Consider the following 111,072-nt stretch of genomic DNA (forward strand, 5'->3'; position numbering starts at 1 on the left):
GGGGTCCCGGCCCGGGCGGGGCGCGGGGTCCCGGCCCGGGCGGGGCGCGGGGTCCCGGCCCGGGCGGGGCGCGGGGCGCTAGGTCCCGGGTGCCCGGGGGTCAGCGCCTCGGCGCGGTCCGGCCACGCCGGGCGGGGCGGGACGCGCCTGGCCCGGCGTGGCCAAAGTGGTCGTTACTTCGCCAGCTTCGTCATCAGGTTCGTCGCGGCCAGGTCGCGCAGGCCGTTCGTGCCCAGGGCGGCCAGCGCGGTCTTGGCGTCCTCGGTGAACGTGGAGTCCTTCTCGTCCAGCCACTTGGCCGCGAGCGTCTGCACCGTGTCGCTGTGATCGACGAAGGCGTCCACGCCCTTGCCGGTGGAGATGGCGCCGACGAGGCGGTCGAAGAAGACGGAGTCGCCGCCGACGATGTCGATGTTGGCCTTCTCCAGGCCCGCGCCGACGAGCGTGGCCTGGGCCTCGGCGATGTGCCGGTGGACGTTGACACCGGCGAGTCGGATCTCCTTCTCCGCCTCCAGCCGCAGGCGGTACTCCTCGTGCTCGCGGCTGGCCTCGTCCAGCGCCGCCATGGCCGCCGCCTTCTCGGTCAGCCCCTCCGCCTCGGCGCGGAACCTCTCGCGCAACGCCTCCGCCTCGGCCAGTCCGCTGGCGGCCTCGTCGGCCCGCTTGGCCTCCGCGAGCCGCAGCGCGGCCTCGGCGTCGAGGTCGGCGGCCTTGCGGCGCGCCTCGGCGCGGGTGATCTCCTCGGCGGCGTGGTGCTGGGCGGCCTGTTCGGCGGCCTCGGCGGCCTTGATGTCCTTGACCAGCCGCTCCTGTGCCTGCGCCTCGGCGGCGATGATGAGCGCCTGCCGCTCGCGCTCGGCCTCCTCGACCGTGCGCAGCTTCTTGATCTCCTCCTCCTGCTGGGCGACGGTCTTCTCCACCGCGATGCGCTCGCGGACCACGTCGGCGATGTCGCGGCGCTCGGCCTCGACCTCCTTCTCGGCGGCGATGCGGCGCAGTTCGGTCTCCCGGTCGCGGGCGATGACCTCCAGCAGGCGGTCCTTCTCGATGCGCTCGCGCTCGACGGCCTCGACCCGTTCGCGGTTGAGCTGGGCGACGGCGATCTCACGCTCGCGGTTCTCGTTGTGCACCCCGAGGGCTTCCTCGGTCTTCAGGTGCGCGGTCTGCGCGCGCAGCCGCTCCTCGGCCTGGACGCGGGCGGTCTCGGCCTCCTCCCGGGCGCGCACGGTGTCGATCTCGCGCTGCTGGCGTATCTCGGCGTCCGCCTGCCGGCGCTGGAGCTCCAGCACCGCCTCGCGGGCATCGACGTTCTGCCGGGTGATCTCCTTCTCCTCGGTGCGCTTGAACTCGTTGGTGCGCACGTTCTCGGTGGTGGTCAGCTCGGTGATGCGGCGGATGCCCTGCGCGTCGAGGATGTTGTTGCTGTCCAGGGCGGCCAGCGGCGTCTGTTCCAGGTGGTCGATGGCCGCGTCCTCCAGGCTGTAGCCGTAGAGGTCGGTGCCGATGAGGGCGATGACGCGGTCGCGGAACTCGTCGCGCATGGTGTAGAGGTCGGCGAAGTCCAGCTGCTTGCCGACGGTCTTGAGCGCCTCGGAGAACTTGGCGATGAACAGCGCCTGGAGCGTGGCGCGGTCGCTGGCCCGCTCCGTGCCGATGGACTGCGCGACCTTGATGACGTCCTCCTGGGTCTTGTTGACGCGGACGAAGAACGAGACGCGGATGTCGGCGCGGATGTTGTCCTTGCAGATCAGGCCCTCGTTGCCGGTGCGGCCGATCTCGATCGTCTTCACCGAGATGTCCATCACCTCGGCCTTGTGCAGCACCGGCAGCACCACCGTGCCGGTGAAGGTGACATCGACCTTGCGCATCTTGGAGACGATGAGCGCCTTGCCCTGCGGCACCTTGCGGAACAGCCGGCCGACGAGGAGGAGCAGCGCGAGGCCGATGAGCAGAACCACGGCGAGCAGTACGCCCAGGCCGGTGGAGATGGCATCCATAGCGGAAGTCCTTAACGTGTGACGTGCGGGTGGTGCGGAGATGAGGACGAGGCGCGCGGCACCGCGGCTGCGGCTGTCAGCGCGCGGCCCGGAGGCAAACGGCGCTCACGTCCCGGGCCGGGGCGGGGCGGTCACGGCCCGGTATCCGGTGGTCCCAGGCCGAAGGGGGCGACGCGGAAGAACTCGCCCTCGGTGTCGTAGTCGTAGAGCAGCGCGGAGCTGCCGAGCTTCAGCCCGGCGGCGTCGGCGCCCTCGGCGCGGACCTGGACCACGGCGGTGGAGCCGTCCTCGGCGGCTACCTCGGCCTGCCCGAAGCCGGGGCCGACGCGGCCGGTGCGGATGGTGCCCACCCGGCCCACGAAGTCGGCCCGGGAGATGCCCACTTCGCCGGGGGCCAGGCGGCGCAGCGGGATGATCAAAAGGCGCGTCCCGGCCCAGGCGGCGAGCAGCGCGACGGGCAGCGTGAGGACGCGGAGCCAGGCGGCGTCGAACAGCGCCGTACCGCTCAGTGACGTGAACCAGGCAATCGCGACCAGCAGCGAGATGACGACCGTGACGGGCACGCCGCCCAGACCGAGCGCCGCCAGGCCCCCCGAAAACCCGGCGGCGTCCCCCGTTTCCCCCGTGTCGCCAAAACCCCCGGTGCCGACACCCTCCCCTCCTTCGTAGGCGTCGGTCCCGGGGATTTCAGCACCCCCCAGCAGCACCGCGAGCCAGTAGCCGACCACGACGACGAGCGCGAAGCCGAACAGGACGGCGGGGAACGCCAGCGCGGCGTCCCAGAATCCCCCGAATCCAGCCATTGTCCTGCCCCCCTCTACCGGTTGCGGTGTGCGGCCATCGTGGCACTGGGTGTGGCCAGGCCGCACTGCCAGAAACCGGCAATGTTTATCGGTCTCTTATGCCGTGTGCTGGTGCGCTCCACGGCGGCGTGGGCGCCGATCAGAGCTCCTCGGCGGGCCAGCCCAGCAGGCGGGCGCCCATCGCGGCCGTCTCCAGGGAGTAGCGCTGGAGCGGGTCGCCGTGGTCGTAGCCGGTCAGCTCCTTCACGCGGGCGAGGCGGTAGGTCAGGGTGCGCACGCCCACGCCGAGGCGGCGGGCGGCCTCGGCGTTGACGTGGTTGGCCTGGGCGCAGGCCATCAGGGTGCGCACCAGTGGCTCGGCCCCGCCGCGCGCCTCGGTGAGCGGGCCGAGCACGGTGCGCACCAGGTCGGCCATCGCGCTGCGGTCGCGCAGCAGCACCGGGAAGACGAGCAGTTCGGAGGCGGTGAGGCGGACGGGGAGGAGGGAGAGCCGGTCGGCGACGTGCAGGGCGTGCACCGCCTCCTCGTAGGAGAGCACCACCCCGCCGGGACCGGAGTGCTCGCGGCCGGCGACGACCCGGCGGGCGGCGACGTAGCCGGGACCCGGGTTTTCCGCCAGCCGGGCGAAGGCGTCCAGCACGGCCCGGTCCTCGCCGCTGGCGGCCACGCACACCACGCGTCCGTCCTTGGTGGTCAGCAGCGCGTCCCGGTCGCCGAAGCGGGCCAGCAGCTCGCGTTCGATGCGCCGGACGGTGGGGTGGACGTCGTCGTAGGTCTCGCCGGCCGGGCCCTCGGCGATGACGACGGCGTGCGTGGCGGCCAGTCGCAGCCCGAACCGCTGCGCCCGCTCGGCGAGGCGGCCCAGGTCGCTGCGGCCGTGCAGCAGGTCATCGACGAACTCGCGCCGCTCGGCCTCCTCCTGGCGCACCGCGAGCCGCCGCGCCGCCTCGTGGCCCTCGCCGAGCGCGCCGATCGCCGCCTCCAGCGCGGCCAGGATGGCGTCACCGGTGCGGGCGCGTTCGGCGGCACCGGCCGAGCGCATGACGCCGGGCAGCGAACCCCACTGGGCCCGCGTCTCCCCCACGTACAGGCCGACCACCGCGCGCAGCTTGTGCCCGGCCTCCGCCGCCCGCTCCCCCAGCTCGCGGAACGCGTCCAGCTCGGCGCGGCGCGGCAGCCGTCCGGTGCTGGAGACCTCGGCCAGCAGCTTCGGGTAGTCCCCCAGGAAGCTGTTCGGTATCCCGGTACGTCGCACGCCTTCTCCTCACACCCCGTCTCGGTTCCCCCAGCCTGGCGGTCCGGCGGTGCCCTCCGGCATGGCCCGGCTCCGCGTCCGGCTGACGGCTCAGGTTAGGCGGCCGTAGGTGCGGGGCAGGTCACCGGCCGGGTCCGTGATCCGCGCCACAGAGCCGATGCGTCGCGGCGGGCGGTGGAGGTGGTACCCGCCGGTAGGGCGGCGTAGCTCACAATGAGCCTTGCGGTAAAGCCGTGACGTGCGGGTACGGTGATATGGAACGCGTCAACGCGATCTTGGTGTGCCGGGAAGTCTGGTCGGCAGCACGAGCCCTCGTGCTTTTACGGTTCGCATGTCCGTCCGCTTTCCCCCCAGGAGGCCGCTCCATGACGTCCACACCACCCCCGCCGCCGACGCAGAACCGGGTGTTCGCCCGGCCCGGTCTCAAAGAGCGGCGGCTGTTGGCGGACGCCCTGCGCACCGAGACCGCCGGTGGCCTGATCCTGCTGGGGGCGGCCGTCGTCGCGCTCATCCTGGCGAACACCCCGCTGTCCGAGCTGTACGAGAAGGTCAGCCACTTCCACTTCGGGCTGCCCGCCCTCAACCTGGACCTCTCCGTCGCGCACTGGGCCTCGGACGGACTGCTGACGATCTTTTTCTTCGTCGCCGGTATCGAGCTGAAGCGCGAACTGGTGGTCGGCGAGCTGCGGCGTCCGGCCGCCGCCGCCCTGCCGGTCGTGGCCGCGCTGGGGGGCATGATCGTGCCCGCGCTGTTCTACGTCGCCGTCAACGCGCCGTCGAACGGTGACCTGAACGGCTGGGCCGTGCCGATGGCCACCGACATCGCCTTCGCGCTCGGGGTCCTCGCCGTCATCGGCACCAACCTGCCCTCCGGCATCCGCGCCTTCCTGCTGACGCTCGCCATCGTCGACGACCTCGGCGCGATCATGGTGATCGCCGTCTTCTACACCTCCACCCTGAACCTGTGGGCGCTGGCCGGTGCCATCGCCGGTCTGGCGGTGTTCTGGGCGCTGCACCACAAGCTGAACGTGCGCGGCTGGTACGTCTACGTGCCGCTGGCCGTCGTCATCTGGGCGCTGATGTACAACAGCGGCGTCCACGCGACGATCGCCGGTGTGGCCATGGGCATGCTGCTGCGGGTCAAGGAGCGCACGGGCGAGTCCGCCTCCCCGGCCGAGCACATCGAGCACCGGGTGCGGCCCATCTCGGCCGGGTTCGCGGTGCCGGTGTTCGCGCTGTTCGCGGCGGGGGTCAGCGTCTCGGGCTCGGCACTCGGCGAGGCGGCGAGCGAGCCGGAGGCCCTCGGCGTCGTGGCCGGCCTGTTCGCGGGCAAGATCATCGGCATCTTCGGCGGCACCTGGCTGGCCGCCCGCTTCACCAAGGCCGAGCTGAGCGACGACCTGTCCTGGCCGGACGTGGCCGGGGTGTCCATGCTCGCGGGCATCGGCTTCACCGTCTCGCTGCTGGTCACCGAGCTGGCCTTCGACGACGCCGAGACCGTCGAGCACGTCAAGGCCGCCGTGCTGATCGCGTCCTTCCTGTCCGCCATCGTCGCGGCGATCCTGCTCAAGACCCGGGACCGGCACTACCGCCGGATCTGGGAGGAGGAGACCCGCGACGAGGACCACGACGGCATCCCCGACATCGACCAGCGCGAAGAGGCCGAGCTGGCCGCACAGGCCGCCGCCCGCGAGGAGGCCGCGCGGCGCGGGGGCACCGCGTCCGACGACGGCGACGGTCCGGACAGCCCCCGGCACTGACCTCGCCGCCCCTCTCCGGCCGCCTCTTCCGGCCGTCCCCGCGCAGCCGCTGCCGCTGCTCAGCCGCCGCCCCCGCTCAGCTCCAGCCGGACGAAGCGGGGGCGGTAGAGCTCCACGTCGCGCTGCACGGCGGCCGTGGATGAGGTGACGTTGACGTCGTAGCTGAGCAGCAGCCCGTCGCCGCTGCTCAGCGCCGGGTGCGCCTGCGGGTTGTAGGCCACCGCCCCGGCCTGCTCGCCACCCTCGGGCAGCGGCGGCGTCAGCACGTCGGACGGGCCGTGCCAGGGTCCCTGCGGGTCGCACGCCCAGTACGAGGTGACGGTCGTCAGGCCGCGCCCGTCCGGGCCGCCCGCGTCGGTGGTCAGCAGCAGCCAGGTGCCGCCGTGCCGGGTGACGGTGTAGGTGTTGCTGGCGCCGCGCTCCGGGTCGCCGGACGGCTTCGCGCCCACCGGCAGCGGCGCGGCCCGGCCCGGGTCGGCCTGCCAGGCGGCGCCGTCCCAGTAGCGCCAGGCCGCGCGGTCGGCGAGGGCGCCGACGGGCACGCGGGCCACGTGGGCGCGCGCCGCCCGGCCCTGCGCGGTGCGCTCGTCGGCCCCGAACACGTACGTCCACTCCCCGTCGCGCACCGCCGAGGTGCCGTACAGCACGCGCTCGGCGGGGTCGGTGGAGGCGGGCACGTCGATCGGCTCGACGGACTCCACCGCCAGGTCCGGCAGGCTGAGCGTGGCCACCTCCGTCGCCCGCGGGATGCCGAACACCCACGGGCCGGTGCCTTCCTCCCGCTGCCACAGCAGCACGCGCACCACCCGCTCGTCTGACCCCGGCGCCCGCGGTTCGACGACACCCTGCACCGGCCAGCGCCACACCTCGCTCCCGTCGGCCGCCGCGAGCCCCGGGAACAGCGCCCCGGGTCCCGGCCCCAGCAGGGTGCGCTCCAGCGTGCCGTCCGGTGCCATCACCAGCCCCGCGTTGCGCACCCAGGCCGGGGACGCGTCCCGGGCGGGGCCGCCGAACGTCGTCTCGGGGTGTACGCGGTCCAGGAAGGTGTCCGCCGACAGCCACAGGGTGCGCCCGTCCGGCAGCCGCACCGACCGGCTCCCGTCACCCCCGGTCCAGTCGTCCAGCCGGCTGTTGTCGTCGCCGTAGCGGGCGAACTCGGCGGTCACCGCCCGCGCGGGCTCCCACCCCCGCACACGGACCGGCTCGCAGGCGCCGCCCCCCTCGTGCTGGGGCCGCTCCCCGGGCAACGTGAGCACCAGAATGACCGCACACACGAGCACGACCACCCCGCCCAGCAATACCACGGTCCGCCTCATAACCCCGCACGATAAGCCGCCCCCCACCCGCACCCCATGAGACCCCGGTCACACCGCGCCGTCCCTCAGGAGGGATGCAAACAACGACCGGTCGTTGATCAGAGTGTGCGGGTGCAGATGAAGCCGAGGGACGCGAGGTCTTCGGTTTGGCAGAGGCGGTCGGAGGCTCCGCCGACTTCGGTCTGGAGGAGTTGGTAGTCGGCTCCGTGGTGGTGGCCCCAGTTCATGGCGGCGCGCCACAGGGCCCGGCCATAGCCGTGGCCCCGGTGTTCGGGTTGAACGCCGAAGTACTGAGGGAGGAGCTGGGTTCGGCCTGCTGCGTCGGTGATTGTCTCCATGGGGCCGATGGCTCCGGCTACCCGGCCGTTGCGGGTGATGGTGAGGACGGGGCCGAGGTCACCGGTCTGTACCTGCTGGTGGAGGAAGTCGAACCCTTCGTTCTTCATGGCTTCGGCGAATGGAGCGAAGGAATGCCGGGCCGAGGGCGGGAGTTCGTCATAGGGCGTGACGTCAGCGTGGGCCGGGGTCTGTGGGCCTTTCTGGAAGGTCTTGAGCTGGAGGCGGGTGCCGGTGCCGAGCGCGTAGGTCTCGGGCTGGCCGGGGTCGAGGAACCAGACGAGGCGGGCTGCCGTGGCGTTGTGGTTCGCGGCGAGCTTGTGGGCCAGGTCGGCGGCTGTTGTGAGGCTGTCGGGTTCGCTGCCGTAGACGTGGACCTTGACGGTGGTGCGGTCGCCTCGCCGGGTGAGGGTGGGCAGGAGCGCGAGGCGTTCGTGGTGCACGACGTCTTCGCCCAGGAGGTGTTCGTTCTTGGGGCCGGGCCAGCGGCGGTCCTTGTCGTGGGGGAGGAAATCACCGGTTCCGGCGATGCGGGCGACGTCCTCGAAGAGGTCGGCGGTGACGGCGTCGGGGTGGACCGGGCCGAGGGTGGGGATGTACGGCACGGTCATCAAAGGCGTGATCTGGCCCCAGTGGATGCGCATGGCCGCACGCTACTCGTCTGCCGCACAGGGCTCAGGCCCTGGCGCGGATGCGTCAGGGCCTGAGCGGTGGTGACCAGCCAGGGTCAGTGGGGGTTGTCGTCGCCCGCGTTGCACGAGCACTTGAGGGCGTCCATCACCGTGTCGAGATCGGCTACCGGGGTGATCGTGGTGACCGCAGGTGCGGGCTCTTCAACGAGCCGCGTCGCGTAGGACAGGGAGCCGTGGGTGGGCAGGTCGTCTGGGAGGGGCCGCCTGGGGGCGATCTCGACGGGTACAGCCGTCATGGTTTCACCTTTTCCTTCCGTGCTGGCAGTAACTTTCCAGTGGTGCCTTCGCCTCCTGGTAGTGCTTGGCCAGGGGCCTGCACACGGTGCAGGAACCGGAGAGCTGGCAGCCGGAGCAGCCACCGGTGCGAGGCTTCAGCGGGTAGAAACCGGATGGCGGTCACTGCGGCAGGCCGGGCACCTGAAGGATCTCCTGGAGCGCTACGGCGTCACCGACGAGGACGACGTGGACCGGCTCCTGGCCATCCAGCGCGACGCCGCCAGCCGCGAGTGGTGGACCCACGCCGGAAGCTCGATGACCTCCGGAATGCCCCGCTTCCTCGGCATCGAGTCAGCCGCCGTCGAGGTACGCGCCTTCCACCCCGGCCTGGTCCCCGGGCTGCTCCAGACCCGGGCCTACGCCGAGGCGGTCCATGAGAACCACAAGCTCATCGACGAGACCACCACGGAGTTCATGCAGCAGAACGTGGAACTGCGGATGCAGCGGAAGGAGGCCCTGACCCGCACCGAAGACCCCACGAAGCTCTGGGCGGTCCTCTACGAACCCGCACTGCGCTGCGCCATCGCCGACCGGGAGGTGATGTGCGAGCAGTACGAGGAACTGGTGAAACTGGCCCAGCGTGACAACGTGACCATACAGATTCTCCCCGCAACGGTCCGCGGCTTCGTCGCCACTCACGACCTGAGCATCATGCATCTGGGGCCCGGCCTGCCCACGGCCGTCCAGGTGGACACCGCCTGGAGCACGGTCGCGGTGAGTGACAAGCCACGTGAAGTAGCCCGGTTCGGCCGCATGTTTGACACCCTGGTGGCCTCCGCGCTGCCGCCCCGGGAAACCCCTGAGTTCCTGCACCGACTAACACGAGAGACCGAGTAATGAACAACCCACGTCCCCTCGCCGCCGCCTTCTGTGTTCCCGACGACGCCTGGCGCAAGTCTTCGTACAGCGGCAGCGGCACGAACTGCGTCGAAGTCGCCGCCGTTCCCGGCGGCCTCGCCGTGCGCGATTCCAAGAACAGCGCCATTCCCGGTTTCCAGGCGGGTCGTTCCGCCTGGGTGGCCTTCATCCAGGCCATCAACACCAGTCGAATGTGACAGCGACGCCCACGACCTCTCTTCTCGGGAGCTGAGGGGGCGTGGGCCTCTCCTTCCCTTCGCCATGTCCGAGGCGCGTGTGGGCATGGGCGTTTCAGCCTCAGCGGACCCGGCCGTGCGGGACCCGCGTCGCGTGGCTGAAGGTCACTCAGCGACTAAGCAGCGGGGGTGGTGACGGCGTCGGACAGTTCGTCCAGGGCGTCGGTGATCAGCTCCGCGGCGCGCAGCGCCACACCGTCGGGGTGTTCGGCGTGCCGCTGCCAGTGGGCGAGCGCCGCCCGTACCGGGGTCCAGTCCGGCTCCGCGCCCGCCCGCACCGCCCGGTCGGCGTCCGGCAGCGTCTCCCGCAGCGCCGCCGCGAAGGTGGCCGCGCCCCGGTCACCCGGGGTTCCGGGCGCGGGCAGGTGCGCCTCGGCCAGCATCGCCGAGCGGGCCAGCGTGCCGAGGGCGGCCTGCGCGTCCGTCGCCCGGCGCCGGGGCAGGCCACGGTGGCGCACCGGCTCGGCGCCCGCCCGCGCGGTGGCCTGGTCCCACTCCCACCGCGCGGCCCGGGTGTCCAGCAGGGCCTCGCGCACGCGGCGGTGGGTGCCCGCGCGCGGGGTGCCGAAGCCGTCCAGCACGGCGACGGCGAACGTGCCCGCCGCCGTCAGCCAGTCGGCCAGCCGCTCGCGCAGCCTCGGCGTCTCCCAGGCGGGGAAGACCGCGTAGGAGACGAGTGCGAGCGCGCCGCCCAGCAGCGTCAGCTCGATCCGCTCCAGCACCGTCTGGGCCCACTCCGCGCCCGCGACGCCGAGCAGGAAGACGACGTACGCGCCGGTGCACGCGGACATCACCATGAACCCGGTGCGGATCAGCGCGTACAGCAGGAAGACGGCGGCGACGGCGAAAGCGGCGGCCAGGTAGGGGCCGGGGTCGGACAGGGCGAGGACGGCGCCGCCCAGCGCGACCCCGGCGACCGTCCCCACCAGGCGGGCCGCGCCCCGCTCGGCGGTGGCGGAGAAGTCGGGGCGCAGCACCATCACGACGGTCAGCCCGACCCAGTAGCCGTGCCGCGTCGGCAGGGCCTGGCCCAGCAAGTAGCCGGTGCCCGCCACCGCGGCCAGCCGCAGCGCGTGCCGGAAGATGGGCGAGGAGGCGCGCATTTCGCGGCGCAGGGTGCGCAGCGCCACCGGAATCTGCCCTGGCCCGGTCGGCCGGCGCAGGTACGGCCGCCCGTCCGCCGGTGCCACCTCGACCGGCGCCTGGGCCGCCTCGACCGTCTCCTCGGTCAGCGCGATCAGCCGCAGCGCCGCCTTGCGGGCCGGAACCGGTGGCAGCACCGGGCCGTCGGCCGGGACCCGCAGCACCGCGAGCGCCTCGTCCGGGACGCGGACGTGCTCGCCGCGCCGGATCGCGCGGGCGGTGGCGTCCAGCACCGTCGCGGCGGCGGCCAGCAGGGCGCGCACCCGCTCCCGGGCCTGCCCGGGCGGAGCGGGGACGCCGCCGACCACGGGATCGGCCAGCGAGGCGAGCACCGGCCGGTACCGCTCGGCCAGCTGCCGGTAGCCGTGGAGCTGGCGGGGACGGCGCCGGGCCTGGCGCGGGGTGACGGCGGCCGCGTCCCGGGCCTCCATCAGCGGCACGGGGTCGAACGGGGCGGTGGGGTCCTCGCGCAGCCGCCGCGCGTAGTCGGCCACCCCGGCCAGCGCGTCGGCCAGCGCCTCGCGGCGTGCGGCCCAGCGGCGGATGGGGAACACGGCGATGAGCACCGCCTGGACGACGCCACCCAGCGCGATGATGCCCGCGTGCAGCGCCGCCTGGGGCACCGAGGAGGGCAGCGTGACGACGACGAGCATCATCGCCACCGTGAACGCCGCCACCACACCGGAGACCGGTCCGGCCGCCCACGCCATGCCCGCGCCGAAGGCCCACACCACGAGCAGCACGGTGAACGCCCCCACGTGCCCGGCCAGGACGTAGCCCAGGAAGGCGCTGACCGACAGCCCGGCCGCCGCCCCCAGCGCCAGCACCGCGCGGGGCCGGTAGCTGCGCTGGAACGTCGCGATGCCGGACGCGAACGCGCCGAACGCCGAGGACACCGCGAGCTGCGGCGACCCGAGCCACAGCGTGACCCCGATGACGAGGGCCACGCCGCAGGTGCCGCGCAGCGCCAGCAGCGGCGTCAGCGTGCCCCGCTCGATCCGCACCCCGGCCCGGGCGGCGTCCCTGAGCGCGGCAGCCCACCTCGCTGTCGTCCCCGCCATGGGCACGAGGATAGGACGGCAGCGGTGCGGACCACTGTCGCGGGCGATGCCGCCGGCCACACCGGCGGAGGGCTGGGGCACCGGCCGCAGGCGGGAGCGGTTGCGCGGTGGACCGTGGACCGGGAGTTCGCCGCCGTGTCACGAGTGTCACCGTTACGCGAGTGGGATGTCACGGGGTCTCGACAGTGGGCGGGCGTTGTCACGGTGTGTCGTCGTGCGGAGAGCAGGGTGTTGCCGCATCACCCGTCACTCCTGTGGAGGTGTCGCTATGGCTGACCGCCGTCTGTGGTCGTACAAGGAGATCGCCGCGCACATCCAAGTGCAGCCGGACACCGTGCGGTCGTACCGCAAGCACGGGCATCTGCCCGCGCCGGACGTGGTCGAGGGCGGCCGTCCGTTCTGGTACGCCGACACGATCCGCGATTGGGTCACGCGCCGCCCGGGGCACGGCCGCCGCGGCGGTTAGCCCTTCGGTGAGCCCGTTCCCGTCCTTTCCCGGAAACTGAGGGCATGCCCCAGCCCCGAAGAGGCCCCGCAGGGGTCCCGGGGCTGGGGACACGCCCCTGGCCCCGGGAGGGGTGGGAGCGAGCGGGAAGATACACCCCTCGGGTATAGCGTTTTCCCGCAGCACAACCGAAACGCACCAAGGAGGCTCCGATGGCGAGCGTCACCACCACCTATGAGGTCAGCGGCATGAGCTGTGCCCACTGCGAGAAGGCGATCGCCGAGGAGATCGGCGGTCTGGCCGGTGTCACCGAGGTGAGGGCGGACGCCGGCAGTGGCCGCGTCACCGTCAGCTCGGCCGGGGAGCCGCACGACGACGCCGTGCGCGAGGCCGTGGACGAGGCGGGGTATGAGCTGGTCGGCCGGGCCTGACCCGTCCCGCGCTGGCCCGGCGCCCGGGAGCCGCGTCGTCTGAGGAACCCCTGCGCGCACAGGAGGACGCCCCGCTCGTGAGTCCCCCCACGGGCTCACGAACGGGGCGTCCCGGTTCCCGGCACCTGACTCCCCCCACGGGATCACGGCCGGGCGTTCGGCTGGGCTGAGGCCGTACCACGGTGGCCGCTCAAGCACCCGCGGACGTTCAGCCCGGGACGGCGACTCCGCCGGGTGTCGCCGTCACCCGGTTCGACCGGGGAGGGGCGCAGAGGGTTGTACCCCCGCCGCCGTGAACTGGATCACAGCAACGGGGGTACCGGAAGTGCTTTGCTTCAGCGCTGCTCGACGGGGAGGTAGTCGCGCTCGACGACGCCGGTGTAGATCTGGCGCGGGCGGCCGATGCGCGAGCCCGGCTCCTTGATCATCTCGTGCCACTGGGCGATCCAGCCCGGCAGCCGGCCGATCGCGAACAGCACGGTGAACATGGACGTCGGGAAGCCCATGGCGCGGTAGATCAGGCCGGTGTAGAAGTCCACGTTGGGGTAGAGGTTGCGCGAGACGAAGTAGTCGTCGCTCAGCGCGTGCTCCTCCAGCTTGAGCGCGATGTCCAGCAGCTCGTCGGACTTGCCGAGCGCGGACAGCACGTCGTGCGCGGCGGCCTTGATGATCTGGGCCCGCGGGTCGAAGTTCTTGTAGACCCGGTGGCCGAAGCCCATCAGGCGGACGCCGTCCTCCTTGTTCTTCACCTTGCGGATGAAGGTGTCCACGTCGCCGCCGTCGCGCTGGATGCGCTCCAGCATCTCCAGCACGGCCTGGTTGGCGCCGCCGTGCAGCGGGCCCCACAGCGCGCTGATGCCCGCGGAGATGGAGGCGAACATGTTGGCCTGGGAGGAGCCGACCAGGCGCACGGTGGAGGTGGAGCAGTTCTGCTCGTGGTCGGCGTGCAGGATGAGCAGCTTGTCCAGCGCGCTGACGACGACCGGGTTCAGCTCGTACTCCTCGGCCGGTACCGAGAACGTCATGCGCAGGAAGTTCTCGACGTAGCCCAGGTCGTTGCGCGGGTAGACCACCGGGTGGCCGACGGCCTTCTTGTAGGCGTAGGCGGCGATCGTCGGCAGCTTGGCCAGCAGGCGGATGGTGGAGATGTGCCGCTGCTGCTCGTCGAAGGGGTTGTGGCTGTCCTGGTAGAAGGTGGACAGCGCGCTGACGACCGACGACAGCATGGCCATCGGGTGCGCGTCGCGCGGGAAGCCGTCGTAGAAGCGCTTGACGTCCTCGTGCAGCAGCGTGTGCTGGGTGATCTCGCCCCGGAAGGCGGCCAGCTCATCGACCGTGGGCAGCTCGCCGTGGATGAGCAGGTACGCCGTCTCCAGGAACGTGCCGCGCTCGGCCAGCTGCTCGATCGGGTAGCCGCGGTAGCGCAGGATGCCCTGTTCGCCGTCGAGGAAGGTGACGGCCGACTTGACCCCGGCGGTGTTGCCGTAACCGGCGTCCAGAGTCACCAGGCCGGTCTGGGACCGGAGCTTGGCGATGTCGAAGCCGTTGTCCCCGGTCGTGCTCTCGACCAGCGGATAGCTGTACTCGCTGCCTCCGTGCCGCAGCACCACAGCCTGCTCGGGGCTGACCCCGCCGCTGCCGCCGTTGTCGCCGTTGTCGCCCTTGAGGCGGTCTTCGCTCACGTCATCCCTCACCGACGTCGTGCCTCTTCTTCGAGGTGCAGAAGTTGAACCGTGGAGCCCTGGCCCGTGTTCTTTTTTCCCACTCTCCCCCACTTGCTGCCGCGTAGTGCGCTCGGGGTCGGCCAAAGGGCGCCTTGGTGGCACGGAGTGCCGCAGAAAAGCTACGCTTCGCCGCCCACCGTGCGCAATCGATGATCGAGCATCGTGTGTCTGCGCCCCGCCGACACCGTGCGGACGGCCTGGGCCAGCGCCCGCCGCGAGCCGACCAGCACGACGAGCCGTTTCGCCCGCGTGACAGCCGTGTAGAGCAGGTTGCGCTGGAGCATCATCCACGCCCCGGTGGTGACCGGTATCACTACCGCCGGGTACTCGCTGCCCTGCGAGCGGTGGATGGTGACGGCGTAGGCGTGGGCCAGCTCGTCCAGCTCGGCGAAGTCGTACTCCACCTCCTCGTCCTCGTCGGTGCGCACGGTCAGCGTCTGCTCCTCCGGGTTCAGGCCCGTCACCACACCGACGGTCCCGTTGAAGACGCCGCTGACCCCCTTGTCGTAGTTGTTGCGGATCTGCGTCACCTTGTCCCCTACCCGGAACACCCGGCCGCCGAAGCGCTTCTCCGGCACCGAGGGCCGCCCGGGGGTGATCTCCTGCTGGAGCAGCCCGTTCAGCGCGCCCGCGCCCGCCGGGCCCCGGTGCATCGGCGCGAGCACCTGCACGTCACGGCGCGCGTCGAGGCCGAACTTCGCCGGGATGCGGCGGGCGGCGACCTCCACGGTGAGGCGGCCCGCGGCCTCGGTGTCCTCCTCGGGGAAGAGAAAGAAGTCCGGCAGGCCCTGGGTCAGCGGCGGCTGCCCGGCGTTGATGCGGTGCGCGTTGGTGACGACACCGGATTGCTGGGCCTGGCGGAAGATCCGCGTCAGCCGGACGGCGGGCACCGGCCCGCCCTCGGCGAGCAGATCCCGCAGCACCTCCCCCGCGCCGACGGACGGCAGCTGGTCCACGTCCCCCACCAGCAGCAGGTGCGCGCCCGGCGGCACCGCCTTGACCAGCTTGTTCGCCAGCAGCAGGTCCAGCATGGACGCCTCGTCCACCACGAGCAGGTCCGCTTGGAGGGGGCGCTCGCGGTCGTAGGCGGCGTCGCCACCGGGTTTGAGCTCCAGCAGGCGGTGGACGGTGGAGGCGTCCGCGCCGGTCAGCTCCGCCAGCCGTTTGGCCGCCCGCCCCGTCGGCGCGGCCAGCAGCACCTGAGCGCCCTTGGCCCGGGCCAGCTCCACCACCGAGCGCACCGTGAACGACTTGCCGCAGCCCGGGCCGCCGGTCAGCACCGCCACCTTGCGGGTGAGAGCGAGCCGCACGGCATCGTGCTGCTCGGGCGCCAGCTCCGCACCGGTGCGCCGCGCCAGCCAGGCCAGCGCCCGCTCCCAGTCCACGTCGGCGAACGCGGACAGCCGGTCCTCGCGGGTGTGCAGCAGGCGTCTCAGCTGGGCGGCCAGCGCCGTCTCCGCGCGGTGGAAGGGCGGCAGGTAGACGGCGGTCAGGGTGTCGCCGGGCTCGTCCGGGTGCGGCACCCGCTCGCGGACGACGCCCTCCTCGTCCGCCGCGAGGGCGTCCAGACACTCGATGACCAGGCCGGTGTCCACCTGGAGCAGTTTGACGGCGTCCGCGATCAGGCGTTCCTCGGGCAGGAAGCAGTGCCCCTGGTCGGCCGACTGGGACAGCGCGTACCGCAAACCCGCCTGCACCCGTTCGGGGCTGTCGTGCGGGATGCCCACGGACTGCGCGATCCGGTCGGCGGTCAGGAAGCCGATGCCCCACACGTCGGCTGCCAGCCGGTAGGGGTGCTCGCGCACCACCGAGATCGACTCGTCCCCGTACTTCTTGTAGATGCGCACGGCGATGGAGGTGGACACGCCAACGCTCTGGAGGAAGATCATCACTTCCTTGATGGCTTTCTGCTCCTCCCAGGCGGCGGCGATCTTCCGCGTCCGCTTCGGGCCGAGGCCGGGCACCTCGACGAGCCGGGCGGCGTCCTCCTCGATGACGTCGAGTGTCCGCAGCCCGAAGTGGGTCACGATGCGGTCCGCGATGCGCGGGCCGATGCCCTTGATCAGCCCCGAGCCCAGGTAGCGGCGGATGCCCTGGATGGTGGCGGGCAGCACCGTGGTGTAGTTCTCCACCGTGAACTGCCGCCCGTACTGCGGGTGCGAGCCCCACCGGCCCTCCATGCGCAGGCTCTCGCCCGGCTGCGCGCCGAGCAGGGAGCCGACGACGGTGAGCAGGTCACCGTCGGGCCCGGCGTCCTTGCGGCGCGCGGGAGCGACCCGGGCGACCGTGTAGCCCGTCTCCTCGTTGGCGAAGGTGATGCGCTCTAGCACTCCTTCGAGCACCGCCGGCTGGAACGACATGTCACCGACCGTAAGCCCCACCACCGACAGTGCGACACCCCAGGCGGATGGCCGCCGCCGCGAAGGAGGTGGGCGAGAGCCGGAATCCAGCACGCCGGACGCCGCCACCAAGGCGAAGTAAGCACAGCTGCGAGGCACTTGATCTATGCCGAGGCCATGCGTTTCAATCACGGACCCGGCGGGTGATGGCGCGGGACGCCCGTTCGACGCAGGAAAGGCAACGCCCGGTGACGTACGCGGACAGCCGCACCTTCGCCCCCCTCGTGCGCGTCGAAGGCGTCACCAAGACCTTCCCCGGCGTGGTCGCACTGGACGGCGTGGACTTCGCGGTGCGCGCGGGCGAGGTGCATGTGCTGCTGGGCGAGAACGGCGCCGGGAAGTCCACCCTGATCCGGCTGCTCGCCGGGGCACACCGGCCGGACGCCGGACGCCTCCTCGTGGACGGCAGCCCGGTGCGCGTGCACGGCGCACGGGACGCCGCGCGGCTCGGGATCGCCACCATCCACCAGGAGCTCCACCTCGCTCCGGACCTGACCGTCGCCGAAAACCTCTTCCTCGGCCGCCCGCCGCGCCGCTTCGGGCTGGTGGACCGGGCCCGGATGGAGGCCGACGCCGCTGACCTCCTCGCCCGCGTCGGGCTGGCGGTCTCCCCGCGTGCCCGGGTCCGCGAACTGGGCGTGGCCCGGATGCAGCTGGTGGAGATCGCCAAGGCGCTGAGCCTGCGCGCGCGGGTGCTGGTGATGGACGAGCCGACGGCCGTACTGACCGGCGGCGAGACGGAGCGCCTGTTCGCCCTCGTGCGGCGGCTGCGCGCGGAGGGCGCCGGCATCGTGTTCATCACGCACAAGCTGGAGGAAGTCGCCGCGCTGGGCGACCGGGTGACGGTGCTGCGCGATGGCCGGGCCGTCGCACAGGTCCCGGCGAGCACCACCCGCGAGGAGCTGGTGCGGCTCATGGTCGGCCGCGACATCACGGTGCGGTACCCGCGCGAGCGGGCCCCGGTGCGCGCGGACGGGCCCCCGCTGCTGCGGGTGGACGGGCTCGGGCGGGCCGGGGCGTTCGAGAACGTCAGCTTCGAGGTGCGCGGCGGCGAAGTGGTGGGCCTGGCCGGGCTGGTGGGCGCCGGACGGACGGAGGTGGCGCGCGCGGTGTTCGGGGCCGACGCCCACGACCACGGCAGCGTGCGCGTCCTGGGCCAGCCACTCCCCGGACGCGACGTGCCCGCCGCGCTGGCGGCCGGCGTCGGCTTCGTCCCCGAAGACCGCAAGGCGCAAGGGCTGCTGCTGGACGCGTCGGTGGCGGAGAATCTCGGCCTGGTGACGCTGCGCCGGGCCGCGCGCGCCGGGTTCGTGGACCGCGCCGGGCAGCGCCGGGCCGCCGCCGCGATGGCCGCGCGGCTCGGGGTGCGCATGGCCGGGCTCGACCAGCCCGCCCGCACCCTGTCCGGCGGCAACCAGCAGAAGGTCGCGATCGGCAAGTGGCTGCTGGCAGGCAGTCGGCTGCTGATCCTGGACGAGCCGACGCGCGGGGTGGACGTGGGCGCCAAGGTGGAGATCTACCGGCTGGTCAACGAGCTGACCGCCGCCGGGCACGGGGTGCTGATGATCTCCAGTGACCTGCCGGAGGTGCTGGGCATGAGCGACCGCGTACTGGTGATGTGCCGGGGACGGCTGGCTGGTGAGCTGTCGGCGGACGCGGCCACGCAGGACGCCGTGATGGCGCTGGCGGTCGGCTCCGCGTCCTCCGCCCGCCCGCGCGGCTGACGGAGCCGGGGGGCGGGTTGCCGTTCCCGGGAGCCGGTGCCGGGCGCCGGTGCCGGGCGGCGGTGCCGGGCGGCGGTGCCGGGCGGCGGTGCCGGGAGCCGGTGCCGGGCGGCGGTGCCGGGAGCCGATGCCGGGCGGCGAGCACACGACGGGGCGCGGCAGGCCCCGTCGGGGCGCGGCAGACAGGCACCACACGCGGCCAGCGGACGACGACACGACGCCCAGACGGGCGGCGACACCCCGGACAGCGGACGACGAGAGGACGGCGAGGTTTGGCCACCGAGACACGAGGCAAGAGCGCGGCGGCATCCGGAGCGGGCGACGGGCCGCCCGGCACGGTTCCGGCACGGGCGCGCCGGGTGTTCCACGACAACGGCGCCCTCGGCGCGCTGCTGGCGCTCGTGGCGGTCCTGGCGCTGCTGTCGCCGGACTTCCTGACCACCCGCAACCTGATGAACGTCGGTGCGCAGGCGGCCGTGGTGGCGATCCTGGCGTTCGGCGTCACCTTCGTCATCGTCGCGGCCGGGATCGACCTGTCGGTCGGCTCGGTGGCGGCGCTGTCGGCGACAGTGCTGGCCTGGACGGCGACCGCGCAGGGGGTACCGGTGTGGCTGGCCGTGCTGGGCGCGCTGGCGACGGGCCTGGTGTGCGGCCTGGTAAACGGGCTGCTCGTCGCGTACGGCAGGCTGCCCTCGTTCATCGCGACGCTGGCGATGCTCTCGGTGGCGCGCGGCCTTGGCCTGGTCATCTCCCAGGGCAGCCCCATCGACTTCCCCGACCCGCTGGGCTTCCTCGGCCGCAACCTCGGCGACTGGCTGCCCGTGCCGGTACTGGTGATGCTGGCGATGGCCGCCCTCGCCGCACTCGTGCTGAACCTGACCTACAGCGGCCGGGCGATGTACGCGATCGGCGGCAACGAGGAGGCGGCGCGGCTGTCCGGCATCCGGGTCGCGCGGCAGAAGCTGGTGATCTATGGGCTGTCCGGGGTGTTCGCGGCCGTCGCGGGCGTCGTGCTGGCCTCCCGCCTGGTATCCGCGCAGCCGCAGGCGGCCTTCGGCTACGAGCTGGACGCCATCGCCGCCTGCGTCATCGGCGGCGCGAGCCTGTCTGGCGGTGTGGGCCGCGCGTCGGGCACGCTGATCGGCGCGCTGATCCTCGCCGTACTGCGCAACGGGCTCAACTTGCTGAACGTTTCGGCCTTTTGGCAGCAGGTGGTGATCGGGGGGGTTATCGCACTGGCCGCACTTCTCGATACACTCCGTCGCCGTACGTGATCGGTCCGTGCCGAGGGTCGATCGGCAACCGACCGTTCCCGACGACCGCACCACACCGCAGACCGCATCGTTCCCGACCACCGACCGCTCCCGACCCGCACGTCGCTCTTTACCCCGCCCGTCGACTGCAAGGAATGCAGCACATGCGTACAAAGAGAACGTCCCTGGCCACCGTCGCCGCCCTGCTCGCCCTGACCGCCACCGCCTGCGGCTCCGGTACCGCCGCCTCCGGAGGGGAGGACGGGATCGAGATAGGCATGTCGATCTCGACGCTGAACAACCCGTTCTTCGTAGAGCTGAAGAAGGGCGCGGAGGACGAGGCCGAGGCGAACAAGGTCAGGCTGACGATCACCGACGCGCAGGACGACGCCAGCACCCAGGCCAACCAGGTGCAGAACTTCATCAGCCAGAACCTGGACACCGTGGTGATCAACCCGGTTGACTCCGACGCCGCCCGGCCCTCGGTGGAGGCCGCCGACAACGCCGGTGTGCCCGTCGTCGCCGCCGACCGCGCGGTCAACGGCGCCAAGGTCGCCACCACCGTCGCCTCCGACAACGTGCAGGGCGGCGAACTGGCGGCCCAGCAGCTGGCGGAGGAGCTGGGCGAGCGGGGCAAGGTCGTCGTCCTGCGCGGCCTCTCGGGCACCTCGGCCTCGCGCGAGCGCGGCGAGGGCTTCGAGAAGGGCATCGCGCGATTCCCGGCCATCGAGGTCGTCGCCACCCAGCCCGCCGACTTCGACCGTACCCAGGGCCTGGACGTCATGACGAACCTCCTCCAGGCGCACCCCGACGTCACCGGCGTCTTCGCCGAGAACGACGAGATGGCGCTCGGCGCGCTCCAGGCACTCGGCGACCGGGCGGGCAGCTCGGTGACCGTCATCGGCTTCGACGGCACGGCCGACGGGCTGAAAGCCGTGCAGCAGGGCACGATGGCCGCCACCATCGCCCAGCAGCCCGACGAGCTGGGCCGCATGTCCGTGCGCAACGCCGTGCGGGTGGCGCGGAGCGAGGAGGTGGACACCGAGATCAAGGTGCCGGTGAAGGTCGTCACCGAGGAGAATGTGAAAACCTTCCTCTGAGATGACACCCGCCACCGCACCCCACACCCCGGACGCCTCGCCCACGCCGGATACCCCGGCCGGGCCGGACGCCACGGCCGGGCCGGACGCCACGGCCGGGCCGGACGCCACGGCCGGGGTATCCGGCCCGCCCCACCTGGACGTCCTGGTGGTCGGTTCCGCCAACGCCGACCTGGTGACCACCGTCGAGCGCCACCCCGCCCCCGGCGAGACGGTGCTCGGCTCGGACCTGGCCGTCCACCCCGGCGGCAAGGGCGCCAACCAGGCTGTCGCCGCCGCCCGGCTGGGCGCGGCGACGGGTCTGCTGGCCCGGGTCGGGGACGACGCGTACGGGCGGCTGCTCACCGCGTCCCTGCGGGACGCGGGCGTGCACACCGGCCGGGTGCTCACCGGCGGCGGCTCGCCCACCGGCGTCGCGCTCATCGCCGTGGGCGCGGACGGCGCCAACACCATCGTCGTCTCCCCCGGCGCCAACGCCCGGCTGACGCCCGCCGACGCCGCCGCCGCGCGGCCGGTGCTCGCGGCGGCGTCGGTGGTCTCGCTGCAACTGGAGGTGCCACTGGAGACGGTGGCCGAAACCGTACGGCTCGCGGCCGACGCGGGGACGCGCGTGGTGCTCAACCCCTCGCCGCCCGCCGCGCTGCCGCCCGAGGTGCTGGCAGCCTGCGACCCGCTGGTGGTCAACGAGCACGAGGCCCGGCTGCTGCTCGGCGCCGACGCGGGCGAGGACGCCGCCGAGTGGGCCACCGCGCTCCGTCGGAGGGGACCGCGCAGCGTGGTCGTCACTCTCGGCGCACAGGGCGCGCTGACCGCCTCCGCCCACGGCACGGTGCACGTCCCCGCGCCTGCGGTGACGGCCGTGGACTCCACCGGCGCCGGGGACGCCTTCACCGGCGCCCTGGCCTGGCGGCTGGCGCGCGGCGACACGCTGGCCGACGCCGCCCGCCTGGCGGTACGCGTCGGCGCGCTGGCCGTCACCCGGCCCGGCGCGCAGTCCAGCTTCCCGTCGGCGGCCGACCTGGCGTGACGCCTCCCGCGCCTGGACGGGCGCCGCTTGACTGGCGCTGGCTGGCTGGCGCTGGCACGTCCAGCGCTCGGGCTGGCTGGGCTGGGACCGGTGGGTGTTCGGGCTGGCCGCGAGGCGAGCGGCCCCGGTGCGACAGGTGCGCCGGGGCCGCCCGTCCCGGGCCGGGAACGCCGTGTTCAGCGCGGGGTGCCGCGCCTCACGGCAGCCGCGTCGGTGTCCGCTCGACCATGGGCCGGTCCAGGGACGCGTCATACGGGGCGAGCGCCTGCGGCAGCCCGGCGGCCGAGGACGCCGCCGCCCGCCCGCTCGCGGGCCGCTCGTCGGCGACATCGGCCCAGCGCAGCACGGCCTCGGTGGCTGTCACCCGGTCGGCGTCCCGCAACTGGGCGATGTTCGCTCCGTGGTTGGCGCCGGGCGCGACGAACACGTGGGTGTCGTCAGTGTGCCGCCCGACGCGGAACGGCTCGGCGCCCCACGGGTCGTTCTCGCCGTTGACGAACAGCATCTGGGAGGAACGGCCGCGCACCCAGCGGTCGATGTCCCGCATCGCGTACCAGTCGAAATACGGGAGGTCGATCTCGTCCGGGACGGCGTTGCGCGGGTGGTTGACGTCCGGGTAGCGCAGCAGGCCCCGCAGGTGCGGGGTGCGCACGGTCGGGAAGCCCAGCTCGGTAGCCGCCTGGTAGTAGTACGGCGTGTACGGGGTCATGCCCTGGTCGGTGTAGAAGGCGAACCCGGATACCTGGTCCAGGTAGGTGTACAGCTCGTCCACCGAGGCGTTGGCACCCGGTGCCTGCCCGCAGTCGGCCTCGTCCTGGTACTGGAAGAACGCCCACACCAGGTCCAGCACGACCACCTCGAAGGCCCGGTCCGCCGAACCGTACAGCTCGAAGCTGTACCCCTCCTTCTGGGCCATCTCCTCATACCGCGCGACGAGTTCACCGCGCTGCCGCAGGGCCTGCCGCTGCACGCCCTCCAGCCGGTCGCGGCACTCCCGCGTGGAGACGGTGGCGAAGAACCGGTCGTAGGCACGGTCGTTGTAGATGTTGGTGTTGTTCGGCGCGACGTAGGCGACGGTGCCGTCCATGTCGCGGGGGTAGAACCGGCGGTAGTAGGTGGCCGTCATGCCGCCCTTGCTGCCGCCGGTGGAGATCCAGTTCTGGTCGTAGATGCCGTCCAGCGCGGCGTGAATGCGGTGCTGATCGCTGGCGGCCTGCCAGATGTCCAGCTTCGACCAGTCGGCGGGCTCGGGCCGCGACGGGGTGAAGAACCGGTACTCCATGGACACCTGGTTGGCGTCCGCGATCCGCGTCGGCTCGCTCCGCGAGGGGTTGGGGTTCAGCCCGTACCCGGAGGTGTAGAACACCGTCGGGCGGTCAACCGACTTGTGCAGCACCGATATGCGCTGCTCGAACGTCCCCCGCCACGGCCGCCGGTGATCGACGGGCTGCTCGTAGGTGAGGACGAAGAACCGGTACCCGTCCACCGGCTTCTCCGCCACCAGCTCCATCCCGTCGATGGCCAGCAGCCGGTCCTTGATACCGGACTCGGCCCTGTCGGGCTCGGCACTGCCGGACTCGGCCGCGGTGGCGACCCCTCCCGACGCCGTACCAGCCACCGCCGTACCGATCAGCACGACAAAGGCCAGCACCCATCTGAGCACTGCGCGCATGTGCGACTCCTCAGGATTCCCCAATAACACAGGTCGCCGCGCAACCTATCCACTCCCCACCCCCCACACCATCCCCTGCGGACCCCCACTTCCAGCCACCTGTGAGCCGGCCCTCACACCTCCGCCCCGTGCCATGCACACCACCCTGCCGACGGGTGACGCCACCCCACGCCCACCTCAACGCACGCAGCACCCCACCCAGCGTCACCACACGCTGCCGCATCCGGTGTCGGCGCCCGCTGCGGCACCCCGGAGTCGGCGCAGGGGCACCCTCCAGCTCAGGCACCGACCCCCGGAACAGACCGGTGACCGCGTAAGGTCAAAGCATGGGCAAGGCATTGGCCACCGGCCCCCTACAGATGGCGCTGCTCGGCTTCGAACGCACCGCGCGGGAGCACACCGAGGCGACCGGCGCGGCCGACACGGCATACGTCCTCATCGCCCTGCGGCACCGTGAGCGCCTGTTGCTGGTACGGGTACGGCGGCGGGGATGCTGGGAGCTGCCGGGCGGCAAGATCGACCCGGGCGAGACACCCCGCGCGGCAGCCGTGCGCGAACTACTGGAAGAAACCGGCCAGCACGTGCGCTCCGACGCCCTCACCCTGGCCGGGTACGCGACGACCGCCATCGGCCCGCAGCAACGCATCCTGCGCGGCGCGGTGTTCACCGGCCGCACCGAACGTCCGCAGGCGTTCACCCCGACCGAGGAAATCGCCGCCACCTGCTGGTGGGACGGCGAAACAGCCCTCCCGGACGGCCCCCTCCAAACCGTTGACACCTACCTCGCCAAACTAGTCACCGGCCCCCTCCACCCAGAGCCGTAACCCAGGAACGGCTACCCGCCCCGGGGCCTCCGGTACCTGCTCAGAACGCCCTTTGCCGCGTCGGTCACGGGGCGACTCCCCGGCGAGTGCCGTCCAGGTGTGGCCGGAGAACTTTCAGTGCCGCCTGCATCGCAGAGAAATATCACAGCAGTACGACGGGAGAGGCAACTTCTCCTCCTTATAGGAGGAGTTGCACATCATCCACGGTCGCCAAACTCTTCAGATGCCCGGTCGATTTGACGTTTCCGGACAAAGGCGATTCCCAGCGCGGGGCCGACAAGAAGACCTGACGCCTTCCCCAGGGAGTCGAGGAAAGGTGCCCCAAAAGCCATCTGCAAGCCCGTGATAAGCACCACCATGAAAATCAGCGCTGCGAAAAATGTCAACCACGGCCTTGTCGCAGTCCATTCAGGCGCCATCCGTTAAATCCTTCCCGTGTGCGGAACAGCCTTCCGGCTGTTCCGCACACGTCTAAATTGCTAGACCTGTTGAATCACGGCGAAAGCCAAGACTCAACTGCGGCTCCGGTGTTTGCTCCAGCGGCAAAGCAGCCAGCCGTAGCCAGAAACCCACTGGATGCGCCCACTGAGGCAGTACATATGGAGCCGACCACGACTCCCGCTGCAAGAGAAGCAGACTCCCGGGCAGCACCGGTCCAGTCTCCTTCAGCTATTTTCTGTCCGATCTCTACCACATTGACAACGTCCCCTACCTTGCCCAAGGCGTCGGAGATGCCTCCCTTGCTCAACAGGCCGCTTTGGTCGATGCGGTTGGTGGGGTCGCCTTCGGCGTAGAGGTAGGGGTTGACTTCCTGGCCGCTGGGGTCGGGCTGGGTGAAGCGGCCCAGGGTGGGGTCGTAGAAGCGGGCGTTGAGGTGGTAGAGGCCGGTCGGGTCCTGGTAGCCGGCGGCGAACCGGTAGGGCTGGGGGGCCTCCTGGGTGGTTTTGTCAGTGCGGAGGGTGCCGGTGGGGGTGTAGGCGTAGGTGTTGGCCTTCGCGCCGGTCTCGTCGGTCATGGCGATGACGGAGCCGAGGGCGTCGGTGAGGTAGTAGTACGCCTTACCTTCGGACGTCATGGAGTTGAGCGTGCCCCCGGGTTCGCGGATGAACCCTGTCTCATTGACCTCCGGGCCGGAGACCGTGGCTTGGCGGGTGACGCCTACGGGGCCGTTGAAGAGCCAGGTGTCGCCGAAGCGGCGGCGTTCGCTCTGGTCGGTGGAGGCGTACTCGGCGTCGTAGGTGGTGCCGTCCACGGTGACGGAGGTCATCTGGGAGTAGTGCGACCACGTGGTGTCGGTGCGGGCTGTCTCGGGGGTGGGGGCCGCAGCCAGCTCGTTGCCGGTTTCGTCGTAGGACCAGCCGGTGGTGTCGTCGTTCTTGGCGGTCAGCTGGGAGGCGTCGTTGTAGGTGTAAGTGGTAGCTGCTGGGCAGCCGGACGTGGTGCCCTGGGAGGTGAGGTTGCCCGCCGGGTTCCAGCAGTATTGCCAGGTGGCGCCGTCGCCGGACTCCGAGGCGCGGGCCAGGCGTCCGGCCTCGTTGTAGGTGTAGGTGGTCGTGGTGTCGGTGGTGTGGTCGGTCTTGGTGCGGATCTTGGTGCCGTCTGCCGCCTCACCGCCCGCAGTGTAGGAGTAGTCGTAGGACAGCTCGGTGAGGGTGCCCTCGGGTGAGGTGGCCTTGATGCGCGTGGGGCGGCTGGATTCGTCCAGCGTCACGGTCTGGGTGGTGCCGCCGGGGTAGGTCGTTTCCGTGCGGGCGTCGTTGTTGTCGTACGCGTAGGTGGTTTTGCGGTCCTCGGGGTCCTTCAGCCATTCCAGGCGATTGGCCGCGTCCCAGTGGTAGTCGGTGGTGCCGCCGGGGTCGGTGTAGGTGTCCACGTTGCCGTCGGCGGTGTAGGTGAGCACCGTTTGGGTGCCACCGTACCGAGTGCTGCGCACGGTCTCGCGGGACAGCGGGTCGTAGGCGTAGTTCATCACCCCGGTGTCGTCGGTACGCGAGGTGAGGTTGCCGTCGCCGTCGTAGGTGTACTTGACCGTGGTGTAGTTGGCGGAGACCTGGGTGACGCGGTCCCGTTCGTCGTAGCTGTACACCGTCTGGACGCCGCGTCCGTCCACCACCGTGGCGGGGCGGCCCTTGCGGTCGTAGGTGTAGGTGGTGGTGCCCATCGGCGTGGGCGGGGTGACCTTCTTGAGGTTGCCTTTGCTGTCGTACTCGAACTTCGTCACCTTGCCGCCCGCGTCCTTGGCGGAGCAGCGCTGGCCTTCGAAGCCGCCGCAGTGCGGGGTGTCGTCGTTGTAGGTGAACTCCCGCGTGCCGCCGCCCGCGCCGGAGACGGCGACGGAGGTGGTGTTGCCGGAGGCGTCGTAGGAGTAGTCGGTCTTCTCACCATCGGGGGAGGTGAGGGTGCCGGGGAGGTCGGTGCCCGCGATGGTCTGGTAGCCGGTCAGCGCGGCCGTGGCCCCGGTGGGCAGCTGGGCGGAGGTGGGGTTGTTGCGGGAGTCCCAGCCGTAGGCAGCGGTGTTGCCCGGGGTGCTGCCAGTACCCATGGCGTCGGTGGCGGTGACGACGTTGTGCGCGTCGTAGGACCGCGAACGCTCGTGGCCCAGCGGGTCTATGACCTTCTCGACCTCGCCGTCCGCGTTGTGCTCGTACTTCGTGGCGTGGCCGAGTGGGTCGGTGGCCGTGGTGGTACCCGCGTCGCCGGGTGAGGCTGCGGTGTACGCGTAGCGGTAGGTGGGGCCGGTGTGGCCGGAGCCGTCGAACTCGGTGGCGCGGAGCATGGAGGTGACGCGGTTGTGGGCGTCGTAGGTGAAGACGGTGACGCGGCCTTCGGGAGTGGTGATCTTCGTCAGGCGGCGGTCGCTGTCGTAATCGAAGGTCGTCTTCTTGCCTTCGGTGTCGATCGTCTCCGCGAGGTCTCCGGCCTGGTTGAGGTTGAAGACGGCGGTGCGGCCGGTGTGGTCCTTGGCCTGCCACTGGTTGCCGTGCGTCTTCACCAGGTCAACCCAGCGGCCCGAGCGTTCCTCCGTGAGTTTGAAGCCCTTGTGCTCGGCACCTTCGTCGTGCTGATCGACGGTGATCCGGCCGCCGTTGCGGTCTTCCACGCTCGTCAGGGTGCCGTGGGTGCTGAAGTGGTCCTTCATGCCCGACTTGCGGTCGGTGAGGGTGTAGGAGCCGTCGTCGTCGCGGGTCAGGTCCTTGCTGGAGCCGTCCGGCGTGGTGAAGGAGTCGCCGTCCTTCGCGAACCGTACGGACGCGCCGGTCTCGTCGTAGAAGACCACGGCGTCCTGCTGCACCAGCAGGTAACGCTCGTACTCCTGCCACCACCGCTGGGAGACCTTGCCCCACGGGGCGTCGAGGGAGTTGTAGGTGCGCGCCAGGCGCAGGTTCTGCCCGACACCGGCGACGTCGAAGTCAGTGGCGGCCAGCATCAGGTTGCCGGTGGAGTAGTTGATCCGCGCCACCAGGGAATCGGTGACCCGGATATCGGTGATCTCGTGCCAGGGCACGTCCCCCTGGCCCTCGGGCACGTGGGCAGAGGTGGCGGTGGTAGCGGCGGACTCGGCGCTCGGGGCGGCCCTGAGCCCCTTGGGCTTCTTGCCGCCCTTGCCCTCGGTGGCCCGGCGCTCCTCGGCCTCGCGCCACTGTGAGACCTCTTGCGACGGGGCTTGTTCCCCGGCCGACTTGGGTGGCTTGGTCGTGCCCACCTTCACCGGCGGCACCTTGACTTCCCCGCCATTGCCCCATATCGACTCGGGAGTCGGACGCGGGTCCGGGTCCGGCGCGGCGGCCGCAGGAACCACGCTGGCGGTGGTGGCCAGCGCCGCGACCACGGCGACCACGGCGGATCTGACGGATGTGCGGGCACGCCGAGACGGCATGCCCGAAGCACGCGTAGACAAAATCTTCCCCCCAGGAAGACCCCCGGGCGGCCCCAGTGGCCGCCACAGCAGGCGCACCCTGACACACGCGTTGCAGTAGTCGCACTCCTGTTCCCCACAACACGGCGGCCACACCCGCCATTTCTCGCCAACCTCTGCCACACCTTCGCGCCCACCGCTCCCTTGCCTTCGGGCAAATGTTGAGCGGGAGCACCCGTGGCGGGAAGGCTCCGAGATTGGCTTGATCTCACCCCGGAACCCTCAGTTCCCCTTCGCTGCCGGTGTCGCGTTACTTGCTGGTTCGCCTGCGGTGACCCGATCGCCGGGAATACGCTGAGTAGTGCCGGTACTACGAGAAGAGAGCCCGAGAGAGACTGACGGGGTGTCACTCGGCGCGGTCATGTGCCGCCTGCCCTCGGGCAGAACCGCCGCCACCACGGAAGGAGCGCCGCATGCCGCAGCGTCGAGTCATCACGAATCGGAGCCAGCAGCCGCGCCAGCGGTTCGCCGAGGAACTGCGCAGGCTGCGGGTACAACGAGGCATCAGTCTCCGCCAACTCGGCGAACGACTGGGGTGGGACTGGTCGCTGTTCGGCAAGATGGAGAAAGGCGAGACGATCGGCAGCCCCGAAGTCGCCGAAGCCCTGGACAAGTTCTACGGCACACCTGGACTGCTGCTGGCCCTGTGGGAGCTGGCCGCCGGTGACAAGACCCAGTTCCGCGAGCAGTACCGCCGGTACATGGACTTGGAGGGGACGGCGGTCAGTCTGTGGCACTTCGCCGTGAGCGTCCTGCCGGGGCTGTTGCAGACCCCGGGCTACGCCCGGGAGGTGCTGACCGCTGGCGGCTCAAGGGACGCGACCTGGATCAGCAGGTTGATGCGCGCATGGGTCGGCAAGCACTACTGGAGGGCGAGAACCCCTCACCGTTTCGAACAGTTCTCTCTGAGTCGGTCTTGCGGACGCCGATGAGCGACGCGGCCGAGTGGCGCATACAGCTGGAGCACCTAGCGGCAATGGCAGAACGGCCCTACGTCACCGTTCACGTGCTGCGGGACAGTGCTGGCTTGCACGGACTGCTGGGACACGACGTCTGGTTCCTGCTCATGCCAGACAGACGCACGGTGGTCTACACCGAGAACGGCTACAGGGGTGAGTTGATCGAGGAAGCAGCACCGGTGTGCCGCCTCCAGCAAGCGTACGATGCGGTGCGTGACTTGGCTCTCACGCCAGCCGAGTCCCAGAAGTTCATCCTGCGGACCATGGAGGAAGTACCGTGCGATCCATCGACTTGACTGCCGCCCACTGGCGTAAGAGCAGCTACAGCAACCAAGACGGTGGCGCGTGCGTCGAGGTCTCCGACGACTTCAGCGCCGTCGTACCGGTGCGTGACAGCAAGGAGCCACACGGCCCCGCCCTCGCCTTCCCGGCAGACGGCTGGGCCTCCTTCGTCGGCGCGGTGAAGGGCGGGCGGCTCAGCGCCTGAGGACACGAGCGCGCGACGGCCCCGGCGGTCAGCGGATCGCCGGGGCCGTCGCCTGGGCGCGCGTAGCTGCCAGACGCGCGGGCTACTTCGGCGGGCCGCCCGCGCCGCAAGCGGTGCTCACCGTGGTTCACGCGTCGCCACCCGGCAATCGGCGTCGCGCGTGTGGCTGGCCGTGTGGCAGGGGTGCGCGGGCCTTCCCCTCAGCGCCCCGTCGATCTGTCTTGACGCCGGTTACGCCGGGGCCGGGGTGCCGGAGTAGGTGTGCCACAGGGCCGCGTAGGGGCCGTCGGCCGCGAGCAGTTCCGCGTGGGTGCCGTCCTCCACCACGCGTCCCTGGTCGAGGACCAGCACGCGGTCCGCGCGCGCCGCCGTGGTCAGGCGGTGGGCGACGACCAGGGTGGTGCGGCGTCCGGCCAGCGCGTCCGTCGCCTGGTTGACCAGTGACTCCGTGGCCAGGTCGAGCGCGGCCGTCGCCTCGTCCAGCAGCAGCACTGCCGGGTCCACCAGCTCCGCCCGGGCCAGGGCTATGAGCTGGCGCTGACCGGCCGACAGGTTGCGGCCGCGTTCGCCGACGGGGTGCAGGTAGCCGCCGGGCAAGGCGGCCACCATGTCGTGCGCGCCCACCGCGCGGGCGGCGGCCTCCACCTCGGCGTCGGTCGCGTCGGCCCGCCCGTAGGCGATGGCGTCGCGCACGGTGCCGGGGAAGAGGTACGGCTCTTGCGGCACGACGCCCAGGTGGCCGCGGTACTCCGCCAGGTCGTACTCCCGCACGTCCACGCCGTCGATCTCCACCGCGCCGGAGGTCGGGTCGTAGAACCGGGCGACGAGCTTGACCAGGGTGGACTTGCCCGCGCCCGTCTCGCCGACGAACGCGACAGTCTGTCCGGCCGGGATCGTCAGGTCCACGCCCTCCAGCGCGGCTTCGGCCAGCTCCGCGCCGTCGGCCGCGCGGTAGTGGAACCGCACGTCCCGGAAGGTGATCTCCCCGCGCGGACGCTGAAGGGTGCGCGGTGTGGCGGGCGGCGGTGTGGTCGTCTGCTCACGCAGCAACTCCTGGACGCGGCCGAGGGAGACGACGGCCTGCTGATAGCCGTCGAACACCTGGGACAGCTGCTGCACCGGCGCGAAGAACAGCTCGATGTAGAGCAGGTAGGCCACCAGAGCTCCGGCCGTCAGGGTGCCCGCGGCCACCCGGTCGGCGCCGACCACCAGCACTCCGGCTGTGGCCAGCGCGGCGAGCAGCTGTACGAACGGGAAGTACACCGACACCAGCCACTGGCCGCGCACCCGGGCCCTGCGGTAGCCGTCGCTGCGCTCGGCGAAGCGGTCGGCGCCGCGCTCCTCGCGACGGAACGCCTGCACCATGCGCAGCCCGGCCACCGACTCCTGGAGGTCGGCGTTGACGACGCTGACCCGCTCGCGCGCCAGCTCGTACGCCTTGACGCTCTGCCTCCGGAAGAACACCGTGCCGATCGCCAGCAGCGGCAGGGTGGCGAAGACGACGAGGGCGAGCTGGAGGTCGAGCACCAGCAGCGCGACCAGGATGCCGAGGAACGTCAGCAGCGAGACGACGGCGGTGACCAGGCCCGTCTGGAGGAACGTGGACAGCGCGTCCACGTCGGTCGTCATCCGCGTCATGACGGCGCCGGTGAGGTGCCGCTCGTAGTAGTCCAGGCCGAGGCGCTGGAGCTGGGCGAAGATCTTCACCCGCAGGGCGTACAGGACGCGCTCGCCGGTGCGGCCGGTCAGCCGGATGGCGAGGATTTGCGCGCCCCACTGGGCCAGGACGACGGCGAGCGCGAGCGTGGCGGCGGCCCACACCGCGCCCAGCGCCTGCCGCCCCACGCCCTCGTCGATCCCGTGCCGGATGAGGATGGGCAGCGCGAGCATGGCCACCGCGTCCAGGGCCAGGAAGCCGAGCGCGACGGCCAGGGGGCGCCCGAACCCGCGCAGCAGGCGCCGCAACCGGTAGGAACGCTCGCCCTGGTGCTCGGGCTCGGGCCGCTCGGCCTGCTCCTCGTCCACCTGTGGGACGTCGGTGGCGGGCGGCAGCGCGGCGACGCGGGCCCGCAGCTCGGGCGTGCCGGGGGTGGCGGCCAGTTCGGCGCCCCAGCTGCCGGGGCGCCCGGACTGCGCGGCGGCCGTGGCCTGGGTGCCCGCGCCCTCGACGTCGCCCGCCTCGCTGTCCTTGCGCACCCACAGGGCGGGGGTGACGCCATCCACGACGCGGTGCCGGTCGTGGGCGGCCTGGCCGGCCGGGTCCCGGGCGATGTCGCCCAGCTCGTCCGGGTCGGTGAGCAGGCGGCGGTAGAGGGGGCAGCGCTGAGTCAGCTCCTCGTGGGTGGCCGCGTCCACCAGGCGACCGCCGTCGAGCACGGCGATGCGGTCGGCGAGGGCGAGCGTGGACTGGCGGTGGGCGATGAGCAGCGTGGTGCGGCCGTGCATGACGCCGCGCAGCGCCTCGTGGATCTCGTGCTCGATGCGGGCGTCCACCGCGGAGGTGGCGTCGTCCAGGATCAGCAGGCGCGGGTCGGTGAGGATGGCCCGGGCCAGGGCGATGCGCTGGCGCTGGCCGCCGGAGAGCGTGAGCCCCTGCTCGCCGACGACGGTGTCGTAGCCGTCGGCCAGCTCGGTGATGAAGCCGTCGGCCTGGGCGGCGCGGGCGGCGGCGCGGACCTGTGCGTCGGTGGCGTCGGGGGCGCCGAAGGCGATGTTCTCGCGGACGGAGGAGGAGAACAGGAAGCTGTTCTCCGGTACCAGGCCGATCGCGGAGCGCAGCGAGGCCAGGGTCAGGTCCCGCACGTCGTGGCCGCCGACGCGGACGGCGCCGCCGGTCACGTCGTAGTAGCGCGGCAGCAGCATCGACACCGTGGACTTGCCGCTGCCGCTGGTGCCGACGACGGCCAGGGTCTCGCCCGGGCTGATGGTCAGGCTGACGCCGTCGAGCACGGGGTGCTCGGGGTCGTAGCCGAAGGTGACGTCGTCGAACTCGACGGAGGCGGGCGCGTCGGCGGGCAGCTCGTGCGCGCCGGGCCGCTCGGCCATCTGCGGCTCGGCGTCGATCAGCTCGTAGACGCGCTCGACGCCCGCCCGCGCCTGCTGCCCGATCGTCAGCATCGCGGCCAGCATGCGCACCGGGCCGACCAGCTGCGCGAGGTAGGTGGAGAACGCGACGAACGTGCCCAGTGTGATCTGCCCGTTCACCGCCATCCAGCCGCCGAGCGCCAGCATGGCGACCTGGCCGAACGACGGGATCGCCTGGAGTGCGGGCGTGTACCGCGCGTTCAGCTTGACCGTGCGCAGCCGGGCGGCGAACAGGACCCGGCTGACCTCCCGCAGCTTGCTCTGTTCCTGCCGTTCCTGCCCGAAGCCCTTCACCACGCGGACGCCGGTGATCGCGCCGTCCACCACGGAGGCCACGGCCCCGGCCTGCTGCTGGGCGTACCAGGTGGCCGGAAACAGCCGGGTGCGGCTGAGGTTGGCGATCCACCACAGCAGCGGGAAGACGGCCAGCGAGACGAGGGTCAGCAGCGGCGAGAGGATCACCATGACGACGAGCGCCGTGAGGAACAGCAGCACGTTGCCGATCATCATCGGGACCATGAACAGCAGGCTCTGTACGAGCTGGAGGTCGCTGGTGCCACGGCCGACGACCTGGCCGGTGGACAGCTCGTCCTGGCTGCGGCCGTCCAGCCGCACGATGGCGCCGTACATGTCGGTCCGCAGGTCGTGCTGGACGTCCAGCGCGAGCCGCCCGCCGTAGTAGCGCCGCAGGTAGGTGAGGCCGTAGACGACCACGGCGGAGGCGATCAGCAGGCTGATCCACAGCGGCATGCTGCCGGTGTCGCCCGCGGTGATGTCGTCAATCACGGCCTTGGTGATCAGCGGGACGAGGGCCAGCACGCCCATCCCGGCGAGCGAGGCGCCCAGGGCGAGCAGCACGTTGCGGCGGTAGCGCCAGCAGTGCGCCGCCAGCCGCCTGGCCCATCCGGGCCCGTGGCCCGCGTCCGCCTCCGTACCGCTCCCCGTACTCACTGAAAGGCCCGCCCCTTCCGCGCGCTATTCCTACCCGCCAGAACAGCCCAACACCGCCGGGCCCGCATTTCATTCCGGGCGGGGCCACGGCCCCGCCGGGCAGATTCCGCCAGGCTGGCGCCAGCTGGCCGGTGGGGCCGCGTTACAGCTGGGAGCGTCCGTCGGCGGGCCGCAGACCGACCCCGGCGAGCCACGGCGGCCGGGTCCCGCCGAGGATCTCGACGAGCATCAGCAGCCGGGTCAGCGCGTCCCACTCCGCGCCGTCGTGGGCGTCGGCCGCGCACAGCCCCTCGGGCGGCGGGACGAGTCCGGCGGCCTCGTCGCAGTCGTCGGCCTCGGGGGTGGTGAAGCGGGCCCAGACCGCCTTGCCGTTCGGCCCCGGTGTCGTCCAGCCCCAGGCGTCGGCGAGGTAGTCGACGATCTCCAGTCCGCGTCCGCTCTCGGCGAGCTCGTCGGCGTCGCGCACGGCGGGGGCGGAGCAGCCGGGGTCGATGACCGCGCACAGCACGGTGTGGCCCTGGCGCAGCATGCTCAGCATGACGGGCTGGGTGCTGGGCGGGACCCAGGGCTGCATGCTGTGACACAGGGCGTTGGTGACCATCTCCGACACCGAGACGGAGATGTCGTCGGTCAGCTCCTCCAGGCCCCAGCCGCGCAGCGCCGTGCGCGCGTAGCCACGGGCCGTGCCGGGCGAGCGGGGGCCGCATTCGAGCGTCCACGCCGCGAAGGCCGTGCTGTCAGCGCTGTCTGCGCTGACAGCACCGCTGGCGCTGTCGGCTGGCTCCATGGCGGAGAAGGGGGCAGGGGAGGGGCTGAGGGTGAGACCGGTGGGGTCGGGGGGAGGAAAGCTCGCCCACCTCGCCGGATGGTTCATCGTCGAAACCCCGCAGCCGTTCATTGGGTGGCGGTGGGTGGCGGTCACGTCGCTGGGAACACCCTTGCGCAACCCATCCTGTGGCATCTGTACTTACGGCTGCAAGTGCGGATGCAAGTACAGCTGTAAGTACGGGGGCTTGTGAGGCACTATTTTCGCCAGTGATCACACCGGTGCTGACGTGACAGAAGAGGCAGAAATGGCAGGTAAGGCAGGTTGGACGACCGCGTCGCACCCCCGGGGGGCCGACCGGTTCGACGCGTCCGGCAGCCCGGACGGAGATTATGGCAACGGTCTCCCCGCGAGCGCGCTGCACGGAGTGCGGTGGCGCAAGAGCCACCGCAGCAACCCCAGCGGCAACTGCGTCGAGCTGGCCGAGCTGCCCAGCGGCGGCGTGGCGGTGCGCAACTCCCGCTTCCCCTCCGGGCCCGCGCTGATCTACACCGACGCCGAGATCGCGGCGTTCATCCGGGGCGCCAAGGACGGCGACTTCGACGACCTGGTGACCGGATGGTAACCCTGAGCGCCCGCTGTACAGACGGTCCGGCGTAATGGGACACTGAGCCGCCGTCCCTTACCGAACGCATATGCGGCCCGCATGGGCCACCCCGCACGGGTCGGAGCACGCCGGACCCCGCCCGGCGCACCCGCCGACCGCAGACCCGGCGCACCCGCCGACCGACGAGCCGTCAGGAGCAGGCCCGATGTCAGCCCAGCCCGAGCAGGACTCCCCGGTACGGCGTCTCCTCGCCCAGCCGCGCGGCGGCCCCACGGTGCTGCGCATCGTGCTCGGCACCCACCTGCGGCGGCTGCGCGAGGCCAGCGGCATCACCCGCGAGGCGGCCGGTGAGGCCATCCGCGGCTCGCACGCCAAGATCAGCCGCCTGGAGCTGGGCCGCGTCGGCTACAAGGAGCGGGACGTCGCCGACCTGCTGACCCTCTACGGCGTGCGCGACCCGCTCCAGCGCGAGGAGTTCCTCACCCTCGCCCGGCACGCCAACAGCCCCGGCTGGTGGCACCAGTACAGCGACGTGCTCCCCACCTGGTTCGAGACGCTGCTCGGCCTGGAAGAGGCGGCGTCGGTGATCCGCACCTACGAGGTGCAGTTCGTGCCCGGCCTGCTCCAGACGGCCGACTACGCGCGGGAGGTGGCCAGGCTCGGCCACGCCCGCGCCTCGCAGGAGGAGATCGAACGCCGCGTCAGGCTGCGCATGCGGCGCCAGGAGCTGCTGACCCAGCAGCACGGGCCGCGCCTGTGGGCCGTCATCGACGAGGCGGCCCTGCGGCGTCCGCTGGGCGGGCCCGAGGTGATGCGGGCGCAGATCACGCACCTGCTGGAGATCGGCGAGCGGGCCAACGTCACCCTCCAGGTGGCGCCGTTTCGCATCGGCGGACTCGCCGCGGCCGGCGGTCCGGTCACGCTGCTGCGGTTCAACGAGCCGGACCTGCCCGACATCGTCTACCTCGAACAGCTCACCTCCGCGCTGTACCTGGACAAGCGCGCCGAGGTGGAGACGTACATGGTCGTCATGGACCGGCTGAGCGCCGCCGCCGACACGCACGACCGCTCGGTGACGTTTCTGCGGGACCTGCTCACGGAGTACTAGCCGCCCGCGCCGTCGCCAGGTCACGCCCGGGCCGGGAGACGACGGCGTCCCGCGCGCACCTCGCCCGGCATCCGGCGCCGTCGCACGTGCCGGGCGCGCGGAGCCCACCGCCCGCCCGGCACGCCCAGCCCGCGTCTTCAGATCACGCCTTCAGATCACGCCCTGCGCGAGCATCGCGTCGGCCACCCGCTCGAAGCCGGCGATGTTCGCGCCGAGTACGTAGTCACCGGGCGCGCCGTACCGCTCGGCGGTCTCGTAGCAGGTGGCGTGGATGTCGCGCATGATGTCCGCGAGCCGCTGTTCGACCTGCGGGTGCGTCCACCGCTCCCGGGCCGCGTTCTGGCTCATCTCCAGCGCGCTGGTGGCCACCCCGCCCGCGTTCGCCGCCTTGCCCGGGCCGAAGGCCACCCCCGCCTCGGTGAACACCCGCACGGCCTGGGGCGTGGTGGGCATGTTGGCGCCCTCGGCGACGGCCTTGACCCCGTTGCGCACCAGCGCGCGGGCGGCGTCGGCGTCCAGCTCGTTCTGCGTGGCGCACGGTAGGGCGACATCAGCGGGAACGTCCCAGACGCTGCCGCCACAGACGTAGCGGGCCGAGGAGCCACGCCGCTCGGCGTAGTCGCTGACCCGGCCGCGCTCGACCTCCTTGACCTGCCGGAGCAGTTCGACGTCGATGCCCTTGTCGTCCACCACGTAGCCGCTGGAGTCGGAGCAGGTGAGCACGTTGGCGCCGAGTGCCTGGGCCTTCTCGGCGGCATAGAGGGCGACGTTGCCTGACCCGGAGACGGCGACCTGCTGCCCGTCCATATCCCCGTCGGCCCCGCCGTCCCCGCCGCGCGCGCGGAGCATCTCGGCCGCGAACAGCACGGCGCCGTAGCCGGTGGCCTCCTTGCGCGCCAGTGAGCCGCCCCACTGCGGCGACTTGCCGGTCAGCACCCCGGCCTCCCAGCGGTTGGTGATGCGCCGGTACTGGCCGAACAGGTAGCCGAGCTCCCGGGCGCCGACGCCTATGTCCCCGGCCGGTACGTCGGTGTACTCGCCGAGGTGGCGGTGCAGCTCGGTCATGAACGACTGGCAGAAGCGCATCACCTCGGCGTCGGAGCGGCCGCGCGGGTCGAAGTCGCTGCCGCCCTTGCCGCCGCCGATGCCGAGCCCCGTCAGCGCGTTCTTGAAGATCTGCTCGAAGCCGAGGAACTTGACGATGCCGAGGTTGACGGAGGGGTGGAAGCGCAGGCCGCCCTTGTAGGGGCCAAGAGCGCTGTTGTATTCGACGCGGAAGCCGCGGTTGACCTGGACCCGTCCGGCGTCGTCCTGCCACGGCACGCGGAAGATGACCTGCCGCTCGGGCTCGCAGAGCCGTTCCACGATCCGGGCCTCGGCCAGTTCCGGCCGGGCCGCGAGCACGGGGTCGAGCGTCTCCAGGACCTCCTTCACGGCCTGGTGGAACTCCGGCTCGCCGGGGTTGCGCCGCGTGACCTCGTCGTACAGCGACTCGTTGCCCATCACGTCATCCTCTCCCTGGCCTGCTGTGGAGCTGACGGTAGAGGGCCGGAGCGGCTACAGGTACGAAACTGTTGCCGATGCCACACAGCGGTAACCGCCGCGCACCTGTGCACGGCGCACTGGGAGACCGCTCTTTCGGCGCGTTGAGCGATGGTTTTCGGCCATGTTCCGGACGGCTCGGAAGTCCCCGTTGACACGGAAAACTGGGCAGCGCGCACAGTCACCACCGCAACATCGCTGGTGGGGCGCGTGTAACCGGCCGGTTACTGACGCGTAAGCGTATTACTTCCTGCCACTGATTTAACACGCAACGTTACTGATTCTGTTCGGTCGGGGTGCGAACCGCGGAGATTCCCGACAGACTTCCTCACGCAATCCCGCGGGACGGGGTGTCGAAAGACGCTCGGCGGCGGTGCTGGCCCTGTGGGGGGTGCTGGCTCGCTTGTGCCACCAGCGCGACGCCCCGCGTGAACGGCCCTGGAGAGAGGCCTGACTCTCCGGGGCCGTTCCTCTTTCCCCGCTTTCCCCGCCCGCGTGTCCCCACCCACACCCGCCCCTGCGTCCGGGCCTGCGGCCGACGGCAGCAGGGAAGACCGCCCGGCCGCAGGCCCGGCCCGCGTGGGGTCGGTTACTCCCCCGCCGACGCGGACGCCGCGATCTGGCGGGACATGATCGTCGTCAGCTCGTACGCCGTGTGCGACGCCGCGACGGAGGTGATCTCCGCGTGGTCGTACGCCGGGGCGACCTCCACCAGGTCGGCGGAGACCAGGTGGCAGCCGGACAGGCCGCGCAGGATCTCCAGCAGCTCGCGCGAGGTGATGCCGCCGGCCTCCGGGGTGCCGGTACCCGGTGCGTGCGCGGGGTCGAGCACGTCGATGTCGATGGAGATGTACAGCGGCCGGTCGCCGATGCGCTGGCGCAGCTGGTCGGTGACCTCGTCCACGCCGCGCCGCATGACGTCGGCGGAGGTGACGATGCCGAAGCCCATCTTCTCGTCGTCGTCCAGGTCCTTCTTGCCGTACAGCGGCCCGCGCGTACCGACGTGGGAGAGGGCGGAGGTGTCGAGAATGCCCTCCTCCACCGCGCGGCGGAACGGGGTGCCGTGGGTGTACTCGGCGCCGAAGTAGGTGTCCCAGGTGTCCAGGTGCGCGTCGAAGTGCAGCAGCGCGACGGGGCCGTGCTTGCGGGCCATCGAGCGCAGCAGCGGCAGGGCGATGGTGTGGTCGCCGCCGAGCGTCATCATGCGGGCGCCGGTGTCGAGGATCTCGTCGGCGGCGGCCTGCACCGTCTCGACGGCCTCGTTGATGTTGAACGGGTTCACCGCGATGTCACCGGCGTCGGCGACCTGCGCGAGGGCGAACGGCGACGCGTCCTGCGCCGGGTTGTAGGGACGCAGCAGCCGCGACGCCTCCCGGATGGCGTTGCCGCCGAAGCGGGCGCCGGGGCGGTAGGAGACGCCCGAGTCGAAGGGGACGCCGACGACCGCGACGTCAGCGCCGCCGACCTCGTCCAGCCGGGGCAGGCGGGCGAAGGTCGCCGGTCCGGCGTACCGGGGTACCCGGGAGGAATCGACGGGACCGACGGGACGGGCGGTGGGGTGGGGGCTCGTCTCACTCATACCGGGGAGGCTAGGCGGCCCGGACCCGACCGGGACATGGACGTTTCTGAGCGGCCGGGGGCCGTCTTTTGGACACTTGGTCCAGGGAGCCGACCGCACACGCGACAATGGCGGCATGCCCGCACCCATGGAGCCACCGCCCTTCCCGCCGGCGCAACGGCCCGCCGCCGTGCCCACCCGCGCCGAGCTGTTCGCCCACCTGCGGCACACCCGGATCGCCGGGGAGGTCGCCACTCCCCGGGAGAACAACCTCGCGCACTACCGGGCGCTGGCCAACGGGGATCGCCACTACTGGTTCGGCCTGGAGCTGGGCGAGCGGTGGAGCGACGAGCAGGACGTACTCGCGGTCATGGCCGAACGCGCGGGCGTCGTGGACGACCCGGGCCACCGCGCGGGCCAGGACACCATCGACCCGGACCTGACGCTCGACGCCCTGGAGCGGGCCGCGGTACGGCTGCGCAAGGCCGCCGACGCCGGGGAGCGGGTGCTGCTGGCCACCGGCCACCCCGGCGGCCTGCTGGACGTGCACCGGGCGGTCGCCGGGGCGCTGCGCGCGGCCGGGTGCCCCATCGTGCGGGTGCCGCTGGGCCTGGTGGCCGACCAGGGCGTGGTGGTGCAGCTCGCCGACGTCGCGATGCACGAGCGCGGCGCGACCCTGTGGCACACCCACTCCCCCGAGCCGATGCGGGCCATCCTGGACGCGCTGCCCCAGCACGGCGAGCCGCTGCCGGACCTGGTGTTCGCCGACCACGGCTGGGCGGGGTGCGCCGGGCAGCACGGCCTGGACACGATCGGCTTCGCCGACTCCAACGACCCCGCGCTCTTCCTCGCCGAGGCCGAGGGCACCCTCACGGTCACCGTCCCGCTGGACGACCACGTGGTGAACCCGCGCTTCTACGAGCCGATGACGGCGTACCTGCTCGCCGCCGCCGGACTCACCGCCTGAGCCACCCGGCGCCACGCGGCTCTGGCCAGGCGCCAGGCGGAGCCGCCCGCACCGCACCGGAGCCGCCCGCGCCGCGCCTCAGGTGCGGCGCGGCACGCGGACGTCGCCCTCCCGGGTCCCGGACGCCACCGGCCTACCGCCGTTCACAGCCCCATCGACTTGGCGATGATGGAGCGCATCACCTCGCTGGTGCCGCCGTAGATGCGGGTGACGCGGGTGTCGGCATACAGCCGCGCGATCGGGTACTCCCGCATGTAGCCGTAGCCGCCGTGCAGCTGGAGGCAGCGGTCGATGACCTTGGCGGCCAGCTCGGTGGTGAACAGCTTGGCGGACGCGGCGTCGGCGGCGGTCAGCTCACCGGCGTCGTGCGCGTCCAGCGCCCGGTCGCAGACGGCCTGCATGGCATCGACGTCGGCCTGGCAGTCGGCCAGGACGAACTTGGTGTTCTGGAACGAGGCGACGGACTTGCCGAACACGGTGCGGTCGGTGACGTACTCCTGCGCGAACCGCACGGCGGCGGCGGCCTGCGCGTAGGCGCCGACCACGATGCCCAGCCGCTCCTGCGGCAGGTTGTGCGTGAGGTAGGTGAAGCCCTTGCCCTCCTCGCCGAGCAGGTCCTCCACGGGCACCTTGACGTCGGTGAAGGACAGCTCGGCGGTGTCGGAGGACTTGAGCCCCAGCTTGTCCAGCGTGCGGCCGACCTCGTAGCCCTCACTGCGGGCGTCCACCACGAGGATGGAGATACCGCCGCGCCGGTCCTCGGCGGTGGGCGGCGCGGTGCGGGCGCACACCAGCACGCGGTCGGCCTGGACGCCGCCGGTGATGAACGTCTTCGCGCCGTTGAGCACGTAGTGCGTGCCGTCCTGGGACAGCTTGGCCGTCGTCTTCATCCCGGCCAGGTCGGAGCCGGTGCCGGGCTCGGTCATGGCGATGGCGGTCATCATCTCGCCGGAGACGAACCCGGGCATCCAGCGCCGCAGCTGCTCCTTGGTGCCGTACTTGAGCAGGTAGGGCAGGCACAGCGCGGTGTGCACGTTGGAACCACCGAAGGTGACCCCCGCGCGGGCACACTCCTCGCTGATCACGGCGCTGAACTTGTAGCCGCTCTCGCCCGCGCCGCCGTACTCCTCGGGCACCTCGATACCGAAGATCCCCAGCTCGCCGAGCTTCTGGTAGAACTCGCGCGGGACGTAGCCCGCTTGCTCCCACTCGCCGTAGTACGGCACGACCTCGGCGGCGATGAAGTCGCGGATGGTCTGGCGGAACGCCTCATGGTCCTTGTTGAACACCGTGCGACGCATGGAGCGTCCTCCTGATTTCCCTGGCCAAGCGCTTGCTCAGTCGAAGTTACCCAGGCGTCTCCCCGCATGTCCAGAGCCCCCGGGTGCCGGAAAGCACCGAAGGCCCCGTCCGCGTCTGCGAACGGGGCCTTCGGCCTGCGAGGGTGAACGACGGGACTTGAACCCGCGACATCCTGGACCACAACCAGGTGCTCTACCAGCTGAGCTACGCCCACCACGGCCGGTCCGCGCGGTTTCCCGCGCACCGGCCGATATGAGTGTACAGGCTCGCCACCGGTGCTCGCGCCCACGTTTCCCCTTCACCGGCCGGGGACCGGAGTGGGGCTCAGTCCGGGCGCAGGGCGTGCCGGGCCGCGATCGCCTTCGCCGCGTCCGAGTCGGGTCCGGGCGCCGGAACGAACACCGCTTCGCGGTAGTACCGCAGCTCCGCGATCGACTCCCGGATATCGGTCAGCGCCCGGTGCGTCCCGCCCTTCTCCGGGCTGTTGAAGTACGCCTTCGGGTACCAGCGCCGGGCCAGCTCCTTCACCGAGGAGACGTCCACCATCCGGTAGTGGAGGTGGGCGTCGAGTTCGGGCATGTCGCGGCTCAGGAAACCACGGTCGGTGGCGATGGAGTTGCCGCACAGCGGGGCCCGTCCCGGCTCGGGGACGTACTCCCGCACGTAGGCCAGCACCCGCGCCTGCGCATCGGCCAGCGTCGTGCCCGTGTCCAGTGCGTCCAGCAGACCCGAGGCGGTGTGCATGTCGCGCACCACCTCGGGCATGGTGACCAGCGCCCCGGCGGGCGGGCGGATGACGACGTCCACCCCCTCGCCGAGGACGTTGAGCTCACCGTCGGTCACCAGCGCGGCCACCTCGATGAGCGCGTCCCCGGTCAGCGAGAGGCCGGTCATCTCGCAGTCGATCCACACCATCCGATCGTTCATGCGAGCACCCTACGCGCTGCCGCCCTGGGACGTCTCAGGGCCTGGCGCGGCCCCGCTGACCTGGCACTCTGGCCGCGTACGCCTCCGGGCACCGGGGGCCGGAATCACCGGCCGCCGCAGCGACCAGGCCCAGCCCGGCGGCGTCCGGCCAGTGCTCCTCCTCCGGTGCCTCCTCGTCCGCCGTGGGCCGCGCCTCCGCGCGCCCGGCGGGACGCGGCGCGGCACGCGGCTCCCCGCGTGGCTCGGGACGCGGCTCCCGACGCGGCTCGGGCGGCCGGTGCGGCAGCCGGAACGCCGGTGCGGTGGCCTCGGCCCCGTGTGCCGCGTCCGCCCCGTCGCCGGGGCCGGGACGGCGCGCCCGGTAGGCCGCGCGGTACGTCGCCGGGGAGGTGCCGAGCTGACGCCGGAAGTGGCCGCGCAGGGCCACGGGCGAGCGGAAGCCGCAGCGGGCGGCGACCTCGTCCACCGAGCACTCGGACGTCTCCAGCAGCCGCTGTGCCTGGAGCACCCGCTGGGTGATCAGCCACTGCAGCGGCGCGCTCCCGGTGAGCGCGCGGAACCGCCGGTCGAAGGTGCGCCTGCTCATGTAGGCGCGGGCCGCCAGCGCCTCCACGTCGAACTGCTCGTGCAGGTGCTCCAGCGCCCAGGCGACGACGTCGGCCAGCGGGTCGCCCCCGAGCTCTTCTGGTAAAGCCCTGTCCAGCCGGTGGAGTTGGCCTAGGTCGGCGGCGTTGCCCCGGCGTGGTGGCACCACCAGACGCCGGGCCAGCGCGCCCGCCGCCTCCGCCCCGTGGTCGGCCCGCACCACGTGCAGGCACAGGTCTATCCCGGCGGCTGTTCCGGCGGAGGTGAGGATGTCGTCGTCGTCGATGAAGAGTTCGCGCGGATCGACGTGAACGGCCGGGTAGCGCTTGGCGAGTGTGGGCGCGTACATCCAGTGTGTCGTCGCCGGGCGGCCGTCGAGCAGCCCGGCGGCGGCGAGGACGAACGCCCCGGTACACAGCCCCATGATCCGCGCGCCCTCCTGGTGGGCGCGGCGCAGCGCCTCCAGAGCGGCCGCGGGCGGCGGCTGGGTGATGGAGCGCCAGGCGGGGACGACGACCGTCCCGGCCCGGGCGATGGCGTCAAGGCCATAGGGGGCGGTCAGCTCCAGACCGCCCGTCGTGCGCAGCGGGCCTTCTTCCCCGGCGCACACCAGCAGGCGATACCTGGGTACGCCCGCCTCCTGCCGGTCAACGCCGAAGACCGAGAGCGGGATGGAGCTCTCGAATATCGGTCCGCCGCCGAACAGCAACACCGCTACGATCTCGCGACGTCTCCGGGCGGTCAGTTTCCGGACGGTCGCGGGGCCGTGCGATGGGTCCTGGCTCATGTGTCAAGCCCCCCTCAGTGGTCGCTTTCCTCTCGGTGTTGCACGGTTCCCCCGCCGTGGTTAGCAAGATCGAATCTACTGGGTCGTACGCGGTTGCGGTGACAAGTTCATCACTCAGTGCTTTGTCGACAACACAACGTGGCGTAAACCATTCGATCACGAAGCGTCGCATCCGTCGATGGCGCGCCAGGTGGCGCGCAGTCCCCTTTCCCGGGCGCGTAGGGGGTGCGGGCGGGGCGCACTCCTTTCCGGCCTGCTCGGATCGGCCGCCGTGGACGGCACTGCCAAGGTATCTACCACGGCGACAACTTGGCCGAAAAGAGCACCCGTCATACGTAAGACTCATACCCCGGCAGCGTACGTGCCGCGAGGTCTGCGACGGACGCGTTTGGGGAACCTGCCGACGGCAGACGGGGCGCACGGTGCGTGGGACGTTCGGTGCGCGGCTAAACCCTGCATAACGTTTCGACTCCCAGCAGGTCACAGCCTCGGAGCGCCGACACGCCGGTACCAGCCACCGCTCTGTGCCGCACCGGGGGCGCACGGGAGCACGACGGCGCAGGCCGGGAGCGGCACGCCCTGGGCGGGACACGCCCACCGCCACCGAGACGGCATTGCGTCGCGCCGCGTGCTGGGGCATGCTTCGGCGTCAACCACCGGGCGGGTCCGCCCCGTCCGCTCTGGGCACGGCGCGTGTAGGGCCGTACCCTGGGCGTAGGGGGACGGGAAAGGTATTTCCCGGTCGTTTATTGAGCCCGCAACCACACACCGTTCACCTTCCTCACTCCAGAGGACTCCTTCGGCGAGACGATCATGGCCGGACACCAGATCCCTGAACCCGCGGACCGCAAGCCGGTCGCCGGCTCCCCGGCGATGCCCGAAGCGGCGGCACCGGACCCGTTCCCCCGCACGCCGGAGGCGGCAGGCTCCCCCGCGCGCCACTCCCGCGACCCGGCCTTCCAGCACGGCGTGGTGGTCGGGTTCGACGGCTCCCTCTCCAGCGAGCGGGCGCTCGCCTACGGCATCGGCATGGCCCACCGCTCCGGCAGCGGTCTGATCATCGTGCACGTCGCCAACCGGCTTCCCACGACGGTGTGGGCGGGCTGCGAGCCGCCTGTCTTCGTTGACGTCCCCGACCACCGCAGCGAGGTGCTGGGCCTGGAGCTGGCCTGCGCGGACTACCTGTCCGACGTGCCGTGGGTTCTCGTGGAGCGCGGTGGCGACATCTGCCACGAACTGGAGGAGGTCGGCCGCGAGTACGAGGCGGACGCCATCGTGGTCGGCTCCACCCACGGCCTCGTCGGCCGCGTCTTCGGCTCCGTCGCCGGCCGGCTGACCCGCCGCGCCCAGCGCCCGGTCATCGTCATCCCCTGACCACGCGTGACGCACGCTGACGAACCGGCCCTTCGGCACCTCCCGCCGAGTGAGCGCGCCCGGCGAACCGCCCGCAAACTACTCGCCCGTAGGAAGTGGATTGTGCGCTTGTGAGGGGCATACAGCAGTACAACGTGCTGCCGCCGGGGAGGTGACGGCCCCGGCAGCAGCTTCGGTCGGCGTAATGGGCGACGCCGACCGCGAGGCGGCTCCCGGCGCGTATGGTGGCACGCGCCGGGAGCCGCCTCTCTCTTCTGCCGGTGCTGGCCGACAGGGCTATTTTGGGGCCATCTGTGGACTCAGCCCCACTGGTCCAGGAAGGCGCTCCACGCCTCGTACCCGAACCCGATCACCGGGCCGTCCGGCCGCTTGCTGTCGCGGACAGGAACCACGCCGGGAACACCATCGGCGACCTCGACGCACTCTCCCTGGCCGCCGCTGTAGCTGCTGACGCGCCACCTAGCGTCGGCGAGGTCTAGCGGGCGGTGGCGGGGCTCGATCATGGTCTGTGCTCCTTGGCGATGCGGCGGATTAGCGCGAGCGATTCCGTTGGCGGCAGCGCCGAGGTGCGAGCGTCGTCGAAAAGCTCTCGGTAGCGAGCCACTTCCGACTCCCGCTCCATCCAGATGTTGCCGGTCGGTGTCTCCGTCAGCACGAGGTCAAGCGCCGACACCTGTGGAAAGCTCAGCAGCAGGTACGGGCCGAACATACCCGAGTGCGCCCCTCGCGAGAACGGCAGCACCTGCACCGTGATGTTGGACCGCTCGGCCATGGTCGCCATGTGCACAAGCTGGTCATGCATGACGGCCGGTCCTCCCACCTGCTGGCGGAGGACGCCTTCGGCAAGTACGGCCCAGAGCTCCAAGGGTGGCTCACCAGCCAGACGCTCCTGCCGTGCGACCCGTACCTGTACGAACTGCTCGATCTCCTCCGGGGTCTTCCAGGCCCGTGAGGCGACTGTCACGGCCCGGCCGTACTCGGGCGTCTGGAGGAGGCCAGGGATCAGCTGCGCCTGGAACGTCTTGATGGAGTCGGAGATGGCTTCCATCTCGATGTAATCCCGATAGGTGTCGCCAAGTACGGAGCCGTACTGGTGCCACCAGCCTTCGCGGCGCCGCCGGTTGGCGCGGCGGGCCAGCGCGCCCAGACGTTCACGCACTTCGCTGTCCTCCACCCCGTACGCCTGCATGAGGGCGATCAAGTCCGGCGCGCGTACGGGCACGTGGCCGTTCTCAACTCTGCTGATCTTGCCCTTGGTGCAGTCCAGGACCTCGGCAGCGTCGGCGGTGGAGAGGCCCGCGTTCTCCCGGTAGCGGCGAAGTTCGTCGCCAAGTTGGCGACCCAGCACGGTGGATGGCTTGACGTTCGGCATACGCCACTCCCTATCAGGCACCAAGTGCAGACGTCTTGAGATTACCCGATCGGGTGAATCCAACAACCAAGTATGCATTCAACGTTGCGCCAGTGTCTTGTAACCCGTCACGCTGTTACGCAGCGGGTGCCGGACGCCCGCTGAGCAACGGGGGCTCCATCCGACCTGTAACCACCCCCAGGGGGCCGTTATGGCGCAGCACTCCAGCCCATCCGAAGTCACCTTCCGCCTCACCCGCCGTCGCAGCAGCGTGCCCCGGGCGCGGGCGCTGCTGCGCGGTGCGCTCACCGACTGGGGAGTCGCCCAGAGTGTCGGCGAGACGGGAGAGCTGGTGCTCTCCGAGCTAGTGACGAACGCGCTGCGGGCGCAGGCGCCGCATGACCGGCAGGTGGGCGTACATATCACCTGCTCGGACAGCGGCACCCTCCTGCGGCTCGAAGTGAGCGACGCCGGAGCAGGCATGCCGCACGTGCGCGCACCGGGCGACCACGAGACATGCGGGCGAGGGCTGCTGCTCGTGGAAGCCCTCGCTCACCGCTGGGGCGTGGAAGGACGCGCGGGCGGAATCGGGAAGACGGTCTGGGCGGAGCTGACGACACCGGACCATGCGCCCGCCACCGCGACCGTGAACGTCGAGGCGGCCACGGTCGCGCCAGGGCACAGCGTGCGGGTGTGGAGCCGGTGGAAGACGGTCCGGACGGTGCGGAGCGAGCCGGACGCCTCCGGTGGCCGGGCCGTCGTCCTGGAACTGGACGACGGCCCGGCCTTGCGGCTGGACGCCACCGAACCCCTGACCGCGCGGGGCTACGTCGGCTCTGCGTGAGGAAGTCCCTGACGTACGCCGACCGCCGGGCCGCCGTTACCGGCCGCCCGGCGCGTCACACAGGGTTCTCGTGCCGGAGAGGTCACTCCACCGTGACGGACTTGGCCAGGTTGCGGGGCTTGTCGATGTCGCGGCCGAGGGCCAGGGCCGTGTGGTAGGCGAGGATTTGCAGCGGGATGCCCATGAGGATCGGGTCCAGCTCCGGCTCGTTGCGGGGGACGACGATCGTGTGGTCCGCCTTCTCCTGCTCGCGGTGCGCGACGGCGAGGATACGGCCGCTGCGGGCCTTGATCTCCTCCAGCGTCGCGCGGTTCTTCTCCAGCAGGTCGTCGTCGGGGACGATCGCCACCGTGGGCACGGCGGGCTCGATCAGCGCGAGCGGACCGTGCTTCAGCTCGGAGGCCGGGTACGCCTCGGCGTGGATGTAGGAGATCTCCTTGAGCTTCAAGGACGCCTCCAGCGCGACGGGGTAGCCACGCACCCGGCCGACGAACATCATCGACTTCGCCTGCGCGTACTCGGCGGCGAGCTGGGCGATGTGCTCCTCGGCGGCCATGATCGCGTCGATCTGCGCGGGCAGCTTGCGCAGGCCCTCGATCACCCGCTTGCCGTCGGCGACGGACAGGTCGCGGATGCGGCCCAGGTGCAGCGCGAGCAGCGCGAACGCGACGGCGGTGTTGGTGAAGCACTTGGTGGAGACGACGCAGACCTCCGGACCGGCGTGCACGTACACGCCGCCGTCCGTCTCCCGGGCGATCGCGGACCCGACGACATTGACGACGCCCAGCACCCGCGCGCCCTTGCGCTTCAGCTCCTGCACGGCGGCCAGCGTGTCGTAGGTCTCGCCGGACTGGCTGACGGCGATGTACAGCGTGTCCGGGTCCACCACGGCGTTGCGGTACCGGAACTCGCTGGCGGGCTCGGCGTCGGCCGGGATACGGGCCAGCTCCTCGATGAGCTGCGCGCCGATCAGGCCCGCGTGGTAGGCGGAACCGCAGCCGAGGATCTTCACCCGGCGCACCGCGCGGGCCTCCCGGGCGTCCATGTTCAGGCCGCCCAGGCGGACGGTGGCGAACCGGTCCTCGATCCGGCCGCGCAGCACCCGGTCCACGGCGTCGGCCTGCTCGGCGATCTCCTTGTGCATGTAGGTGTCGTGGGCGCCCATGTCGTAGGACTCGGCGGCCCACTCCACCGTCTCCGGAGCGGCGGCGGTGCGCGAGCCCTCGGTGGTGTAGGTGCGGTAGTCGTCGGCCTTGAGCGTGGCCATCTCACCGTCGTCCAGCGTGACGACCTGGCGGGTGTGCGAGACCAGCGCCGCGACGTCGGAGGCGACGAGCATCTCGTGCTCGCCGATGCCCAGCAGCACCGGGGAGCCGTTGCGGGCGACCACGATGCGGTCAGGGAAGTCGGCGTGCAGGACGGCGATGCCGTAGGTGCCCTCGATGACCGCCAGCGCCTCGCGGACCTTCTCCTCCAGCGTCTCGCCCTGCGCCCGGCCCACGAGGTGGGCGATCACCTCGGTGTCGGTCTCCGAGACGAAGGTGACGCCGTCGGCCGTCAGCTTGGCGCGCAGCTCGGCTGCGTTGTCCACGATGCCGTTGTGGACGACGGCCACCTTGCCGTCGGCGTCCGCGTGCGGGTGGGCGTTCTCGTCGCTGGGGGCGCCGTGGGTGGCCCAGCGGGTGTGCGCGATCCCCGTCGTCCCGGCGAACCGCTTGGGCAGGCGCCCCTCCAGCTCCCGCACGCGCCCCTTGGCCTTGGCCGTCTTCAGCCCCGCGCTCTTGCCGGTGCCGCTGCTGTGGATCGCGATGCCCGCCGAGTCGTACCCCCGGTACTCCAGCCGCTGCAACCCCTCCAGCAGCAGGGGCGCGGCGTCCCGCTTGCCGATGTAACCCACGATCCCGCACATACGCGCTTCTCCCTCGTACCGTCTCGTTCCGTCGAGCTCGTCCGTCGAGCCGTCCTCAGCCGTACACGATCCGGCGCAACTGCCGCAGCGTGAGCTGTGGCGGCGCGACCGCCCGGTGCGGCAGCTCCGCCTGGATGCGCTCGAAGATCGCCGGGTTCCGCAGCCCCGCCGCCTGCAACTCCCGGTGGCGGCGCCGCACGAACTCCTCGGCGGTCTCGTCGAAGTACGCGAGCACGTCGAGCACCACCCGCGCGGCCTCCCCGCGCGGGAGCCCGGTGGTGCGGGTCAGGTGCTCCACGAGCTCGTCGTGGTTCCCGTTTCGCCGTTCGAGCACGGACCGATACTGGGGGGCACGGAAGCCTTTAGCAAATTTTCTGCCCGATATCGGGCATAGCTGCCGCGTTCTCGCTCTCCCGGGGCGCGACCGGCGTCAGACCCGCCGCGTGTCGTGGAGCGTGCGGGACCGCTCGTAGAGGGCGCGGGCGTCGGGGTGGGCGAGGTGCGGCCGGATGAGCGCCCGCATGTTCCGCATCCGGTCGTCACGCCGGCCGGACTGGACCGCCTCCACTCGACCCACCACGTGCTGCCACTCCGGAATGGTGAGCGCGACAGAAAACAGCCCGGCCCCCAGCACACCCCTACGCGAAGGGTCCATATCCAACCTCCCCGGCCTCACTGACAGCGCCCCGATGTGTCCGGGCGCCACTGTCGTTCCCTCGAAGTGTTTCCGGACGGTTCACCCCCTACGTGGGGTATCGGCGCAACGTCACGGCACGGAGTGGCCTCCAGGCGCTAGCGTTTCCCTATGGGCAGCGAGCACTTGGGCGATCGCCTGGCACGCCTGCGGCGCCTGGCCGGGTTGACGCAAGAAGCTCTGGCGGGGCGATCCGGGGTGTCGTCCGACGTGGTGAGAAAGCTGGAGCAGAAGCGTAAGCACAGCGCACGCCTGCCCACCCTGCATGCCCTGGCGCGCGGCCTGGGCGTGGAGCTGACGGCCCTGCTCGGGGACCCGCCCGGCGTACCGTCCACCGGCGACGCCGAACCGCCGCAGCTGGTCGCCGTACGCCGTGCGATCACCCCGCCGATGTTCGCCCCGCCGCCGGAGCCGGAGAGCACCGAACGGTTGACCGCGGCGCTGCTCCGCAAGGAGGTCGCCGAGGGATGGACGCTCTACCACAGCGCTGAATTCGCGACACTGATGGATGTGTTGCCCGGCATCATCACTGACGCCCGCTTCGTTGCCGCCGTAGGGGACACCGACACGAGGGCAGCCGGGCAGGCTGCGCTGGGGAAGGCGTTGCAGCTGGGCGGTCACCTGGCCATCCGCCTCGGCAAGACCGATCTCGCTCTCAGCGCGCTCGAACGGGCCATGACCGCCGCCGAGCAGTCGTCGGACCCGTTGCTGCCGTCGATGATCTACAACTCAGTCGCCTGGAACTACCAACGGCAAAACCGCCTGGACGACGCTGAGCAGGTGGCCGTACACGCCGCTGACGGTGTGGAGCGCGAGCACCACCACACAGCCGAAGGGGTGCGGGTGTGGGGCGGCTTGCTCATGTCCGCCGCCACGAGCGCGGCCAGAAGTGGGGACTACGAGACGGCCAACGAGATGATGCGGACAGCCGAGGCAGCCACCAGGCGCCTCGCCACGCTGCCGTCCCCCGCCGAGGGACGCATGATCTCCGTGTTCAGCAGGTCCTCCGTTCGCATCGAACGCGTACGCCTCGCGGTACAGCACGCTCGCCCCGAAGAGGCGCTGTCGCTGGCTCAGGGCCTACGCCTCAGCGCGGACACCCCACCCTCGTGGCGGACGTGGCTACTGCTCGACGTCGCCCGGGCGCACGCCGACCTGGGGAACGCGGAGGGAGCTGCGCAGGCGCTCGAACGTCTGCGGCGGATCGCCCCGGCGTGGCTGCGCCACCACACGCTGGCCGTATCAATCGTGAGTGACCTCTGGGCAGGCGCCTCCCGGCCGCCCGGCCTCCGCAAACTGGCCCGGTTCCTGGGTGTCATCAACTAGCGCCACAAATGTGGGACGTTACGTCCCTGTTCCACTGTGTAGTCGTCCGGCATCGTTTGCGTCATGACGAGCAGTCAGCGCGCATCTGTGCCCAACCCACCGCATGGAGCAGCCACGGCCCGGGGCCTGCCCCTGACGGCCACACAGATCCACGCGGTGGGTGTGCCCGGCTACAGCGAGACGTGGCCGTGCGAGCCGCAAACCGCCGGTCACGCACGTGCGTTGGTCAGAGCCGCGCTGCACACCTGGGCGCTGGACTCCCTGCTCGACCGCGCGACGCTGATCGTCTCCGAGTTGGTCAGCAACGCCGTGCGGCACAGCGGAGGGCGCCTGGTGCGCGTGAGTGTCATCCGCCCGGCCTGGGATGTGGTGGGCGTGTCCGTCTCGGACAAGTCCACCGCCCCTCCCGTCAAGCGGACTTCGGACCCCGAAGCGGAATCCGGACGCGGCCTCCTGCTCGTCGAGGCACTGGCCGACCGGTGGGAGACCGACACCAGACGCTGGGGGAAAGTCGTCCGCGCCGAACTACACGTGAGGCCGGACGCGTGAGGAAAAGACACGGCCTCCCCCTGCCAGGTGCGGTGCTCTACCCAGCCTCATCCCGACCCCGGCCAGCACGGGCCGCGCCAGGTGACGACCGCTGGGTGAGGGGAATGTGCTGGCTCTACTGCCGTCGCACCGACCTCCCGGTCATCTGGATCGGCCCGGCAGCCTTCAACGGCATGCATGCACCGATGCACGCCTGCGAAACCTGCGTCGCCGAGCTCGAATTCATGATCTGGGCCTATCTCACCAAATGAGAGGAAAAGATGAAATCAGCAGAACTCAGGGAAGCAACCAGCTCCACTCTCTCCCTGGACCAACCGGAAGGGCGGTTCGCCCTGGACCGAGGCGGTATTCCGGTCCTGCCAGACCTCACCGACTTCCGTGGGCCAGCCCCACTGGCCTTCCAGTTCCTCACCACAGTCACGGAATCGGGCGGCATCTTGCCGAGCGATATCGACTACAACGAGGACACGCAAACGGGGACCTACGAGGGTCTTCCGCCGGGTGTCTTCATGACGAAGAACCCGCCGAAGACCTACGGTCCCACGCAGCCATCGGGTCAGATGGACGCACCGGACGACCCAGGGCCGAGTGACGACTGATGAAACAGGCCGGAACAGTTCTCGTGCTGGCGGGCCGGTTCGACCCGACAGCAGATTTGGTCATTGAGGAGCTGAACCGGCGCGCTGTACCCGTCTTTCGGGTAGACATCGCTGAGTTCCCGCTGAGGCTGGCACTTTCTGCCAGCCTCAGCGGGGCCGCCTGGTACGGAACGCTCAGCACAGACCGTCGCACCCTCGATGTGGCGTCGGTTCGCTCCGTCTACTACCGGAGACCCACACGGCCGCAGTTCCCACACGGCATGTCGCCAGAAGCCCGAAAAATAGCGGAGAGGGAAGCGCGGCTGGGATTCGGAGGGCTGCTTACGGCGCTCCCGTGTCGCTGGCTACCCCCACCCGGCAAGGCGGCTGACGCCGAGTACAAGCCCCTTCAGCTCCGCGTCGCCGCCGAGTCGGGCCTCAGCGTGCCGCGAACGCTGATCACCAACAGCATCGGAGCAGTGCACGCGTTTGCCGATTCCTTGAGCGGGCCGATGATCTATAAGCCGTTCTCACATGTGCGCGGGGTCGTCGGCAACCAGACGGCGGCCGTGTACACGAGCATGGTGAATCCCGAGGACCTTGCTCCTGAAGATGTTGCTACGACAGCGCACCTGTTCCAGGAATGGGTACCAAAGGACCACGAGGTCAGGCTTACCGCCGTGAGGGACAGGATCTTCGCCGCAGAAATTCATAGCGACTCACCAACCGGACGGGTTGACTGGCGCAGCGACTACGCAAGTCACAGCTATGCGGTCTGTGAACCACCCGAACCGGTAAGGCGCGGCGTGTTGCGGATGCTGGAACGGCTAGGGTTGCCCTACGGCGCTTTCGATTTCGTGGTCACCCCGGACGGAGATTGGCGTTTCCTGGAGGTGAACCCGAGTGGCCAATTCGGGTTCGTCGAGCAATCGACCGGCCTGCCTATCACAGCTGCTATCGCCGACTACCTGGAAGGGACGGAGTATGACTGAAAGCGCAAGAAAAGCCTCTCAGTACGCTGTAGCTCGCGTAAGCCTTGTGCGGGCAATGGATCAAGGTGGTGTTGTTCTCTCGTCTCATCTCGCAGAAGCATTTCTGAACACGCCTCGCCATCCCTTCGTTCCGGTCTTCTACCGCAGAGAAGGCGAGCATTTCTCTCCGCGGGGAAACACGGGGACCGACACGGCGGGCTGGCTAGCTCAGGTGTACTCGGATGATTCGCTCATCACTGAGGTAGCGGGTGTGCACGCTGAAGACGCCGGAGCGAGGAGCGTGACGGGGGCTCCTACCTCGTCGTCCACGGCGCCAAGCCTCATGGCTGACATGTTGGACGCCCTCGACGTTCGGAAAGGGGCGCGAGTCCTAGAAGTGGGTACGGGAACCGGCTACAACGCGGCCTTGCTGTGCCATCTGGCCGGTGCCGAGAACGTCACGACCGTTGATCGCTCCGAGCGCCTGACACACGCGGCGCGGGATCGGCTGGCTACCCTCGGGGTGCGTCCTGCCGTCCGGTGTGAAGACGGATCGAAAGGGGTTCCCTCGCGTGCTCCGTTCGACAGAATCATTGGCACGTGCTCGGTACGCCGTATCCCCTCTTCCTGGTTCGATCAGCTGGCCCCGGGGGGAATCATGGTCGTGCCGATCAAAGGGGCGCTAGCCGGTGGAATGCTCGCGCGGCTCAAAAAGCGAGAGGACGGCACGGCAGCCGGTCACATCCTGCACACGCCTGCGGCCTTCATGCCCCTGCTCTCCGGCAACCAGGAACAACACCAAGAACCCGAAGCCACAGGCGGAACGACGCGGGACTCCCGAATCTCCGGGAAGGTTCTGGACGACTGGACCTTTTCGTTCTTCGCTGAGCTTCACCTTGATCCAGGCACGGTTCGCACATACCACCGTGACGCCGACGGCACCCACGTCACGACGATGTTCACCCCCCTGGACGGCTCCTGTGCCCGGGTGACAGAGCAGCCGGAAGGGGCCGGTGCGCGGGTCCGTGTGTCCGGCCCCCGGGACCTGTGGGCGCTGGTCGAGAGGGCGCACGAGCACTGGTTGTCCCTGAACCGGCCCCGGCGCGAGTGGTTCACCATCACCGCAAGCCCGGAGGGACAAACCGTGGCCTACACGGACCCCAGCGGAGAGGTCAACCGGTGGTCACCGTAACCCGTCAGGAAGCTGAGTGCTGAGGCGTCCGCGCAGAGACCCCGTCCGTGCCCTGGCGCGGGCGGGGCGTGGGCTATGAAGGCTTCCCATATCTGCTCGTGCTGATGCAGCCGCACACCTGGAGGAACTGGTCGGTGCGCTGGCCGCCCAGCCGGAACCGCTCGTGGTCGGTCAGTACCGTGCTCTGCTTGATGCCCGCCGATGCGCTCAGTCCGTCTGAAGGTTTTGAAGAGTCCGCGCCGCCATGCGGCGGGCTGTTTCCAGTCGTGGGTCCTGCGGGTGCGCGTCCGGAGTGAGGATCTTCGAGCAGGCGAAGAGTGTCATCAGCTTGCCGTCCCTGCTGACGAAATCGGCGTTTCGCTCGTGTCGTACGCGATCGGCCAGGGCCGGGACGGCGAGCGAACTCGCCCATAGCGAAGCGGAATCCAGGCCGCGCGGTGCGTCTCCCCAGTCCTCCCAGTCGAAGAGACAAAACGTCGGCGCGGTGATGTTCGCCCAGTTCAGGTCCGCGTGGGCCGGTACCCACTGCTCGACGGTCGTGTCGAAGGAGCCAGGGAAGGCAGCTCGCAGAGACTCGGTGACGAGGTTCTGGGTGATCGTCTCGGTGTCCGGCGTGGCGACGCGGCTCGTGCTCTGTCCTGCCAATGCGTCCAGCGAGGCGTTGAGCGCGCGCCACCAGGTGTCCGGGAGCTTCGGGTCCTCGCTCAGCACAGCGGTGCCGATGGGGCCGCCGGGCAGGAGATCGGTCTCGTCGGCGCGCCACATCGCGGGCTCGTCCGCGTCCCGCCACACCACGCATGCGTGCCACTCGGGCTGAGCGACGCCTGCCAGGCGCGCGGCGCACTCGGTGCCGTTCCAGCCCTGAACGCCGATCTTGTCCAGGGAGCGGCGCTCGATCCGCACCCAGGTGTCACGGTCGGTCCGCGCACCCACCGACCGGCGCTTGCGCACCACGGTGTCCCGGTCGAGGTGTGTCTGGAGTGATCGCTCGACATGCTCAAGGGTCTTCTCGACTGCCTGTACTCGCAGATCGACGGCGCGACCGGCGGGAACCGAGAGCGACATGGGGCGACGGTAGCAGCCCGGGGGCGCGTCGGGCGTTGATGGTGAGGGGCGGGGAGGTGCGGCGTTCACGGGGGATGCGCGGCGGTTGCTGAGGGTGCGCGGTATCGATCGGGTGGTTCTGCTCAAGTGGGCGGCGCTCGGCCAAGTGGGCGACTACTGTACGGACACGCCGTGTTGCGGAAAGCAGCCACCTGAGGAGGAAGCCCGTGTCATCACCCTGCGACCCTGAGCACGCGCCCGTCGGAGATGTGGGCGGGGCGCTCATGATGATCGACTCCCGGCTCAAGAGCATCCACGCCGGCAAGACGGAGGCCGACCCCGCAGAGCGGGAGATGATCGACCAGTACACCGCGTCGCTGGGGCCAGGCGGAGCCCGTGACGTGCTGGACGGGGCGTGCACGCTCATCTACATGTTCATGTCCTGGCTGCGCAGGGCGCACGAGGACCACGACAAGGACGTCATCGAATACGTGGTGCCCAACCTCGTGGCCACGATGCGCATGATGACCAAGAGCGTGAAGCCCGAGGCCATCCCGACCATGGCGGGGCTGGTCATCGCCGCGGGTACCGGTCTGAGCCCCAACCTGTGGCGCTATCAGTACGGAGACTGGACCAAGGAGGAGATGACGCCGCTGGAGGTCACTGCTTTCCTCCTCGCGGACCAGATCAACCGCATCACTGAGGACCCCAACTTCGCCACCCGCCTGATCACCGACGCCCTGTCGAGTGCTGAGGCGAGGTGACCCGCTGGGCTCTTCATGACGGCCCGCCAGGCGGGTCTTCTGGGCCGGTCGTCTGACGGGCGTCCGGCGGTTGTCTGACGGGCGTCCGAAGGCCGGGCAGGCGTCGCGCGCGGGGGCTGACGGGGCACCGTCAGCCCCCGCGCGTCCGCTGGAGCAACCGTGCGGTGACGCGGTCCGCCCGCGTTACAGGCCCAGGCCGCGGGCGATCAGCATGCGCTGGACCTCGCTCGTGCCCTCGCCGATTTCGAGGATCTTCGAGTCGCGCCACATGCGGGCGACCGGGTACTCGTTCATGAAGCCGTAGCCCCCGTGAATCTGGGTGGCCTCACGGGCGTTGGTGACGGCGATCTCCGAGGAGTACAGCTTCGCCATCGCCGCCTGGTGCTTGAACGTCTCCCCGGCCATGAGCCGGGACGCCGCGTCGCGCCAGGCGACGCGGGCGGTGTGGGCGCGCATCTCCATGTCGGCCAGCTTGAACTGGATGGCCTGGTTGTCGCCGATCGGCTTGCCGAAGGCGTGGCGCTCGCGGGCGTAGCGTACGGATTCGTCCACGCAGCCCTGCGCCAGCCCGGTGGCGAGCGCGGAGATGGCGATGCGGCCCTCGTCCAGGATGCGCAGGAACTGGGCGTAGCCACGGCCCTCTTCACCCAGCAGGTGGGCGGCCGGGACGCGGACGTCGGAGAAGGACAGCTCGCGGGTGTCCGAGGCGTTCCAGCCCACCTTGGAGTAGGGCGCGGCGACGGTGAAGCCGGGCGTGCCGGAGGGGACGATGAGCGTCGAGATGCGTGGCGAGCCGTCGTCCTTGCGGCCGGTGACGGCGGTGACGGTGACCAGCCCGGTGATGTCCGTACCGGAGTTGGTGATGAAGCACTTGGTGCCGTTGATCACCCAGCTGTCGCCGTCGCGCACGGCGGTGGTGCGGGTGCCGCCCGCGTCGGAACCGCACTCGGGCTCGGTGAGGCCGAACGCGCCCAGCAGCTCACCGGAGCACAGCCGGGGCAGCCAGGCGCGTTTTTGCTCCTCGGTGCCGAACAGGTGGATCGGCATGGCGCCGAGCGAGACCCCCGCCTCCAGGGTGATGGCCACCGAGGAGTCCACCCTGGCCAGCTCCTCCAGGGCCAGGCACAGGGCGAGGTAGTCACCGCCCATGCCGCCGTACTCCTCGGGGAAGGGCAGGCCGAACAGGCCCATGCGGCCCATCTCGCGCACGATCTCGTAGGGGAACTCGTGGCGCTCGTAGAAGTCGCCGATCTTCGGGGCGACGACGTCGTGCGCGAACTCCTCCACGGTGCGGCGCAGTTCCTCGTGCTCGGGGCTGAGGCGGTGGTCCAGGGACATGGGTTCACTGCTCCTTGTGGGAGACGGCGTGGGAGACGGCGTGGGAGACATCGCGGGAGGCGTCGCGGGCGAGGGCGCGTACCGTGCGCGACGGGCTGGGGCGGCCCAGTTGTCCGGCCATCCACCCGCTGGTGGCGGTGAGGCGGCCGAGGTCGGCCCCGGTGTCGATGCCGAGGCCGTCCAGCATCCACACGAGGTCTTCGGTGGCGAGGTTGCCGGTGGCGCTCTTGGCGTAGGGGCAGCCGCCGAGGCCGCCCGCGCTGGCGTCGATGGTGGTGACGCCGTGCTGGAGTGCGGTCAGGGTGTTGGCCAGTGCCTGGCCGTAGGTGTCGTGGAAGTGGACGGCCAGGTGCGCGGTGGGCAGCCCGGCGTCGGCGAGCGCGGTGAGCAGCGCGGTGACGTGGCCGGGGGTGGCGACGCCGATGGTGTCGCCCAGGCTCAGCTCGTCGCAGCCCATGCCGTGCAGGGCGCGGCAGACGTCCACGACCCGCGCGGGCGGCACCGGCCCTTCCCACGGGTCGCCGAAGCACATGGACAGGTAGCCGCGCACCCGGGCCCCGGCCTCCTTGGCCCGGGCGACGACGGGTTCGAACATGGCCAGGGCCTCGGCTACGGTGCGGTTGAGGTTGGCCTGGGCGAAGGATTCGGTGGCGCTGGCGAAGACGGCGACGTCGCGGGCGCCGAGGGCCAGGGCGCGGTCCAGGCCGCGTTCGTTGGGCACCAGCACCGGCAGCCGCACCCCGGGCGTGAGGTCGCGCACGCGTGGGTACAGCTCCTCGGCGTCGGCGAGCTGGGGCACCCACTTGGGGTGGACGAAGCTGGTGGTCTCCACGGTGCCGAGACCGGCGTCGGCCAGGCGGCGGACGAACTCAGCCTTGACCTCGACGGGGACGACGGCCGACTCGTTTTGCAGCCCGTCTCGCGGGCCGACCTCGTGGATGCGGACGCGGGCGGGCAGACCGTCCAGCGGCACCCGCATCGGCAGCCCGGGCGGCGGTGTGGCGTCACTCGTACGGGTGGTCATGCGCGCTCGCCCTCCTTCGTGTCCTCCGCAACGGCGCGGGGGTCCACCACGGCCAGGATCTGGTCCATGGCGACGGCGGTGCCCGCGGTGACGTCCAGTGCGGTGACGGTCCCGGCGTGCGGGGCGGCGATGACGTGCTCCATCTTCATCGCCTCCACCACCAGCAGCGCCTGCCCGGCGGCCACCTCCTCGCCGGTGGTGACCTTGACGACGGTCACCGTGCCGGGCATCGGCGCGGTCAGCGCGTCCACGCCCGCGCCGCCGCCCGCGCCGCGCAGGGCGGCGGCTACCGGGTCATGGGCGCGGACGTGCCAGGCGGCGCCGTCCTGGCCGAGCCAGTGGTCCTCGCCCGCCGGGGCGTGCGTGAACGTCTGCGTCTGCCCGGCCCACTCCAGCTGGACGCGGCCGGGGGCGAGAGCGGTGAGGCGGGCCGGCACGGGTTCGGCGTCGCCGACGCGGACCTCGGCGGCGTCGGCCGCGCGTCCGCGCACGTGGACCGTTACCGGGTCGTGGCCCGGCAGCTTCAGGTGGTGCGGCGTCCACGCGGGCGTGCCGCCGAGGCGGAAGCCGGTGGGGAGGTCGAACGGGTCCGTCCAGCCGCCCGTGGGTGAGGGTTCCAGCGCGGCGTGCCGCAGCAGGGCCGCGGCGGCGTGCACGGTGTCGGGCACGGCGCCGGGCACGAGGGACGCGGCGTCCCGGTCCACCAGGCCGGTGTCCAGGTTGCCGGAGACGACGTCGGGGTGGGCGAGCAGGGCGCGCAGGAACGCGGTGTTGGTGTCCACGCCGAGCACGGTGGTCTGGGCGAGCGCGGCGCGCAGGCGGCGCAGGGCGGTGGGGCGGTCGGGGCCGTGGGCGATGACCTTGGCGAGCATCGGGTCGTAGGTGGTGCCCACCTCGGTGCCCTCGCTCAGCCCGGAGTCGGTGCGCAGCCCGTCGCCGTCCGGTTCGCGCAGCAGCAGCACCGTCCCGGCCGAGGGCAGGAAATCGACGCGCGCTCCCCCGCCCCCGGCCGCGCCGGCCGCGCTGGACGCACCAGATGGGCCGGGGCTGACGCGGGCCGTCTCGGCGCAGATGCGGGCCTCGACCGCGTGCCCGGTGAGCGTCACGTCGTCCTGGGTGAAGGGCAGCGGCTCGCCCGCCGCGACGCGCACCTGCCACTCCACCAGGTCCAGGCCGCAGATCAGCTCGGTGACCGGGTGTTCGACCTGGAGGCGGGTGTTCATCTCCATGAAGTAGTACGCGCCCGGGTCGCCGCCGGGGACGATGAACTCCACCGTGCCCGCGCCACGGTAGCCGCAGGCCCGGGCCGCGTCGGCGGCGGCCTCGCCCATGGCGGCGCGGGTGGCGGCGTCCAGCAGCGGGCTGGGCGCCTCTTCGATGATCTTCTGGTGCCGCCGCTGGAGCGAGCACTCGCGTTCGCCCAGGTGCAGCACGGTGCCGTGGCCGTCGGCGAGTACCTGGATCTCGATGTGCCGGGGGCGGTCCACGAAGCGTTCGACCAGCAGTGTGTCATCGCCGAAGGAGGCGCGGGCCTCGCGGCGGGCGGCGGCGATCTCGTCCTCCAGCGCGCTCGCGTCCCGCACCAGGCGCATGCCCTTGCCGCCGCCGCCCGCAGACGGCTTGAGCAGCACCGGCATGCCGATCTCACGGGCGGCGTCGGCCAGCTGCACGTCGGTGAGGCCGGAGCCCGAGGACCCGGGGACGACGGGCACCCCGGCGGTGCGCACCGTCTCCTTGGCCCGGATCTTGTCGCCCATCAGCTCGATCGCGGCGGCACCCGGACCGATGAACGTCAGCCCCGCCTCGGTGACGGCGGCGGCGAACGCGGCGTTCTCGGCGAGGAAGCCGTAGCCGGGGTGGACGGCCTGCGCGCCGGTGCGGCGGGCGGCGTCCAGCAGCCGGTCAGCGGACAGGTAGCTCTCGGACGCGGCGGCCGGGCCGATGCGCACGGCGGTGTCGGCCTCGCGCACGTGCCGGGCGTCGGCGTCGGCGTCGCTGTGCACGGCGACGGAGCGGATGCCCAGCGCCCGCAGCGTGCGGATGACGCGGACGGCGATCTCGCCCCGGTTGGCGACGAGCACGGTGTCGAACATGCGGCGGGCGGGCGCCTGGTTCGTCGGCGCCCCGGGCTGGTTCAGCTGCGAAGTCATGGGCTCCCCCTCACATCCGGAAGACGCCGAAGCCGGGCTCACCCAGCGGCGCGTTGGCACAGGCGGTCAGGGCCAGGCCGAGGACGGCGCGCGTCTCCAGCGGGTCGATCACGCCGTCGTCCCACAGGCGGGCGGTGGCGTAGTAGGCGTTGCCCTGCGTCTCGTACTGGGCGCGTACCGGCGCCTTGAACGCTTCCTCCTCCTGCGCGCTCCACTGCTCGCCGCGCGCCTCGATCTGGTCGCGTTTGACGGTGGCCAGCACGGAGGCGGCCTGCTCGCCGCCCATGACGGAGATCTTGGCGTTGGGCCACATCCACACGAAGCGCGGCCCGTAGGCCCGGCCGCACATCGAGTAGTTGCCCGCGCCGTAGGAGCCGCCGACGACGACGGTGAGCTTCGGTACGCGGGTGGTGGCCACCGCCGTCACCATCTTGGCGCCGTGCTTGGCGATGCCGCCCGCCTCGTAGTCGCGGCCGACCATGAAGCCGGAGATGTTCTGCAGGAACAGCAGCGGGATGCCGCGCTGGTCGCACAGCTCGATGAAGTGCGCGCCCTTCTGCGCGGACTCGGCGAACAGGATGCCGTTGTTCGCCACGATCCCGACCGGGTGGCCGTGCACGCGGGCGAAGCCGGTGACCAGCGTCGTGCCGTACTCGGCCTTGAACTCCTGGAAGCGGGAGCCGTCGGTGACGCGGGCGATGATCTCGCGGACGTCGTAGGGGGTGCGCGGATCGACCGGGACGGCGCCGTACAGGCCCGCCGGGTCTACGGCTGGCTCCTCGCTGGGCTCCACCGGCCACGGCAGCGGGCCGCGCGCGGGGAGGGTGGCGACGATGGTGCGGACGATGCGCAGGGCGTGCGCGTCGTCCTCGGCGAGGTGGTCGGTGACGCCGGAGACGCGGGAGTGCACCTCGCCGCCGCCCAGCTCCTCGGCGGTGACGACCTCGCCGGTGGCCGCCTTCACCAGCGGCGGGCCGCCCAGGAAGATCGTGCCCTGCTCGCGGACGATCACCGCCTCGTCGCTCATCGCCGGGACGTAGGCGCCGCCAGCGGTGCACGAGCCCAGGACGGCGGCGATCTGCGGGATCTTCGCGGCCGACATGCGGGCCTGGTTGTAGAAGATGCGCCCGAAGTGCTCGCGGTCGGGGAAGACCTCGTCCTGCATCGGCAGGAAAGCGCCGCCCGAATCCACCAGGTACAGGCACGGCAGGCGGTTCTCCAGCGCGACCTCCTGGGCGCGCAGGTGCTTCTTGACCGTCATCGGGTAGTACGTGCCGCCCTTGACGGTGGCGTCGTTGGCGACGATCACGCACTCGCGGCCCGAGACGCGTCCGATGCCCGCGATGACACCGGCGGCCGGAGCCTGCCCGTCGTACAGCCCGTGGGCGGCCAGCGGGGCCAGCTCCAGGAAGGGCGAGCCGGGGTCGAGCAGCCCGTCCACCCGGTCGCGCGGCAGGAGCTTGCCGCGCGCGGTGTGCCGGGCCCGGGCCCGCTCCCCGCCGCCGAGCCGGGCGGCGGCCAGCTTCTCGCGAAGCTCGGCGGCCAGCTCCCGGTGGGCGGCCTCGTTGGTGCGCCACGCCGGTGACGCCGGATCGACGGCGCCGGTCAGCGGCGGTGCCTGCTGCATGCCCTGAGCCCCCTTGCTCACGGTTCCACAGTTCCTCGGTGGCGCGCGGGTTAGCGCGCGTTAACCTCCTCCTCAGGTTAACGCGCGCTAACGGGGCTGTCTAGAATTGCCGCCATGAGCACGAGTACGCAGCCTGCGGCGTCCGCCGAACGGGGCACCCCCGCGCCCACCCGCCGGGAGCAGATCCTGCGCGAGGCGGCGCGGCTGTTCGCCGAGCGCGGCTTCCACGGCGTCGGCGTGGACGAGATAGGCGCCGCCGTCGGCATCAGCGGCCCCGGGCTCTACCGCCACTTCCCCGGCAAGGACGCGATGCTCGCGGAGCTGCTGGTCGGCATCAGCGAGCGGCTGCACGAGGGCGGACGCATGCGGCTGGCCGAGGCCACGGCGTCCGGCAGCCCGGCCGGTGCGGCGCTGGACGCGCTCATCACCGGACACATCGACTTCGCACTCGACGACCGCCCGCTGATCACCCTGCACGACCGCGAGCTGGACCGGCTGCGCGACGAGGACCGCAAGCGCGTACGCCGCCTCCAGCGCGAGTACGTCGAACTGTGGGTCGGCGTCGTCCGCGAGGTGCACCCAGACCTGCCGGAACGCGAGGCCCGGGCCGCGGTGCACGCCGTGTTCGGCCTGCTCAACTCCACCCCCCGGCTCAGCCGCCCCACCGCGCTGCCCGACCGCACGGCCACCGCAGTGCTGCTGCACCGCCTGGCGCGCGGCGCGTTCACGGCGGCGGCCACCTCGCCGGCGGCACCCGCGGAAGCGGCGGCGCCCGGGGGCACGCGGTAGCGACGGCGCGCGCGGAGGCAGCAGCGCCCGGGGCACGCGGTAGCGCGGGCTGGCCGGACGCGGCGGGAGCTGGCCCCGGCACCGACGCCCGCTACAGCACCGGGACTCCCCGGTCGGCGAGGAACTTCAGCGGGTCGATGTCGGTGCCGTACTCCCGGCTCGTTCGCACCTCGAAGTGCAGGTGCGGACCGCTGACCCGCCCCGTCGCCCCCGAGGCGCCGATCCGGTCACCGCCGGTCACCTTCTGCCCCGCCCTCACCTCGCACGCCGACAGGTGCGCGCACAGCGCGAAGTGCCCGTCGTTCAGCCGGATGACGACAGCCTCGCCATAGTCGCCCTGCTCACCGGCGATATCGACGGTGCCCGTACCCACCGCGTGCACGGCGGTGCCGCTGTCCACGGCGAAGTCCACCCCGGTGTGCCGCCCCGCCAGCCAGTCCCCCGGGATGCCGTACGCCGCCGTGACCCGGGGATTCCCGGCCAGCGGACGCGCGTACGGTGGCCCACCGGCCGGGAACCCGCCCGCCACCGTCCCGCCCAGCGCCAGGTGCCCCACGCCGAGCACCGGCACCGCCCCCAGCACGCCCAGCACGCCACCGCGCAGGACTTTGCGCCGGGACAGCCCCCGACGCCCTTCTCCACCGTGCGCACCACACATCCGGCCGTCCTCCTGTGCACAGACGTCTCTTCAGTGTGAGGACACGACACCCCTGCCCCGCCCGCATCTCCGACACCACCGACCCACCTCCGAACGGCGGAGCAGCCGACCCGGGACGCCGCAGGTCAACGGGACATGTGACGTACACGGTTGATGCCGTTTCGGCTGCCAGGATTCGCACACCCCGTAAAGGTGAACGCCTTAACCCACTCTGACGCCCCGTATTTCTTCCCGGCGGAAGACTCGCCCGCACGTGACTGGTACCCGGGGGCCTCCCCGGGGCGGCACGCGCGGCGACGCTCCCACGGGTGGGGGATTCCCGGGGTACCGGGTGCGTCGCGTGGTGCTATACCGCCGCATCTGTATCCGCACCGACGGAGGAACGCATGCGTCTTCGCACCCTCGCACTCGCCTGCTCGGCCGTGGCCGCGTTCGCGCTGCCCGCCGCCCCGGCCGTCGCGGCCCACCCGATCGACTCCGCCCACGCCAGCGACACCGCCAAGCCCAGCGACACCGCCAAGCCCGCCAGTACCGCCAAGCCGGGCACCCAGCCCGCTGCCAGCACCGCCGTCCAGAGCCAGAACAGCACGGGATGGAGCGCGGAGTTCGGCGGATACCAGCTGACACCGGACGCCAAGGACATCACGCTGCACGCCCACGGCACCTGCACCACCCAGGGCAAGCCCCTGTTCGTCTCGATGGCCGTGCGGCCCACCGCCGGTACCGGTGCCGGTGACGGCGGATTCGCCCGCACCCGGTGCGAGCAGGACGGCACCTGGCGGGCCGCCGTCATGGCGGACGACGCCGAGGAGAAGGGCCTGAAGCCCGGGGCCAAGGTCGCGTACAGCGTGCACGCCTTCGAGCCGGAGACGGGCAACGGCGCCACCACCCAGGGCGAGACGGCGCTCGCCCTGGCGATCCAGCCAGTGACCCCAGCACCCCAGCGATGAGCTGACGCCCCCAGACCACCCGTGGCGCGCCGCGGCTCCGGAACCCCGGAGCGGCGGCGCGCCACAGCTGTCTCCGGCGGCGGGCGGACGTCCGACCAGCGCGGAAAGAGCGCCCGGGGCCGACACAGACCGACGCTGCCATGACCCGCTACATCACTGTCGCGGCTCCCCCGGCCCGTCGCCCCGCCCCGGGAGCGGCCCGCGCACCGGCGCCGCCGGACGCCCGGGATACTGGCCCCATGGGGCGACAGCGGCAGCGGGCACGGGAGCAACGGCGCGCCCGGGAGGCCGTCTCCGAGCCCGTGCACGGCGGCCTCGCCCGGCTGGAACCGGACCCGGAGCGCCCGCGTGGCTGGACGCTGACACTGGACGGCGCGCCCCAGTCCCACGTGGACCTCGACGACCCCACCCACCTCGACTTCGCCTACCAGCGCCGCCTGGGCCACCTGCTGGACGCGGCGGCAGCCCCGGGCCGCCCCCTGCACGTGCTGCACCTGGGCGGCGGCGCGCTGACGCTGGCCCGGTACGTCGCGGCCACCCGCCCGCGTTCGACGCAGCAGGTGATCGAGGTGGACACCGCGCTCACCGCGTTCGTACGCCGCGAGCTGCCGTGGGACCCGGGCTGGCGCATCCGGGTCCGTGGAGCCGACGCGCGCGCCGGGCTGGCCAAGGTGACCGGGAGCTGGGCCGACGTCGTCATCGCCGACGTCTTCAGCGGCGCCCGTACCCCCGCCCACCTGGGCACCACCGATTTCCTGGCCGACGTACGCCGGGTGCTGCGGCCTGACGGGGTGTACGCCGCGAACCTCACCGACGGCGCGCCGCTCACCTACCTGCGCGCCCAGACCGCCACCGCGCTCGCGGTGTTCGGCTCCGCGTGCGTCACCGCCGACCCGGCGCTGTGGCGCGGCAAGCGCTTCGGCAACGCCGTGCTGTGCGCGGCCGACCGCGAGCTGCCCGTCGCGGAACTGACCCGGCGCGCCGCCTCCGACCCGCATCCCGGCCGCCTGCTGCACGGCGAGGCGCTCGCCGCCTTCACCGGCGGCGCCCACCCCGTCACCGACACCACCGGCACCCCCTCCCCAGCCCCGCCCCCGGACGCGTTCACGTAACCCGGGCGGGGCGGACCCCACCGAGCACACCACTACCTCACCCCCGGGGCAGCGCGAGCGCGGGCATCCCCGCATGCCGCACGTGCTGCCCGCCCCCGTCCACCCGCACGGTGAACGCCTCCGGGCCGGGAGCCCCGGCCGCGTCGTAGGCGTCGAGCAGCCCTTCGACGCGTTCCCACAACCGCCCGGCCCCGCCTTCCCGCACCTCCCAGCCCCCAGCACCCGGGGTGAGAGCCGCGACGGAGCCAGTCACCACGTCGATCACGTACACCGTGTCCTCCACCGTGACCAACTGCGCCCCGGGAAGCACACATTGCGCGAGGAAGCGCAGGTGAAACGCCGCTGGAGTGGCGGCGGTCAGCCGGTCCGGGGCGTGCCGGGCAGCCCGTGCGCTCACTGGCAGACGAGCCGCCCAGTGGGCCGGGTTGCCCAGCGCCGGAGCGGCGTGCACCCGCGCGGGCATGAAGGACACCGTGCCGGGCAGCAGCGGTCCTTCCGCCGTACCGTCCGCGCCGACGGTGAGCAACACCCGGGCGTACCCGTGGAGCCAGCCCGACAGGGTGAGCAGGAGCTTGCCGCCCGGCCGGGTCTGCTCCACCAGGGCGGGCGGGACGGCGCGGAAGGAGCAGGCCGCCACCACCCGGTCGAACCGAGCCCCGGGCCAGTACCCGTACAGCCCGTCCGCCACCGCCAGGGTGGGCGCGTATCCGCAGGCGTGCAGGGCGCTCGCCGCCGCATCCAGCCGACGCGGGTCCACCTCGACGCTGGTGACGTTCGCGGAACCGAGCCGTTCGCAGGCGAGTGCCGTCGAATACCCCACCCCGGTGCCGATCTCCAGCACCGTGTGCCGCTCGGCGATCTCGGCGTCAGCCCACATCCGCACCACCAGCGACGGCAGGGTCGAGGAGGACGTGGGGGCGCCGCCGTGGCGGGGGCGAGGGCTGTGCCAGTCGGGTTCGTCACCGTCGAACTGGGTGATCAGCGTGGTGTCGGAGTACGCGGCATCAAGCCACCGCTCACGGTCCAGCCGTGCGGTGACCGGTTCCCACACCGTCAGCCCGCGCTCGTCCCGTTCGGGGGCGGGCAGGTAGAAGGCGGGCACAAACCGGTGCCGGGGCACGGCCTCCACCGCCGCCCGCCAGCCCGGATCGTCCAGTACACCCTGTACGGCGAGCACACCCGCCAACGCCGTACGCCTCCGCGCCGCGTCACCCGCCCGGTACGTGTCCTGGTCCATGGGGCGCTGCCTCCTTCCTGCTCAGAACGTCCGCGAACGCCTCCGCGATCTCACGCGCGTCGGGGAGCCAACCCCACTGGCCGTTCGGATTGCATTCGATGAAGGCCCACGATCCCGGGTCGTCAACGGGACCAGTCAGCGCGAAGTCGAAGCAGCCGAAGACCAGCCCGAACGACAGCAGATAGCGGAACAGGGCCGCCTCGACAGGTACCGAGACGCCGACCGGGGTGTGGACAAGGGCGTCCCAGTCGCCGCGTCTCCAGTCCAGCGGGCTGCCCGGCGCACTCACCTGCTGGGCGAACAACCGGCCGCCCACGACGGTGACCCGGATGTCGGCCTGCTTCGGCACCTCGGCCTGAAAGAGGTGCGCGGTCACCGCGAGGGAGTCGTCGAAGGTGGCGGGATCGACGCGCTGGGTCCAGATAGCCCCCGCCCGACCGTCGTCGGAACGCGGGAGGCCGCGAAACGTCTTGTAGACGACCGGCCCGTATTCTTCGGCGAACCGCCATGCCGCATCAGGGTCGTTGGTGATCAGTGTGGCAGGAACACGCAGTCCCATCTGGCCAGCGGTGTGCAGCTGAGCCGGTTTGAACTCGGCGCGCGCCACCGCATGCGGATGGTTGACGTAGAGTGCTGCGTGCAGGTGATGCAGGACCCCGCTGAGCCCGTGCCGCGCCTCAGCTCCCGCGAAGTCCCGCACCTGCTGGGGCAGCTGTGCGAAGCGGGTGGCGTACGGGGTGGGGCGACGGTGGTAGACCGCCGCCACCTCCCCTAACTCCACCGTCCGGCTCCCGGTGGCCAGGCACCCCGCCCAGACAGCATCACCCTGCCCGACGCGGAAGCCGAAGCGCAGGCCGTCTCCGATCTGGGCCGGGTCGATGCGCACCACGGGCACCCCGCGCTCGTTCAGCGAGGCGATCACCAGATCGGCGGTCACGTCTTCCAGCGCGGTGACGACCAGAACGGTGGAGGCCATCGTCAGTCCGACTCGTAGTCGGTGGTGTGGTCGTCCTGCGTCTGCGGTTGTGGTCCCTGCCCGTCACCGCCGCCGGAGAAGGACGCCGTGCCCGTCGTCCGGGACGTGCCGTGCTGCCCCATCTCAACGACGTGGCCAGCGGTGTCGGTGTACCGGGCGGTCTGCGTGGCCTCGTCCAGCACTACGTCGGCATACGACGGTGGGCTGACCGGCAGCCGGTCGCTGACCCACCGCAACGCCCAAGGCGTCCGAACAGTTGTCTTCACCATGTCCCTGCCCTTCTTCTCGATCACAGCGGGAGCCAGGCGGCTTCCGCCGGTGCGACGCCATGTCAGCGCCTCACGCCTTCTCCCCCGCGTCCTCACCCGCGCGCCGACAGCGGAACCAGACCCACTTCCCGCCGGGCGTGCAGGTATAGCCGAACGCGTCGGTCATCTCGCGCAGCAGCCACAGCCCACGCCCCGACTCGGCGTCCCAGTCCGGCATCGTGACCGCTGGTGCGTCCCGGGACCGGTCGAAGACCCGGACGTAGAGGAGTCCCTGTTCCTCCTCGACCAGCAGACAGCACCGGGGATCGTCCACGTGCCGCACGACGTTGGCCAACAATTCGGACACCCCGAGCCGCGCGAGCGCCACGGCGTCCGCGTCCCCGCCCAGCACCCCGACCGCCTCCCCCACGGCCCGCCGCCACCCCTCCACATCCTGCGCCCGTGCGCGCAAGTCCCATGAGTAGGCGCGTTCTCGTCCCTCAGTGGTTCGCATGGTGAGCGTCACGTACACCTCCAGGAGTTGCCGCACCCAGCCGATGCAGGGCACGGCAGGCAGACGCTCAGTCACATGTGTTATCCGGAGCGTCATTACCAGCCTGCCGGAAGCGGTGACGCTTCGTCAAGCGCGAGATTGGCAACTTGCCAACAATTCGCTGAACCGCCGACGCGGGGCAGCCTCACGGCGGGACATGCCCGGTAGCCTCGAACCCACCGAGAACCAAAGGGGTTGATGATGGCCGTTGTATCCAGCGGTGGACCGCTCGCTGCCCGACGCAGACTGGGCGCTTCTCTGCGGATGTTGCGCGACCGACATGGGTTGACGGCTGAGGAGGTGGGAGGCCACCTCGACTGTCATCTCTCCAAGGTCAGCCGCTTGGAGCTGGGAAAGAGGGCCTGCACGAAGCGTGACTTCGAAGCCTTGATGGACCTGTACGACGTACCGGCCGCGGAGCAGGAGCAGCTTCGCCAGCTCATGATCCGAGGACGACAGCGCGTAGCGCCCTGGTGGCACGCGTACAGCGATGTGATCTCAGTCAGCTATGCCGAGTTCCTGACATACGAGGCCGAGGCAGCCCGATGCTTGGAGTATCAGCCCGTACTCATCCCCGGCCAGCTCCAGACCGAGGGCTATGCCCGCGCCATCACGGCCCCCGGTTTCGCACCGCTGGGTCCGGACCAGGTGGACAGTCTGGTCGAGGTACGGATGAGGCGGCAGGAACGGTTGCGCGAAGACGCCCCCATGCACTTTGAAGCAGTCATCACCGAAGCAGCACTGAGGCTCCAGGTGGGCGGCGTTGATGTGATGCGTACCCAACTACGACGGCTCAGAGAGGCGTCCGCACTACCCAACGTCAGCCTGCGGGTGATCCCCTTCACCGCAGGAGAAAGCGGAGCTTCACCAGGAGCTTTCACTCTGTTCGGCATGGGGAACGAGAGCCAGGCAGACGTTGCGTTGATTGAGTCGGTGGAAGGCACGAACCTCCGTGACGACGCCCTGACCATGCGCCGTCTCAACCGCCTCTTCCGAAACCTTGCGAACGCCGCATTGGGTGGGGCGGCTACCCTTGAGCTGGTGGAAAGCATCGAGAAGGAGCTGATGTGAGATGAACAAGCTGGCAGCGCTGTACACAACTGACCTCACGGGTGCATCTTGGTACAAGAGTTCGTACACCGCCAACAACGGCAACTGTGTTGAGGTGGCCCACGTCCCCGGACTCGCAGGCATCGCGGTCCGTGACTCGAAGAACGTGGACTTCCCTGCCGCTCGGGCGTCCCATGCCGCATGGTCAGCCTTCGTATCGGCTGTCGCCACCGGCGACTTTGCCCGCTGAGGCCACTGCGGCAGGGCGCTCAACGAAGTGACTGCGAAGTCCAAGGCGCACACTGAACAGGAGCCACTGATGGAAAAGCAGGACCTCTACTCGATTGATCCCGCGTCGCTCAGCTGGCAGAAGAGCAGCCTTACCGCCAACAACGGGCAGTGCTTCGAACTGGCCGCACTGCCCGGCGAGGGGGTAGCGGTGCGGGACTCCAAGAATCCGCAGGGGCCTCACCTTTGCTTCACCGCCGAGGAGTGGGTGGCCTTCAAGGGTGGTATGGAGAAGGGCGACTTCGACAGCCTGTGACGAAAGCAGTGCCGTTGCGCGCGCTGATCAACACCACGCGACGTCTCAACGGCAGCGCGGATGCATGAACCAGATGTGCGCATGACCGCTCCCCGCACGGGCGGCCAGGATTGTCATGGCCGCCCGCTGCTGGCACGCTCATATCGACAGCAACGGCGACGAGATGGTCGCTGCGGACGACGCGAGGCCCTGCGTTCTTGTGCGTGGAATCTCATGCCCTGCACAGCACGATGATCACAACGGCAGATTGACGACGCTGCGCGGGCAGTTCACATGCCGCCCTCGAACAGCGAAGCTGGAGCCAAGCGCATCCACCGGGCAAAGAGACGAAGGGGCCGGGAGTATGCAGGCGACGAACGAGTGGTTCAAGAGCAGCTACAGCGCCCAGAACGGCGACTGTCTGGAAGCACGCTATGCCCACCACGGCATCGTGGAACTTCGGGACTCCAAGAACGAGGGTGGCTCCGTCGTGACCCTCAATTCGGCCACCTGGGTTTCGTTCACCACGGCCCTCGGACACGGCACGCTGGGCGCCTGAACCACCTGCCTCAGCCCCAACCGGTGAATCTTCCTCCTTGGGGTGCCGCCACGGGTGCTGCGGCGCGCCGGGGCGCACGCTGCCGGGGCTGACCCGGCGCGCCGCGTCCCACCCGCATCCCGGCAGTCTGTGCACGGCGACCCGCTCGCGGTCTATGGGGTGGGCCAAGCGGGTATCACTCATCGGACCGGCACGGGAGCCCAAGGGATACGAGGCGATGAAATGCGTGGTGGGTTCGGGCGGAGTCAGCGGAAGACAGGTGGGCGCGGGGGCTGGGAGCGGGCGGTGGTGGTGGGGGGAGGAGTTGCCGGGCTGCTCGCGGCGCGGGCGGTGAGCGAGGTCTTCGAGCAGGTCATGCTGATCGAGCAGGACGCCTCGGACGCGGTGGATTTCCGTAAGGGCACGCCGCAGGCCCGTCACCTGCACGTCATGCTGGCGCGCGGCAGTACCGCGCTGGAAGAACTCTTCCCCGGCCTGAACGAAGAGCTGTCCGAACGCGGTGCTCAGGCGTACGACCACGGGGAGATGCACCTGAAGCTGCCCACGGGGTGGGTTCCGCACGGGCCGGTCGGCATTCCCCTGCTGAGTATGAGCCGGTCCGCCCTGGAGTCCGTGCTACGGGAGCGCGTCACCCGCCTGCCGGCCGTCGAGTACGTCACCAGTACGCGGGTGACGGGGCTCCGTACCGATGAGCACGGGCAGGCCGTGACCGGGGTAGCGGTCTCGACCGGGGAGGGGAGCGGCGCGGAGGACTCCGTCCTGGACGCCGACCTCGTCATTGACGCCTCGGGAAGGAACTCGCGGCTCCCGAGGTGGCTGGCGGAACGGGGGCTGCCGCAGCCGCGTACCCACGCCATCGACATCGGCCTGAACTACACCTCGCGGTTCTACGCCGCCGATGCCGCAGACCCCCGGGACTGGGTGGCCAGTGTCCAGCTCAGCTTCGCCCCGCATCTCCCGGCCCGTGGCGGCGGCGCCTTCCGGGTCGAGGGAAACCGCTGGCTGGTCTCCCTCGTCGGAGCCGCCGGGGAGGTGTGTCCCACCGACGAAGCGGGATACCGCCGGTATGCCCAGGGGCTCGACAACCCGCACATGGCCGAAGTCGTGGAAGCCTGCACGCCCCTGACGCCCCTCTACCGCTATCACCACATCACCAGCCGGCGGCGGGACTACCACCGCATGGAGCGGTATCCGCAGCGGCTGATGGTGATCGGGGACGCGGTCTGCTCCTTCAACCCCGTCTACGGCCAGGGGATGACCGTGGCCGCGCTCCAGGCCCAGGAGTTGGCTCGGCTCCTGGGCCGCTACGCGGGCCAGCCGCAGCCGCCAGACCTGGCCCGCCGCTTCCAGCAGGCCGTCGCGCGCAGCGTCCGCCTGCCGTGGTTCATGGCCGCCGCAGCCGACCTCGGCTGGCGCACGGAGCGCTTGCCGGTGCACCTGGCAGCGGGCGGCAAGGGGTTCGGGCACCTGCTCAAGAAGCTCCCCCATGACCCGGTGCTCTACCAGCGCTTCGCCCACGTGTGGCACATGGAGGACAGCCCCCTCGCGCTCGCTCACCCCCGCACCCTGCCCCACCTGTTTCCCTGAGCCGACACGCGGGTACGGCCGCACCGGCTCCGGTGGCGCTGTGCCTCCGCTGGACGCGGACGCCGCCGGACCGGCCTGCGAAGGGGACCGGTAAGCGTCCGCTTCTGGCCCCCTGGGAAAGCGGCTTGGTGCACCGCGCTTCTTGCTTGGCGCCCCGGGTGGCACAGCCCGCTGAGGACGCTGCGGGCGGGGCTGGTGCCGACAGGCGCACCGGGCAGGGGCTTACGCAGCGGCCTTGCGGCGGGGGCGGCGGCGCGCGGCGGGCGAGCGGCGGGCCGGGGTCACCGGGCCGAGCGCCAGCCATACGCGCACCTCCGTGCCGCCGAGCACGGAGTGGCCGATGCGGACGTCGCCGCCGGTGGACTCGGCGAGGCGGCGCACGATGTCGAGGCCGAGCCCGGTGGAGCCGGGGCCGCCGTCGCCGTGGCCCCGGCGCAGGGCGGCGGCCGGGTCGGGGATGCCGGGTCCGGCGTCGGAGACGAGGACGATGACGGCGTCCTCACCGTGGTGCAGGTCCACGGAGAACGCGGTGCCCTGCGGGGTGTGACGGAAGACGTTGCCGAGCATGGCGTCCAGGGCGGCGGCGAGGTCGGCGCGGGCGACGGGGACGCGGACGGGACGGTCGGTTCCGGCGACGCGGGCGCGGCGGTCCTCGTCCTCGGCGAGCGCGGACCAGAACGCCATGCGCTCGCGCACCACCTCCGCCGCGTCACAGCCCGCACTGGCCCCGGCGCCCGGGGACTGGGGTTTCTGCTCGCGCGCGGTGCGGATGATCTGGTCCACCTCGCCTTCGAGCTGGGCGACGGCGGCCCGGGTCTGGTCGGCCGCGTCGCCGCCCCCGAGTGAGGCGGCGTTCAGGCGGAGCACGGTGAGCGGGGTGCGCAGGCGGTGCGAGAGGTCGGCGGCCAGCTCGCGCTCGTTGGCCAGCAGGGCGACCACCTGGTCGGCCATGGAGTTGAACGCGATCGCGGCCGAGCGCAGTTCGGCGGGGCCGTGCTCGGGGACGCGGGTGCCGAGCTTGCCCTCGCCCAGGTCGCGCGCGGCGGCGGCCAGGTGTTCGGCGGGCCGGACCAGCCGGGTGCCGAGGCGGTCGGCGATGGCGACGGAGCCGACGATCAGCGCGAGGCCGACGCCGCCGAGGACGAACCAGGCGGTGGTGACGCCACGGGTGACCTCGGCGTCCGGTACGAAGACCTCGACGACGGCGATCTCGCCGCTGTCCACGGCCGTCGGCTGGAGCAGGACATAGCCGCCCTCGACGCCGACGGTGGTGGCCCGGCCGCCGGTGCGCGCGTCGGCGGGGGCGCGCCGCTCGCCGATCTCCAGCGGCTGGCCGCCGTCCGGGGCGGGGATGTGCACGCTCAGGTGGCCTTGCGCGCCCGCCTGTGTGCTGGCCACGGCACGCTGGAGCTGGGCGCGGTCGGCGGTGATGGCCAGCGCCGGGGCGACGGCGGCGGCCTGCCGCTCGGCGTGCGAGAACGCCCGGTCGCGGGCCATCTCCCGCACCACCAGGCCGAGCGGCACGGCGAAGGCGATGACGACCATGGCGGTGACCGCCAGGCTCACCTTGACCAGGGCCCATCTCACGAGGCGTCCCCGGTGGGGGCCTCCAGCTTGACGCCGACGCCGCGCAGCGTGTGCAGGTAGCGCGGGCTGGCGGCCGTCTCGCCCAGCTTGCGGCGCAGCCAGGACAGGTGGACGTCGATCGTCTGGTCGTCGCCGTAGGACTGCCGCCACACCTCGGCCAGCAGCTCCCGGCGCGCGACGACGACGCCGGGGCGGGCGGCGAGGAAGGCGAGCAGGTCGAACTCGCGCCGGGCGAGGTCCAGTCGCGTCCCGTCCAGCTCGGCCACCCGGCGCAGCGGGTCGATGGCCAGGCCGCCGACGCGCAGTACGTGCGCCTCCGCGCTCGCGGGACCCGCGCCCGCGCCCGCGCGGCGCAGTACGGCGGCGATGCGGGCCGACAGGTGTTCCACGGAGAACGGCTTGACCAGGTAGTCGTCCGCGCCGTCGTGCAGCAGGCGGACGATCTCGGCCTCGTCGTCGCGGGCGGTGGCGATGATCACCGGGGTCTGGGTGAGTCCGCGCAGCATCTTCAGCGCCTCCGCGCCGTCCAGGTCGGGCAGGCCGAGGTCGAGGACGACGACGTCGAAGCCGATCTGGGCGACCTCGCGCAGCGCCTCCAGCGCGGTGCCGACGCTGCGGACGGTGTGCGACGCCTCGCTCAGGTGCCGGATCAGGGCGGAGCGTACGAACGGGTCGTCTTCGACGACAAGGACACGTGCCATGCGCGGAACATACGGCCCCGGCGGGAGGGTCCGCCATTAGGGTGAACGCGTGCGACAAGGATGGGCCCAGGCGGGCGCCTGGCTGCTGGCTACCGGGGCGGCGGTGACGCTGTCCTGGTTCGGCGTGCACACGGTCATCTCCGGCACGGCGTACGACGCGCCGCTGGCGACGCCGATCGCCCACGCGGCGACGCCGGAGGGGAGCTCGCCGGACGGGGACGAGCCGACGGCGTCCAGCACGCGCGACCCGGCGGGCACGCCGTCACCGTCGCGGACGCCGCCAGAGTCGCCGGAAGGCTCCAGCTCGCCGTCCCCGGCCGATCCGGTGGCGCCGGCCGACGGGGGGCGGGAGTCCCCGCCCCCTGCGGGGGACGAGGAGGGCGGGCCGTCCGGCGAGCCGCCCGCCGCGCAGTCCGGGAACGTGCGCGGCTACACCGTGGCCGGTGGCCGCGTGGCGTTCGAACTCGGCGCGGACTCGGCGTCGCTGGTGTCGGCGACGCCGGAGGCGGGGTGGCAGGTGCGGGTGTGGAAGCAGGAGCAGTGGATTCGCGTCACCTTCACCAGCGGTGAGCGGGCCTCGTCGGTGTTCTGCACCTGGCACGACGGGCCGCCCCGGGTGCAGCTCGACGAGCGCTGAGCCTCGCCGCCCCAGCCCCGCCGCTCCGTGCGGCCCGGGCCGGGTGGCCGCCGCTGTGCGCCTGGCCTTCCCGTGCCCCGCCAGCAGGGCCGTCCGTCAGTCACCCGTGGTGGGCCGGTCACAGCCCGTCGGCCGCCTGGAGCAGGCGGCGGGCCTCACCGAGCGCGGCGCGCAGACGCGCGGGTTCCGTCGCCCGCAGGTGCGTACGCTCCGGCGGCACCAGCCAGCGGGCGCCAGCGACGGGGGGCTCGCCGGGGCAGGGGCGCCGCGTCGCGCCGACCCACGTGGGGGCGCAGGCGCTGCCCGGGACGTCCCAGACGTCGGCCGTGCCGGGCGGGACGAGGAAGCCGAGTGTGGCGCCGGAGCCGTCGTACAGCACCGGCCCGACGCCGTCGCGCAGGCGCAGGATGTCCGCTGCCTCCAGGCCCTGCCGGGCGGGGACGGTGACCAGGTCCCAGGCGGGTGCGTGGTCGGTACCGGTGCCCGTCGGCCAGTTGCCCGTCGGCCAGCCCGGTGCCGCCGCCGTGGTTCGAGAGCTGTCGGTGTCCAGCAAGGGAAACCTCCTCCGCTGCGCCATGCGCGTGCCGTTCGTACCGGTTCCAACGGTCCTCGGCGAGTGGGAGGCACGGCGCGGGCGGCGGCAAAGGATGGCACTTCATGGCAGAACACGGAGGGGATATCCGTTTTGTCCCCAAAGCCTGGCTGGCGGCCCGGAACCGCCCGTGTACCTTCCGGGCATGGCGTCGTCACCGTCCACGTCATCGGCTCCCGGGCCGGTTCCGCCACCTGGCGGGGAATTTGGCCCCCGGCCCAACCTGGCCTTCCGGAAACTGCGCGGTCAGCGCTCGCCCGGCGAGTTCGCGGCCGCCGTGCGCCGGGCGGCACGGGAGATCGGCGAACAGGTCTCCTGTGACGCCCGGTACATCGGAAGGGTGGAGTCCGGGGAGATCCGTTGCCCCAACTACGCCTACGAACGCGTGTTCTTGCACATGTTCCCCGGGCGGACGCTCGCGGAGCTGGGCTTCACCGCGCGGACAGCCGTCCGGGGGCGGGCGGCGCGGCGCCGGGGGGCGACGGCGTACGGGCGGGACGCGGCGACCATGGGGCCGGGGGCTCCGTGGCCGCCGGGCCAACCGTCGGCGGAGACCGGGCCCGTGGGGTGCGGCCTGACCGAGACCAACGACAGTGACGAGGAGAGCGACGTGCTGCGTCGCGCGTTCATGACCGGCGGCCCGGCCGCCATGACCGCCTTCCTGAGCGGGCTGGGTCCCGCACCGGCCGACGCCGCGTGGGCGGCGTCCCCGGCCGCGTCCACCCGCGCGGGGGAGACCGAGGCAAGCGCGGTGGAGGCGGCCGTCCGGCACATCCGGGTGCTGGACGACCAGCACGGTGCCGACGCCCTGTACCGGCGCGCCGGTGCGGTGCTGCGGGGCGCCTACCACCTGCTGGACTCCGGCATGCGGCGCCAGACCCTGGCCGACCGGATGCACGCGGGCGCGGGCGAACTGGCCATCTCCGTGGGCTGGCTGGCCCACGACTCGGGCCGCGTCGCCGACGCCCAGTCCCACTACGCCGACGCGCTGGCCACCTCCCGGCTGAGCGACGACGCGGCGCTGGAGGCGCACGCTTTTTGCAACACCGCCTTCCTCGCCCGGGACGCGGGCCGCCCCCGGGAGGCGGTGCGGGCGGCGCAGGCCGGGCAGAGCGCGGCGGCCCGGCTCGGCTCGGCCCGGCTGTCGGCGCTGCTGGCGCTGCGCGAGGCGGGCGGACGCAGCGGGCTGGGCGACCGCGCCGGGTGCGAGGCCGCGCTCGGACGGGCCCAGTCGCTGTTCGCCCGGGGCCCCTCGGACGCCGACCCGGAGTGGATGAGCTTCTTCGGGGAGGCGGAGGTGGCCGGGCTGGAGGCCCAGTGCTGGGCGGCGCTGGGCGAGTTCGGCCGGGCGGCGGCCTGCGCGCGGCGGGCGGTCCAGCTCCAGTCCCCGCACTTCGTGCGCAACACCGCGCTGTTCACCGCCGAACTGGCGGGTGACCTCGCGGCAAGCGGCGCCCCGGACGAGGCGGCGGCGCAGGGCCTGCGCGCGCTGGACCTGATGGCCACGGTGCGCTCGTCCCGCATCCACGGCATGCTGCGCCGCACCGCGCGCCGCCTGCTGCCGCACCAGCGGCAACCGCACGTCGCGGCGTTCCTGCACGCGTGCCCGCCGGAGGGCGGGGAGGCGCCGCCGACCGCCAGCCGGTGACGCGCGCGGTCCTCCTCGCCCGTCAGCCGGTGACGTGCGCGGTGTCGTTCCAGAGGTCGAACGCGGGCATGCCGTACGCCCAGCCGAGGACGGAGAAGCCGCAGGCGTCCAGCCGGAGACGGGCGCCGAACTCCAGGTCCAGTCCGAGCCAGCGGGCGGCCAGGGCGCGCAGGAAGTGGCCGTGCGCGAACACCAGCACGTCCCGCTCCCCGGCGCGGGCCCACGCCACGGTCTCGTCGGCGCGGGCGGTGAGCTGGGCGCGCGTCTCCCCGTCCAGGACGCCGTCGCGCCAGATCAGCCAGTCCGCGCCCGCGCGCTCGCGGATCTGCGGCGTCGTCAGCCCCTCGTAGGCGCCGTAGTCCCACTCCACCAGCGGGTCCCAGGCGCGGGCACGCGGCCCGAACCCGGCCAGCTCGCACGTCTCGGCGGCGCGGGCCAGGGGGCTGGTGCGCACCTCGACGCCGGGCAGGCCGTTCCACGGCGGACGGTGCAGGCGCTCGCCCAGCAGCTTGGCCGTGCGGCGGCCCTCGTCCACCAGCGGAACGTCGGTGCGGCCGGTGTGGCGGCCGAGCCGGGACCACTCGGTCACGCCGTGCCGTACGAGGAGAATGCGCGCCTGTTTCGCCATGCGGTTCATTCTCCCGGCCCCACCCCTTTCCCACGAACCGGGGCGTCCCGCTTTCCCACGAACCGGGGCGTCCCGCACCAGCGGCCCGGCCGGATGCGGACCACGGCCCCGGCAGCGCCGCCACGGCGGGAGAGCCCACGGCGGGGCCGGGCCAGCGGGCATCCGGTTTCGGTGGGGGTGACCTTGGGGCACTGTCAGCGTGAGGTGCCACACTGCGGCGGTGAAGCTACCGGCGCCCCGGCCACGCGGCAGGCGGTGCGCGCGGACCCGGGCGAGCACCGGGTACGGGTCGCGGGCAGGGCCTGCGCCACTTCCGGGCGGCGGGGCAGACAGTTCGTCCGGGTAAGCGGGACAATGGTCGGTGGCCCCACGACAGGGAGGTAGTCCATGTCCGATCCGCGTCCGGCCGCGGATACCCCGGGAGGCGAGCCGCGCTTTAGGCGGCCCGCGTCCCTGACCTTCGAACCCGCCGCGGCGGCGGAGGACACCGAGCACTTCTTCGACCTGGAGTCGATCAGCGACCCCAGGGAGCTGCTGGCGCGCTCGACGGAGCTGGCCACGGCGTTCCAGGCGGCGGCCGACCGGGCGGTGGAGTACCAGGCGATGGCGGCGGCGCAGCTGGCCGACCCGCGCCGGTTCGACCGGCTCCCGGACGCGGCGATCGCCGACCGGGCGGCGTGGACGGAGGACTACGCGCGGCGCATGGTCGCCTTCGGGCGGCACCTGATCGAGGGGCGGGTCGAGGAGTAGCGCGGGGGCCTTCCGGCGGCCTTTCCCCGGGACCCCGGGACCCCGGGACGTCCGCGCCGTCGCGGCATATGCGAGGGGCAGACCATAGCGGAGGTTGCCGGGCGGTGTCCCCGTTTTCGGTGAGTTGCGTGACCACTCCACCACGCGGGGTACACCTAGTGGTCATGAGCAGCGATTTCACCGGCACGGTGTGGCAGGCCCTCGACGACGACCTCGCCCGGGAGGTCAGCACCGGCGCGGCCTGGCTGGCGTCGGCGAGCCCGTTCCCGCGCAGCGTGCACGCACTGTGGTCCGCGCGGCCCGGGCAGGCGCAGCCGCTGCCGTGCGGCACGGTGTTCGACGCGGTGAGCGTGCCCGCCCTGTTCGGGCGCCGCATGCTGGCGCGGCTGCTGCGGCTGGACGCCGTGGGGCGGCCCGGCAGCGGTCCCGTGGCCGCGGACCGGGGCCGTCTGCTGTTCTTCGCCGCGCCCGGCACCGCCGGGCGGCTGCCCGTGCTGCTGCGCTGGGAGGAGTGGCAGCACGCCGGGCCGGGCGGGGCCGTACCGGCGCTGCTGGCCTACGGCACCGGCGACGTCGTGCCGGTCCCGGCGCCGCCGCGCCCGGGGCTGCCGCTGGACCGGGGGGCGCGCTGGCTGGTGGGGCCGGACGCGTGCGGGGGCTGGCTGCCGGGCGCGGAACAGCTGCTGTGGGCGGCCGTGCGGGCCGTCCGCGCTGGTCACGGGGGTGGGAAGGGGCGTGGGCTACCGATTTCCGCTCCCGCTCGTCCGGGTGCTAAGGTCTATGACGTCACCAGGCGCCGCTAGCTCAGTTGGTTAGAGCAGCTGACTCTTAATCAGCGGGTCCGGGGTTCGAGTCCCTGGCGGCGTACCGACAGCCGGAGGCCCCTCGCACAGCGAGGGGCCTCCGCGCGTGTGCGGCCGGGCGGGTTTCCGGCCGCGCCGGGTGCCGCGTAGCCCGGTCCACGTCGCGCGCCCGCCCCCGTGCCCACCTCCCGGTGCCGCACCCGGGCTCACCCCCGGCGGGTGATCCGGACCGTCCACTCCCCGGACGGCGCGCGGTCCAGCGCGGTGACGCGGACGGCGCCGTCGTCCACCGAGAGCGTCTCCCCCGCCCGCAGCGGCGCGTCCGCGAGCGGCGGGTGGACGGAGCTGCTGTGGCAGGCGGAGGTGTCCGGGTGGCCGTCAAGCACCTCGACCGGCCCGTCCGCCGAGGGGGTGTCGTTGTGCACCCGGTAGACGAGCACGCCGCCCCGGCACAGCCCGGCGTCGTTGCCGATCGGCTCGCGCACCTCGACGGCGACGACCTCCGCACGGCCGGTGCGCACCACGGCGAGCCGCTTCCCGGCGGCTGGCCCGCCGCCGGGCGCGCGGCCGAGCGGCTGGAGCGTGTGCAGGGTGGTGCCGGGGGCGTCCACGCAGTCCACGTGCGCGGCGTCCAGCCAGCCCAGCTTCCACTTGTGCCAGCCGAAGGGGTCGGGGGCCAGGCCGAACTGGCTGCCCATGAGGTCCCAGTCACCGACGTGGGTGTCCCAGTCGCCCTTGCCGTCGTGCGGGCGGTGGTAGAGGTCGGGCAGGTCGAAGACGTGGCCGGTTTCGTGGGCGAGCACGTTGCGGTCGGCCGGGTAGCGCTCGAAGACGGTGACGATGCGGCGCAGTTCGGTGCCGTCGAGCACGACGGGCTCGGCGAAGTTGACCACCTTGGTGGCGTCGGAGTCCACGCCGGGCGCGTCGGGGTCGGCGACGAAGTAGACGACGTCGTAGTCCGCGAAGTCCACCCGCGGGTCGGCGGCGGCGAGGGCGTCGCGCACGAAGGCCGCGCGTCCTTCGGCTCCCCAGTCGCGCGCTATGGCGTAGGCGGAGGAGGGCTGGGGCATGGCCGTCCAGCGCGGCTCGGTGTGCAGGCGCAGGTCGAGTTGTCCGTAGGAGGCGCGGTCGAAGAACTCGGCGGTGGCGGGGAAGTGGTCGGCGACGAGTCGCGCGGGGTGGGTGCGGGGGCGGGCGTCGGGAAACGACAGGAACAGCATGACGGCATCGACGGTCCGCTCGGGGCGTACGTAGGCGTCGTTCCAGGTGTCGAGGCCGAGCGAGTGGTGGGCGTCGGTGCGCTGGAGGGCACACGGTGGCGCACCGGGGTCGTCGCCAGGCCCGGCGATGGACGAGGTGCCCACGACTGCGGTCAGCGCGGCGCAGGCCGACGCGGCACGGCGCAGCCTGCGGCGTCGCGGCGCGCGAGGCGGTATCCGGTGTGGCCGGTGCACGGGGAGCGCGGGGCGGTCGAAGCGCACGGGGGACCTCCGAGGGCGAGCCAGGACGGAACACGGATTCCCTCGTCCACTTTGTTCTGATACCTGGCGATTCGTCCTGCTGGGCTAGGCCGAGCGAGATCGGCCCCGAGCTTCACCTTGTGTAGTCATTCTGGCCGCCCCCCAGGCGCCCCCGTTTGTCGTACTGGCGTGCGCAGGCGTCCCCACAGCGGGTGTCACCCCCGTGGACGATGCTGGCCCGGCCCTACCAAAACCCCCTATGATCGGCTGACTTTCCAGTGACGAACCCCTCCGGGAGCGATCGGTGAACGCAAGCCTGGGCGCGGCGGGCGGCAGCTCGCCTGCCGCCGGAGCAGCAGCTCACCCGATCACGGACCGTTACACCGACCCCTGTTTTCGCGCCGTCTTCAACAGCGCCCGCCACCCCATGGCCGTCATCGGCCCCACGGGCCGGGTGCTCGCGGCGAACCCGGCATTCGGCCGGCTCCTGGACACCCCCGCCGAGGAACTGACCGGGCTGCCGGTCGGTGAGCTGGTACCGCTCGGGCTGGACGAGCACACCCGCGCCGCCTGTGCCGCCGTGCTGCGCGGCGACTGCGCGCAGGTCACCCGCACGCGGCGGCTCAAGCACCCGGACGGGCGCCCGCTGTGGGCCGAGGTCACCCTCGTCCCGGCCGGGGCGCCCGGAGCCCCGGCCCTGCTGTCGGTCACCGACATCAGCGAGCACCGCGACCTGCGCGAGGGGCTGCGCTACCTCCAATGCCACGACCCGCTCACCCGGCTGCCCAACCGGGCCCTGTTCTTCCAGCGGCTGGCCGCCGCGCTCGCCGACAGCGCCACCGGTCGCGTCGGCCTGTGCTACCTGGACCTGGACGGGTTCACGGCCGTCAACGACACGCTCGGCCACCGGGCCGGGGACGAACTGCTCGCGCTGGTCGCGCAGCGGCTGGTGCACGTGACCGCCGGGCAGCGCGACGGCGGCCTGCTGGTGGCCCGGCTCGGCGGCGACGAGTTCGCCCTCCTGGTGGCGGGCTCCACCGGCACCCAGCAGCTCACCGACCTCGCTGACGCCGTGCTCGCCGGGCTGGCTGCCCGGCCCTTCGAGCTGGCCGGGCAGCGCCACACCGTCTCGGCCAGCGTCGGCGTGATCGAACGGCCCACCGCCGGGACGAGCGCGACGGAGCTGATGCGGGACGCGGGCACCACGCTGTACTGGGCGAAGTCCGACGGCAAGGGCCGCTGGACGCTGTACGACGCCGAGCGCAGCGCCCGCCGGATGAGGCGCCAGGCGCTGTCGAGCGCGCTGCTCCCGGCGGTCGAACGCGGCGAGTTCGCGCTGGAGTTCCAGCCGATCGTCGGCCTGGCGGACGGGACGCTGCGCGGCGTCGAGGCCCTGGTGCGCTGGCAGCATCCCCGCCTGGGCACCCTGGCGCCCGGCGACTTCATCTCACTCGCCGAGGAGACCGGCGCGATCGTGCCCCTGGGCCGGTGGGCGCTTGCTGAATCGTGCCGCCAGGCCCGGCGCTGGCAGCTGGAGCACTCCGGCGTGCCGCCGTACGTCTCGGTGAACGTGGCGGTGCGCCAGGTGTGGGACTCCGACCTGGTGGCGGACGTGGCGGCCGTCCTGCGGGAGACGGGCCTGCCGCCGGGCCTGCTGCAACTGGAGCTGACCGAGTCCGCGGGGGTCTGCCCGGCGGGCCGCCCGCTGCGGGCGCTGCACGCGCTGTCGGAGATGGGCGTGCGCATCGCGATCGACGACTTCGGCACCGGCTACTCCAACCTCGCCTACCTCAGCCGCCTCCCGGTGCGCGCCCTCAAGCTCGACGGCGCCCTGGTGCGCGGTTTCCACCCGGGCGCGGGCTGCGGCGCGGACGAGGCGATCGTCGCCACCCTGGTGGACCTGGCGCACAGGCTGGGCCTGACGGTCACCGCCGAGTGCGTCGAGGAACCGGCGCAGGCCGAGCGGCTGCGGCTGATCGGCTGCGACACGGGTCAGGGCTGGCACTACTCCAAGCCCGTCGCCGCCGACCGCATCTCCGCCCTGCTGGCCCGCTCCTGACCCGCGCGCGCCGCTGCCCGCCGGGACCCGGGCGCGCCACTGCCCCGGATGCCCGGCCCCGGCCGGGCGTCCGGCGGCCGGGCATCCGGCGGTCGGGCATCCGGCCGTCAGCTGAACAGCGCGCCCAGTCGCGGGGCGGTGACGGTGACGTCGAGCAGCCGCAGGCCCTCCCACAGGGTGGCCTGGTTGGCGGTGAGGACGGGCTTGCCGAGCGCCGCTTCCAGCTCGCCGACGTGGTCGGCGGTGTGCAGGGCGGTGTCCGGCAGCAGCACGGCCCCGGCGTCCGGATGATCGCCCGCCCCAGCCATGGCAAGGACCTCCGCACGGCCCCAGGTGCCGACCTCGGCGGCGGTGATGATGCCGCTGCCGCGCAGCGAGACGACCTCGATCCCGGCCGCCTTGAGGAACGCCGCGAAGTGCTCGGCGACGTCGGTGGGGTAGGTGGCGGCGATGGCCACCCGGGACACACCCAGCGCGCGGACGGCGTGCACGAAGGCGAAGGAGGTGCTGGAGGCTGGCCGCCCGGCGACCGTGGCCAGCTCGCGCACCTGGTCGTGCGCGCCCTCCCAGCCGAAGACGAAGCTGGCGGAGGTGCACGCCCACACCACGGCCTGCGCGCCGCGTCCGGCCAGGGCGGCCATGCCCTCGGCCAGCCGGTGCGCGGAGCCCATCTCCAGCAGGGCGTCTACCCGGTGGGCGTCCTCCCCGATGTCGGTGTGGACGAGCGGCAGGCGTACGTCGGCGCCCGCCTCGCGCACCAGGGCCTCCAGCCGTGGATAGTCGTCCTGGGCCGAGTAGCCGGGGTAGAGGAACCCGACGGCGCGGCCGTCCCCGGGCGCGGCGTGCTGCATGGGCAACTCCGTTTCGATAGGGCGGGGTGGGGTCATCAGGGCGGGGCTGGGTCAACGGGGCCGGGCCGGTGGTGCGGCTCAGCGGGTGGTCAGCGGGGCTGGTTCACCGGTCTGAGGCCACCCGGTCCGGCTTCTCGGTCTGAGGTCACCGGGGTGGTGGGTCGTCCGGGGGCAGTGGGTCCGCGAGCGGGTCGCACAGTTCGGCGTCGGCGCCGGGCAGGGCGGAACCCGCGAGCGCCACCTCGGGCGCGGCGTCCACCGGTGGCTCCGGCGGCGGGACAGCGGGACCGGCGCCCGGGTCGCAGCCCCGGCCCGCGCCCGGGTCAGCGCCGCCCGGGCCGTCGGCTCCGGCGGCCGGGCCGGTGGCAGGGCCGGTGACCGGACCGGTGACCGGGCCGGTGGCGGGCTCCGCGTCGGCCGGCGCCAGCGCCGCCGGACCGGAGCGGGGCACCGGCTCCAGCAGCGCCTGGTACGGGCCGACGGCCTGCTTGCCGATGCGGCGCAGCGCCGCCCACACCGTCACCTGGTTGGCCGAGAGCACCGGGATGCCCAGCTCGGTCTCCAGCCTCGGGATGGCGTCGTAGGTGGGCAGGTTGGTGCAGCTGATGAACAGCGCCTCCGGCGCGCCGACAGCCGTGGCGTCCCGGGCCATGCCGGTGACGTCGCGGTAGGGGACGCGCCAGATCTCGCGGGTGAGGCCCAGGTAGCCGCGCCCGGTGACCTCGATCCCGGCCTCGCCGAGGAAGTCCTCCAGTGCGTCGGTGACCGACTTGGTGTAGGGCGTGACGAGCGCGACGCTGTGGGCGCCGAGCTCGCGCAGGGCGTCCAGCAGCGCGCCGGAGGTGGTGAGCGCGGGCATCTCGCCCGCGTGCCGCATGGCGGCACTCATCGCCAGCTCGCCCGCCTGGCCGCCCACGAAGGAGCCGGAGGTGCAGGCGTAGGCGACGACCTCCGGGGAGACGGCGGACAGCGCCCGCACCGCCGCGCGCAGCGTCTCGTGCTCGCTGACCAGCCGGGCGAGGTCAAGGCTCACCTCGACGGGGACGAAGGGCGTGCGGGTGAGGTGCAGCGACACATCGTCGGGGACCCAGCGCCACAGCTCGCGGTCGAGCGCGAAGTCAAAAGGTGCCACGATCCCCACACCGCGCTGCGGCTCGGGACCGCCGAGAAACGAGACATCCATTGCGAGCCCCTCAACGAAGCAGGGATGGCCTAGGGCCGCATCACAGGAAAGAAGGGGAGGGAGAAAAAAACTAAGCCAGGCAGAAGCCGTCAGACGCCGGAGCAGATGCCTTCATTGACGAAGGTAGTTTCCCCTCCCTACCGTGGTCAATCCTCCGCCTGTTCCTCTTACTCCGCCCGGGGTTTGAGTAAAACCCCACCCTGTTTCGAAAGGGTTTCCCCCGCATGTCACAGCCCCGTGTTCTGGTTCTCGACGACGAGCCGCTGCCCGACCTGAGGCGGCTTACCGGGCGGGCCGAAGTCCTCCACACCGACGAGGCGGGGCTGGCCGCGCGGCTGCCGGAGGCCGACGTGCTGCTGGTGTGGAACTTCCTCTCCGACGCGGTGCGCGCGGCCTGGCCGGGAGAGGGGCACCGGCCCCGCTGGGTGCACACCGCCAGCGCCGGAGTGGACCGGCTGCTGCCGGAGCTGGCCGACTCGGACGCGGTGATCACCAACGCGCGCGGCGTGTTCGATCAGCCGATCGCCGAATACGTCGCCGGTCTGGTGGTGGCCATGGCCAAAGACTTTGCTGGAACATGGGAATTGCAGCGCTCGCGCGAGTGGCGGCACCGGGAGACCATGCGGGTCGGCGGAACCCAGGCCGTGGTGGTGGGTTCGGGTCCCATCGGGCGGGCTATCGGACGCACCCTCAAGGCACTGGGTGTCATGGTGGAAGTCATCGGGCGGAGAGAAAAACCGGACGACGAATTCGGCCGGGTGCACGCGGCCGAGGCGCTGGGCGAGCTGCTGCCGTCCGCCGACTGGGTGGTGTGCGCGGCGCCGCTCACCCCGGCGACGGACGGTCTGTTCGACGCGCGCGCCTTCGCCCGGATGAGGCCCGGGGCGTGCTTCGTCAACATCGGCCGTGGCGCCCACGTCGTGACCGCCGACCTCGCGGACGCGCTGCGCGCCGGGCGGCTGCGGGCGGCGGCACTGGACGTGTTCGAGGAGGAGCCGCTGCCACCCGGCAGCGAGCTGTGGGAGGTGCCGGGCCTGTGGATCTCCCCGCACATGAGTGGCGACACCCTCGGCTGGCGGAAGGACCTGTCCGAGCAGTTCTGCGACAACTTCGACCGGTGGGCGGCGGGCAGGCCGCTGCTCAACGTCGTGGACAAGCAGCTGGGCTACGTCCCGGCACACTGAGGGAGGAACCGCGTTGACCGATCTCACCGCCCTGACGGCGGCCCAGCTCGTCGCGGGTTATGCCGCGAAGGACTTCTCGCCCGTCGAGGTGACGCGGGCGGCACTGGAGCGTGCCGAGGCCGTCGATCCGCGGGTGAACGCCTTCGTACGCCTCGACGCCGACGGCGCGCTGGAGCAGGCGCGGGCCGCCGCCGACCGCTGGCGGCGCGGCGACCTGGCTGGCCTGCTCGACGGCGTCCCGGTGACGGTCAAGGACATCCTGCTGCAACGCGGTGCCCCCACCTACAAGGGCTCCTGGACGATCGGCGACGCGGGGCCGTGGACCCAGGACGCGCCGTCGGTGGCCCGGCTGCGCGAGCACGGCGCGGTGTTCCTGGGCAAGACGACGACGCCGGAGTTCGGCTGGAAGGGCGTCACCGACAGCCCCCGGCACGGCGCGACGGGCAACCCCTACGACCCCGGGCGCACCGCCGGCGGCTCCAGCGGCGGCAGCGCGGCGGCCGTGGCGCTCGGCGCGGGCCCGCTGTCGCTGGGCACCGACGGCGGCGGCTCGGTGCGCATCCCGGCGGCGTTCAGCGGCCTGTTCGCGCTCAAGCCCACCTACGGCCGGGTGCCGCTGTACCCGGCCAGCGCCTTCGGCACACTCGCCCACGTCGGCCCGATGACGCGGGACGCGGCCGACGCGGCGCTGCTGCTGGACGTCATCGGCGCCACCGACCCGCGCGACTGGTCCGCGCTCGCCCCGCCCGCCGGGAACTTCCGCGACCAGCTCGCCGGGGGCGTCGCCGGGCTGCGCGTGGCCTACTCCCCCGACTTCGGCGGCCGGGTGCGGGTGGCGCCCGGCGTCGCGGCAGCGGTGCGGCGCGCGGTGGACGCTCTGGCGGAGCTGGGCGCCCACGTGGAGGAGGCCGATCCCGGCTTCACGGACCCGGTGGAGGCGTTCCACGTGCTGTGGTTCGCCGGGGCCGCCCGCGTCACCCAGGGCCTGGACGCCGGGCAGCGCGCCCGGCTGGACCCCGGGCTGGCCGAGGTCATCGCCCAGGGCGCGGGCTACTCGGCGCTGGACTACCTGGCCGCCGTCGATGTCCGCATGGCGCTCGGCGCGACGATGGGCGCCTTCCACCAGCGCTACGACCTCCTGGTGACGCCGACGACGCCGGTGACCGCGTTCGAACTCGGCGTGGAGGTGCCCAGGGGCTGGCCCCACCCGCGCTGGACCAGCTGGACGCCGTTCAGCTACCCGTTCAACCTCACCCAGCAGCCCGCCGCCAGCGTGCCGTGCGGGCTGGACGCCGACGGGCTGCCCATCGGCGTCCAGCTGGTCGGGCCACGGCACGCCGACGCGCTGGTCCTGCGCGCCGCGCACGCCCTGTACGGCACCGGGCTGCCCGCGCTGCCGCCGCCCCCGCTGCTGGCCCAGCCGCAGCCGCACTGACTCCGCGCCGCGGCGCACGCCCGCGCTACCCCCACCAGGAGGCACGATGGCCGACCGTTTCATCGAGGTGTCGCTCGACCAGCGCGGCGTGCGCTGCACGGCCAGGCTGCTGGACGACCGGGCGCCGGTCACCTGCGCCGCGGTGTGGAACGCGCTGCCGCTCAGCGGCGACGTCTACCACGCCAAGTACGCGCGCAACGAGATCTACGCCCTGCTGGAACCGTTCGCACCCGAGGAACCGCCGCTGGAGAACCCGACGATCACGCCCATCCCCGGTGACCTGTGCTACTTCACCTTCACCGACACCCAGCTCGCCACCGCCTCCTACGGCTACGAGGCCGACGCCCAGCACGCCGGGCGCCGCACCGTGGTGGACCTGGCGCTGTTCTACGAGCGCAACAACCTGCTGATCAACGGGGACGCGGGCTGGGTGCCCGGCATCGTGTGGGGCAGCGTGGTGGACGGTCTTGACCGCATGGCCGACGCCTGCCAGGACCTGTGGCGCGCGGGCGCGATCGGCGAGACGCTCTCCTACCGCCGCCGATAACCGCGTTCCCGCCACGGAAACGGCGGTGGCCCCCTCACCAGGAATGAGGGGGCCACCGCCGGTGTGCGCCGCCAGGGACTCGAACCCCGGACCCGCTGATTAAGAGTCAGCTGCTCTAACCAACTGAGCTAGCGGCGCCCGCGTCGAAAATCCTACCGCGTCCCCCGGGGTGCTCGTGTCCATCCCCTGGCCGGAGCCACGCCCGGGGGCCGCCTCGGCCGGGGGCCGCCTCGCGTACGGGCGCCGCCACGCCCGGGCGCCGCCTCGGCCGGGGCCGTCAGAGGCTGAGCGAGAGCAGCAGTGGGGCGGCCCGCTCGCCGAGCTGGCGGGCCGCCGAGCGCAGCCGGTGCGCGTGCTGGATCGGCAGCGACAGCGCCAGGCAGCCCACCGCCGTTCCGGCCGTCAGCGGGACGGCGGCGCAGACGGTGCCGACCGCGTACTCCTGCAGGTCCAGCACCGGGACCGTGGGCGGGCGGCTGTCGAGCTGGGTAAACAGGGCCCGCTCGCTGGTGGTCGTGCGCGAGGTGAGCCGGACGGCCTTGTGCCGCGCGAGGTGGTCGCGGCGGCCGTCGTGGTCGAGCTGGGTGAGCAGCGCCTTGCCGACGGCGCTGGCGTGCGCGGCGGCCTTGAAGTCCACCCACTCGATCACCGGCGGGGCGTGGCTCCCGGCCGCGAACTGGGTGATCCTCACCTCGCCGTCCTCATACCGGCTGATGTAGACGGCGGCGCCGATGTCGTCGCGCAGCACGGTCAGCTTCGCCTGGAGCTGTTCGCTCAGCACCTCGCGGTGGCCGGAGGCGCCGAGCCGGCCGAGCGCCGCACCGGTGACGTAGCCACCGTCCGGCAGCCGCTCCAGGTACCCCTCGGCGCGCAGCATGGTGAGCAGGTGCGCGAGCTGGGCGGGCGGCAGCTGGGTACGGCGGGCGAGCCCGTCCTCGGTGATGCCGCAGCGGTGCTGGGAGACGGCTTCCAGCAGCCGCAGCGCGTACTGGACCGAGCGGAACGGTACGGCAGGCACGGGCTTGGGCATCGCCACGGTGTCCCCCTCGCAGGTGTGACCGTCTCCACCGGTGACCGCCGGCGCCTGAACGCTCGCTTCCGGTCACCGCTCCCTTCACGATAGCGGGCAACTCCGGGCGGGGAACCATCCGTTCATCAGATCGGCATATGCCACGAAACCGGCACGGCCGCGCCGACACCCCGGAGGCGCCCCGGCTCCGCTCCACCCGCTCCCCCGGCTACCGCTGGAGGGAGCGGGCGGACCACGGCCAAGCCACACCCGGGGCCGGGGGCGAAGGCGCCCGTTTCGGGAAAGGGCGGGAAGGGCACCCCGCCGCCACCGCCGCCCCTACAGGACCGCGCTGAGGAACTCCCGCGTGCGCGCGTTCTCCGGGTCGTTGAACATCTTCTCCGGCGGCCCGGACTCGATGACGCGGCCCTCGTTGAACATCAGCACGGTGTCGGAGATGTCCCGCGCGAAGCCCATCTCGTGCGTGACGCACAGCATGGTGATGTCCGTGCTGTGGGCGATGTCGCGCAGCACGTCGAGGACGCCGGCGACCAGCTCCGGGTCGAGCGCGGAGGTCACCTCGTCCAGCAGGAGCACCTGCGGCCGCATCGCCAGCGCGCGGGCGATGGCCACGCGCTGCTGCTGACCGCCGGAGAGCTGGACCGGGTACTTGTTCAGGTGCTCGGTCAGGCCCACCAGCTCCAGCAGCTCCCGGGCGCGCTGCTCGGCCTCGTCCTTGGACAGGCCCAGCACGTGCACGGGCGCTTCGGTGATGTTGCGCAGCACCTTCATGTTGGGGAAGAGGTTGAACTGCTGGAAGACCATGCCGATCTTCTTGCGCACCTCGCGGGTGTGCTTCTCACTGGCCGGGACGAGCTTGTCGCCGCGCTGCTCGTGGTTGAGGTAGTCGCCGTCCACCATGATCGTGCCCTCGTCGGGCTTGAGCAGGGTCATCAGCAGCCGCAGGATCGTCGTCTTGCCCGACCCCGAGGGGCCGATGAGCGTGACGTGCTTGCCCGCGTCAACGCTGAACTCCAGGTTGTCCAGGACGACGTTGTCACCGAAGCGCTTGCTGACGCCCTCGAAACGGATCAGCTCGGTTCCGGCCGCTCTGGAGCGCGTGGGCTCCGTGGAGCTCTCCGGCTTGCTGCCGTCCGCCGGCTGGGGGGTGTACTCACTGGACAAGGCGACGCTCCAGGGCTCGAAGGAGGAGGGAGGCCGGGTAGGCGATGAGGATGAAGGCGATCCCCACGACGGTGTAGGCCTCGAACGTGAAGGTGCTGTTGGAGAAGGCGCGGGCCTCGCCGAGCATCTCGAAGGCGCCGATGACGGCGATCATCGGCGAGTCCTTGAGCATCGCCACGACGTAGTTGCCCAGCGCGGGGATGACGCGGCGGATCGCCTGCGGCAGGATCACCGACGTCCAGGTGCGGCGCTTGGGCAGGCTCAGCGCGGTGGCGGCCTCCCACTGCCCGGCGGGCACGCCGTCGATACCGGCGCGGTAGACCTCGGCGGTATACGTCGAGTAGTGCAGACCGAGCCCGATGACGCCGGTCGCCAGCGGCGAGAGTGACGGACCCACGGTGGGCACCACGTAGAAGAGGAAGAACAGCTGCACGAGCAGCGGCGTGTTGCGGATGAACTCGGTAAACCCGATCACCGGCCAGCTGATCCACTTCTGGTGCGAACGCTGCGCCATGGCCCACACCAGGCCGAGCGCGAAGGCGATGAGGCTGCCGAGCACCAGCGCCTGCAGGGTGACGAGGACGCCGTCCCAGAAGGCGGGCATGAAGTCCGCTACGACACTCCAGTCCCAGTTCATCCCAGACCCCCCGCCGTGCCGGTCCTCGCCTGGTCCCTCTCACCCTGCGGGTTCAGCTTCCTCGCCACCAGCCCGCCGAAGCGGCCCTTCTCCGGGCCCTGGCCGATGCCCGCCTTCGCCTTGCGCTCCACCGCGCGCATGACGCGGGTGAGGGCGAACGCGATAAGGAAGTAGCTGACGAGCAGCAGCGTGTAGGCCGGAGCGGACTCTCTGGTCGCCAGCCGGGAGAGGTTCCCGGCGAAGGTCATGTCCGCCACCGAGATCACCGACACCAGCGCCGTGCCCTTGAGCAGCTCGATCAGCAGGTTGTTGAACGGCGGCACCATCTCGGGCCACGCCTGGGGCAGCTCGATGCGGCGCAGCCGCTGGCCACGGGTGAAGCTGAGCGCGATCCCCGCCTCCCGCTGCGCGACGTCAACCGACTGCAGGGCGCCGCGCACGATCTCCGAGCCGTAGGCCCCGTAGGTCAGGCCGAGCGCCAGGACACCGGCGTACATGGGCACGAACTGCCAGCCGGCCATCAGCGGGAAGGCGAACGCCATCCACAGCATGAACACCAGGGCGGACGTGCCACGGAAGATCTCGAAGTAGGTACCGGAGACGAACCGCACGATCCACCAGCGGTGGGTGCGGGCGATGCCGACGACGAAGGCGACCAGCCCGGCCAGGGCGGCGCTGTAGACCGTGACCTGGAGGGTGATCCACACCCCGGGGAGGAACCATTCGAAGAAAATGCCTGAACTCATGCGCACAGCTCCTCGGCGGTGAGATCGGTCATCTCGGCCATCGTGAAGCCGTAGGGCGAGACGATCTCCAGCAGCTCCCGGTAGTTGTCCTCCTTGAGCTTGAGGATCTCCTGGTTGAAGGCGTCGCGGAAGTTCTTCTCGGAGAGCCGGAAGGCGAAACCGCCCGCCCCGTAAGCGGGTTCGCCGTCCACGACGGGCTGGAAGGGCTGGGTGGCGTCCGCTCTGTCGTTGTCCTTGACCGTGCCCTGGACGGTGACGTTGGTGCCGACGAAGGCGTCCACCCGGCCCTGGGTGACCGCGTCGAGCCCGGCGACCTGGTCGGGCAGGACCAGCACGTCGATCCCGTACGACTCCGCGTAGGAGACCTGGGCGTACGCCTCGCCGCTGGCCAGGCGCAGGCCCTTGTCCTTCACGGACCGATAGTCGGTGACGCCGTCCGGGTTCCCCTCGGGCACGATGAAGGCGTCCAGCATCAGGTAGTCGGGGTCGGCGAACAGGACCTGCTCGCAGCGGGTCGGGTTGATGTACATCCCGGCCGAGACGATGTCGAACTGCTGGGCCTGAAGGCCGGGGATCAGTGCGCTGAACTCCGTCGGCACGGGCTCGATGTTCGGTACGCCCAGCCGTTCGAAGACGACCCGCGCGATGTCCGGAGCCTCCCCCGCGGCCTCCCCCTGGGAGTTGATGTAACCGAACGGCGGCTCGTTGGCGATGCCCAGCCGGGCGGTCCCCCGGTCCCGCAGCCGCTCCAGCAGATCGCCGCCCTCCACCTTTCCCGGTGGGGGCATCCGGCTGCAACCGGCCACTCCCACCATGCCCAGACCCGCCACTCCGCCGAGCAACGCGCGACGGCTGAGGGGTCTCCTCCCGATGCCACTGGATTCGCTCAATGTCCGCAACTTCCTCGGTGGTCGAGCCATGGGCGCGGGGCTACCCCAAATTGCCTGAAGGTATGCCCATCTTTTCAAGCCGGTGATCTTCCCGTTGCCCGCTTGCGCCCACCCGGGCGTACCGCCGCCCGCGTACCGGGCGGTATTGCGGCCGGGATGCGGGCGCGGGTGGAGACCAACGACGCGCCGAACGCGCGGCTGGTCACGGCCTCGCGGCCGGCGCCGTGGGGCAGCCGGGTGGTGTGGCCGGTGCACCCGGGTTGAGCCGGACGCCGGGCGCGCGCCGAGGCCCGGGGCGCGCGGGGCGCCGTGTGATGATCCGCCGCATGCGGACGACGGGTGTGGAGGAGGACCGGGCCACAGACGCGGCCGGGCGGGGAGCGGCCCGCGCGGCCGGGCTGCTGCTGGCCTACCGGCACGGCAACCAGCACGCCTTCGACGCCGGGCTCGCGGCACTGGACTGCGACGAGTCCTCCCGCGACCTGGTCGCGGCGCTGTGCTGGGTGGCGACCTCGGCGATCGACGGCGGCGCGGTGGGCGGAAGCGGCGATGTGGGCGGGGGCGGCGGCGCTGGGTCCGACGGCGCGAGGGGCGGGGGCGGTGACCAGCTGCTGCGGCGGCTCGCGGCCGGGGCGCCGCACGGCGAGCGGTACGTGGCGACCGACGAGGAGGCCGCGCCGCAGGTGGCCGAGCTGATCGAGGCGGTCGCCCGGGACGATGCCGCGACCGTGCGGGAGCTGGTGACGGCCACGCCCGACACCACGTACGTCCTGGGCAAGCTGGTGCAGGCGGTGGCGCTGCTGCTGCCCTCCGTCCCCCGGCCCTACCTGCGGCGGGTGCTGGCCGCGCTGCGCGAGCCGGGCTTCAGGTGGTCACCGGCACCCGACGGGATCGGGTAGGCTTTCCCCGCGCGCGCCGCTAGCTCAGTTGGTTAGAGCAGCTGACTCTTAATCAGCGGGTCCGGGGTTCGAGTCCCTGGCGGCGCACCGAACCGGAGGCCCTCGTTCCAGGAGCGGGGGCCTCCGTCGTTGTTTCCGGGGTGTGCGCTCGCGGCGGGTTTCGGCGGTGTGCTGCCGTCCCGGGTCCGCCACTGCGAGACGGCCGGCGTCCGGAATGTGAGACGGAATCCGGCACTGCGGGCCATCTTCGCCGCGTGCCCGCCGACCGCGCCGCGCCGGTCCCGGCACGTGAGACCCCGCCCGCCCGCGAGCAGGGCGCGTCGGCACTGCGTGCCACATACACCGATCTGCCGCGTGCCAGGTCGCGGCACCGGTTAGCCTCGCGCACACTGAGTCGTGCTGTCGCGCGTCCCACCGGAACCCGAGGGAGTTGACCGACGTGACGCTGATCGACGTCTCCACGAGCGCCGCCGAGCGCACACCGGTGCACACCCCGCTCGCGGGGCACGACGAGTCCGGCACCGCGCCGGTGATGCTGACCCTGCTCGCGGGGGAAGACGAGGACAGCGGCATCGAGCCCCACATCTGGCGCGGCATCGACTGAGCGCGCGCCGGGCGGGCCGCCGCGTGACCCGGTGTCCGCGTGACCCGGTGCCCGCGTTACCCGGTGTCCGCGTTACCCGGTGCCCGCGCCCCGCACCAGGTCCAGGGCGTAGGTGTGGTGCCACTCCCCTGCGGGCGGGCCACCCCGGCAGGTGCCGTCGGACTCGCCGGGACGCTTGACCCACAGGTAGGCGTCCACCAGCTCCTCGCCCGTCCGCGTCGTCGGCGGGGTGCCGAGCGCGCGCCCGGGCGGGTTGCACCACGCTTCTTCCTCGGGCAGGCCCTCCGCCGGGCCGTTGCCGTTGCGGCTGGTGTCGATGACGAAGTGCTGGCCGCCCACCAGGGCCGACAGCCGCTCGCCGTAGGCGATGTTGGACGCGGTGGTCTGGTAGTTGGAGACGTTGAGGGCGAAGCCGTCGGCCTGCTCGATACCGGCCCGCCCCAGCTGCTCGGCCATCGCGCCCGCTTCCCGCACCCACTGCGGGTTTCCGGCGTCGAGGTAGACGCGGGTGCCCGGCAGGCCGCTCAGCTGTTCCACGGCCTCCCGCAGCAGGGTGTACTGCTCCTCGTGGAACTCGTCGGGCACGCAGCCGGGGACGAGGGTGTGCGCGAGCGCGTCCGGCTCCAGCACGACCCACGCCGGGCGGTCCCCGATGCCGCTGACGACGCGGCCGATCCAGTCGCGGTAGGCATCGGCGTCCGCCGCGCCGCCCTCGCTGTACTGACCGCAGTCGCGGTGCGGGATGTTGTAGAGGACGAGCAGGGGCGGAGCGCCAGCCGCCTCGGCGGCCTCGGTGATGCGGCGGGCCTCGGCCTGCGGGTCCTCGGTGCCGATCCACTGACCGGCGGGCTGCTCGGCGATGACCCGGATCAGTTCGGCCTCGTCGGCGGCCCCGGAGTCCTCCGCCGCCGCCAGGGCCTGCTGCGCCTTGCTGTCGGGGTTCACCCAGAACGAGGGGCTGGACCGCTCCACCCGCTCGGCCGGGACACTCGCGCGCTGGCTTGCCTCGGGGGCCGAGCAGGCCGCCAGCAGCATGACAGCGCCCAGTGCGGCCAGGGCCACGGACGGACGCGGACGGCGTGCGGCGGGGACGCGGGCCAGCGTGCGGCGGGTCAGCGTGCGGCGGTCCGGCAGAAAGCGGGTCAGCAGGCGGCGGCCAAGGGCGCGGCGGGCGGATTGGCGGCGGCGGGCACGGGTGCGGCGGGTGGGTTGGCGGCGGTGGCCGGCGTCAGAGCCGTACATCCACTCCCCTTGGGAGACGGTCGGAACCGGTCAGGCTCATCGTGGCACACGGACACTCCGTACGCACCCCGTGACTCTCCGCGTCCCCCGAGTGTGCGGTGAGGCGGCGGTGCGCCGCACCCGGGGTGCGTCAGGCGGTGCCGGTGAGGTAGGCGGAAACGACGACGTTGGCGGTGTAGCTGTCCGTCACCTGGTCGAACGTGCCGCCGCAGGTGATCAGGCGCAGCTCCGCACGGTCCGCGTGCCGCTGCCCGTACACCCGTTCGGCGTCGAAGCCCTCGCGGTGCACCACCTCGACGTCCTCGACGGTGAACCGTGCGACCGAGCCGTCCGTCCGGGTCACCGCCACCACGTCGCCCGCCGCCAGCGTGCTCAGTTCGTAGAACACCGCGCGCTCGGACTCGGTGTCCACGTGGCCGACGAGCAGCGCCGCGCCCGCCTGCCCGGGTGCGGCACCGGCCGCGTACCAGCCGACCGTCTCCGCGCGGCTCATCGGCGGCGGGTCCACGGCGCCGTCGGCGTCCAGCCCGCGCCGGATGACGGCGGCGTCCACACCGAGTTCGGCAATGGCGACGCGGGTGGGCGCCCCGCCCTCGTCCAGCGGGGCGCGGGCGGGTGGCAGCGGGTGTCCGGCGTCGGTGCGGCCCTGCGCGGCGGAGGTCTGCCCGGTGGGGTAGCGCGGGGCGTCGTCGGTGAGGTCCTTGCCCCACAGCCACAGGGCCAGCAGCAGCACGGTCCAGGCCACGCCCGTCATCAGCCGCCCGGCGCCCGGGGAGCGGGCCGCAGCGGACACTGGCTCAGCCGTCGGTACCGCGCCGGGCCAGCGCCCGCCGCCGCAGCACGGCCGCGCCCGCCAGCCCGGCGAGGGCGGCGGCCACGCCGAGCGCGGCCGGACTGGCGCCGTCGCCGGGCTCCCCGGCCGTGCCGCCGCCGCCCGCCTTCACCGGCGCGTGCGGCTCGCGGTGGTGCTCGCGCTGCGTCGGCGCCGGGTACGGCTTGTCGGCCCGTACGGTGACCGAGCCCTCGGCGATACCGCTCTTGAGGTTGCCGGTCTTGTCGTAGCAGTCGATGGTGACGCGGTACGCGCCCGGCTCGGCGTCCTTGCGGATGCTGGCGTCACCGCTGAGGGTGGCGTCGGCGGCGTTGTGCAGGGCGACGGTCGCGACGAACGCCTTCGAGCGCGCCAGCGCCTTGTCGCCGTCGCAGGCGTCCACGCGGATGTTGACCTTGCCGCCGGGGTGTGTCTTGGCGGGAGTGACGACGACCGATCCGGCTCCGACGGCGGCCGGGATGGCGACGGCGCACAGCGCGGTCGCGGCGAGGGCCAGCGCGGCGCCGGTACGGGCGGGACTCATGGCGGAACCTCCGGTTGGGGTGCGGTTCCGACGATCCCGGGCGGGGTGCGCTGGCGCATGCGGTGCGCCGCCGAAAGGGTTTGGCTCCCGCTGGCCCCACCCCGCCCTCGGCCCGGGATCACACCAGGTCCACCAGCTCCGCGATGGAGTCGCGCACGTGGGTCGGGCGGTACGGGTAGCGGGAGATGTCGGCCTGGGCCGTCAGTCCGGTGAGGACGAGGAACGTCTCCATCCCGGCCTCCAGCCCGGCCAGGATGTCCGTGTCCATGCGGTCACCGATCATCGCGCTCGTCTCCGAGTGCGCCCCGATCGTGTTCAGCGCGGTGCGCATCATCAGCGGGTTCGGCTTGCCGATGAAGTACGGCTTCTGGCCGGTGGCGGCGGTGATAAGCGCCGCCACCGCGCCCGTCGCGGGCAGCGCGCCCTCGGTGGACGGGCCGGTCTCGTCCGGGTTGGTGGCGATGAAGCGCGCGCCCGCGTTGATCAGCCGGACCGCCTTCGTCATCGCCTCGAAGGAGTACGTGCGCGTCTCGCCGAGGATCACGAAATCCGGGTCGGTGTCGGTGAGGACGTAGCCGACCTCGTGCAGGGCCGTCGTCAGGCCCGCCTCACCGATCACGTAGGCCGAACCGCCGGGGTGCTGGTCGTCGAGGAACTTCGCGGTGGCCAGGGCCGAGGTCCAGATGTTCTCCTCCGGCACCTCCAGACCGATGCGGATCAACCGGGCGTGCAGATCCCGGGCGGTGTAGATCGAGTTGTTGGTGAGAACGAGAAAGGGCCGGCCGGACTCCCGCAGCTTTGTGATGAACGCGTCGGCTCCCGGGACCGGGACGCCCTCGTGCATGAGCACGCCGTCCATGTCGGTGAGCCACGATGCGATCGGCTTGCGCTCTGCCATGGTGCGGGACTCCTGTACGCGAAGAACGTGCTGGGACGACGACGGGACGACGCTGTGCCGCGACGCTCACAGCCTAAGGGGCGCTCGCGGGCGCCGGGGGCGCGCGGTCCGGGCGCTCCGGGTACTCCGGGGTGGTCCGGGCCGGTCCGCGGTGGCTCCGGGTGGCCGCGCGACGCCTGACGCACCGTCTCGCGGGCGGCGGCTCGTGGGCGGCGGCTCGTGGGCGGCGACGCCGGTGGGGTGGTGGTGGGGTGGTGGTCGGCATCCCGGGCACCCTGGCAGCATGGCCCGGTACGTCGAACGTCACGTTCATCGGAGGTAACAGGGTGGAGGCACGCGCGCTGCGGGTCGGGCTGATCGGGTACGGGCTCGCGGGGTCGGCGTTCCACGCCCCGCTGATCACCGCCACGCCCGGGCTCGCGCTGGAGCTGGTCGTCACCTCCAGCGCCGAGCGGGCCCGGCAGGCGATGACCGCCTACCCCGGGGTGCGCATCTGCGGGGACGCCGACGCGCTGTTCGCCCGCGCCGACGCGTTGGACCTCCTCGTCGTCGCCTCGCCCAACCGCACCCACGTCGCGCTGGCCGAGCGGGCGCTGCGGGCCGGGCTGCCGGTGGTGGTGGACAAGCCGCTGGCCGCGACCGCCGCCGAGGCCGAACAGCTCGCGGCCCTGGCCGAGGAGCGCGGACTGGTGCTCTCGGTGTTCCACAACCGCCGCTGGGACAACGACTTCCTCACCCTGTGCGGCCTGCTGGAGCGCGGCGAGCTGGGGCGGGTGTACCGGTTCGAGTCGCGGTTCGAGCGCTGGCGGCCGAAGCCCAAGGGCGGCTGGCGCGAGTCGGGCGACCCCGGTGAGCTGGGCGGCCTGCTGTACGACCTGGGCAGCCACGTGGTGGACCAGGCCCTCGCCCTGTTCGGCCCGGCGGCCACCGTCTACGCCGAGTCCGACGTGCGGCGCCCCGGCGCGGAGGTGGACGACGACACCTTCATCGCCGTCACGCACACGGGCGGCGTCCGCTCCCACCTGTGGGTCAGCGCGACGGCGGCACAACTGGGCCCCCGCTTCCGCGTGCTCGGCAGCCACGGCGCCTACGTCAAGCACGGGCTGGACCCACAGGAAAGCGCCCTGCGCGCGGGCGAGCGGCCGGGCCTGGGCGACTGGGGCGTGGAACCGGAGACGGCCTGGGGCACCCTGGGCGAGCCGGAGTCCGCCCGGCCCGTGCCCACCGTGGACGGCGACTACCCGGCGTACTACCGCGCGGTCGCCGCCGCCGTCCGCTCCGGTGACGCTCCCCCGGTGACGGCACCGGAGGCCGCCGAGACCCTGCGCGTCCTGGAAGCCGCCCGCCACTGCGCACGCACCGGCCAGAGCGTCACCCTGCGCTGACCTCCGCCGGGGCGGGGCGGATCATCGCGAACTCCCGCGCCACCTCGCCCGCGCGGATCAGCTGCGCCTCGCCCGTCCGCTCGAACCCGTGCCGCGCGTACAGCCGCTCCGCCCGCGCGTTGCCCTCGGCGACCCACAGGCCAACGTAGCGGGCGCCCAGTTCGGCGGCCCGGGCGAGTGCGGCCCCCACCAGCGCGTCGGCGGCACCGCTGCCCCGCCCCTGCGGCGCCACCCACATCGACACCAACTCCGCGCGCTCCCCCGGCAGCACCCCGGCCAGCCCGCACACCTGACCGGCCCGCTCGACGACGAACGTGGTGCGCGGCTCCAGCCGCCCCCGCCACCTCTCCTCGGTGAACGCCTGCTCACGGGCGAGCGTGGACCCGAACGCGTACGGCGCCTCCCCCAGCGCCGCCAACCGCACGTCCCGGTACACCCGCCACTCCCCGGGCTCCACCACCCGCACACTGATCTGCCTCACCCCCGGACCGTCCCAGCCCGCGCCCCCCACGACAACTCCTTTACGGACGCCGCCCCCGGGTAGACGCGCGGGCACGCGTCAACGACGTCCAGGGGAGGACACGCATGCGGCAACCGCACGACGCCGTCACCAGCGACATCGACTGGGAGGGGGAGCGCCGGTGGTACGACAGCAACTGGGCGGTGATCGGCTGGGTGTTCCTGTTGGCTTGCATCGGGGTTCCCGCCCAGAGCGCCATCTCAGGGAACTCGCCGTGGATCAGTGCGGGACCCTGGGTGGGGGGTTTGGGCGCCGTCATCGCGATCGTCCCGTATCAGCGGCGTCGGCTCGCTCGCCAACTCGGCATCAGGGAAAGACAGGTGCCCGTCCTGACCCGGCTCATGAACCAGGAGCGGATACCGCGCGATCCGAAAGCCCGGCGGGCCATGGCCGAACTCGTCCGCCGTACCCACCCCAACGTGCGCCGGGGCCGCTGGGTGTGGCCGGTGCTCGCGACCCTCTTCGCGCTGCTGACCGTGCCAGCCGTCATGAGCGGCGAGCCGGTGTACATGTCCGCCGGGGTATTCACGACAGTCGGCATGGCCGGGCTGGCGGTCTACTCCCACCGGGCGACCGCCCGCCTCGTCCGTCTGAAGGCGCGACTGGGCGAGGAAGGAGTACCTCAGCGTGCGGACGCCTGACGACGGTGCGGTCAGCGACATCGACTGGGAGGGGGAGCGCCGGTGGTACGACGGAACGTGGGCGGTGGCGTTCCGGGCAGTCATGGTCACCTCCCTGGTGGTGCCCCTGTTCGCCTGGGTGCTGGTGGATGCCGAGCAATTGTCGGGCTTCGCTGACTGGCCGCTCGATGCCCGGCTGGGGCTAGGGTTCGCCGTCTGGCTGCTCGTGGCTTCTGTCGGTGTCCCGCTGGGGCTGTACCTGCGGCATCGGCTCGCTCGCCGTGTGGGCGTCACGCTGCGCCGGTTGCCGGTCCTGGTGCGCCGTCTGCGGCAGGAGCGCGTACCGCGCGACCCCGTGGCGCGGCGGGCCATGGCCCAGCTAGTCCGCCTTCAGCGGGCGCAGCTGCGCCAAACCCGGTGGGCGGTCTTCTCCGCGCCGCTTTACCTGTTGCTGGCTCTGCTCAGCTGGTTCGTAGACCTACCGCGCCAGATGGCCATGTTTCTGGCCCTCGCTGTAGGTGCCCTCTGGCTGCCGTTCTCCTACCGGCGCATCACCGCCCGCCTCGACCGGGTTGAGGAGCGGTTGCGGGACGCGGACGCGGCCGAGTCGGCCGGAGCCGTCCGGGCACGGGAGGGGGCGCCGGGCGTGTCTGGCCAGCGGTGAGCACGGAGGGTTGACGCGCTCCGGGGTCTGAGGCGCGGTTCTCAGGCCCCGGAGCGGGGGTTCAGGCCGGTTTGAGCTCCGAGCGCTGGCGGCCGAGGCCGTCCACCTCCAGTTCGACGAGATCGCCGGGGCGGAGGAACGGTTTGGGGTAGGGCTGGCCGTTGGCGACGCCCGCCGGGGTGCCGGTGTTGATGATGTCGCCGGGGCGCAGCACCATGAACTGGCTGAGGTAGCGGACGACTTCGGCGACGGGGAAGATCTGGTCGGCCGTGCTGCCGTCCTGTTTCAGCTCGCCGTTGACCCAGGTGCGCAGGCCGAGCCGCTGGGGGTCGGGCACCTCGTCGGCGGTGACGAGCCAGGGGCCGAGGGGGTTGAACGTTTCGCAATTCTTGCCCTTGTCCCACTGGCCGCCGCGTTCCAGCATGAACTCGCGCTCGGAGACGTCGTGGGTGATGGTGTACCCGGCGATGACGCCCTGGGCCTCCCCGGGGCTGGCCAGGTAGCGGGCGGTGCGGCCGATGACGACGGCGAGTTCGACCTCCCAGTCCATCTTGGCGCTGCCGCGCGGCACCAGCACCGTGTCCTGGGGGCCGACGACCGTGTCAGGCGCCTTCATGAAGACCAGCGGCTCGTCGGGGATGGCCTGGCCGGTCTCCTCCGCGTGGTCGCGGTAGTTCAGGCCGATGCAGACGATCTTGCCGATGGAACCCACCGGCGGGCCGAGCCGCAGCCCGGTGGCGTCGAGGGCGGGCAGCTCGCCGCCGTGCAGCGCCTCGCGGACGCGGGCCAGCGCGGCGGCGTCGGCGAGCAGCGCCCCATCGACGTCGGGTACGAGCCCGGAGAGGTCGCGCAGCACTCCGGAGGGGTCCAGGGCCGCCGGACGTTCCGTCCCCGCTGGCCCGACACGCAACAGCTTCACAGCACACTCCCGTGAGGTCGCGATGGGGACGGCCATCGGTTGAGGAATTGGGCGATCCTCCAAGACCTCCCCCGGTAGCGCAACCCACTATCCACGTACTGGACCGTAACTTCCGTTTCGCGGGAAGAGGGGCGCGGGAGATGCGGGGGTGCGTCCCGATAGCGGAGGAAAGCCCGTTCCTGTGGGCAGCCGGGTCCCGGGGGCAGGGGGCCGGGTCCCGGGCCGCAGGCGAGACCCGGCTGCCTTTGCGGACCGGACCGGACCGGACCGGGCCGCGCACCGCACCCGCGCCGTCAGCCGCCCAGCAGGCGCGTCACCGCGTGGATCACCAACCCGGCCAGCGAGCCGACGACAGTGCCGTTGATGCGGATGAACTGCAGGTCGCGGCCGATGTTGGCCTCGATCTTGCGCGCGGTCTGGTCGGCGTCCCAGCCCGCCACCGTGTCGCTGATCAGCGAGGTGATCTCGGTCCGGTAGGTGGTGACGAGGTGGGTGGCCGCGCCCTCAAGCCAGTCGTCCACCTTGTTCTGCAACCGCCCGTCGGCCGCCAGCCTGCGGCCCAGCGACAGCAGCGAGGCGCGCGTCCGCAACCGCAGCTCGCTGTGCTCGTCCTCGGCCGCGGCGACGATCATCGCCCGCACCGAGGACCAGGCCGACGCGATCAGCTCCTGCACCTCGTCCCGCGCCAGCACCTCCGACTTCAGCCGCTCCACCCGCGCCCGGGTCTCGTCATCGTCCTGGAGATCGTGCGCGAAGTCGGTGAGAAAACGGTCCACCGCGACGCGCGCCGCGTGGTCGGGCATGTCGCGGATCTCGGCGGCGAACCGCAGCAGCTCCTTGTAGACGCGCTCGCCGATCTTCTGGTCCACGAAGCGCGGCGTCCAGTCCGGGGCACCGCCGGCCACCGCGTCGAGCACCGACTCGCGGTGCCGCACCAGCCAGTCGTGCGCCCGGGCCGCCACCAGGTCCATCGCGCGCCGGTGGCCGTGGTCGGCGACGATGCGCTCCAGCATGCGGCCCAGCCCCGGGGCGATCTCCTGGGCGTCGGCCCGCCGGTTGATGGCCTCGCCGATCACCGCCTGCACGTCGGCGTCGCGCAGCACGGTCAGCGCGCCGCGCACGGCGGCGGCCACCTCGGCCGTCACCCGGTCCGCGTGCTCGGGCTGGGCCAGCCAGGCGCCCAGGCGGCTGCCGATGCCCACCGCGCGCAGGCGCGAGCGCACGACGTCCTCGGAGAGGAAGTTGTCACCGACGAACTCGCCGAGGTTCTGCCCCAGCTGGTCCTTCTTGGTCCGGATGATCGCGGTGTGCGGGATGGGCAGGCCCATGGGGTGCTTGAACAAGGCGGTGACGGCGAACCAGTCCGCCAGCGCGCCCACCATCCCGGCCTCCGCCGCCGCCGCGACATAGCCCGCCCACGCTCCGGCACCGGCGTGCTCCGCCCAGGTGGCGAGCCCGTAGACGAGCGCGGCCAGGGCCAGGGCGCCGGTGGCGATCGCCTTCATCTGCCGCACGCCGCGCTGCTTCTCGGCGTCCGCCGCCGTGAACGCCCCGAGATCCCGGGCGAGACCACCCCCGCGCCGCGCCGACGCCCCGGGCTCGTCCGTCCGCCGGGCACCGGTCGGCCGCGTGGCCACCTTCCCCGCCTCCGACCCCGGCGTGTCCGCCCCGTCCGTGCCTCGTCCCTGTGTGCCTGGTCCCTGTGTGCCCGGTCCCTGTGTGCCTGCCATCCGCTCCGCCCGTTGCCGCCGTCGGATCGATTGTGCGCCCTGCGCGCGCCCGGGCACGGAACGCCCCGGCAGCGGATGCGTCTTCCCCGCCGAAGGCACCCGATGCCGGGTCACGGCCCAGCGGGTCCGGCCCTCCGTGCCGAAACCGAGGCCCGCAATGGGATCATGGCAGCGCACGATGCCCCGTCCGGAGGAACACCGCGTATGACCAGGCAGCCGTCGATGAGCCACGGCACCGCGTACGCCCTGCTGGCCGGGCTCTTCGCCCTCGTCGTCGCCGTTTCCGGCGCCCTGTACGCCGGTTTCGGCAGCAGCCTGCCCCGCGTCAGCACGGACGACCGGCCCGGCGGCGGCCAGGGCAGCGCGGCGCCCGCCTCCTCCGGGCAGTGGGTGGGCACCTGGGCCACCGCGCCCGCCGCCACCGAGCCCACCGGGGGCGAAGACGGGCAGCGTGCCGCGAGCGGCTACCCCGACACCTCCCTGCGCAACGTCATCCACACCAGCGTGGGCGGCAGCGCGGCCCGCGTCCGGCTCTCCAACGTCTTCGGCACCGAGCCGCTGACCATCACCCACGCCTCGCTCGCCCTCGCCGCCGCCCCCAGCGCACCGGCCGCCGCACCGGGCTCCATGCGCCCTCTGACGTTCGGCACCCACCGCACCGTCACCCTCGCACCGGGACAGCACGTCACCAGCGACCCGGTACGGCTGCGCGTCCCGGCCGCCACCGACCTGCTCGTCACGCTCTACTCCCCCGACCCCTCCGGCCCGGCCACCTACCACCCCTTCGCCCGGCAGACCAGCTATCTCGCCACGGGTAACCACACCGAGGACGTCACCGGCGCCCCCTACACCGAGGAGACCACCTCCTGGCGCCACGTCACCGGCGTGGACGTGTGGAGCACCCAGGCCACAGGCGCCGTCGTCGCACTCGGCGACTCCCTCACCGACGGCATCACCTCCTCCGTCGGCGCCAACCGACGCTGGACCGACTTCCTCGCCACCCGGCTGCGCACCGAACCCGGCACCCCGCACCACAGCGTGCTGAACGCGGGCATCAGCGGAAACCGCATCCTGCTGGACGCTCCCGCCGACCGCCCCGGCAACGGGCCCAGCGCGCTGCACCGGCTGGAGCGCGACGTGCTCTCGCGCACCGGAGTGCGCACCGTCGTCCTCCAGCTCGGGCTCAACGACATGGGCAAGCAGCCGCAGCAGACGGACCCCGCGGAACTGGTGCGCGGCCTGGAGGAACTGGCGCGGCGCGCCCAGGCACACGGCATCCGCGCCGTCGGCACGACGATCACCCCGTTCGGCGGGCACTCCGCCCACACGCCGCAACTGGAGCGGGTACGCCAGCAGGCCAACACCGCGCTCCGCACCAGCGAGACCTTCGACGCCGTCATCGACTTCGACACCGCCCTGCGCGACCCCGAACACCCCGACCGCCTGCTGCCGGTATACGACTCCGGCGACCACATCCACCCCAACGACAACGGCTTCCGCGCGATGTCCGACGCCATCACCTGGCAGGCCCTCACCCCCACCACCCCGCCCACGCCCCTGTAGCCACACGGCGGTCAGCGCGGCACCGGGAAGGGTGGCAGCTCCGCCCAGACGACCTTTCCCCACGGCGCCGGAGCGGAACCCCATCGGCTTGCGACACCTGCCACCAGCTGGAGACCGCGCCCGCCTTCGGCCTCCGGATCGAACGCGTGCAGCACCGGTTCCTCCCGCGACACGTCCGCCACCTCGATGGCGACGCTGGAGGGCAGCCACAGCATGCGTACGTGCAGCAGGCTGAGCCCAGGCGCCCACCGGGAAGCGTGCCCCGTGGCCGCGACGGCATTGGCCACCAGCTCGGAAACGACCAGCGAGGCGTCGTCTGCCAGCTCCGGCAGCCGCCACGCCGCCAGCGTCGTGCGAACGAGCAGCCGCGCGCACCCGACGGCACTCGGCTCGGCGGCCAGCGCCAAGTGACTCCAGCCGTGTACCGGTTGCTGCGCGTAGGGCGGACGCGGTGGCTGTGCTGGGGTCCACCCCGCCGCTGCGGCCGGTGTGCTCACAGCTCGTCCAGCCCCACGACGTGCGCGCCCCCGACGCACTCCAGGTGCACGATCAGTGCGTTCTGCAACGGCACGGAAAGCCCCAGGTCCCGCAGGGCGGGAACGACCACCCGGTGCGCCGCCGAGCGTTTGACCACATCCACCAGCTCAGTGAAGGCCCACTGCGTCTCCGGCGCATACTCGTGGAAGACGCTCGCCAGCACGTATCCCTCCCGCTGCGCGTACGCCTCCATCCGCGCGTGGACCCCCCGCACCTCTTCCTCGCTCATCTGACTGAGCACCCGCATGTACCCGTAAAGCAGCGGCTTCAGCTCCAACTGCCCGCACTCATCCCGCATCTGCACGTCACGTCCTCTCGGTCGTCCCAGCAACAGGGCGCCCACGGTCACGCAATCACCACAATGAGTAGTCTGCACAGGGGGGTACTTAAAGTGTCAAGTCCCTACTTTGAGTAGGCATCACAACTTGTTGCCGTCTCCGAGCCCAGACGGCACACTTGACCTGCATGAAGGAGTAGGGGAGGCAGCGGCAACGTGCCCATCAACAGCAACCCGACGATCCGCCAACGGCGTCTGGCCAAGCGGCTTCGCGAGCTGCGCACGGCTGCCGGACTCACCCATGCCGACGCGGCGAAGGTGCTTGGGTCGGCCGAGTCCAAGGTCGGCCGGATCGAGAATGCCCAGTCGGGGGTCAGGCTGCCCGACCTCCGTGCCCTGATGGACGCCTACGGCGTCACCGAACCTGCCGAGCGATGCGAGATCGAACTACTGTCACGCGAGGCCAAGCAGAAGGGCTGGTGGTCCCGTTACGCAGACACCGTTGACTCGGCATACGCAGCGTATGTGGCCGTCGAGTGGGACGCCTCGGAGCTATACAACGTCGAGACCAGCTTGGTACCGGGTCTACTGCAAACACCCGAGTACACCAAAGCTGTGGTCGAATTGCAGGCTCCCGACGCCACTGCCGAGCACGTGGAAACACAGATCAGCGTGCGACGGGAGCGACGGAAGGCTTTGACGCGTGATTCCCCGCTGCAGTTGTGGGTGATCATCGCGGAGAGCGTTCTGCACCACCGCGTCGGTAGCACCGAAACCATGAAAGCTCAGCTTGAAGCGCTTGTAGAGGAGAGCAGGCAGAGCAACGTACAGCTCCAGGTTTTGCCGCAGAACGACCCGATGAACGCCTGCCTCTTTGGCCCGTTCGTCATCATAAGCTTCCCCAGCTCAGCGGAGACGGACATCGTCTACACCGAGTCACCCACCAGTGTGGTGTACTACGAGGAGTCCGCCGACGTGGAGACATATACAACCCTGTTCCGGCGGCTCAACATGGCTGCTGCGAACGTCAGCATGTCACGGGCACTCATCAGACGTGCCCTGGATGGAATGGACTGACCATGAAGCTGCACATCGAATCCGCTTCCGCTGCGGGGCTGGAGTGGGTGAAGTCGTCGTACTCCGGCAATAACGGCAACTGTGTGGAGGTCGCCGTGCTACCGGGCTGTGGTCGTGCCCTGCGCGACAGCAAGAACCCTGACGGCCCGGCCTTGATGTTCACGGCTGGTGAGTGGCATACATTCGCGGCTGGCGTCTCGCACGACGGGTTCAAGCGACACTGATCGACCACCCAGGCGCCACACGCTCCCCGGTGGCAGCACGTTCTGTCGAATGACCCGCATGCCAATCACCAGCAGATGCTAGGACGGTGCGGTTCGCAGCGTTCGGAGCTTTGCTGGGCACCAGGAGCAAACACGGGGTCTCCTCCAGCAAGCGATGAAGGAGCTAGAACAGTGAAGAGTTCCGACCTGACGGGCGCGGCGTGGCGCAAGAGCAGCTACAGCAACGGCCAGGCCAACTGCGTCGAGGTCGCCTTCCTCGGAGAGGGCCGCGTAGCCCTGCGGGACAGCAAGGACCTCGGCACCGGTGCCGCCCTGGTCTTCACCGCCGGAGAATGGCACACGTTCACCACCGGCGTGACGCGCGGCGCACGCAAGCGGGGCTGACCAGCTACACCGCAGCACACACCCGTGGCGCCCGCCTCGCAGACCGGCTGCCACCCAACCCGCTGACACCAACCCACCCACGCACAGCGAGGTTAGGCTGCGTTTCATGTCGAAATTCAGCGAGTACGAGTGCTTGGTGCGTGCGCATGACATAGCTGGTGTCGAGGCGGCCCGCGGTGAGGTGGAGCCGGGGGACGTGCCTCGGCTCACCGAGCTCTACTGGGAATTGCCGGACTGGATGTCCCGGATCCTGCTGGCCGATCTGCTGGCCGGACAGCGCCGCCCCGCAGTGGATGAGGTGATGCGGGACATGCTGCGTGCTCCGCTGACCGGCCGGTGGACGGATGACTTGACCGAGCTGGTGAAGATAGCCGCTCTCGCTCACCTGGACGAGGAGCATGCGCGGCGTACCCACCTCTACCACGAAGATCGGCACGCGTTGAACCGGGCTGTGGACTCGGTGCTCGCCCGGCTCGGCACCGTCCCCGACAGCGCTGCGGGGGCACCGGACGCGCCTCGGCCCTGTCCGCCGCTGCCGGCCGAACCCGCGGCGTGCCAGGCAGCGGCGAACGGCGGTGCGGAGAGCACGAGGAGGGCCGCCCTGCCCGCCTACGCGCTCGTGGTCGGAAGCGAGCCGCTGGACCGCCCGGCGCGCAACTCGATCGGCGGCTGGCCCTTCCTCGACGAAGGACAACAGTGGCCGGAGTGCTTCTGCGGCGAACGCATGGCGCTGTTCTTCCAGCTCGATCTGCCAGACGTCCTCGGCCCTTTCGGCGGAGACCACCTTCTGGTCTTCCACTGCCTCACCCACGACGATGCCTCCAAGCCCCGACTGACCGACGGGGGCCGGCTCGTACCCGGCTACTGGGACGCTCCGCAGCCACCCGGTCCGCGCCCGTTCTGGCGGGTACTGCTCCAGCGTGACGCGACACGGCCGACGGCTGAGCCCGAACCCGTCGTGCGCGCGCTCCCGCTGACGCTGCGGCCCATCACGGACGCCCTGGTGCGGCCGGGGCGGGGAGCTCAGATGTTCAAGGTGGGCGGTACACCGTCCTGGGCGCAGTTCCCCGAGTCATACCAGTGCGCGTGCGGAGCCGAGATGGTGTACGTGTGCCAGGTGCCCGAGAACATGGAGTTCGCAAGCCTCCCCGGCGGCCCGGAGCAGCGCCACGGCATGGGTGCGGACGAGTACAGCCTGTTTCTCGGCAATGAGGTCTACCTGCTGGCCTGCCCAGCCCACTGTGATCCGGCGGCCCTCTGGCCGGTGAACCAGAACTGACCGGCCCACAGGGACATCCCAGCGACACGAGCGCCAGCGCTTGCGGCAGCGTGTAGCCGCCGAGCCGCGGGCGCTGGCTCCACAGGGCGACGAAGGTGTAGGCGAGGATGAAGCCGAAGACGGTGTTGGTGAAGACGCCGGTGAGCGTGGCGACACGGTAGGTGGCGTACCGCCGGAAGCTGTGGCGGGCCACCGTGGAGCAGAGCCGGACAGCGTGCAGGCGCGGCTGTTCCTCTCAGCACGCGGACGCACACGGGCGGGTGAACGCGGGCGGGTGAACGCGGACGAGTGAACGCGGGCGGCGGGCGAACCGGGGAGCTTAGCGGGGCCGGGGACGCTGGGCCACCGGATTGTTTGCCGGGCGTGGCCCGCCGCCGTTACCCGGAAGGCGGCACGCATCGGTGTTCTATCAGCACATGGGGTTGATGAAACGATTTGCGGCATGGCGCACCTGGTGGGCGAAAAGCTCGAAGAGCCGGAGGCAAGGGGATGTGCGGGGGGAGGTGCCCGCACAGCTGAGCGACGAGCCGGACGGCCCGTTCGGCGCACCCGCGCCGCGCGGTTCCGGCACGGCGGCGGGCGCGTCCACCGCGTCCACCGCGTCCACCGCATCCGGTAGACCAGAACCGTCCGACGCGGCCGACGCAGCCAGCTCCGGTGCCCCCGACGACCCCGCGCCCGGCCGTCGCCACCAGAACACCCAGCGCACCCAGCGCACCCACCGCTCCGGCTGGCGCCGGCGCCTCGGCACCGTGACGCGCGTGCTGGTGGGCGCCTTCCTCGTCTCCGTGGTGCTCGTCTCCGGCGCGCTCGTCGTCGGGTACCTGCTCGTCCCCATCCCCGAGCCCAACCAGGCGGCCACCGCCCAGAGCAACGTCTACCTCTACTCCGACGGCTCGCTCATCGCCAAGGACGGCGACGTCAACCGGGAGAACGTGAAGCTGGCCGAAGTGCCGCAGCCCACCCAGCACGCGATGCTCGCCGCCGAGGACCGGGACTTCTACCACGAGTCCGGTGTCGATCCGGGGGCCATCGTCCGGGCCGGGTGGAACATGCTGCGCGGCGAGGGCAAGCAGTCCGGCTCCACCATCACCCAGCAGTACGTCAAGAACTACTACCTCTCCCAGGAGCGGACCCTCACCCGCAAGGCGGAGGAGTTCATCATCGCGATGAAACTGGACCGGGAGGTGAGCAAGAAGGACATCCTGGCCGGTTACCTCAACACCAGCTACTTCGGCCGCAACTCCTACGGCATCCAGGCCGCAGCCCGCGCCTACTACGCCAAGGACGCCGCCGAACTGACGCCCGCCGAGGGCGCCTACCTCGCGGCGCTCGTCAACAGCCCGAGCACCTACGACGTCGTCGCCCACCCGGAGAACCGCGACCGTGCCCTCGCCCGCTGGCGGTACGTGCTCAGCGGCATGGTGAAGGAAGGCTGGCTGAGCGCGTCCGAACGCGACGCGATGGAGTTCCCGCAACCGCGCGACGTGGAACCCCCCATGGCGCTG

General features: G+C 71.9%; 103 protein-coding genes, 4 tRNA genes and 5 pseudogenes (1 of these 112 only partly in view). 52 read left to right on the plus strand and 60 right to left on the minus strand.

Features of this window, described 5'->3' with window-relative positions; genetic code table 11:
- Positions 1-173: 173 nt before the first annotated feature.
- The 3 genes from JJV70_RS13295 to JJV70_RS13305 all read right to left on the minus strand — a co-directional run bounded on the left by JJV70_RS13295 (position 174) and on the right by JJV70_RS13305 (position 4,055).
- A complete protein-coding gene (locus JJV70_RS13295) occupies positions 174-1,997 on the minus strand; it encodes a flotillin family protein (protein WP_257573905.1) in 1,824 nt (607 codons plus the stop codon).
- Positions 1,998-2,128: 131 nt separating this feature from the next.
- Entirely contained in the window at positions 2,129-2,800 is a 672-nt protein-coding gene (locus JJV70_RS13300) for a hypothetical protein (protein WP_219048096.1), read from the minus strand.
- A gap of 139 nt (positions 2,801-2,939) precedes the next feature.
- A complete protein-coding gene (locus JJV70_RS13305) occupies positions 2,940-4,055 on the minus strand; it encodes a helix-turn-helix domain-containing protein (RefSeq protein WP_219048097.1) in 1,116 nt (371 codons plus the stop codon).
- Positions 4,056-4,420: 365 nt separating this feature from the next.
- Between JJV70_RS13305 and nhaA the strand changes: the two genes are divergently transcribed.
- The gene (nhaA, locus tag JJV70_RS13310; protein WP_219048098.1) at positions 4,421-5,815 is read left to right on the plus strand and encodes a Na+/H+ antiporter NhaA; all 1,395 of its coding nucleotides are present in this window, start codon (positions 4,421-4,423) and stop codon (positions 5,813-5,815) included.
- Positions 5,816-5,874: 59 nt separating this feature from the next.
- Here nhaA and JJV70_RS13315 read toward each other — a convergent pair whose 3' ends face one another.
- The 5 genes and pseudogenes from JJV70_RS13315 to JJV70_RS22755 all read right to left on the minus strand — a co-directional run bounded on the left by JJV70_RS13315 (position 5,875) and on the right by JJV70_RS22755 (position 8,678).
- Positions 5,875-7,131, minus strand: coding sequence for a DUF4185 domain-containing protein (locus JJV70_RS13315; protein ID WP_219048099.1), 1,257 nt, complete (start codon positions 7,129-7,131; stop codon positions 5,875-5,877).
- A 98-nt stretch (positions 7,132-7,229) separates the two neighbouring features.
- Positions 7,230-8,111 (minus strand): GNAT family N-acetyltransferase, encoded by an 882-nt coding sequence (locus JJV70_RS13320; RefSeq protein WP_219048100.1) that lies wholly within the window; start codon positions 8,109-8,111, stop codon positions 7,230-7,232.
- Between the two features lie 83 nt (positions 8,112-8,194).
- Entirely contained in the window at positions 8,195-8,395 is a 201-nt protein-coding gene (locus tag JJV70_RS13325) for a hypothetical protein (RefSeq protein WP_219048101.1), read from the minus strand.
- A 4-nt stretch (positions 8,396-8,399) separates the two neighbouring features.
- Positions 8,400-8,525, minus strand: a pseudogene (locus JJV70_RS22750) (radical SAM protein); the annotation flags it as partial.
- A 30-nt stretch (positions 8,526-8,555) separates the two neighbouring features.
- Positions 8,556-8,678 (minus strand): hypothetical protein, encoded by a 123-nt coding sequence (locus tag JJV70_RS22755; protein ID WP_257573906.1) that lies wholly within the window; start codon positions 8,676-8,678, stop codon positions 8,556-8,558.
- Positions 8,679-8,690: 12 nt separating this feature from the next.
- On the opposite strand from JJV70_RS22755, the gene JJV70_RS13330 reads away from it, so the two are divergent.
- A complete protein-coding gene (locus JJV70_RS13330; RefSeq protein WP_257573907.1) occupies positions 8,691-9,272 on the plus strand; it encodes a DUF5753 domain-containing protein in 582 nt (193 codons plus the stop codon).
- A complete protein-coding gene (locus tag JJV70_RS13335; RefSeq protein WP_219048103.1) occupies positions 9,272-9,490 on the plus strand; it encodes a DUF397 domain-containing protein in 219 nt (72 codons plus the stop codon). The genes JJV70_RS13330 and JJV70_RS13335 overlap by 1 nt, the downstream gene beginning before the upstream one ends.
- 155 nt (positions 9,491-9,645) lie before the next feature.
- Here JJV70_RS13335 and JJV70_RS13340 read toward each other — a convergent pair whose 3' ends face one another.
- Entirely contained in the window at positions 9,646-11,733 is a 2,088-nt protein-coding gene (locus tag JJV70_RS13340; RefSeq protein ID WP_219048104.1) for an FUSC family protein, read from the minus strand.
- A gap of 268 nt (positions 11,734-12,001) precedes the next feature.
- Here JJV70_RS13340 and JJV70_RS13345 point away from each other — a divergent pair, with 268 nt between their 5' ends.
- Both JJV70_RS13345 and JJV70_RS13350 read left to right on the plus strand, forming a co-directional pair.
- A complete protein-coding gene (locus JJV70_RS13345) occupies positions 12,002-12,199 on the plus strand; it encodes an AlpA family transcriptional regulator (protein ID WP_219048105.1) in 198 nt (65 codons plus the stop codon).
- A 191-nt stretch (positions 12,200-12,390) separates the two neighbouring features.
- Positions 12,391-12,609 (plus strand): heavy-metal-associated domain-containing protein, encoded by a 219-nt coding sequence (locus JJV70_RS13350; protein WP_219048106.1) that lies wholly within the window; start codon positions 12,391-12,393, stop codon positions 12,607-12,609.
- Positions 12,610-12,944: 335 nt separating this feature from the next.
- Here the strand turns inward: JJV70_RS13350 and JJV70_RS13355 are convergent, their stop codons facing one another.
- Both JJV70_RS13355 and JJV70_RS13360 read right to left on the minus strand, forming a co-directional pair.
- The gene (locus JJV70_RS13355; RefSeq protein WP_219048287.1) at positions 12,945-14,219 is read right to left on the minus strand and encodes a citrate synthase; all 1,275 of its coding nucleotides are present in this window, start codon (positions 14,217-14,219) and stop codon (positions 12,945-12,947) included.
- A 233-nt stretch (positions 14,220-14,452) separates the two neighbouring features.
- Positions 14,453-16,693 carry an ATP-dependent RecD-like DNA helicase gene (locus JJV70_RS13360; RefSeq protein ID WP_219048107.1) on the minus strand — a complete coding sequence of 747 codons (2,241 nt, stop codon included), beginning with the start codon at positions 16,691-16,693 and terminating at the stop codon, positions 14,453-14,455.
- A gap of 227 nt (positions 16,694-16,920) precedes the next feature.
- On the opposite strand from JJV70_RS13360, the gene JJV70_RS13365 reads away from it, so the two are divergent.
- The 3 genes and pseudogenes from JJV70_RS13365 to rbsK all read left to right on the plus strand — a co-directional run bounded on the left by JJV70_RS13365 (position 16,921) and on the right by rbsK (position 21,836).
- Positions 16,921-18,456, plus strand: a complete 1,536-nt coding sequence (locus JJV70_RS13365) for a sugar ABC transporter ATP-binding protein (protein ID WP_308294810.1) — start codon at positions 16,921-16,923, stop codon at positions 18,454-18,456.
- A 272-nt stretch (positions 18,457-18,728) separates the two neighbouring features.
- Positions 18,729-20,809: pseudogene (locus JJV70_RS23490) on the plus strand (substrate-binding domain-containing protein).
- Between the two features lies 1 nt (position 20,810).
- Positions 20,811-21,836, plus strand: coding sequence for a ribokinase (gene rbsK / locus JJV70_RS13380; RefSeq protein ID WP_219048110.1), 1,026 nt, complete (start codon positions 20,811-20,813; stop codon positions 21,834-21,836).
- Between the two features lie 196 nt (positions 21,837-22,032).
- Here the strand turns inward: rbsK and JJV70_RS13385 are convergent, their stop codons facing one another.
- The gene (locus JJV70_RS13385; RefSeq protein WP_219048111.1) at positions 22,033-23,508 is read right to left on the minus strand and encodes a S28 family serine protease; all 1,476 of its coding nucleotides are present in this window, start codon (positions 23,506-23,508) and stop codon (positions 22,033-22,035) included.
- 326 nt (positions 23,509-23,834) lie between these two features.
- Here JJV70_RS13385 and JJV70_RS13390 point away from each other — a divergent pair, with 326 nt between their 5' ends.
- Positions 23,835-24,332 (plus strand): NUDIX hydrolase, encoded by a 498-nt coding sequence (locus tag JJV70_RS13390; RefSeq protein ID WP_306823458.1) that lies wholly within the window; start codon positions 23,835-23,837, stop codon positions 24,330-24,332.
- A 197-nt stretch (positions 24,333-24,529) separates the two neighbouring features.
- Here the strand turns inward: JJV70_RS13390 and JJV70_RS13395 are convergent, their stop codons facing one another.
- The gene (locus JJV70_RS13395; protein ID WP_219048112.1) at positions 24,530-24,751 is read right to left on the minus strand and encodes a hypothetical protein; all 222 of its coding nucleotides are present in this window, start codon (positions 24,749-24,751) and stop codon (positions 24,530-24,532) included.
- 74 nt (positions 24,752-24,825) lie between these two features.
- Positions 24,826-28,209, minus strand: coding sequence for an RHS repeat-associated core domain-containing protein (locus JJV70_RS13400; RefSeq protein ID WP_219048113.1), 3,384 nt, complete (start codon positions 28,207-28,209; stop codon positions 24,826-24,828).
- A gap of 452 nt (positions 28,210-28,661) precedes the next feature.
- On the opposite strand from JJV70_RS13400, the pseudogene JJV70_RS13405 reads away from it, so the two are divergent.
- Positions 28,662-29,503 (plus strand): annotated as a pseudogene (locus tag JJV70_RS13405) (helix-turn-helix domain-containing protein).
- The gene (locus JJV70_RS13410; RefSeq protein ID WP_219048114.1) at positions 29,485-29,694 is read left to right on the plus strand and encodes a DUF397 domain-containing protein; all 210 of its coding nucleotides are present in this window, start codon (positions 29,485-29,487) and stop codon (positions 29,692-29,694) included. The pseudogene JJV70_RS13405 and the gene JJV70_RS13410 overlap by 19 nt, the downstream one beginning before the upstream one ends.
- 231 nt (positions 29,695-29,925) lie before the next feature.
- Here JJV70_RS13410 and JJV70_RS13415 read toward each other — a convergent pair whose 3' ends face one another.
- Both JJV70_RS13415 and JJV70_RS13420 read right to left on the minus strand, forming a co-directional pair.
- Positions 29,926-33,729, minus strand: a complete 3,804-nt coding sequence (locus tag JJV70_RS13415) for an ABC transporter ATP-binding protein (protein WP_219048115.1) — start codon at positions 33,727-33,729, stop codon at positions 29,926-29,928.
- Between the two features lie 142 nt (positions 33,730-33,871).
- Positions 33,872-34,516, minus strand: coding sequence for an ATP-binding protein (locus JJV70_RS13420; protein ID WP_219048116.1), 645 nt, complete (start codon positions 34,514-34,516; stop codon positions 33,872-33,874).
- 397 nt (positions 34,517-34,913) lie between these two features.
- Here JJV70_RS13420 and JJV70_RS13425 point away from each other — a divergent pair, with 397 nt between their 5' ends.
- On the plus strand, positions 34,914-35,120 hold the full coding sequence (locus JJV70_RS13425; protein ID WP_257573931.1) for a DUF397 domain-containing protein: 207 nt from the start codon (positions 34,914-34,916) through the stop codon (positions 35,118-35,120).
- A gap of 187 nt (positions 35,121-35,307) precedes the next feature.
- A complete protein-coding gene (locus JJV70_RS13430; protein ID WP_219048118.1) occupies positions 35,308-36,210 on the plus strand; it encodes a helix-turn-helix transcriptional regulator in 903 nt (300 codons plus the stop codon).
- A 150-nt stretch (positions 36,211-36,360) separates the two neighbouring features.
- On the opposite strand, the gene gdhA is transcribed toward JJV70_RS13430, so the two are convergent.
- Both gdhA and speB read right to left on the minus strand, forming a co-directional pair.
- Positions 36,361-37,713 (minus strand): NADP-specific glutamate dehydrogenase, encoded by a 1,353-nt coding sequence (gene gdhA / locus JJV70_RS13435; protein ID WP_219048119.1) that lies wholly within the window; start codon positions 37,711-37,713, stop codon positions 36,361-36,363.
- A gap of 628 nt (positions 37,714-38,341) precedes the next feature.
- A complete protein-coding gene (gene speB / locus JJV70_RS13440) occupies positions 38,342-39,331 on the minus strand; it encodes an agmatinase (protein WP_219048120.1) in 990 nt (329 codons plus the stop codon).
- Between the two features lie 115 nt (positions 39,332-39,446).
- On the opposite strand from speB, the gene JJV70_RS13445 reads away from it, so the two are divergent.
- Positions 39,447-40,277 (plus strand): phosphatase, encoded by an 831-nt coding sequence (locus JJV70_RS13445; protein ID WP_257573908.1) that lies wholly within the window; start codon positions 39,447-39,449, stop codon positions 40,275-40,277.
- A gap of 143 nt (positions 40,278-40,420) precedes the next feature.
- Here the strand turns inward: JJV70_RS13445 and JJV70_RS13450 are convergent, their stop codons facing one another.
- The 4 genes from JJV70_RS13450 to JJV70_RS13465 form a co-directional block, all read right to left on the minus strand.
- Positions 40,421-41,578 carry an acyl-CoA dehydrogenase family protein gene (locus JJV70_RS13450; RefSeq protein WP_219048121.1) on the minus strand — a complete coding sequence of 386 codons (1,158 nt, stop codon included), beginning with the start codon at positions 41,576-41,578 and terminating at the stop codon, positions 40,421-40,423.
- 142 nt (positions 41,579-41,720) lie between these two features.
- Positions 41,721-41,793 (minus strand) — tRNA-His (locus JJV70_RS13455).
- A 110-nt stretch (positions 41,794-41,903) separates the two neighbouring features.
- Entirely contained in the window at positions 41,904-42,506 is a 603-nt protein-coding gene (gene orn, locus JJV70_RS13460; RefSeq protein ID WP_219048122.1) for an oligoribonuclease, read from the minus strand.
- Between the two features lie 34 nt (positions 42,507-42,540).
- On the minus strand, positions 42,541-43,878 hold the full coding sequence (locus tag JJV70_RS13465) for a helix-turn-helix domain-containing protein (protein WP_219048123.1): 1,338 nt from the start codon (positions 43,876-43,878) through the stop codon (positions 42,541-42,543).
- Positions 43,879-44,691: 813 nt separating this feature from the next.
- On the opposite strand from JJV70_RS13465, the gene JJV70_RS13470 reads away from it, so the two are divergent.
- Complete coding sequence (locus JJV70_RS13470) at positions 44,692-45,252, plus strand: universal stress protein (protein ID WP_219048124.1); 561 nt, start codon at positions 44,692-44,694, stop codon at positions 45,250-45,252.
- A gap of 299 nt (positions 45,253-45,551) precedes the next feature.
- Here the strand turns inward: JJV70_RS13470 and JJV70_RS13475 are convergent, their stop codons facing one another.
- Positions 45,552-45,755, minus strand: coding sequence for a DUF397 domain-containing protein (locus JJV70_RS13475; protein ID WP_219048125.1), 204 nt, complete (start codon positions 45,753-45,755; stop codon positions 45,552-45,554).
- Positions 45,752-46,624 (minus strand): helix-turn-helix transcriptional regulator, encoded by an 873-nt coding sequence (locus tag JJV70_RS13480; RefSeq protein ID WP_219048126.1) that lies wholly within the window; start codon positions 46,622-46,624, stop codon positions 45,752-45,754. The genes JJV70_RS13475 and JJV70_RS13480 overlap by 4 nt, the downstream gene beginning before the upstream one ends.
- A gap of 190 nt (positions 46,625-46,814) precedes the next feature.
- Between JJV70_RS13480 and JJV70_RS13485 the strand changes: the two genes are divergently transcribed.
- Positions 46,815-47,447, plus strand: coding sequence for an ATP-binding protein (locus tag JJV70_RS13485; protein WP_219048127.1), 633 nt, complete (start codon positions 46,815-46,817; stop codon positions 47,445-47,447).
- A gap of 82 nt (positions 47,448-47,529) precedes the next feature.
- Here JJV70_RS13485 and glmS read toward each other — a convergent pair whose 3' ends face one another.
- The 3 genes and pseudogenes from glmS to JJV70_RS13500 form a co-directional block, all read right to left on the minus strand.
- Complete coding sequence (glmS, locus tag JJV70_RS13490; RefSeq protein WP_219048128.1) at positions 47,530-49,356, minus strand: glutamine--fructose-6-phosphate transaminase (isomerizing); 1,827 nt, start codon at positions 49,354-49,356, stop codon at positions 47,530-47,532.
- Positions 49,357-49,411: 55 nt separating this feature from the next.
- Entirely contained in the window at positions 49,412-49,690 is a 279-nt protein-coding gene (locus JJV70_RS13495; RefSeq protein ID WP_219048129.1) for a hypothetical protein, read from the minus strand.
- Positions 49,691-49,900: 210 nt separating this feature from the next.
- Positions 49,901-50,011, minus strand: a pseudogene (locus JJV70_RS13500) (transcriptional regulator); the annotation flags it as partial.
- Positions 50,012-50,161: 150 nt separating this feature from the next.
- On the opposite strand from JJV70_RS13500, the gene JJV70_RS13505 reads away from it, so the two are divergent.
- The 6 genes from JJV70_RS13505 (at position 50,162) to JJV70_RS13530 (ending at position 54,666) form a co-directional block, all read left to right on the plus strand.
- Positions 50,162-51,376, plus strand: a complete 1,215-nt coding sequence (locus JJV70_RS13505) for a helix-turn-helix transcriptional regulator (RefSeq protein ID WP_219048130.1) — start codon at positions 50,162-50,164, stop codon at positions 51,374-51,376.
- Positions 51,377-51,439: 63 nt separating this feature from the next.
- Positions 51,440-51,925 carry an ATP-binding protein gene (locus tag JJV70_RS13510; protein ID WP_219048131.1) on the plus strand — a complete coding sequence of 162 codons (486 nt, stop codon included), beginning with the start codon at positions 51,440-51,442 and terminating at the stop codon, positions 51,923-51,925.
- A gap of 104 nt (positions 51,926-52,029) precedes the next feature.
- Entirely contained in the window at positions 52,030-52,176 is a 147-nt protein-coding gene (locus tag JJV70_RS13515; RefSeq protein WP_219048132.1) for a hypothetical protein, read from the plus strand.
- A 9-nt stretch (positions 52,177-52,185) separates the two neighbouring features.
- Positions 52,186-52,524 (plus strand): hypothetical protein, encoded by a 339-nt coding sequence (locus JJV70_RS13520; RefSeq protein ID WP_257573909.1) that lies wholly within the window; start codon positions 52,186-52,188, stop codon positions 52,522-52,524.
- Positions 52,524-53,495, plus strand: coding sequence for an ATP-grasp ribosomal peptide maturase (tgmB, locus tag JJV70_RS13525; RefSeq protein WP_219048133.1), 972 nt, complete (start codon positions 52,524-52,526; stop codon positions 53,493-53,495). Before JJV70_RS13520 ends, tgmB (JJV70_RS13525) begins: the two co-directional genes overlap by 1 nt.
- Before the next feature lie 55 nt (positions 53,496-53,550).
- Complete coding sequence (locus JJV70_RS13530; protein ID WP_257573933.1) at positions 53,551-54,666, plus strand: methyltransferase domain-containing protein; 1,116 nt, start codon at positions 53,551-53,553, stop codon at positions 54,664-54,666.
- A gap of 207 nt (positions 54,667-54,873) precedes the next feature.
- On the opposite strand, the gene JJV70_RS13535 is transcribed toward JJV70_RS13530, so the two are convergent.
- Positions 54,874-55,731: a hypothetical protein gene (locus JJV70_RS13535; protein WP_219048135.1), complete on the minus strand. Its 858-nt coding sequence runs from the start codon at positions 55,729-55,731 to the stop codon at positions 54,874-54,876.
- 206 nt (positions 55,732-55,937) lie between these two features.
- Between JJV70_RS13535 and JJV70_RS13540 the strand changes: the two genes are divergently transcribed.
- Complete coding sequence (locus JJV70_RS13540; protein ID WP_219048136.1) at positions 55,938-56,474, plus strand: hypothetical protein; 537 nt, start codon at positions 55,938-55,940, stop codon at positions 56,472-56,474.
- A 183-nt stretch (positions 56,475-56,657) separates the two neighbouring features.
- Here JJV70_RS13540 and JJV70_RS13545 read toward each other — a convergent pair whose 3' ends face one another.
- The 4 genes from JJV70_RS13545 to JJV70_RS13560 form a co-directional block, all read right to left on the minus strand.
- Positions 56,658-57,812, minus strand: a complete 1,155-nt coding sequence (locus JJV70_RS13545; RefSeq protein WP_219048137.1) for an acyl-CoA dehydrogenase family protein — start codon at positions 57,810-57,812, stop codon at positions 56,658-56,660.
- Positions 57,813-57,816: 4 nt separating this feature from the next.
- The gene (locus tag JJV70_RS13550) at positions 57,817-58,836 is read right to left on the minus strand and encodes a hydroxymethylglutaryl-CoA lyase (protein ID WP_219048138.1); all 1,020 of its coding nucleotides are present in this window, start codon (positions 58,834-58,836) and stop codon (positions 57,817-57,819) included.
- Positions 58,833-60,929, minus strand: a complete 2,097-nt coding sequence (locus JJV70_RS13555) for a biotin carboxylase N-terminal domain-containing protein (RefSeq protein ID WP_219048292.1) — start codon at positions 60,927-60,929, stop codon at positions 58,833-58,835. The genes JJV70_RS13550 and JJV70_RS13555 overlap by 4 nt, the downstream gene beginning before the upstream one ends.
- A 67-nt stretch (positions 60,930-60,996) precedes the next feature.
- On the minus strand, positions 60,997-62,613 hold the full coding sequence (locus tag JJV70_RS13560) for a carboxyl transferase domain-containing protein (protein WP_219048293.1): 1,617 nt from the start codon (positions 62,611-62,613) through the stop codon (positions 60,997-60,999).
- Between the two features lie 114 nt (positions 62,614-62,727).
- Between JJV70_RS13560 and JJV70_RS13565 the strand changes: the two genes are divergently transcribed.
- Entirely contained in the window at positions 62,728-63,402 is a 675-nt protein-coding gene (locus tag JJV70_RS13565) for a TetR/AcrR family transcriptional regulator (RefSeq protein ID WP_219048139.1), read from the plus strand.
- 91 nt (positions 63,403-63,493) lie between these two features.
- Here the strand turns inward: JJV70_RS13565 and JJV70_RS13570 are convergent, their stop codons facing one another.
- Complete coding sequence (locus JJV70_RS13570) at positions 63,494-64,060, minus strand: M23 family metallopeptidase (protein WP_257573910.1); 567 nt, start codon at positions 64,058-64,060, stop codon at positions 63,494-63,496.
- 386 nt (positions 64,061-64,446) lie between these two features.
- Here JJV70_RS13570 and JJV70_RS13575 point away from each other — a divergent pair, with 386 nt between their 5' ends.
- Entirely contained in the window at positions 64,447-65,010 is a 564-nt protein-coding gene (locus JJV70_RS13575; RefSeq protein WP_219048140.1) for a hypothetical protein, read from the plus strand.
- A 239-nt stretch (positions 65,011-65,249) separates the two neighbouring features.
- Positions 65,250-66,122, plus strand: coding sequence for a spermidine synthase (locus JJV70_RS13580; RefSeq protein ID WP_219048141.1), 873 nt, complete (start codon positions 65,250-65,252; stop codon positions 66,120-66,122).
- A 37-nt stretch (positions 66,123-66,159) separates the two neighbouring features.
- Here the strand turns inward: JJV70_RS13580 and tgmC are convergent, their stop codons facing one another.
- The 4 genes from tgmC to JJV70_RS13600 form a co-directional block, all read right to left on the minus strand.
- The gene (gene tgmC, locus JJV70_RS13585; protein ID WP_219048142.1) at positions 66,160-67,359 is read right to left on the minus strand and encodes an ATP-grasp peptide maturase system methyltransferase; all 1,200 of its coding nucleotides are present in this window, start codon (positions 67,357-67,359) and stop codon (positions 66,160-66,162) included.
- The gene (tgmB, locus tag JJV70_RS13590; RefSeq protein ID WP_219048143.1) at positions 67,331-68,335 is read right to left on the minus strand and encodes an ATP-grasp ribosomal peptide maturase; all 1,005 of its coding nucleotides are present in this window, start codon (positions 68,333-68,335) and stop codon (positions 67,331-67,333) included. The genes tgmC and tgmB (JJV70_RS13590) overlap by 29 nt, the downstream gene beginning before the upstream one ends.
- Positions 68,336-68,337: 2 nt before the next feature.
- Positions 68,338-68,571 carry a putative ATP-grasp-modified RiPP gene (locus JJV70_RS13595; protein WP_257573935.1) on the minus strand — a complete coding sequence of 78 codons (234 nt, stop codon included), beginning with the start codon at positions 68,569-68,571 and terminating at the stop codon, positions 68,338-68,340.
- Between the two features lie 103 nt (positions 68,572-68,674).
- Positions 68,675-69,172, minus strand: a complete 498-nt coding sequence (locus tag JJV70_RS13600) for an ATP-binding protein (protein WP_308294811.1) — start codon at positions 69,170-69,172, stop codon at positions 68,675-68,677.
- Between the two features lie 165 nt (positions 69,173-69,337).
- On the opposite strand from JJV70_RS13600, the gene JJV70_RS13605 reads away from it, so the two are divergent.
- From JJV70_RS13605 to JJV70_RS13625, 5 genes are all read left to right on the plus strand, one after another.
- Positions 69,338-70,207 carry a helix-turn-helix transcriptional regulator gene (locus tag JJV70_RS13605; protein ID WP_219048144.1) on the plus strand — a complete coding sequence of 290 codons (870 nt, stop codon included), beginning with the start codon at positions 69,338-69,340 and terminating at the stop codon, positions 70,205-70,207.
- A 1-nt stretch (position 70,208) separates the two neighbouring features.
- A complete protein-coding gene (locus JJV70_RS13610) occupies positions 70,209-70,436 on the plus strand; it encodes a DUF397 domain-containing protein (RefSeq protein ID WP_219048145.1) in 228 nt (75 codons plus the stop codon).
- 69 nt (positions 70,437-70,505) lie between these two features.
- A complete protein-coding gene (locus JJV70_RS13615; protein ID WP_219048146.1) occupies positions 70,506-70,730 on the plus strand; it encodes a DUF397 domain-containing protein in 225 nt (74 codons plus the stop codon).
- Positions 70,731-71,073: 343 nt separating this feature from the next.
- Entirely contained in the window at positions 71,074-71,268 is a 195-nt protein-coding gene (locus tag JJV70_RS13620; RefSeq protein ID WP_219048147.1) for a DUF397 domain-containing protein, read from the plus strand.
- 291 nt (positions 71,269-71,559) lie between these two features.
- Complete coding sequence (locus JJV70_RS13625; RefSeq protein WP_219048148.1) at positions 71,560-72,855, plus strand: FAD-dependent monooxygenase; 1,296 nt, start codon at positions 71,560-71,562, stop codon at positions 72,853-72,855.
- Positions 72,856-73,077: 222 nt separating this feature from the next.
- On the opposite strand, the gene JJV70_RS13630 is transcribed toward JJV70_RS13625, so the two are convergent.
- A complete protein-coding gene (locus JJV70_RS13630) occupies positions 73,078-74,442 on the minus strand; it encodes a HAMP domain-containing sensor histidine kinase (protein WP_219048149.1) in 1,365 nt (454 codons plus the stop codon).
- Positions 74,439-75,143 carry a response regulator transcription factor gene (locus tag JJV70_RS13635; RefSeq protein WP_219048150.1) on the minus strand — a complete coding sequence of 235 codons (705 nt, stop codon included), beginning with the start codon at positions 75,141-75,143 and terminating at the stop codon, positions 74,439-74,441. Before JJV70_RS13635 ends, JJV70_RS13630 begins: the two co-directional genes overlap by 4 nt.
- 49 nt (positions 75,144-75,192) lie before the next feature.
- On the opposite strand from JJV70_RS13635, the gene JJV70_RS13640 reads away from it, so the two are divergent.
- Positions 75,193-75,780 (plus strand): hypothetical protein, encoded by a 588-nt coding sequence (locus JJV70_RS13640; protein WP_219048151.1) that lies wholly within the window; start codon positions 75,193-75,195, stop codon positions 75,778-75,780.
- 118 nt (positions 75,781-75,898) lie between these two features.
- Here the strand turns inward: JJV70_RS13640 and JJV70_RS13645 are convergent, their stop codons facing one another.
- Positions 75,899-76,357 (minus strand): hypothetical protein, encoded by a 459-nt coding sequence (locus JJV70_RS13645; RefSeq protein WP_374227296.1) that lies wholly within the window; start codon positions 76,355-76,357, stop codon positions 75,899-75,901.
- 160 nt (positions 76,358-76,517) lie between these two features.
- On the opposite strand from JJV70_RS13645, the gene JJV70_RS13650 reads away from it, so the two are divergent.
- Entirely contained in the window at positions 76,518-78,020 is a 1,503-nt protein-coding gene (locus tag JJV70_RS13650; RefSeq protein WP_219048152.1) for a hypothetical protein, read from the plus strand.
- A 22-nt stretch (positions 78,021-78,042) separates the two neighbouring features.
- Here the strand turns inward: JJV70_RS13650 and JJV70_RS13655 are convergent, their stop codons facing one another.
- Complete coding sequence (locus JJV70_RS13655; protein ID WP_219048153.1) at positions 78,043-78,648, minus strand: histidine phosphatase family protein; 606 nt, start codon at positions 78,646-78,648, stop codon at positions 78,043-78,045.
- 387 nt (positions 78,649-79,035) lie between these two features.
- On the opposite strand from JJV70_RS13655, the gene JJV70_RS13660 reads away from it, so the two are divergent.
- The 3 genes from JJV70_RS13660 (at position 79,036) to JJV70_RS13670 (ending at position 80,265) form a co-directional block, all read left to right on the plus strand.
- The gene (locus tag JJV70_RS13660) at positions 79,036-79,398 is read left to right on the plus strand and encodes a hypothetical protein (RefSeq protein ID WP_219048154.1); all 363 of its coding nucleotides are present in this window, start codon (positions 79,036-79,038) and stop codon (positions 79,396-79,398) included.
- A gap of 164 nt (positions 79,399-79,562) precedes the next feature.
- On the plus strand, positions 79,563-80,201 hold the full coding sequence (locus JJV70_RS13665; RefSeq protein WP_257573913.1) for a hypothetical protein: 639 nt from the start codon (positions 79,563-79,565) through the stop codon (positions 80,199-80,201).
- A tRNA-Lys gene (locus tag JJV70_RS13670) sits at positions 80,192-80,265 on the plus strand. Before JJV70_RS13665 ends, JJV70_RS13670 begins: the two co-directional genes overlap by 10 nt.
- Positions 80,266-80,407: 142 nt before the next feature.
- Here the strand turns inward: JJV70_RS13670 and JJV70_RS13675 are convergent.
- Positions 80,408-81,682 (minus strand): M6 family metalloprotease domain-containing protein, encoded by a 1,275-nt coding sequence (locus JJV70_RS13675; RefSeq protein WP_219048155.1) that lies wholly within the window; start codon positions 81,680-81,682, stop codon positions 80,408-80,410.
- Between the two features lie 406 nt (positions 81,683-82,088).
- Between JJV70_RS13675 and JJV70_RS13680 the strand changes: the two genes are divergently transcribed.
- Positions 82,089-83,720 carry a putative bifunctional diguanylate cyclase/phosphodiesterase gene (locus JJV70_RS13680; RefSeq protein WP_374227302.1) on the plus strand — a complete coding sequence of 544 codons (1,632 nt, stop codon included), beginning with the start codon at positions 82,089-82,091 and terminating at the stop codon, positions 83,718-83,720.
- Positions 83,721-83,827: 107 nt separating this feature from the next.
- Here the strand turns inward: JJV70_RS13680 and JJV70_RS13685 are convergent, their stop codons facing one another.
- Together JJV70_RS13685 and JJV70_RS13690 are read right to left on the minus strand one after the other, a co-directional pair.
- The gene (locus JJV70_RS13685; RefSeq protein WP_219048156.1) at positions 83,828-84,571 is read right to left on the minus strand and encodes a decarboxylase; all 744 of its coding nucleotides are present in this window, start codon (positions 84,569-84,571) and stop codon (positions 83,828-83,830) included.
- Positions 84,572-84,716: 145 nt separating this feature from the next.
- The gene (locus tag JJV70_RS13690; protein WP_219048157.1) at positions 84,717-85,754 is read right to left on the minus strand and encodes a decarboxylase; all 1,038 of its coding nucleotides are present in this window, start codon (positions 85,752-85,754) and stop codon (positions 84,717-84,719) included.
- A 224-nt stretch (positions 85,755-85,978) separates the two neighbouring features.
- Between JJV70_RS13690 and JJV70_RS13695 the strand changes: the two genes are divergently transcribed.
- The 3 genes from JJV70_RS13695 to JJV70_RS13705 are packed head-to-tail and all read left to right on the plus strand — an operon-like array spanning position 85,979 to position 88,920.
- Positions 85,979-86,938, plus strand: a complete 960-nt coding sequence (locus JJV70_RS13695; protein WP_219048158.1) for a D-2-hydroxyacid dehydrogenase — start codon at positions 85,979-85,981, stop codon at positions 86,936-86,938.
- Positions 86,939-86,951: 13 nt separating this feature from the next.
- Positions 86,952-88,373: an amidase gene (locus JJV70_RS13700; protein WP_219048159.1), complete on the plus strand. Its 1,422-nt coding sequence runs from the start codon at positions 86,952-86,954 to the stop codon at positions 88,371-88,373.
- 46 nt (positions 88,374-88,419) lie between these two features.
- Positions 88,420-88,920, plus strand: a complete 501-nt coding sequence (locus JJV70_RS13705) for a DUF3830 family protein (RefSeq protein ID WP_219048160.1) — start codon at positions 88,420-88,422, stop codon at positions 88,918-88,920.
- Between the two features lie 64 nt (positions 88,921-88,984).
- On the opposite strand, the gene JJV70_RS13710 is transcribed toward JJV70_RS13705, so the two are convergent.
- The 6 genes from JJV70_RS13710 to ehuB all read right to left on the minus strand — a co-directional run bounded on the left by JJV70_RS13710 (position 88,985) and on the right by ehuB (position 93,417).
- Positions 88,985-89,058, minus strand: a tRNA-Lys gene (locus JJV70_RS13710).
- A gap of 139 nt (positions 89,059-89,197) precedes the next feature.
- Positions 89,198-89,950 carry an IclR family transcriptional regulator C-terminal domain-containing protein gene (locus tag JJV70_RS13715; protein WP_257573939.1) on the minus strand — a complete coding sequence of 251 codons (753 nt, stop codon included), beginning with the start codon at positions 89,948-89,950 and terminating at the stop codon, positions 89,198-89,200.
- Between the two features lie 318 nt (positions 89,951-90,268).
- A complete protein-coding gene (ehuA, locus tag JJV70_RS13720) occupies positions 90,269-91,024 on the minus strand; it encodes an ectoine/hydroxyectoine ABC transporter ATP-binding protein EhuA (RefSeq protein WP_257573940.1) in 756 nt (251 codons plus the stop codon).
- A 79-nt stretch (positions 91,025-91,103) separates the two neighbouring features.
- Positions 91,104-91,751, minus strand: coding sequence for an ectoine/hydroxyectoine ABC transporter permease subunit EhuD (ehuD, locus tag JJV70_RS13725; RefSeq protein ID WP_219048163.1), 648 nt, complete (start codon positions 91,749-91,751; stop codon positions 91,104-91,106).
- A complete protein-coding gene (ehuC, locus tag JJV70_RS13730; protein WP_219048164.1) occupies positions 91,748-92,497 on the minus strand; it encodes an ectoine/hydroxyectoine ABC transporter permease subunit EhuC in 750 nt (249 codons plus the stop codon). Before ehuC ends, ehuD begins: the two co-directional genes overlap by 4 nt.
- Positions 92,494-93,417 carry an ectoine/hydroxyectoine ABC transporter substrate-binding protein EhuB gene (gene ehuB / locus JJV70_RS13735; protein WP_219048165.1) on the minus strand — a complete coding sequence of 308 codons (924 nt, stop codon included), beginning with the start codon at positions 93,415-93,417 and terminating at the stop codon, positions 92,494-92,496. The genes ehuC and ehuB overlap by 4 nt, the downstream gene beginning before the upstream one ends.
- Positions 93,418-93,713: 296 nt before the next feature.
- Here ehuB and JJV70_RS13740 point away from each other — a divergent pair, with 296 nt between their 5' ends.
- The 3 genes from JJV70_RS13740 (at position 93,714) to JJV70_RS13750 (ending at position 94,890) form a co-directional block, all read left to right on the plus strand.
- A complete protein-coding gene (locus JJV70_RS13740) occupies positions 93,714-94,286 on the plus strand; it encodes a hypothetical protein (RefSeq protein ID WP_219048166.1) in 573 nt (190 codons plus the stop codon).
- 13 nt (positions 94,287-94,299) lie between these two features.
- Positions 94,300-94,373: transfer RNA gene (locus JJV70_RS13745), tRNA-Lys, on the plus strand.
- A 352-nt stretch (positions 94,374-94,725) separates the two neighbouring features.
- Positions 94,726-94,890, plus strand: a complete 165-nt coding sequence (locus JJV70_RS13750) for a hypothetical protein (RefSeq protein WP_219048167.1) — start codon at positions 94,726-94,728, stop codon at positions 94,888-94,890.
- Between the two features lie 72 nt (positions 94,891-94,962).
- On the opposite strand, the gene JJV70_RS13755 is transcribed toward JJV70_RS13750, so the two are convergent.
- The 4 genes from JJV70_RS13755 to JJV70_RS13770 form a co-directional block, all read right to left on the minus strand.
- Positions 94,963-95,925 carry a glycoside hydrolase family 6 protein gene (locus tag JJV70_RS13755; RefSeq protein WP_219048303.1) on the minus strand — a complete coding sequence of 321 codons (963 nt, stop codon included), beginning with the start codon at positions 95,923-95,925 and terminating at the stop codon, positions 94,963-94,965.
- Between the two features lie 337 nt (positions 95,926-96,262).
- Positions 96,263-96,925, minus strand: a complete 663-nt coding sequence (locus JJV70_RS13760; protein ID WP_308294812.1) for a class F sortase — start codon at positions 96,923-96,925, stop codon at positions 96,263-96,265.
- A 4-nt stretch (positions 96,926-96,929) separates the two neighbouring features.
- Complete coding sequence (locus JJV70_RS13765) at positions 96,930-97,487, minus strand: hypothetical protein (RefSeq protein ID WP_219048168.1); 558 nt, start codon at positions 97,485-97,487, stop codon at positions 96,930-96,932.
- Positions 97,488-97,605: 118 nt separating this feature from the next.
- The gene (locus JJV70_RS13770) at positions 97,606-98,385 is read right to left on the minus strand and encodes an HAD-IIA family hydrolase (RefSeq protein ID WP_219048169.1); all 780 of its coding nucleotides are present in this window, start codon (positions 98,383-98,385) and stop codon (positions 97,606-97,608) included.
- 326 nt (positions 98,386-98,711) lie between these two features.
- Here JJV70_RS13770 and JJV70_RS13775 point away from each other — a divergent pair, with 326 nt between their 5' ends.
- Positions 98,712-99,770, plus strand: a complete 1,059-nt coding sequence (locus JJV70_RS13775) for a Gfo/Idh/MocA family oxidoreductase (protein WP_219048170.1) — start codon at positions 98,712-98,714, stop codon at positions 99,768-99,770.
- Here the strand turns inward: JJV70_RS13775 and JJV70_RS13780 are convergent.
- Positions 99,757-100,251: a GNAT family N-acetyltransferase gene (locus JJV70_RS13780; protein WP_219048171.1), complete on the minus strand. Its 495-nt coding sequence runs from the start codon at positions 100,249-100,251 to the stop codon at positions 99,757-99,759. The two genes, JJV70_RS13775 and JJV70_RS13780, sit on opposite strands and share 14 nt — an antisense overlap.
- Positions 100,252-100,355: 104 nt before the next feature.
- Between JJV70_RS13780 and JJV70_RS13785 the strand changes: the two genes are divergently transcribed.
- Positions 100,356-100,931, plus strand: a complete 576-nt coding sequence (locus tag JJV70_RS13785) for a hypothetical protein (protein WP_219048172.1) — start codon at positions 100,356-100,358, stop codon at positions 100,929-100,931.
- A complete protein-coding gene (locus tag JJV70_RS13790; protein WP_219048173.1) occupies positions 100,918-101,574 on the plus strand; it encodes a hypothetical protein in 657 nt (218 codons plus the stop codon). The genes JJV70_RS13785 and JJV70_RS13790 overlap by 14 nt, the downstream gene beginning before the upstream one ends.
- 61 nt (positions 101,575-101,635) lie before the next feature.
- Here JJV70_RS13790 and JJV70_RS13795 read toward each other — a convergent pair whose 3' ends face one another.
- Complete coding sequence (locus JJV70_RS13795; RefSeq protein ID WP_219048174.1) at positions 101,636-102,493, minus strand: fumarylacetoacetate hydrolase family protein; 858 nt, start codon at positions 102,491-102,493, stop codon at positions 101,636-101,638.
- Positions 102,494-102,786: 293 nt separating this feature from the next.
- Complete coding sequence (locus tag JJV70_RS13800) at positions 102,787-104,223, minus strand: DUF445 domain-containing protein (protein WP_219048175.1); 1,437 nt, start codon at positions 104,221-104,223, stop codon at positions 102,787-102,789.
- Between the two features lie 222 nt (positions 104,224-104,445).
- On the opposite strand from JJV70_RS13800, the gene JJV70_RS13805 reads away from it, so the two are divergent.
- Positions 104,446-105,786 (plus strand): SGNH/GDSL hydrolase family protein, encoded by a 1,341-nt coding sequence (locus JJV70_RS13805; RefSeq protein ID WP_219048305.1) that lies wholly within the window; start codon positions 104,446-104,448, stop codon positions 105,784-105,786.
- Between the two features lie 11 nt (positions 105,787-105,797).
- Here JJV70_RS13805 and JJV70_RS13810 read toward each other — a convergent pair whose 3' ends face one another.
- On the minus strand, positions 105,798-106,193 hold the full coding sequence (locus tag JJV70_RS13810; protein ID WP_219048176.1) for an ATP-binding protein: 396 nt from the start codon (positions 106,191-106,193) through the stop codon (positions 105,798-105,800).
- Positions 106,194-106,279: 86 nt separating this feature from the next.
- A complete protein-coding gene (locus tag JJV70_RS13815; RefSeq protein ID WP_374227297.1) occupies positions 106,280-106,627 on the minus strand; it encodes a recombinase family protein in 348 nt (115 codons plus the stop codon).
- 189 nt (positions 106,628-106,816) lie between these two features.
- Between JJV70_RS13815 and JJV70_RS13820 the strand changes: the two genes are divergently transcribed.
- The 4 genes from JJV70_RS13820 to JJV70_RS22765 all read left to right on the plus strand — a co-directional run bounded on the left by JJV70_RS13820 (position 106,817) and on the right by JJV70_RS22765 (position 109,564).
- Positions 106,817-107,677, plus strand: coding sequence for a helix-turn-helix transcriptional regulator (locus tag JJV70_RS13820; RefSeq protein WP_219048177.1), 861 nt, complete (start codon positions 106,817-106,819; stop codon positions 107,675-107,677).
- Positions 107,678-107,679: 2 nt separating this feature from the next.
- Complete coding sequence (locus tag JJV70_RS13825; RefSeq protein WP_219048178.1) at positions 107,680-107,901, plus strand: DUF397 domain-containing protein; 222 nt, start codon at positions 107,680-107,682, stop codon at positions 107,899-107,901.
- A 171-nt stretch (positions 107,902-108,072) separates the two neighbouring features.
- A complete protein-coding gene (locus tag JJV70_RS22760; RefSeq protein WP_308294813.1) occupies positions 108,073-108,285 on the plus strand; it encodes a DUF397 domain-containing protein in 213 nt (70 codons plus the stop codon).
- A 106-nt stretch (positions 108,286-108,391) separates the two neighbouring features.
- Positions 108,392-109,564, plus strand: coding sequence for a hypothetical protein (locus JJV70_RS22765; protein ID WP_257573915.1), 1,173 nt, complete (start codon positions 108,392-108,394; stop codon positions 109,562-109,564).
- Positions 109,565-109,580: 16 nt separating this feature from the next.
- Here JJV70_RS22765 and JJV70_RS22770 read toward each other — a convergent pair.
- Positions 109,581-109,784 (minus strand): annotated as a pseudogene (locus tag JJV70_RS22770) (ABC transporter permease); the annotation flags it as partial.
- 283 nt (positions 109,785-110,067) lie between these two features.
- On the opposite strand from JJV70_RS22770, the gene JJV70_RS13840 reads away from it, so the two are divergent.
- Positions 110,068-111,072, plus strand: partial view of a transglycosylase domain-containing protein gene (locus tag JJV70_RS13840; RefSeq protein ID WP_308294814.1) — the start only. 1,479 nt of this gene lie beyond the right edge of the window; the window shows 1,005 of its 2,484 coding nt (coding positions 1-1,005); it begins with the start codon at positions 110,068-110,070; its stop codon lies beyond the right edge, outside the window.

The sequence above is a fragment of the Streptomyces sp. JJ66 genome (assembly GCF_019303495.1).
In the GTDB taxonomy this organism is placed as follows: domain Bacteria; phylum Actinomycetota; class Actinomycetes; order Streptomycetales; family Streptomycetaceae; genus Streptomyces.

Excerpts from the sequence above, each read along its gene's own strand:
- JJV70_RS13295 (WP_257573905.1), bottom strand. The coding sequence starts at position 1,997 with ATGGATGCCATCTCCACCGGCCTGGGCGTACTGCTCGCCGTGGTTCTG.
- JJV70_RS13300 (WP_219048096.1), bottom strand. The coding sequence starts at position 2,800 with ATGGCTGGATTCGGGGGATTCTGGGACGCCGCGCTGGCGTTCCCCGCC.
- nhaA (WP_219048098.1), top strand. The coding sequence starts at position 4,421 with ATGACGTCCACACCACCCCCGCCGCCGACGCAGAACCGGGTGTTCGCC.
- JJV70_RS13315 (WP_219048099.1), bottom strand. The coding sequence starts at position 7,131 with ATGAGGCGGACCGTGGTATTGCTGGGCGGGGTGGTCGTGCTCGTGTGT.
- JJV70_RS13320 (WP_219048100.1), bottom strand. The coding sequence starts at position 8,111 with ATGCGCATCCACTGGGGCCAGATCACGCCTTTGATGACCGTGCCGTAC.
- JJV70_RS13325 (WP_219048101.1), bottom strand. The coding sequence starts at position 8,395 with ATGACGGCTGTACCCGTCGAGATCGCCCCCAGGCGGCCCCTCCCAGAC.
- JJV70_RS13330 (WP_257573907.1), top strand. The coding sequence starts at position 8,691 with ATGACCTCCGGAATGCCCCGCTTCCTCGGCATCGAGTCAGCCGCCGTC.
- JJV70_RS13335 (WP_219048103.1), top strand. The coding sequence starts at position 9,272 with ATGAACAACCCACGTCCCCTCGCCGCCGCCTTCTGTGTTCCCGACGAC.
- JJV70_RS13340 (WP_219048104.1), bottom strand. The coding sequence starts at position 11,733 with ATGGCGGGGACGACAGCGAGGTGGGCTGCCGCGCTCAGGGACGCCGCC.
- JJV70_RS13345 (WP_219048105.1), top strand. The coding sequence starts at position 12,002 with ATGGCTGACCGCCGTCTGTGGTCGTACAAGGAGATCGCCGCGCACATC.
- JJV70_RS13350 (WP_219048106.1), top strand. The coding sequence starts at position 12,391 with ATGGCGAGCGTCACCACCACCTATGAGGTCAGCGGCATGAGCTGTGCC.
- JJV70_RS13360 (WP_219048107.1), bottom strand. The coding sequence starts at position 16,693 with ATGTCGTTCCAGCCGGCGGTGCTCGAAGGAGTGCTAGAGCGCATCACC.
- rbsK (WP_219048110.1), top strand. The coding sequence starts at position 20,811 with ATGACACCCGCCACCGCACCCCACACCCCGGACGCCTCGCCCACGCCG.
- JJV70_RS13385 (WP_219048111.1), bottom strand. The coding sequence starts at position 23,508 with ATGCGCGCAGTGCTCAGATGGGTGCTGGCCTTTGTCGTGCTGATCGGT.
- JJV70_RS13390 (WP_306823458.1), top strand. The coding sequence starts at position 23,835 with ATGGGCAAGGCATTGGCCACCGGCCCCCTACAGATGGCGCTGCTCGGC.
- JJV70_RS13395 (WP_219048112.1), bottom strand. The coding sequence starts at position 24,751 with ATGGCGCCTGAATGGACTGCGACAAGGCCGTGGTTGACATTTTTCGCA.
- JJV70_RS13400 (WP_219048113.1), bottom strand. The coding sequence starts at position 28,209 with ATGCCGTCTCGGCGTGCCCGCACATCCGTCAGATCCGCCGTGGTCGCC.
- JJV70_RS13420 (WP_219048116.1), bottom strand. The coding sequence starts at position 34,516 with ATGGAGCCAGCCGACAGCGCCAGCGGTGCTGTCAGCGCAGACAGCGCT.
- JJV70_RS13430 (WP_219048118.1), top strand. The coding sequence starts at position 35,308 with ATGTCAGCCCAGCCCGAGCAGGACTCCCCGGTACGGCGTCTCCTCGCC.
- gdhA (WP_219048119.1), bottom strand. The coding sequence starts at position 37,713 with ATGGGCAACGAGTCGCTGTACGACGAGGTCACGCGGCGCAACCCCGGC.
- speB (WP_219048120.1), bottom strand. The coding sequence starts at position 39,331 with ATGAGTGAGACGAGCCCCCACCCCACCGCCCGTCCCGTCGGTCCCGTC.
- JJV70_RS13445 (WP_257573908.1), top strand. The coding sequence starts at position 39,447 with ATGCCCGCACCCATGGAGCCACCGCCCTTCCCGCCGGCGCAACGGCCC.
- JJV70_RS13450 (WP_219048121.1), bottom strand. The coding sequence starts at position 41,578 with ATGCGTCGCACGGTGTTCAACAAGGACCATGAGGCGTTCCGCCAGACC.
- orn (WP_219048122.1), bottom strand. The coding sequence starts at position 42,506 with ATGAACGATCGGATGGTGTGGATCGACTGCGAGATGACCGGCCTCTCG.
- JJV70_RS13465 (WP_219048123.1), bottom strand. The coding sequence starts at position 43,878 with ATGAGCCAGGACCCATCGCACGGCCCCGCGACCGTCCGGAAACTGACC.
- JJV70_RS13470 (WP_219048124.1), top strand. The coding sequence starts at position 44,692 with ATGGCCGGACACCAGATCCCTGAACCCGCGGACCGCAAGCCGGTCGCC.
- JJV70_RS13475 (WP_219048125.1), bottom strand. The coding sequence starts at position 45,755 with ATGATCGAGCCCCGCCACCGCCCGCTAGACCTCGCCGACGCTAGGTGG.
- JJV70_RS13480 (WP_219048126.1), bottom strand. The coding sequence starts at position 46,624 with ATGCCGAACGTCAAGCCATCCACCGTGCTGGGTCGCCAACTTGGCGAC.
- JJV70_RS13485 (WP_219048127.1), top strand. The coding sequence starts at position 46,815 with ATGGCGCAGCACTCCAGCCCATCCGAAGTCACCTTCCGCCTCACCCGC.
- glmS (WP_219048128.1), bottom strand. The coding sequence starts at position 49,356 with ATGTGCGGGATCGTGGGTTACATCGGCAAGCGGGACGCCGCGCCCCTG.
- JJV70_RS13505 (WP_219048130.1), top strand. The coding sequence starts at position 50,162 with ATGGGCAGCGAGCACTTGGGCGATCGCCTGGCACGCCTGCGGCGCCTG.
- JJV70_RS13510 (WP_219048131.1), top strand. The coding sequence starts at position 51,440 with ATGACGAGCAGTCAGCGCGCATCTGTGCCCAACCCACCGCATGGAGCA.
- JJV70_RS13515 (WP_219048132.1), top strand. The coding sequence starts at position 52,030 with ATGTGCTGGCTCTACTGCCGTCGCACCGACCTCCCGGTCATCTGGATC.
- JJV70_RS13520 (WP_257573909.1), top strand. The coding sequence starts at position 52,186 with ATGAAATCAGCAGAACTCAGGGAAGCAACCAGCTCCACTCTCTCCCTG.
- tgmB (WP_219048133.1), top strand. The coding sequence starts at position 52,524 with ATGAAACAGGCCGGAACAGTTCTCGTGCTGGCGGGCCGGTTCGACCCG.
- JJV70_RS13530 (WP_257573933.1), top strand. The coding sequence starts at position 53,551 with ATGGATCAAGGTGGTGTTGTTCTCTCGTCTCATCTCGCAGAAGCATTT.
- JJV70_RS13535 (WP_219048135.1), bottom strand. The coding sequence starts at position 55,731 with ATGTCGCTCTCGGTTCCCGCCGGTCGCGCCGTCGATCTGCGAGTACAG.
- JJV70_RS13545 (WP_219048137.1), bottom strand. The coding sequence starts at position 57,812 with ATGTCCCTGGACCACCGCCTCAGCCCCGAGCACGAGGAACTGCGCCGC.
- JJV70_RS13550 (WP_219048138.1), bottom strand. The coding sequence starts at position 58,836 with ATGACCACCCGTACGAGTGACGCCACACCGCCGCCCGGGCTGCCGATG.
- JJV70_RS13555 (WP_219048292.1), bottom strand. The coding sequence starts at position 60,929 with ATGTTCGACACCGTGCTCGTCGCCAACCGGGGCGAGATCGCCGTCCGC.
- JJV70_RS13560 (WP_219048293.1), bottom strand. The coding sequence starts at position 62,613 with ATGCAGCAGGCACCGCCGCTGACCGGCGCCGTCGATCCGGCGTCACCG.
- JJV70_RS13565 (WP_219048139.1), top strand. The coding sequence starts at position 62,728 with ATGAGCACGAGTACGCAGCCTGCGGCGTCCGCCGAACGGGGCACCCCC.
- JJV70_RS13570 (WP_257573910.1), bottom strand. The coding sequence starts at position 64,060 with ATGTGTGGTGCGCACGGTGGAGAAGGGCGTCGGGGGCTGTCCCGGCGC.
- JJV70_RS13575 (WP_219048140.1), top strand. The coding sequence starts at position 64,447 with ATGCGTCTTCGCACCCTCGCACTCGCCTGCTCGGCCGTGGCCGCGTTC.
- JJV70_RS13580 (WP_219048141.1), top strand. The coding sequence starts at position 65,250 with ATGGGGCGACAGCGGCAGCGGGCACGGGAGCAACGGCGCGCCCGGGAG.
- tgmC (WP_219048142.1), bottom strand. The coding sequence starts at position 67,359 with ATGGACCAGGACACGTACCGGGCGGGTGACGCGGCGCGGAGGCGTACG.
- tgmB (WP_219048143.1), bottom strand. The coding sequence starts at position 68,335 with ATGGCCTCCACCGTTCTGGTCGTCACCGCGCTGGAAGACGTGACCGCC.
- JJV70_RS13605 (WP_219048144.1), top strand. The coding sequence starts at position 69,338 with ATGGCCGTTGTATCCAGCGGTGGACCGCTCGCTGCCCGACGCAGACTG.
- JJV70_RS13610 (WP_219048145.1), top strand. The coding sequence starts at position 70,209 with ATGAACAAGCTGGCAGCGCTGTACACAACTGACCTCACGGGTGCATCT.
- JJV70_RS13615 (WP_219048146.1), top strand. The coding sequence starts at position 70,506 with ATGGAAAAGCAGGACCTCTACTCGATTGATCCCGCGTCGCTCAGCTGG.
- JJV70_RS13620 (WP_219048147.1), top strand. The coding sequence starts at position 71,074 with ATGCAGGCGACGAACGAGTGGTTCAAGAGCAGCTACAGCGCCCAGAAC.
- JJV70_RS13635 (WP_219048150.1), bottom strand. The coding sequence starts at position 75,143 with ATGGCACGTGTCCTTGTCGTCGAAGACGACCCGTTCGTACGCTCCGCC.
- JJV70_RS13645 (WP_374227296.1), bottom strand. The coding sequence starts at position 76,357 with ATGGCGCAGCGGAGGAGGTTTCCCTTGCTGGACACCGACAGCTCTCGA.
- JJV70_RS13650 (WP_219048152.1), top strand. The coding sequence starts at position 76,518 with ATGGCGTCGTCACCGTCCACGTCATCGGCTCCCGGGCCGGTTCCGCCA.
- JJV70_RS13655 (WP_219048153.1), bottom strand. The coding sequence starts at position 78,648 with ATGGCGAAACAGGCGCGCATTCTCCTCGTACGGCACGGCGTGACCGAG.
- JJV70_RS13660 (WP_219048154.1), top strand. The coding sequence starts at position 79,036 with ATGTCCGATCCGCGTCCGGCCGCGGATACCCCGGGAGGCGAGCCGCGC.
- JJV70_RS13665 (WP_257573913.1), top strand. The coding sequence starts at position 79,563 with ATGAGCAGCGATTTCACCGGCACGGTGTGGCAGGCCCTCGACGACGAC.
- JJV70_RS13680 (WP_374227302.1), top strand. The coding sequence starts at position 82,089 with ATGGCCGTCATCGGCCCCACGGGCCGGGTGCTCGCGGCGAACCCGGCA.
- JJV70_RS13685 (WP_219048156.1), bottom strand. The coding sequence starts at position 84,571 with ATGCAGCACGCCGCGCCCGGGGACGGCCGCGCCGTCGGGTTCCTCTAC.
- JJV70_RS13690 (WP_219048157.1), bottom strand. The coding sequence starts at position 85,754 with ATGGATGTCTCGTTTCTCGGCGGTCCCGAGCCGCAGCGCGGTGTGGGG.
- JJV70_RS13695 (WP_219048158.1), top strand. The coding sequence starts at position 85,979 with ATGTCACAGCCCCGTGTTCTGGTTCTCGACGACGAGCCGCTGCCCGAC.
- JJV70_RS13705 (WP_219048160.1), top strand. The coding sequence starts at position 88,420 with ATGGCCGACCGTTTCATCGAGGTGTCGCTCGACCAGCGCGGCGTGCGC.
- JJV70_RS13715 (WP_257573939.1), bottom strand. The coding sequence starts at position 89,950 with ATGCCCAAGCCCGTGCCTGCCGTACCGTTCCGCTCGGTCCAGTACGCG.
- ehuD (WP_219048163.1), bottom strand. The coding sequence starts at position 91,751 with ATGAACTGGGACTGGAGTGTCGTAGCGGACTTCATGCCCGCCTTCTGG.
- ehuC (WP_219048164.1), bottom strand. The coding sequence starts at position 92,497 with ATGAGTTCAGGCATTTTCTTCGAATGGTTCCTCCCCGGGGTGTGGATC.
- ehuB (WP_219048165.1), bottom strand. The coding sequence starts at position 93,417 with ATGGCTCGACCACCGAGGAAGTTGCGGACATTGAGCGAATCCAGTGGC.
- JJV70_RS13740 (WP_219048166.1), top strand. The coding sequence starts at position 93,714 with ATGCGGACGACGGGTGTGGAGGAGGACCGGGCCACAGACGCGGCCGGG.
- JJV70_RS13755 (WP_219048303.1), bottom strand. The coding sequence starts at position 95,925 with ATGCTGCTGGCGGCCTGCTCGGCCCCCGAGGCAAGCCAGCGCGCGAGT.
- JJV70_RS13765 (WP_219048168.1), bottom strand. The coding sequence starts at position 97,487 with ATGAGTCCCGCCCGTACCGGCGCCGCGCTGGCCCTCGCCGCGACCGCG.
- JJV70_RS13770 (WP_219048169.1), bottom strand. The coding sequence starts at position 98,385 with ATGGCAGAGCGCAAGCCGATCGCATCGTGGCTCACCGACATGGACGGC.
- JJV70_RS13785 (WP_219048172.1), top strand. The coding sequence starts at position 100,356 with ATGCGGCAACCGCACGACGCCGTCACCAGCGACATCGACTGGGAGGGG.
- JJV70_RS13800 (WP_219048175.1), bottom strand. The coding sequence starts at position 104,223 with ATGGCAGGCACACAGGGACCGGGCACACAGGGACCAGGCACACAGGGA.
- JJV70_RS13805 (WP_219048305.1), top strand. The coding sequence starts at position 104,446 with ATGAGCCACGGCACCGCGTACGCCCTGCTGGCCGGGCTCTTCGCCCTC.
- JJV70_RS13825 (WP_219048178.1), top strand. The coding sequence starts at position 107,680 with ATGAAGCTGCACATCGAATCCGCTTCCGCTGCGGGGCTGGAGTGGGTG.
- JJV70_RS22765 (WP_257573915.1), top strand. The coding sequence starts at position 108,392 with ATGTCGAAATTCAGCGAGTACGAGTGCTTGGTGCGTGCGCATGACATA.